The organism is Saccharicrinis sp. GN24d3 (assembly GCF_052400645.1).
Lineage (GTDB): Bacteria > Bacteroidota > Bacteroidia > Bacteroidales > Marinilabiliaceae > Saccharicrinis.
The window spans coordinates 168,992-284,334 of the sequence record NZ_JBQTGI010000006.1 but is presented as its reverse complement, the minus strand read 5'-3'; the positions used below and the strand labels follow the sequence as shown (position 1 = coordinate 284,334).

Annotated in this window: 62 protein-coding genes (1 of these 62 cut by a window edge); 24 read left to right on the top strand and 38 right to left on the bottom strand. The window is 42.5% G+C overall.

The annotated features are described in order from the left end of the window. The 15 genes from ACT29I_RS09535 to ACT29I_RS09465 form a co-directional block, all read right to left on the bottom strand. Positions 1-627, bottom strand: partial view of an aminopeptidase P family protein gene (locus tag ACT29I_RS09535; protein WP_444793298.1) — the start only. Its footprint begins 765 nt before the window's first position; only the first 627 of its 1,392 coding nucleotides appear in the window; the start codon lies at positions 625-627; the stop codon falls past the left edge of the window. A gap of 9 nt (positions 628-636) precedes the next feature. Beyond that, positions 637-2,925 (bottom strand): alpha-L-rhamnosidase-related protein, encoded by a 2,289-nt coding sequence (locus ACT29I_RS09530; protein WP_444793297.1) that lies wholly within the window; start codon positions 2,923-2,925, stop codon positions 637-639. A 7-nt stretch (positions 2,926-2,932) separates the two neighbouring features. Further along, positions 2,933-4,330 carry a sulfatase family protein gene (locus tag ACT29I_RS09525; protein WP_444793296.1) on the bottom strand — a complete coding sequence of 466 codons (1,398 nt, stop codon included), beginning with the start codon at positions 4,328-4,330 and terminating at the stop codon, positions 2,933-2,935. Positions 4,331-4,340: 10 nt separating this feature from the next. Beyond that, positions 4,341-6,773 (bottom strand): hypothetical protein, encoded by a 2,433-nt coding sequence (locus tag ACT29I_RS09520; RefSeq protein ID WP_444793295.1) that lies wholly within the window; start codon positions 6,771-6,773, stop codon positions 4,341-4,343. A gap of 121 nt (positions 6,774-6,894) precedes the next feature. Continuing rightward, a complete protein-coding gene (locus ACT29I_RS09515; protein ID WP_444793294.1) occupies positions 6,895-8,727 on the bottom strand; it encodes an arylsulfatase in 1,833 nt (610 codons plus the stop codon). A gap of 34 nt (positions 8,728-8,761) precedes the next feature. Then, positions 8,762-11,056, bottom strand: a complete 2,295-nt coding sequence (locus ACT29I_RS09510; protein ID WP_444793293.1) for a glycoside hydrolase family 95 protein — start codon at positions 11,054-11,056, stop codon at positions 8,762-8,764. Between the two features lie 108 nt (positions 11,057-11,164). Further along, on the bottom strand, positions 11,165-12,604 hold the full coding sequence (locus ACT29I_RS09505; protein WP_430932110.1) for a sulfatase: 1,440 nt from the start codon (positions 12,602-12,604) through the stop codon (positions 11,165-11,167). Positions 12,605-12,625: 21 nt separating this feature from the next. Then, positions 12,626-15,478, bottom strand: a complete 2,853-nt coding sequence (locus ACT29I_RS09500; protein ID WP_444793292.1) for a glycosyl hydrolase — start codon at positions 15,476-15,478, stop codon at positions 12,626-12,628. 51 nt (positions 15,479-15,529) lie between these two features. Then, positions 15,530-17,950 (bottom strand): family 78 glycoside hydrolase catalytic domain, encoded by a 2,421-nt coding sequence (locus ACT29I_RS09495; RefSeq protein ID WP_444793291.1) that lies wholly within the window; start codon positions 17,948-17,950, stop codon positions 15,530-15,532. A 36-nt stretch (positions 17,951-17,986) separates the two neighbouring features. Next, positions 17,987-19,447: a sulfatase family protein gene (locus ACT29I_RS09490; protein WP_444793290.1), complete on the bottom strand. Its 1,461-nt coding sequence runs from the start codon at positions 19,445-19,447 to the stop codon at positions 17,987-17,989. Positions 19,448-19,454: 7 nt separating this feature from the next. Then, positions 19,455-21,410 (bottom strand): glycoside hydrolase family 97 protein, encoded by a 1,956-nt coding sequence (locus tag ACT29I_RS09485; protein WP_444793289.1) that lies wholly within the window; start codon positions 21,408-21,410, stop codon positions 19,455-19,457. Continuing rightward, complete coding sequence (locus ACT29I_RS09480; protein WP_444793288.1) at positions 21,407-22,954, bottom strand: L-serine ammonia-lyase, iron-sulfur-dependent, subunit alpha; 1,548 nt, start codon at positions 22,952-22,954, stop codon at positions 21,407-21,409. The genes ACT29I_RS09485 and ACT29I_RS09480 overlap by 4 nt, the downstream gene beginning before the upstream one ends. Then, a complete protein-coding gene (locus ACT29I_RS09475; RefSeq protein WP_430932116.1) occupies positions 22,954-23,946 on the bottom strand; it encodes an ornithine cyclodeaminase family protein in 993 nt (330 codons plus the stop codon). Before ACT29I_RS09475 ends, ACT29I_RS09480 begins: the two co-directional genes overlap by 1 nt. Positions 23,947-24,068: 122 nt before the next feature. Continuing rightward, positions 24,069-26,315, bottom strand: coding sequence for a S9 family peptidase (locus ACT29I_RS09470; RefSeq protein ID WP_430932117.1), 2,247 nt, complete (start codon positions 26,313-26,315; stop codon positions 24,069-24,071). A 22-nt stretch (positions 26,316-26,337) separates the two neighbouring features. Further along, a complete protein-coding gene (locus ACT29I_RS09465) occupies positions 26,338-27,831 on the bottom strand; it encodes a sulfatase family protein (protein ID WP_430932118.1) in 1,494 nt (497 codons plus the stop codon). An 868-nt stretch (positions 27,832-28,699) separates the two neighbouring features. Here ACT29I_RS09465 and ACT29I_RS09460 point away from each other — a divergent pair. Then, positions 28,700-30,373, top strand: a complete 1,674-nt coding sequence (locus tag ACT29I_RS09460) for a hypothetical protein (protein ID WP_444793287.1) — start codon at positions 28,700-28,702, stop codon at positions 30,371-30,373. 424 nt (positions 30,374-30,797) lie between these two features. On the opposite strand, the gene ACT29I_RS09455 is transcribed toward ACT29I_RS09460, so the two are convergent. From ACT29I_RS09455 to ACT29I_RS09355, 21 genes are all read right to left on the bottom strand, one after another. Next, positions 30,798-32,393: a sulfatase family protein gene (locus ACT29I_RS09455; RefSeq protein WP_444793286.1), complete on the bottom strand. Its 1,596-nt coding sequence runs from the start codon at positions 32,391-32,393 to the stop codon at positions 30,798-30,800. Positions 32,394-32,544: 151 nt separating this feature from the next. Next, entirely contained in the window at positions 32,545-35,004 is a 2,460-nt protein-coding gene (locus ACT29I_RS09450; protein ID WP_444793285.1) for a glycosyl hydrolase family 95 catalytic domain-containing protein, read from the bottom strand. Between the two features lie 32 nt (positions 35,005-35,036). After that, positions 35,037-36,593: a sulfatase gene (locus ACT29I_RS09445; RefSeq protein WP_444793284.1), complete on the bottom strand. Its 1,557-nt coding sequence runs from the start codon at positions 36,591-36,593 to the stop codon at positions 35,037-35,039. 89 nt (positions 36,594-36,682) lie between these two features. Beyond that, entirely contained in the window at positions 36,683-38,152 is a 1,470-nt protein-coding gene (locus ACT29I_RS09440; RefSeq protein ID WP_444793283.1) for a sulfatase family protein, read from the bottom strand. Between the two features lie 15 nt (positions 38,153-38,167). Next, positions 38,168-40,204 carry a LamG domain-containing protein gene (locus ACT29I_RS09435; RefSeq protein ID WP_444793282.1) on the bottom strand — a complete coding sequence of 679 codons (2,037 nt, stop codon included), beginning with the start codon at positions 40,202-40,204 and terminating at the stop codon, positions 38,168-38,170. 107 nt (positions 40,205-40,311) lie between these two features. Then, the gene (locus tag ACT29I_RS09430) at positions 40,312-42,774 is read right to left on the bottom strand and encodes a glycoside hydrolase family 95 protein (RefSeq protein WP_444793281.1); all 2,463 of its coding nucleotides are present in this window, start codon (positions 42,772-42,774) and stop codon (positions 40,312-40,314) included. A gap of 22 nt (positions 42,775-42,796) precedes the next feature. After that, entirely contained in the window at positions 42,797-44,842 is a 2,046-nt protein-coding gene (locus ACT29I_RS09425; RefSeq protein ID WP_444793280.1) for a glycoside hydrolase family 31 protein, read from the bottom strand. Between the two features lie 41 nt (positions 44,843-44,883). Then, positions 44,884-46,524, bottom strand: a complete 1,641-nt coding sequence (locus tag ACT29I_RS09420) for a M20/M25/M40 family metallo-hydrolase (protein WP_444793279.1) — start codon at positions 46,522-46,524, stop codon at positions 44,884-44,886. Between the two features lie 4 nt (positions 46,525-46,528). Next, positions 46,529-49,135 carry a sialate O-acetylesterase gene (locus ACT29I_RS09415; protein WP_444793278.1) on the bottom strand — a complete coding sequence of 869 codons (2,607 nt, stop codon included), beginning with the start codon at positions 49,133-49,135 and terminating at the stop codon, positions 46,529-46,531. A gap of 15 nt (positions 49,136-49,150) precedes the next feature. Continuing rightward, positions 49,151-50,908 (bottom strand): GDSL-type esterase/lipase family protein, encoded by a 1,758-nt coding sequence (locus tag ACT29I_RS09410; RefSeq protein WP_444793277.1) that lies wholly within the window; start codon positions 50,906-50,908, stop codon positions 49,151-49,153. A gap of 85 nt (positions 50,909-50,993) precedes the next feature. After that, complete coding sequence (locus tag ACT29I_RS09405) at positions 50,994-52,418, bottom strand: sulfatase (RefSeq protein WP_444793276.1); 1,425 nt, start codon at positions 52,416-52,418, stop codon at positions 50,994-50,996. Between the two features lie 99 nt (positions 52,419-52,517). After that, a complete protein-coding gene (locus tag ACT29I_RS09400) occupies positions 52,518-54,104 on the bottom strand; it encodes a sulfatase (protein WP_444793275.1) in 1,587 nt (528 codons plus the stop codon). Positions 54,105-54,755: 651 nt separating this feature from the next. Beyond that, entirely contained in the window at positions 54,756-56,222 is a 1,467-nt protein-coding gene (locus tag ACT29I_RS09395; RefSeq protein ID WP_444793274.1) for a SusD/RagB family nutrient-binding outer membrane lipoprotein, read from the bottom strand. 29 nt (positions 56,223-56,251) lie between these two features. Next, positions 56,252-59,410, bottom strand: a complete 3,159-nt coding sequence (locus tag ACT29I_RS09390) for a SusC/RagA family TonB-linked outer membrane protein (RefSeq protein WP_444793273.1) — start codon at positions 59,408-59,410, stop codon at positions 56,252-56,254. Between the two features lie 43 nt (positions 59,411-59,453). Beyond that, the gene (locus ACT29I_RS09385; RefSeq protein WP_444793272.1) at positions 59,454-60,620 is read right to left on the bottom strand and encodes an iron-containing alcohol dehydrogenase; all 1,167 of its coding nucleotides are present in this window, start codon (positions 60,618-60,620) and stop codon (positions 59,454-59,456) included. A 94-nt stretch (positions 60,621-60,714) separates the two neighbouring features. Next, positions 60,715-61,737, bottom strand: coding sequence for a zinc-dependent alcohol dehydrogenase (locus ACT29I_RS09380; RefSeq protein WP_444793271.1), 1,023 nt, complete (start codon positions 61,735-61,737; stop codon positions 60,715-60,717). 74 nt (positions 61,738-61,811) lie between these two features. Further along, positions 61,812-63,446: a sodium:solute symporter gene (locus ACT29I_RS09375; RefSeq protein ID WP_444793270.1), complete on the bottom strand. Its 1,635-nt coding sequence runs from the start codon at positions 63,444-63,446 to the stop codon at positions 61,812-61,814. 220 nt (positions 63,447-63,666) lie between these two features. Then, a complete protein-coding gene (locus ACT29I_RS09370) occupies positions 63,667-65,415 on the bottom strand; it encodes a RagB/SusD family nutrient uptake outer membrane protein (RefSeq protein WP_430932139.1) in 1,749 nt (582 codons plus the stop codon). Positions 65,416-65,427: 12 nt separating this feature from the next. Then, the gene (locus ACT29I_RS09365; protein WP_444793269.1) at positions 65,428-68,427 is read right to left on the bottom strand and encodes a SusC/RagA family TonB-linked outer membrane protein; all 3,000 of its coding nucleotides are present in this window, start codon (positions 68,425-68,427) and stop codon (positions 65,428-65,430) included. Positions 68,428-68,464: 37 nt separating this feature from the next. Further along, positions 68,465-70,300, bottom strand: coding sequence for a RagB/SusD family nutrient uptake outer membrane protein (locus ACT29I_RS09360; RefSeq protein ID WP_430932141.1), 1,836 nt, complete (start codon positions 70,298-70,300; stop codon positions 68,465-68,467). 34 nt (positions 70,301-70,334) lie between these two features. Continuing rightward, the gene (locus tag ACT29I_RS09355) at positions 70,335-73,544 is read right to left on the bottom strand and encodes a SusC/RagA family TonB-linked outer membrane protein (protein WP_444793268.1); all 3,210 of its coding nucleotides are present in this window, start codon (positions 73,542-73,544) and stop codon (positions 70,335-70,337) included. 845 nt (positions 73,545-74,389) lie between these two features. On the opposite strand from ACT29I_RS09355, the gene ACT29I_RS09350 reads away from it, so the two are divergent. The 22 genes from ACT29I_RS09350 to ACT29I_RS09245 all read left to right on the top strand — a co-directional run bounded on the left by ACT29I_RS09350 (position 74,390) and on the right by ACT29I_RS09245 (position 111,514). Next, a complete protein-coding gene (locus ACT29I_RS09350; RefSeq protein WP_444793267.1) occupies positions 74,390-75,622 on the top strand; it encodes an ROK family transcriptional regulator in 1,233 nt (410 codons plus the stop codon). A 34-nt stretch (positions 75,623-75,656) separates the two neighbouring features. Beyond that, positions 75,657-77,258 (top strand): arylsulfatase, encoded by a 1,602-nt coding sequence (locus tag ACT29I_RS09345; protein WP_430932144.1) that lies wholly within the window; start codon positions 75,657-75,659, stop codon positions 77,256-77,258. A 214-nt stretch (positions 77,259-77,472) separates the two neighbouring features. Continuing rightward, complete coding sequence (locus ACT29I_RS09340; protein ID WP_430932145.1) at positions 77,473-78,057, top strand: RNA polymerase sigma-70 factor; 585 nt, start codon at positions 77,473-77,475, stop codon at positions 78,055-78,057. A gap of 95 nt (positions 78,058-78,152) precedes the next feature. Beyond that, entirely contained in the window at positions 78,153-79,190 is a 1,038-nt protein-coding gene (locus ACT29I_RS09335; protein WP_444793266.1) for a FecR family protein, read from the top strand. A 126-nt stretch (positions 79,191-79,316) separates the two neighbouring features. Continuing rightward, the gene (locus ACT29I_RS09330; RefSeq protein ID WP_444793265.1) at positions 79,317-82,688 is read left to right on the top strand and encodes a SusC/RagA family TonB-linked outer membrane protein; all 3,372 of its coding nucleotides are present in this window, start codon (positions 79,317-79,319) and stop codon (positions 82,686-82,688) included. Between the two features lie 12 nt (positions 82,689-82,700). Then, entirely contained in the window at positions 82,701-84,374 is a 1,674-nt protein-coding gene (locus tag ACT29I_RS09325; RefSeq protein WP_430932148.1) for a RagB/SusD family nutrient uptake outer membrane protein, read from the top strand. Between the two features lie 202 nt (positions 84,375-84,576). Then, the gene (locus ACT29I_RS09320; protein WP_430932149.1) at positions 84,577-85,245 is read left to right on the top strand and encodes a TonB-dependent receptor plug domain-containing protein; all 669 of its coding nucleotides are present in this window, start codon (positions 84,577-84,579) and stop codon (positions 85,243-85,245) included. Further along, on the top strand, positions 85,242-86,999 hold the full coding sequence (locus ACT29I_RS09315; protein ID WP_444793264.1) for a sulfatase-like hydrolase/transferase: 1,758 nt from the start codon (positions 85,242-85,244) through the stop codon (positions 86,997-86,999). The genes ACT29I_RS09320 and ACT29I_RS09315 overlap by 4 nt, the downstream gene beginning before the upstream one ends. A 17-nt stretch (positions 87,000-87,016) precedes the next feature. Beyond that, complete coding sequence (locus ACT29I_RS09310; RefSeq protein WP_430932151.1) at positions 87,017-89,503, top strand: glycoside hydrolase family 2 TIM barrel-domain containing protein; 2,487 nt, start codon at positions 87,017-87,019, stop codon at positions 89,501-89,503. Between the two features lie 126 nt (positions 89,504-89,629). Further along, positions 89,630-91,090 carry a sulfatase family protein gene (locus tag ACT29I_RS09305; protein WP_444793263.1) on the top strand — a complete coding sequence of 487 codons (1,461 nt, stop codon included), beginning with the start codon at positions 89,630-89,632 and terminating at the stop codon, positions 91,088-91,090. A gap of 133 nt (positions 91,091-91,223) precedes the next feature. Then, positions 91,224-92,753, top strand: coding sequence for a sialate O-acetylesterase (locus ACT29I_RS09300; RefSeq protein WP_444793262.1), 1,530 nt, complete (start codon positions 91,224-91,226; stop codon positions 92,751-92,753). Positions 92,754-92,767: 14 nt separating this feature from the next. Then, positions 92,768-95,068, top strand: coding sequence for a glycosyl hydrolase family 95 catalytic domain-containing protein (locus ACT29I_RS09295; RefSeq protein WP_444793261.1), 2,301 nt, complete (start codon positions 92,768-92,770; stop codon positions 95,066-95,068). A 292-nt stretch (positions 95,069-95,360) separates the two neighbouring features. After that, positions 95,361-97,520, top strand: a complete 2,160-nt coding sequence (locus ACT29I_RS09290) for a glycoside hydrolase family 3 N-terminal domain-containing protein (RefSeq protein WP_444793260.1) — start codon at positions 95,361-95,363, stop codon at positions 97,518-97,520. A 189-nt stretch (positions 97,521-97,709) separates the two neighbouring features. Further along, a complete protein-coding gene (locus tag ACT29I_RS09285) occupies positions 97,710-99,380 on the top strand; it encodes an alkaline phosphatase D family protein (protein ID WP_444793259.1) in 1,671 nt (556 codons plus the stop codon). 12 nt (positions 99,381-99,392) lie between these two features. Further along, positions 99,393-100,883, top strand: a complete 1,491-nt coding sequence (locus ACT29I_RS09280) for a sulfatase family protein (protein WP_430932157.1) — start codon at positions 99,393-99,395, stop codon at positions 100,881-100,883. Between the two features lie 67 nt (positions 100,884-100,950). Beyond that, entirely contained in the window at positions 100,951-101,127 is a 177-nt protein-coding gene (locus ACT29I_RS09275) for a glycoside hydrolase N-terminal domain-containing protein (protein ID WP_430932158.1), read from the top strand. A 146-nt stretch (positions 101,128-101,273) separates the two neighbouring features. After that, the gene (locus tag ACT29I_RS09270) at positions 101,274-103,592 is read left to right on the top strand and encodes a glycosyl hydrolase family 95 catalytic domain-containing protein (protein ID WP_430932159.1); all 2,319 of its coding nucleotides are present in this window, start codon (positions 101,274-101,276) and stop codon (positions 103,590-103,592) included. A gap of 137 nt (positions 103,593-103,729) precedes the next feature. Continuing rightward, positions 103,730-104,989, top strand: a complete 1,260-nt coding sequence (locus tag ACT29I_RS09265; RefSeq protein ID WP_444793258.1) for a sialate O-acetylesterase — start codon at positions 103,730-103,732, stop codon at positions 104,987-104,989. Positions 104,990-105,337: 348 nt separating this feature from the next. Continuing rightward, entirely contained in the window at positions 105,338-107,677 is a 2,340-nt protein-coding gene (locus ACT29I_RS09260; RefSeq protein ID WP_444793257.1) for a glycoside hydrolase family 95 protein, read from the top strand. Positions 107,678-107,701: 24 nt separating this feature from the next. Further along, a complete protein-coding gene (locus ACT29I_RS09255; protein WP_430932162.1) occupies positions 107,702-108,193 on the top strand; it encodes a DoxX subfamily in 492 nt (163 codons plus the stop codon). 1 nt (position 108,194) lies between these two features. After that, positions 108,195-109,778, top strand: a complete 1,584-nt coding sequence (locus tag ACT29I_RS09250; protein ID WP_430932163.1) for a Gfo/Idh/MocA family protein — start codon at positions 108,195-108,197, stop codon at positions 109,776-109,778. Between the two features lie 74 nt (positions 109,779-109,852). Beyond that, positions 109,853-111,514 carry a DUF6909 family protein gene (locus ACT29I_RS09245; protein ID WP_430932164.1) on the top strand — a complete coding sequence of 554 codons (1,662 nt, stop codon included), beginning with the start codon at positions 109,853-109,855 and terminating at the stop codon, positions 111,512-111,514. Positions 111,515-111,594: 80 nt separating this feature from the next. Here the strand turns inward: ACT29I_RS09245 and ACT29I_RS09240 are convergent, their stop codons facing one another. Both ACT29I_RS09240 and ACT29I_RS09235 read right to left on the bottom strand, forming a co-directional pair. Beyond that, positions 111,595-111,996 carry a DUF1987 domain-containing protein gene (locus ACT29I_RS09240; protein WP_430932165.1) on the bottom strand — a complete coding sequence of 134 codons (402 nt, stop codon included), beginning with the start codon at positions 111,994-111,996 and terminating at the stop codon, positions 111,595-111,597. Between the two features lie 12 nt (positions 111,997-112,008). Continuing rightward, positions 112,009-112,515 carry a SiaB family protein kinase gene (locus ACT29I_RS09235; protein WP_430932167.1) on the bottom strand — a complete coding sequence of 169 codons (507 nt, stop codon included), beginning with the start codon at positions 112,513-112,515 and terminating at the stop codon, positions 112,009-112,011. A gap of 182 nt (positions 112,516-112,697) precedes the next feature. Here ACT29I_RS09235 and ACT29I_RS09230 point away from each other — a divergent pair. Beyond that, the coding region (locus ACT29I_RS09230) for an ATP-binding cassette domain-containing protein (RefSeq protein WP_444793256.1) at positions 112,698-115,343 on the top strand (2,646 nt) is incomplete at its 3' end.

Sequence of the window (115,343 nt, the reverse complement as noted above, 5' to 3'; positions counted from 1 at the left end):
TATTTTATGAATCTCCGCAGTTACCTGAGCCTCTGTCATTCCGGGTTTGGCAATGCGCATGGCCGCCACGTGCATATCAACAGAAACATCAACAGCTTGCGAAATGCTGGCAATTTCTTCTTCTGTTTTTATTTCGCGTTGGCTAACCACAGCTTTCACCAAATCTACCGAGAAGCATGTTGCCACCTCGTTGGGCGCAATGCCGGTGAGTTCCTGCAACTTAATTTTGTTTTCTGCACGGTACAAAGGCAGGAAATGAATAGTTTGTTCTTTTTGTTTTGCAGCTTTAACCTGTTTTTCAAGTTCTTTTGCGGGCACAACTTCTTTTATACCGCAATCATCGGCTTTTTCGGCAATAGTAGCTTGCGGCCCCATCCATACAAAGTCTTCCACCGTGTATTCATTTCCGAAAATAATTTCACGGTCGTTATCCACATCGATTAGCGCTGCCAATCCAGGCTGATTTATGCCGAAATAATACAAAAAGGTACTGTCTTGCCTGAAATGATAAGTGTTATCTGCATAGTTCATGGGTGACTCGTCGTTCCCAAAGAATAGTATCAAGCCTTTTTCTACTCGTTCCTTCAGTACCTTTCTTCTTTCTATATAAGTTTTTTTGCTAAACATAGTTTTGTTTTATTTTGAAGCTAGTTCCTTATTGTTAAATTGTGTTTTAGTATCAACCACTATTTCCCAGCTTCCTGATTCCAGCTTGAAGTATTTATATAAATTGTCTTCACGTTGTACTAATTCGATATGTTTACGCTCTCCTTGCACCTTAAAATCCTTATTGTTTTTGGGGATTCTGATAATGGCGGAAGATTGGTCCGGCACCACTAATTGGTAGGATATTTTTGTATTCAGCTTATCATAGTCAAGTTTTATTTTACCCTTTACGGTGGAGAAAGAACACGACATACTTTTGAAGTTTCCGGGTTCCGGAAAAACATGAAACTCGCTAAATCCTGGTTTTTCCGGCTCTATACCCGCAAGGTATTTATACATTAGAGAAAGCGGGCCTCCGCTCCATGCGTGGTTGTGCGACCAGTTTCCATCATGGAAAATTTCCCAAAGGGTACTGTGTTCGGAGTCTATCATTGGTTTATACCGTTCTTTCATTCGTGTTAGGGCAAGTTCGGTCTCTCCCATCACAAACAACGCTTCTTCAACATATTTTTCCATGTAAGGGCTTGAGTGTCGGGTTTCAAATAGAAGGTTCCTTAATACCGGATATTTTGATGGATCAGCGATACCGGCAACCACGGCCAATCCGTTGCCCCGGTCATCTGTTTCTTTTTTATAGTTTGGTGAACGATAGCCTTGTTTTGTCCAGAACTCCGAATTCAAATGATTCTTAACGCGCTCCATTTTTTCCAAAGCACGATTCTTCTCGCCAGGTTCATTCACATACTCAGCCATTTCAGCATAACCTTTCAACGCCAAATAATACCAAACATGCTCCAACAGGGTTTTGTCCAGTTTTCCGCCCCAGTCGGCCCAGTTCCAGCCCCCTTTTTTGAAGGGCACCGAGCCATCTTCACCGACCTGCCACTTCGACAGGTATTCTTTCACGGCTGGAAACACTTTGTTATACATCACCTGTTCGCCGGTATATTGCACATAATGACGAAAACCGAACCACCCGATACTTGCCAGCATTTGTTGCGGCAGTTCTTTGTCCCAGTTGCCCGCCGGAATGGGGGAAAATAGCGTGCTGTCGGGCTTCTGCCAATCCACCAGCTCATAAATGGCTTTGCGCGAAAGGTCGATTGCCGTGTTGTCCATTGCGTAAAATGTTTCCTCCATTTCCAAAACCAAATCGCCCCACCATTGTGCTCTCTCTCTATCGGGACAGTCCATGAAATTGTCGCGCATGGTTACATAAAGCGTACGTTCCGCTTTTGCAAGTAAGGTCATCAAATCTGCATCATCGACTTTAAATTCCCCATCAAATTCGGAGTTATATCCTGTTTCGCGGTATCCGGCTTCCAGGATTTCAACGCCTTCTTCAAGGTCGAAATACACTTCCTCACCGTTTAGCCAGGGTAAATGTTCGTATTCTTGCACTCCCCCTTTGGTTTCATATTCTGCGCGCAAGGGGATATCATTCAAGTTGTAAAAGTTATCTGTGGTGATTTCAATCTGTTTTCCCGCATCAGATTTTACTTTCAGCCAAAAGTGAAACTGCATATTGTAGGGAAGCTTCATCGCCACCCGGTTGCTGTCTCGTTTCAAATCAGTTACTTTGGTCAACCCAAAATCTTTCCATTGCGGAATCGGCCGTTTCACCAAATCATTCCAGGGAGCGGTTCCAATTTTTCCAATCTCAACAGCATTCCGCCATTTTGAGTCATCGAATCCGGGCAGTTGCCAACCTTGATGATGTTGCGTCGCCACAAAACGAACGTTGCTTTCGGGTAGGCGGAAATTTTTGCGGGGTATTCCTGCATCCTGATAGGCACTGTCAACCCGGATCTTCCATCCTAAATCACTTACGATCCTTTCCTTCCCTGAAACGCAGTTAAAATAGAAACCGGCCATTTTACTATCCTTGTGCGAAAAACCATCACACCCGAAATACCAAAGTTGAACGGCAATGGTGTTTTTACCTTTTTTTAACCAGGGGGCAAGGTCAATTTCATCGAAATAAGTATCGCTGGGATTGGGGCCCCTTTTAAGCTGACCTTCCAAAACTGCCAATTCTCCGTTAATCCATAACCAATATTTACTATCTGCAGCAATTGTTGCAATTGCGGTTTCGGGCTGCTTCTTCAGCTTAATTTCTTTGCGAATTTGAAACCATTGGTTTTCGGCATGTTCAAAACCAGGTACAGTAATCCACTGGGCTTCTTTTTCAGCTGGCCTGGAGCAACTAAAAGCTAAGAATACCAAGAGCGAACTCGACAGATAGTAGATCAGTTTCATTAAATTTTTATTTCGCGTTTTCAACTCGATCACTGACTAAACTTTCAATAATCGAATCACATTTATGTGAATAATATTCCACCTTACCCCTATATTCCGGCTCGAAAGCCAGGTTTTTGACTTCGTTTATATCATTACTATAATTGTACAGTTCCATCAATTCGGGGGCATCGTCGTAGCGTATAAATTTCCAGTCGTTGTCCCTGAAACATTCGGTTCTGGGAATTAATGCATTGTTTTTCCAGCGGTGCTCACAAAAAATCGAGGTTCTCCAATGTTGGGGTGTTTCACCGTAAAAGGCAGTCAGGCTTTCTCCCTGGTATCTTTCCGGAACAGCAAGTCCCGCCAGGTTCAAAATTGTCGGTGTTACATCCACATTCAATACCATTTCCTCCAGCGTTTTGCTTCTTTCCGTTATCGGCTGTCTGGGATCGTATATCATTAAAGGTACTCGTAACGACTGTTCGTGCATAAGCCATTTGCCGGCATAACCACGTTCTCCCATAAAGTAACCATTATCGCCCATCAGAATAATCACCGTATTTTCAGCTATACCTTCTTCTTCCAAAGTATTCTGTATTTTACCGATCACATCATCCACACCGCTAATCATCCGATAATAGCCTTTTACCATTTCCTGGTATTTCTCAGGTGTATCATAACGCCAGTGCCACCTTTTTCTATTCATTGTGGTTTTTAGATATTCCGGTAGCGATTCAAAAAAGGCAGGATCAGCAGTTTCGGGAACAGGTATTTGATCGTTTATATACAAGCTATCGCATCTTTGGGGCCAGAAATATTGTTCTTCTGAACCATCATCTGCATGCGGGGACCAAAATGAAAGGGAAAGGCAAAAAGGCTCTTGTTTATTTGATTTGATAAAGTCAATGGCATGATCGCCATGAATATCGACCAGGTGTACCTGCTTTCCTTGTACTTCTTTGAAATAGGGATACCTTGTTACTATATTTGAGTGAAACATAGTGTCAAGCATTCCATCGTTAACTCTCACTCCGAATTTTCCTACAAAACCGGTTTGGTAACCCGCTTTTTTAAGTAAATACGGGTAACTGTCGTAAATATATGGATCGGCAATTAGCTTGTTTTTTCCAAATGTATAATTATGGGTTCTTTCGTACAAACCAGTGAAAATACTAGCCCTACTTGCAGCGCAAATTGGGGTGGTTACAAAGGCATTCTTAAAATACAGGCCAGATTGTGCCAGCTGATCCATATTGGGAGTTTGGATGATTTTGTTACCGGCATAACCCAGTGCATCCCAGCGTTGGTCGTCGGTAAGGATAAAGATGATATTTGGCTTTTTATTTTCTACTTTCCTGCTTTTGCATGAGTATAAAAAAGAAAACAGGATGAAAACAGTTATAAATATGGATATATTTCTCATGGTTACGTATTTAGTCGATCATTAATTTTTCATTCTTCTTAGGTTCCAATACCAGCTCTATTTTTTCCCAGGGGAAAGGATAAGCAGTAATCCAAACTTCCGGTTTAAAGTCGAGATGTTTTTTATCGTAACCAAAAACAAAGAGCTCCATTTCTTTTCCCAAATAATTTTCATTTACCGGAATATAGTATGTGTAGTTGCTGTCCCTTCTTGGGTTGAAATATTCCCATGGGTTGCACAGGTGCGATGGCGCGCGGTCAGATGCACCTATCAATTCATCACCTATTTTTGCCGCGGCAAAAGCACCTTCTTTTCCATGTACACCGTTTATGGCTATGCACAAATAGCTGTTGGCAGGGATTTCATCCAGAACGACTGTTTTTTTCCAGGCTTTTTGGGTTTTTTTATACCTTGGGTGAGCAAATAGATTTGAGGCCCTCCAACCCGTTCTGTCCAATTTATTTCCTGAAACAAATCCTTCAATTTCAGTTACTTGTTGGGGAAAATTTCTAAAGCGTAGATAACGCACCTGTTTTCCGATTTCAATGTTGATTTCTGTATCGGCAAGATAAGTTATTTCTTCCCAGTTTTTCAGGTCGGTAGAAATTTCTATAATTTGGCCTTCATCGGGTTGCAGCGGAAGTAGCGAAAATACATCAGGGACAAAAACTTTTAGTTCATCCAATGGCTGCACCTTTCCAAGGTCGAGACGAAAGCTTACACGATGGTCGGTTTTGTAGCGTTGGGTTGGCAAGAAGCCGGTTTTTAAATCACCATCGAACAGGCTTTTATCCCAAACTCCACGATCAATAAAAGCTTGCTGGTTAAAAAAGGCATCTCGAGCAGCCTGTACTTCAGGAATAGAAGTTTCGCCCGAGCGTTGCAGCGATCGTACTTCCAGTGCATTGTTGTCGGCGGCATAAGCTGTGGCTTCATATAAAGCATCCGCGTCTTCAGGAATGAAAGTTTCGGTTAAATCGCCCAACTTGCGGTGGGTTATATTTGTAAGTGCTTCGCCAGGAAATGTGAGTTTTATGTTTTTTCCTTTCAGAAGTTTGGTAATCTCTTTCCCGGCAATTTTAGCAGATTTGTATTCGTCGGCATTCAACAATGAAATGCTGGATGTTGTGCCCGGCATTCCCAAAACTTCTATTTTAACGGGTTGCCCGACTACATTTTTTATTACCCTGAAATCAGCCCCTACCACAGCTGGTTCGTTATACTTTTGGGTGGTTGCCAACAGCATTGATGCCCTGAATGGTTGTACTTCAACCTCAACCAGGTCGCCTTTTTTATAGGTGCCCAGTATTTTTTCAGAAGGATGTAACTGAATCAGGGTAATCTCCTCGTTTGCTTCCATACCAATTTCCTCATCGAGTTTTACGGTATAGGTTTCAGTAGTCCATTTCAGGTTACGTAAGGTTACAATTCGTGTGTTTTTATTTCCTCTAGAAACCGGGTATGGACCATACGATTCGGGAAGTGTTTTTCCATCAATCAGAATATCCCTGTATTTTCGGTGTAGGTTGTAAATGCGTGCCAGTTTCGAAAACTCTGTGTCGTTTAACAACCATGGATTTCCATAAATTTCAGGAGCTAAAATGAGAGAGCGGTTGAAGGCCTGCAAAATCAAATCATCGTCCCAATAATCGAGGCACGACGACAGACACACTCCGTGGTCTTCGGTAAGCCGTTTCAACCCGGGAACTATTCTGCGCGACAAAGCCTGTGCGCGATGGTGCGGTGCAGTCATGGTATTGGTCATGTGCACATCGATATACGTTTCGGCGCCGCCAAATAAAAAAGTGGTGGCATAAGGTTTGCTTTTTGTTAGCCCAAGACGGTGGTTCAACAATATTAAATCGGGACTGTACTTGCGGCATTCCTGCATCATGTTTATAAATGCATCTTCTTTTTCGGGGCGCAAGGGGCCGCAAACTGCATCGAACTTGAACAATGCAAATTCGTAATCGCGGCAGAGTTTTACCATCTGGTCGGTACGTGCTTTTTCCTCTTCCGGCGTATTGCCAAAACCGTCTGGACCTCCCCACACACCCAATCGTATACCTAACGATTTTGCCTGAGTGTACAATGGATCAAAACCGTTGGGAAACTGGTTTTTAAAGCGGTCGGAATAAATGCTTCCATAAAAGCGTGCCCCGTCAATGGCACCTGCATCAAAAGCATAAATATCGAGCTGCATGCCGTATTCCCTTTTTAACCAGCCAAAAAAATCAAGGTTAATCCGGGTGTGTTCTTCGGTGGCACCTTCGTTGGTGTTGTTAATCCACGAAAAATATTGCGCTTTCGATGGCGTTTGCTCATCGGCACCCGGAAATACTTTTTCCTGTCCGTTGGTAGTTACCGTAAAAAGTAACAGGAACAAGAATGTAAACTTTATGTAATTTAACAGTTGTGGCATGTAAGGTTTCGTAATTTTCATAATTAAGTATCTAGCCTTAGGTTAAGGTTGGTTCCAAGTTTCAATTATATTGACGTTTCTGCTTTATGTTTACCCTATGTTTTGTTCTTAAAAATGATTCATGTTGGTGTTGGAATGGAATTTAATCAAACGCAATAACTTTCTGCTCATAATTCTTTCGAAGCACATCATCGGGATTGGCTGGAATGTAATTTTCAGAAATTTCGCCATCCGATTCGCCCAGATAATTTACATAAACACAGTTGGCTGAGGTTCTTTTTCCTTTTTCCCTATACTTTAAACAAGCCTGAATACAAGAGGTGCCGGCTTTTAAGTTGACGGTAAATGTTGCCGATTGCATGTCGGGCGTAATTTCCATTTCCCGTTCAATGTTTCCCACTTTTAGCCAGGCTGTTTTTAGAGGCAAATCCTTATCTCCGGTTTTGTTTTCTACCATTCTTTTCCCCGATTCCTGCCGCCATTTATTTACTTTGAATTCGTATTCTCCATCGCGGTCAACATGTAGCACCCAAACCCTTTTCCCTTGCCTCGAAAATGAGTCGTGTGAATACAGGCATGTTGGATTTTCGTGTTCAGAACCGATGTAAATTTGGGAATACTTATCAAAACCCACCGAGGTGTCATCCCACCACTTTTCGTATTTTTTGTATAGTTTTTTAACTACATCAGGGTGCTTAGCTGCAATGTCGTTGTGTTGTCCGGGATCCTTTTTAATGTTGTACAATTCATCTTTTTCGCGTTTTACCAGTCGCCATTTGTCGGTTAAAACCTGGTATTCTTTATCCTTTACCGGGAACTGTACCCGCTGGTTGTGTACAAATAAAGTGCGCTCGTCCCAGTTTTGTAGGTCTTCGTTCAGCAAGGGAGCCAGACTTTGCCCGTCGTAATCCAGCTTTTCCGGTTTATTCAGTTGGCAAAGGTCAATAAGCGTTGGCATCACATCGATGTGTGCCGAAAGGGCGTCAATATCTTTTCCTCCGCCAATATTTCCTTTAGGCCAGCGAATAAAAAAGGGCACGCGGTGTGCGTTTTCGTAGCCCCAAATTTTTCCGCCGCGCATTCCGGCGGCGTAACCTTCTTTGGGGTAGCCGGTTTCAAAATCCATATCAATGCCGCCAAACCAGGGACACGGACCATTATCTGTCATAAAAATAAGGATGGTGTTTTCTTCCAGTCCCAATTCTTGCACTCCCTGCAACAATGTGGCAATATCTTCATCCAATTTGGTAATCATGCCATAATAACTTGCCAAACGGTCGGATAAATCATTTTTGTAAGGTTCAATATATTTCTCACCAACACGTAAGGGAGCGTGCGGAAGGTTGGTAGCCACATAACAAAAGAAAGGCTTTTCCTTGTTTTTCTGAATGTATTTTAAAGCCTCCGAAAACCAAACCGTATTGCAATAGCCCTCGTATTTTTCAAATTTTCCGTTGTGTTTGTAGCTGTCGTCGAAATAATCGTTTCCCCAATAATCGGGACTTTGGCCAACACCGCCGCCACCATGTACTATCGACTCTTTAAAACCTCTGTCCATTGGTCGGAAAGGATAGTTTTCTCCCAAATGCCATTTTCCAAAAACTGCGGTTTCGTATCCGTTTTCCTTAAATACATCGGCAATGGTTGTCATGCCTTCTTTTAATAAGGATCGGCCACCAATGGTATGCCATACGCCTGCTCGCGACGAATAACATCCGGTCATAAGTGCTGAGCGGGTGGGGGCGCAGCACGGGTCAACATGGAAATCGGTAAAGCGAACACTTTCCTCGTACAATTTATCTAAAGTTGGTGTTTTTACATACGGATTTCCGTGGCAAGCCAAGTCGCCATAGCCCTGGTCGTCGGTCATTATAAGGATAACGTTGGGCTTTGTTTCTTCTGCGTGCTTTTGTTTGCAGTTGTTTAATGTAAGCAACAACAAGCTTGCAATAAAAATGGAAAATGACACCTTCATCGTGTATTTTTTATAATGTTTTTTCTAAAGCTATTCATCTCAGACTCTTGTCTAATTGGTATTTTTTTCCGGCTTCAGTTTTAAACTTTCTTATTTTACCGCCATAATTAACAGTACAAGGCAAACCTTCTTTTGAGAGAATAGTAACTGTTGTTAGCTTACCATCTTTCCAATTTAAATCCACTTCAAAACCTCCTCGAGCACATAAACCTTTTACCGAACCAGTAGCCCATACAGAAGGTAGTGCAGGTAATAATTGTATTTGTCCTGCATGACTTTGCATTAACATTTCGCAATAACCGGCTGTTGCTCCCAGGTTACCATCAATTTGGAACGGAGGGTGAGAGCATAACAAATTAGCATATACACCACCACCGCTTTTGCCATAAATGGTTTTTGTTTCATCAACAATATTTACAAGGCTGCCAAGTAGTTTGTGGGCGCGGTCTCCATCACCCAACCTTGCCCAGAAATTAATTTTCCATGCACGGCTCCAGCCTGTACTTTCGTCGCCACGGGCATTTAGCGAAACACGAGCAGCCTCTGCCAATTCCGGAGTAGTTACTACGCTTACTTGTCTTCCGGGATATAAACCAAAGAGATGAGAAACATGTCGGTGTTTGTCTTCCGGATTATCTTTATCTATTTCCCATTCTTTTAGTTGCCCCCAACGACCGATTGCCGGTTTTAACAAATCATCCCTCATTTGGGCAATATGGTTTCTAAATTCTTTGTCATCTCCCAGTTCATCGGCAGCTTCAACGGTGTTGTTAAATAAATCCCAAATAATCATTTGATCATAAGTCACACCCTCTTCTGGCTCGTATTTATACTGTTCAGGCGACCAACCATCAGGGGTTATTAATGTTCCGTCGGGCCTTCTCACCAGATGGTCTTCCCAAAAGTGGCAAACTTCTTTTAGAATGGGGTAGGCCATATTACGCAGGTACTGTTTATCGCGACCAAAAGCATAGTGTTCCCATAAATGTTGGGCATACCAGGCGCTCCCCGGTCCATTCCATTTCCAAAACGAAATTCCACAAGCGTTATTCATTGTCTGAATTGTCCATCCACGAACGTCGCCATAATGCCTTTTTGTGTTTTTAGCACTAACTTCTCTTATGCTATTAACGTAATCAATAAATGGAACATGGCATTCACCAAGGTTTGCCGTTTCTGCAGGCCAGTAATTCATTTCAAGATTGATGTTTGAATGGTAGTCTCCTGCCCATACCGGACTGTTGCTATTGTTCCATATACCCTGCAAGTTGGCTGGTAAAGCTCCGGGACGAGAGCAACTAATTAGCAGGTAACGACCAAACTGACAAAATAAGGCCTCCAGTTCCGGGTCGGTAGATTTTTCATTTTTATAGGCCTGTAAGCGTTCCTGAGTGGTTTTTTTGCGTAATTCAGGAGCCGTTTTTCCCAAATCGAAAGAAACACGCCCGAATAAAGATTGGTAATCTTCCAAATGTTCCATTAAAAGTGCTTCAGCACTTTGCGCTGAAGCGGCATCAACTGCTTTTGTAACTCTTTGGTGAGGATGCTCTCCCAACCACTCTTTTTCGTAGTCCTGTTCAAAACTTGTTCCTGCACTAAGAATCAAAGTCAAGGTATCACATTTAATAAAATGTAAACCACCAATTGGTACTGCAGGAACTATTCTTTCCGCACTCTCATTTGCGTGTTTTAGTTTACCTCCTTTAGCTAGTACCTGAACTTGTGATTCGTATTCAAAGCCATTGTCCAATTTTCCCACAGCAGACATCCTATTATTTGCTCGGGTAATCTTCGCATTGTGCATATCGGTTAGCCATACACGGCCTGTGTAAGCTCCAGGTTTATCAGCAGTAAGTGTTACAACTATCACATTAGCAGGATGATTAGCAAAGGCAGTTTGTTTATAGTGTACTCCTTCGTAATCATATTCAACCGTATGGATAGCAGTGCTAATGTCAAGTTGACGTTTGTAGTTTTTTACCTTAGCCTGTGTATGTCCAAGCTCAATAAAGATATCACCAAAAGCCTGATGACATCCCATATCTTCTTCTTCTATAGCTCCAATCTGCAAGCGGTCGCCACTCCAAAGGCTAATTTCATTAAATTGAATCCGTTCAATATCTGTACCGCCGAAAAGCATAGCACCCATAGGACCATTACCTATTGGCAATGCCTCTTTCATCCACGATTCGGCCGGCTTATCGTACCAAAGTGTCAGTTGATTTGCAATATCTTCGTTCGCACTCTTTTGTCCGTTCACTTGTAGTATGGTTGCGACAACCATAATTATACTCAGGAAAACTATTTTTTTTGGGTTTAGTTTTTTCATCTTATTACAATTGTATTCTTCATTTGTATTCGACGGAACTCCCGATGAATTTTAATTCTTCTTATTTGTGAATTTGAATAATAAAAATTCATGTTCGTTTCATATTACTTATTGGATTATTTTCTTGGTTAGTTTGGCGTTCAGTTCTTGTACTATTTTTTCATATACTTTTTCGTCAACCAGATTTTTAAATTCATTTGGGTCTTTTTCCAAATCGTAGAGCATCGAAAAATCGGCATGAACGCTATCTTCTCGCCATTCGGTGTAACGGTATTTTTCGGTTCTTATTCCATAGCCTTTGGGGGAGCCCATGGTAAATTCAAAGGCTTTACCAGGTGTGTTCACATCGTTTAATTGTGGCTTTAAACTTAAGCCTGAAAGTTTATGAGGGGCTTCAATTCCGGTAAGTTCGCAAAGGGTTGGATAAATGTCAATCAAACCGGTCAGATTAGTGCATGTCTTCGCTTTTTCTTTTTGGCGTGGGTCAACGATAATTAAGGGTACGCGGCAAGCTTCTTCAAACATCGATGATTTGTGCCAGTGACCGTGTTCGCCCAAATGAAATCCCTGATCGCCGGAAAAAACGATAATGGTATTTTTTGCAAGCTTCTGTTTTTTCAGTTCGTCAATTAATTTTCCTGCCAAATCATCCACAAAATGAATGGCGGCATAATAGGCATGTGCATAATTTACGCCATGAGTATCGGGAATAAAGTTGAAGTTTTCGCCTTTTAAATGCCAGTTTATTTCAGGAATATCGTCGCGGTCGTTTTCAGGCACTTCAGGAATTTTGTATTTCGAAATATCGATGGCATCCCAGTGTTTTTTCGGAACAATCATGGGCGGATGAGGACGGTAAATCCCATAAGCTAAAAAGAAAGGCTTCCCTGTTTTTTGAGGATGGTTTTCTGTTAAAAGCTGAATGGCATTTTCCAGTCCTTGTCCATCTGCCATTTTTGTATCTTCAATATCGGGAGCTGAATAGACAATTTTTACCCCCCGGCTTCCTTTTTCTCCAACATGTGTTGCATTGTCCCATACTTCCTGACTGGCATCGTAGCCGGTGTTGTTTACGGCCACGTCCCAGGCAAGATTGTCGTCGGTGCCGGGGCCTCCAATTCCGGCAGGAATGCCCATGTGGAAAATCTTGCCTACGCGCGCTGTAAAATATCCGTTTTTGCGGAAAAGGTGCGGCAAAGAAACTACCCCCGGCAAGTGCTCGTTAAATGTTCCCGGTTTCATGTGTGTATATCCGCTTTCGAAAGGATACAAGCCTGAAAGCAGGGATGCTCGGCTTGGTCCGCAGGTGGGATACTGACAAAAGTTATTGCCAAAAACGACACCGCGCTGTGCCAGCAGATCCAGGTTGGGCGCAACGGCAACAGTATCACCGTAGCAAGGCAGGCGGTCGGCTAAATCGTCGGCAATAATAAAAAGTACATTTGGTTTTTCTTCTTGCTGTGTTTGTGATGACTGGCAGCCACAAAAGGTAATCGCGAAAAGTATTATAAAAGTAAGTTGATAAGTCAGTTTAGTATTGATTTTCATCGCTTTGGTTTATTAAAATAATTAATCTTTGTAAAAGATTATTTCAGCGTTCCCAATCAATCCGGATTTTAAAAGTGAGCTATTCGGGTTAAATTTATATTTAACATTTGTATTGGTATAGCTTTTTTTGTTGGGATTTCTCAAATCACCAAGAATCCTGTTATTCCATGCATTTACCACCTGAACTTCTATTTCGTTAGTGCCCTGTTTTAGGAAGGGCGTAATGTTGGCTTTGTATGGTGGTGTCCAAATAATTCCACAGTCGTTGCCATTCAACTTAACCTGCGCTATTTCCTGCACATCTTCAAAAACCACAAAAGCATCCACTTTTTTTGAGATTGCTTCCTTTGCCACCGTAAAATTTCTTTTATAATTAGCCGCTCCTGAATAATACTTAATGCCTTCATGACCAATATCCGACCAACTGGTCAATTTTTCAAGATGATGAGATTTTGGGGCGCCCATATTGGCATCAAAATTAATTTCCCAGTTTGCCCCTAAATCGATAGGACTTACTTCTGTTACTTTTTGCTTTTTATTAAAACCGAATTGCAAATCATAATTTAATCCGGCATCATTTTTTCGAGTTGAATTATTCCTGAAAACGATAAACCTGGAAGAAAGCCCTTCGAGTTGAAGCTCAATGCTAATTCCATTTTTAACTTTTGAATACACAACATCTCGCTGTATCAGTCCGGTTTCGGCGTCCCAAATTTCCGGAATCATATTCTGGTCAACCCTAAAAATGCCTGTTATTTTTTCGCTGGCCGGGCTGCTATTTGAAATAAAATAAAGCTCCTCTGTTTCTGTTTGGCGATGAATGAAATCGATATGATAATCGCAATTGTCAATTCCTTGTGCTTCAAAATCAGGAGGAATGTTCAGCTCTTCCAGCACTTCTTTTACCGATTTTCCCCAATAAACTGTTCCCTTGCCATACTTATTTGAAAGGATCTTCTCACCATCGCAGTTGCCCCACATTTTGCCGGCAATTTCTTTCACCTCGAGGTCGCAACTGGGGTAATTCTTTAACGACGGTGTTCTTTCGGGCTTCGGGCCAATAACAACAGCTCCATCAAAAACCAATTTTTCGAGGCTTTTCAAAACTTCCAGCGATATGTCATTTCTGTCGGGCAGCAACATTACCTTGTAAGATTGCCCGGATGGCAACACCAATTTCCCATCATTCGAGATTAAGGCATTACTTATTATATCGGCATTAATATAGTCGTAGCTATAACCTGGTAAGTCGCCAGCATCTACAGGTTTGGTATCGCCACAATGCAAGCACTTATCTTCTGTGAAAATTGGCTTTATATTTGGATCTATCCTTCTTGGAGGAACCAGATTGGGGGCCTGATCGCCATAGTATAAACATGCATCGCCAACAAAATTTCCCTGACGTAACATATACGAGCACCTTGCAATGTAATCCATAAAAGGCCTGGCATAAGGCCACCATGTTGCATTTGCATTTACGTGTTCGCCGGCGTGATAAGCAAATCCCGGCTTTCCTGCAATTTCAGGGTTGTGATCGAAGGTGTGAAAAACCACCTGGTTAAGACCTTCACAAAAAGCAATATCGATGAGCTGTTTAAAATCGGTAGGCCCATGTTGCCAATGATTCCACCCTGTTAGCGACTCGGCCGCCACTGTCTTTTTCCCGTAAATATGGGCTGCGCTAGCTGCTTCTTTAGTGACCCAATGACGTTTCCTGTTCCAGAATTCACCCATTGGGATGTGTGAATTCCCCAGTGCTTTGAGTGGGTCAACGCGCGGACTGCCTCCATGACCGGCTTCGGTTAACATTTTCATTCCATTTTTTTCGGCTATATCAACCGACTGCGCAAAGTGGTTTTCAATCATCATGTCGCTTACCAGGCGGCTGTAATCGCCGCGAAACCGTTCCGCAAAAACACTGTCTTTGCAGTTATGTCCCAGCAAGAGAGGAAGGTGTGGGATTGGATTGTATTGGTAGCGTGCTTTAAATTCCTGAATAAACCGAGGCGACCAGTCTTTCATTTGCCAGACCTCATAACTGTCGAGCATAAAAAACTTCAGGTGATTATCGGGTGTGCTAATCGAGCTTAGGCGTGATATAATACTATCAAAATGACTTTGGGTTGCCAGGTAACTTAGATGATCAATTACCAGTCCTTTGGATTTTGGACTGGGGCATACTAGATTTTGACCAGTATTACACATGAAAAAAGTAAGCACTTCCCATTTTCCTTCAGGCACCTGCCAATTAATAAATTTGCCTTCTGAAATAAAATCATCCAATAAAATGGTTTTGTTGATATTGGTGTCAATTATTCCGGAGTCGGAATAGGGAACAGCAATGGATGTGATTCTTGAAAAGGTCTTGGTTTCTCCCCATTGTGATTCCGGTATTCCAATGGTAATTTTTTTAGTTCCCGGGCCTTCCACCAAATGGCTGGTGCTTAATAACTGCATACTGGCATGGGTAGAATCTACCCATTCGCCTCCTGCATTCCAGCTACTTGATGCTACCATGCCTAAATCCAGACCGAGCTTTTTGCTTGTTTTCAGTGCAATCGAAATATTATTTAACGACTGTTTACCAAGAAATGCAGGGCCTTCCGGAATTATTTTATCAGGATCGGCCAACGAACCAATATCCCAAATTACCGCACCACGCAAACCTTTATCATGCATTTGTTCAAGCTCGTAAACAATTTTTGTTGTATCTACAAAACCATTTAACCAGGGCCACAATGCCAAAGGCCTGTATTCTGTTGTTGGATTTAAGAATTTTTCTTCGGATAAATCTTTTTTAACAGAACTACAATGCGTCATCAAAAATATGGACATCACCATATAAAAAATCCGGATTGATTTATTTTTTAGCATTGGGATAGTATTTAAAAAGTTGCAGTTAAGTTTATTTGATATACACTTAATTTATTCTGAAACTGTAATTTCATACTTACCTTCTTCCAATAAGATGTTTCTTGCTTTGGACACCGAAAGTTTGTCTCTTATTTCTTTATCATTTTTCTTTATCGAGATAATTTCTTGTGATAAATTTTTTAGAACGCTAACCTGAGCAGTTGTTCCTTCAGGAATTGTCATTTTAAAAACACAAGTTCCGTTTTCTTCTTTTTTCCAGTTCGAAATAATTTCTCCGTAAGGAGATTGGTACGAACAATTCACAAAATCTAATTCCTCTGGAGTGGAAGGTGCGAGAACAAACTTTTTAAATCCCGGAGCTTCGGGCATCGGGCGAATACCGCCCAGCCAGCGGTAAAACCATTCGGTAACGGTGCCAAACATGGGGTGACAATTCGAAAAAGTGTTGTCGCTTTCTTCCCAGGTTTCCCAAACGGTGGTGGCGCCGTTGTCGATCATAAATCCCCAACCGGGATATTCCGTGCTGTTCACAATATCGAAAACAGCCTCCGGAGAAACATTTGCCGAAAGGGCTTCCAGTGCGTATTTTGTTCCGAAAATACCGGTGCTAAAATGTCCGGAAGGGCCATTCTTAATGGCTTGCTCTAGCGAGTCTCTGGCGGCTTCCATTTCATTTTCAGGAATAATATCGTGGTAAAGCAAAGCCGAGAATAAGGTTTGTTTGTTTATTTTAAATGTTACCGGTATATCCCAGAACTCAGCTTTAACAATGCCTTTTAGTTTTTCAGCCAATTGACGGTATTTCTCTTCATTTGCTTTATCGTTCATTTCTTTGGCAAAGGTTTCCATAATGCGGGCGCACTGCAAATAGTGGCATGTCCCGGTAAGTTGCACCGGTACTCGAATCATCGATTCGTGGTCGCCCAGCCCTTTGTCAACCAAACCATCGGGGTGCAGGTAGGCAACTTTGTCCATCCACGCTATATTTTTCTGATAAAGTTCTTTAACCAATTCGGTGTCGTAGTAGTATAAATACACGTAATATTGGGTAAGCAAGTAAGCCGATTCCCAGCTGATTCCACAATATTTTACACCGGCAAAAGGAGCAGTGTCCACAAACATCGAATCGCGCATGGCATCTAGCCAGTCGTAAATGGTTTTGCGGTAAAAGCCCTGCATATCGAAATTGTAAATAAACGATTCGCTGGTGGCATTCAGGTCGCCTCCATAACCAAATTTTTCGCGCGCCGGACAATCCGACTGCACACTAATTAAGTTGGCTTTAAAGGTTCTTTCGGTAATTTCCTGAATTGAATTTAATAGTTCAGAAGAACACGAGAAACTGTTTTTGTTTTCTACGTTCGAATGAAAGAACAGCCCTTCGATATCAGAAAGTTCAGGTTTGGCTTTTAGGCCTGAAACCTCCATGTAACGGTAGGTGTGGTAGGTAAATTCAGGTTGAAACCAGGCGGCTTTTTCGCTGCCAATTATGTAGCTGTCGGTTTGCCATGCGATTTCGGGAGCACCCGGACCGCCAACACCTTTGCGTTTAATCTGGCCTATTACGGTGGTCATTGGATTTAGTTTGCCATCGTCGTAAATGCGTTCCCCAAAACGGAAAGTGATGGTGTCGCCCATATTACCCGCTAGTTTAATTCTGTACGTTCCGGTAAAGTTTACGCCCATATCTACCACATAAATTCCTTTTTCGGGCGATGAAATATCAACGGGTGTTATTCTTTTAGTTGTCTGAACTCCAGGCGAAACCGCTTTTTGTAATTCTCCTCCCGGTGCTTCGCCAATTAATGCTGGTTTCCATTTGCTGTCCTTAAATCCGGCTTTGTCCCATCCGGCAATATCACGACGCGCATCGTAGGCAACCCCCAAATAGGCATCGTTCTTCAGCATTGGACCATAGGCATATTTCCAGCTTGTATCTGAAATTATTTCTTCAGTCTTTCCATTTGTATATTCGATATGGAGTTTGGCAATAAAAGTAGGCTTACCTACTTTGGCCAGGTCGGTGCGTAAGTTGCGGCGACCCCATTTCCGGAGTGGGAGAGGATTGTAAAACCCATTTCCAATTTTCACGCCCAGACAGTTTTCGCCGGTATTTAGTTGTGAAGTAACATCGTATTCCGAAAAGTAAATGCGTGTGCTAAAATCGGTCCAGGCCGGATCTAGTTCGTTTTTTCCAACCGGCTCACCATTTAATGTGGCTTTGTAATAACCGGCAGCTGTAATAATCAGTGTTGCTTTCTCAACCGGTTTATCTGTGGTAAAGTCTTTTCTAAAAAGTGGCGCCGGATAATCGAGGTAAAATAATGAATCGGATTTGGGCAATTCACTTTCATCGGTAATCCATTGTGCCTTATCGTCAGAGTTAAATTCAACATTCTTTTTTGTCGTTGTTGTATTGCAAGCAACAAAAGCAATGCAAAAACCTAGGCTAAATAAGCTTAATATTTTCATGAATTTTGTATTTCTTTGAATCATGTTTTTCTTCAATTATTTTGTACTTAGTCTGGGAGACTGAACTACTCCTTCACCACGCGTAAAACCTGAATAGTCGACAACTTTTCCCTCATTCAATTTAAGGTTCCATTTATCAAGGTAATATTCTCGTTTCTGAAAATTCTCATCTCCAATTTCTTTCAATTCCTTTTGAAGTTTTTCGGTAAGTGATTGTTGCACTTTTGCGAACTCCTCTTTATTTGCAAGGTTGTTTAATTGTTCGGGATCTTTTATGTCGTCGAAGAGCATTATCGCGCCTTCAGGCGAGCTTACATAGGTATATTGTTTTGTACGTATTCCCCTGTACTCGTCGAATTTATATTCATTCCCAAAGGGACAGACATTCATAAATAAAACAGAGCGGTCCACTTCAGAATCGGGTGACTTAACCAGCTCTGAGATGTTTTCTCCTTCTATTGTCTGTGGAATATCTACATTGGCTAATCCTAACAAGGTTGGAAGAATGTCTGGTGTGGTGATTGGCGCATTTACAACTTCTCCATCGTCGGTGTTAAATGGAGTTTTTATGAGAAATGGAACCCTTGTTGATTCATCCCAGGCTACCTGTTTGCTTTTGGGGCGGTTGCCATGTGAGCCCATCATTTCTCCATGGTCGGAGGTAAAAACAACAATTGTATTTTCCATTACATCGGCTTTCTCTAATTTATCTAATAAATCACCGATAGCTTTATCTACAGCCGTGCAATGGGCATAGTAACCATTTAGCTCTTTTTTAATTCTGGCATGCAATTCTGCTGGAACATTGGGTGAAACTTTAATCGCATCTTCTGGATAAAGAGCCTTGTATTCTTCCGGTGCACTGTGATGTGGGAAATGCGGTGCGGCTATGGAAACAAACAGTAAAAATGGATTTTCATCTTGTGCATGTTCGTCAATATAGTTTTGAGCCTCTTTTGAAATAGCAAATGGTGAATATCCGTCCCAGTACTTTATTTCCGGAGAATCGTTTTCATAATAAGCCATGTTATTGTATTCATGAGAACATTCCAGTGCCTTCCAATAATCAAAACCTTGTCGGCGTTCGGGTTGGACGTTCTTAAACCGGCCATGACCATCCAGATGCCATTTACCTAAGTATGCCGTGTTATATCCTGCAGATTTAAATATTTCAGCCATACAAAGTTCTTCTTCCGGAAGGTATAAGTCATTCAGGAACATGCCGGTTGATGTTGGGTATTTTCCGGTTAACAGTGAGGCCCGATAAGGGGTACATACCGGGCATACCGAAACTGCATTTTTAAAATTAACAGCTTCGCCGGCTAACTTATCCAGGTTAGGGGTTTGCACATTAACATCCCCTGCGTATCCAAAGGCCGAGGCCCTCCACTGATCGGTTAATATAAATACAACGTTTGGTTTTTGATCCTTAGCTGTGCATGCGAACAACCATATTAAGGTCAAGCAGAAAAACAGGTTATGAAATTTTGTAGTCATAGGATTATTAATTTTTTGTAATAATTGCCGTCCAACCACCTCCAGGAGCAAGATGAATGTTTAAAACATCTCCTTTCCGAACCGATTGCTTCTTCATTTTGTAGTCAGCCGCATACCGATGGGCATTTACACCATCCTGCCATATTTTTAGGGTATAGTTTCCCTCGGGCAGAAAGTCAAAGTTAAGTTGCATTTCCCGCTCTGTCCAGTTGGTCATAGCGCCCACGAACCATTTTTCACCGGATCTGCGCGCCAAGGCAATGTACTCCCCAAGCTTGGCATCGAGTACTTTTGTGTCGTCCCATATGGTAGGAACTTCAGATAAGAACTTCATACATTCAGTTTCTCGATGGTAATTTGATGGATTGTCGGCTAGCATTTGCAACGGGCTTTCAAATACAACGTACATGGCCAGCTGGTGGCAACGGGTTCCCGAACTCATGGGTTCTTTTCCGATGGGTCTAAAATTGTGTTTGGTTGCATTTTTCATTGCACCTGGTGTATAATCCATGGGGCCGGCAACCATTCGAATGAAGGGCAATAACAAATCGTTGTTCGGATTGGCGTCAAAACCCCATTTGCTTTGTTCCATTCCCATTACACCTTCGCGGGTAATGACATTTGGGTAAGCACGTCTCATCCCGGTTGGTTTATAAGCCCCATGATAACTGACCAGCATATGTTTGGCCGCAGCCTTTTGAGCCACCCGGTGGTAAAAATTGACCATCCATTGGTCGTCTCGTTGCATGAAATCGACTTTAATACCTTTGATGCCCCAACTTTCAAATTGTTGAAGGATGGCATCCAGGTTTTCATCCAGCTCCTTCCAGGTCACCCACAATATCAACCCCACGTTTCGGGTCTTGCCATAATTTACCAATGCCTGGATATCAATGGCATCGATCACATTTAGCACATCACCGGACTGATACCAGCCTTCATCCAGGTTAATATATTCCAATCCATATTTCGAGGCAAAATCGATATAATACTTATAGGTCTCCGTGTTAATACCGGCTTTAAAATCTACACCGTAAATGTTATTGGCATTCCACCAATCCCAGGACACTTTCCCCGGTTTAATCCAGCTTGTATCATCCAGCTGCAAAGGTGTGGCCAGCTTATAAATCAGCTCCGACAAAATCAGATCCCCATCATTGGCGGCAACGACCATTACCCGCCAGGGAAAATTTCGTTTCCCCTGTGTTTTGGCCAAAAAATCGGCATGTTTTATTACTTTAGCATTACGGTCTCCTTTTGGTAACACCTCGAGCGGATACCCTGCAAATTTCCCCACAAGTGCATGTGGATTTTTGTCCGATCCTCGAAGAAACATTCCGGGATAATCCACCAGGTCCGACTCCGAGATATAGACTTTTATTCCGTTCTCCAACACCACCAGCGTGCCTGTTGAGCAGAACCTTTCGGAGGTGACATCCGACAACTTCAAGTGAAGGTATTCGCGCTCCTGATGAGAATACACCTGTTTCTCCTCGGGAAACCAAATGCTATGATCGTCTTTAAAATTGAATGTCACCGTTTCGTCCATAACAGTGTAGCTGCCCTTTCTGTCCGACACCCAACGATAAGCAACACCTTCATCATATGCCCTCGCAAGTAATGAATAACCTCCTTTAAAATCCAATTGCAATTCATTGTATTCGTCCTTAATGAGGTTAAATTTTCGAGGAACAACAGGATGAATCTCCTTCGAAATTTTCGTTGTTTTTATACTTCGGACTTTTGCATCTTTTCCAAATGTCATTCCGTTATCAATCGAAAATGCAATTTCAGATTTTGCAACGATTTCTTCTCCTTTAAAAAACACCCGATACGTTAAAACATCATCCACTTCCACTTCGATTTTGATTTCTCCCGAAGGGGATTGAACGGTATGGGATTGTGCTATAACAGAATAACAACTGGATAACAAGATGATGAAGTAAAACAATTTATGTGTCATGACCGATTAAGTTTATTTTTAATTCGAATTGCTTCTTTAGTAATGGCTAACCCACCTTTTCCCGTGCATTTCACACAGGACGGCATGGTTTTACTCACTCTTGCCACGGTATTGATTACCTGGTCAAGCGGAATTACCGCATCAAAACCCGAAACAGCCATTATTGCAGACGAATAAGCATTTACCGCAGCACTAATATTCTTGCCAAGACAAGGAGCTTCGACACGATCGGCAATCGGATCGCACACCAGGCCGATCATATTTTGAATAGCCATTGAAGCAGCCCCGACGGCTTGTTTTGCAGTTCCACCTATAAGTTGCGTAATAGCAGCTGCTGCCATCCCGGATGCAGCACCGCATTCTACCTGACATCCGTGTTCTTCGGCAGAAAAACCCGGCCCCATGGCAAAGTATGCACCAACAATTCCGGCAGCAAAGTATGCCTTGACCACTTTCTTTGTGTCTACCTGAATATCTTCGGCAATTGCGCGTAACGAGCCGCCAACAGTTCCGCAGGAACCGGCCGTAGGAACCGCGACAATCACCTCCATGGCACTCTTGGATTCCATTAATGCACTAACGTTGGCTATAATATTGTTCATTACAGAACCTGTCAATTTACCCTCACCCTCTGCTTTTGAAATCAAGTGAGACTGCTGATGCAATATCCGATCTTCATATTTTGTTCCGGCCAAACCAATATCAATGCTGTTATGTACAACCTGTACAAGTCTGGCCATCTTTTCGTTTAGTTCTGACTCCGTTAATCCGCTTAAATGTTTTTCGTAAAGAAGTCCCAGATCTCCCAAATCCATTTGAATTTCATCGGCATAACTAAGTAAAGACTCTATCGAACCGAAAGGCATTGGGGTTTGTCTGCCAGAAACAACCGGAAGAATGGGATTTACAATGGAAATATCTTCAACACCTGATTTCTTTTGAAGTTGAAGTATAAAATCCGAACTAAAAGGCAAAGACGATTTGAGCTTAAACAAATAACTGTTTTCTTTTTCACATACTTGAAGATCTATACCTTTCGGTAACATGGATTCTAAATCATCCTTCATATTTGTGAAGAAAAGGATTTCATATAAATCGCCATTTATCTGTACATTATAGCCATTGACTGATTGTATTTGAAAAGTTCCGCCACCTTTGGAGATTGCCACAATCTGCACTTTCTTATTTGACGTTCCCCACAAGGTTAATCTTACCGTATTGGCATGAGATGTTTCAAAAGAACTTACCCGGTAACTAATTTCTATTTCCTTCTCAATGGCAAGATTATCGGTATCTTTCATGGCAGGGTCGGTAATCTCAAGTCCCAAAAGCCCTCCATTGATACCCATGCAGGTACCCTGTTCGCGGTAGTTTGGTGCCCAGGCCCCATCTTCGGCGAACTCAATGCATGCTTTCCGCAACCCTTCGTTTAAGATATCCAGGGCAGTTCTGGCGATGCGCCAGGATGCCGCGGTATGCGAACTTGAAGGCCCCCGCATTACCGGACCAATTACATCGTTAAAAATGCTCGGTAGTTGTTTCATTATTCAAAAAGATTAATTTCCTGTCCAAATGACTCGCCTATTGAGTTGCCATAAATGTCTGCAGCTACCGCATAATCCTGAATGGCCACGCCAACACTTTTAAAAATTGTGATTTCAGTCTCAGATTTCCTGCCAGCAATTTTATTCAGACAATATTCGCCAATCTCGCCGACAAGGTGGTTTGCTGTGATTATTCCTTCTTTCAATGGTTTTATCAGATCGCCGCTTTCTTTTAGACAAGGTTCTGTTTGGTCAACATAAACTTTGGCTGCTTTAATTAGATATGGGTCGATTTCTTGCATATGGGGCTGAAACGAGCCGATGGCATTAATGTGTACCCCCGGTTTTACTTCGTCTTTCTTGAAAAGGGGGGCCGTAGAATTTGTGGCTGTACAAATAATATCAACATCTTTTAATACAGAAGTTTCCTCGGAATAAATTATTTCAATCTGAAATTTTTCATGCATCTCATGAATAAACTGTTCTGCAGCTTCCCGAAATTTATCGAAAACAAAAACTTTTTTTATTTTTCGTTCGCATAGTACCGCTTCCAATTGCGTTTTACCTTGGATGCCGCAACCAAACAGAGCCATGTTTTGTGCATCTTTTCGGGCAAGAAAACGTGTTGCCAATCCGCTTGCGGCTCCGGTACGCAGTGCAGTTACGTACTCACCGTCCATCATCGAAAGTATTTCTCCCGTAACCGAATCAACTAACAAGATAATTCCCTGGATGGTTGGAATGCCCGGCACAGAAACCCCTTCGCGCTGGGTCAGGAATTTTATACTTACCTTCTTGTCTTTCTCAACAAAAGCCGGCTTAAAAAGCAATAGCAATTCCTTTGTGGGCAATGTTGTCATAAATCGTTGCGGCACAAAAGATTCGCCCGACGACAAGGAGGAAAATGCATGTTCCATGGCATCAATTGCCTTTTGCATGGAATAATTTTGCTTAATCTCGCCTGCTTTTATTATTTTGATCGGTTTTCTCATTTACTGAACTTTAATCCCTAATGGATGTATTGTTGTTTATAAAATCCGCACATGGATTGTTTATCTGATTACCCCTGTCTAAATGGTGCGCAATCACCATCCTATTAAAATGATCCTATTTCTTATTTTGCTCCTGCCGGCAAATTCTTTTTCCAATAATTGAGCATGGTCATTCGCAGGTGCATGGTTGTATTTTCTCTTTCGCTGATGCTGTGCGATCGCATGGGGTAATCAATCATTGTAAAGTATTTGTTTTGTTTTATCAGTTCATTTGCCAACATCTGGCAGCTTTGGTAATGGCAGTTGTCGTCCCCCGAACCATGAATCAAAAGCAGGTTTCCTTCCAGGTTTTTAGCATGAGTAATAGGGCTCCCGTCCCTATATCCTTCCATGTTGTTTTTAGGCAGGTTCATATAGCGTTCCTGGTAAATATTGTCGTACAACAACTGGTTGCTGATAAATGCAATGGCAATTCCGGTTTTGTAAATTTCAGGGTAACGGAATATACAGTTCAGGGTGTTTGACCCGCCGCCGCTCCATCCCCAGATTCCGATACGGTCCGGATCAACAAAATCCCATTCCATAATTTTCCGTGCACAAGCTGCCTGGTCGATAGGTGCCAGAATTCCTATTTTTTCATAAACACTTTTTCTGAATTCGCGCCCCCGGGGTGTATTGGTTCCTCGGTTGTCAACACTCATTACAATGTAGCCTTCCTGCGCCAGCAGCTGATCCCATAAATTTCCAACCCATTTATCCTGCACCGTTGATCCGGCCGGTTCGCCGTAAACGTAAAATATAACCGGGTATTTTTTCGAGGGGTCAAAATTGCTGGGTTTTATCATCCAGGCATCAAACTCCATCCCTTCATCGGTTTCAATTTTTAAGAATTCTTTTTCTGGGATTTCGTAATTCGCCAACTTGCTTTTCAGATTACTGTTGTCTTCTAAAACACGCAGAACCCTGTGATCGGGCAACGAAATTACTGAGTAAACCGGTGGTGCAGCATGGTTTGAAAAAGTATGAATGGCGTATTTGCAATCCGGCGAAATGTTATAAGCATGTTGTCCGCTCTGCTCTAATGGAGAAAGCCGTTCTGCTTTGCCTTTCCCGTTGAGTTTGCTTCGGTAAAGGTAGCGTTGTGTGGCATTTTCGGGCGATGCGATATAGTATGCCCAGCCTTTATCTTGGTCGATATTCAGTAATTTAATTACCTCGAAGCCGCCTGAGGTTACAGGTGTAATAACACCGTTTTCTATTGAAATTTTATTCAGGTGTAGCCATCCGCTTTGGTCGCTGAGCCAGGTAAACTCTTTTCCGTGGTTTAACCAGGTAAGGTTATCGTAAATGTCGAGCCAGGTTTCTACTTTCTCTGTATAAACAACTTTGGCAACCCCGCTTTTTGCATCGGCAAAAAATACTTTGTTGGTATTTTGTTCTCTATTAAGCTGCTGAATGATCAACTCATCCGATGAATTTGCCCATTCCATTCGGGCCAGATAATTATTCCGGGGATCGCCAGGAATATCCATCCATCTGATGTTTTTATCGGATAGAGCTATCGTACCTATTTTTGCGGATGAATTGTCGGTGCCCACTTTAGGGTAGGGGAGTGGAATTAACTTGGGATAAATTGAATCCAGGTTGTTGATCATGTAGAAAGTCCCGGTCCCTTCGGTATCCAATTGCCAGAAGGCAATGTTTTTGCTGTCTGGACTCCAGCGGAAACCATCGCGGCAGCTTAGCTCTTCCTCGTAGGCCCAATCGAAGGTTCCGTTGATGATGTTATCGCCCCCATCGGTTGTTAATTGCTCCAATTTTCCCGTTCCCAAATCCTGCACATACACATTTTGTTGGTAAACGAAACCAACCTTTTCTGCATCGGGCGAAAATTTCGCAAACATCAGCCAGGTGGCTTCCAACGAAGTTCCGATTTGCGTGAGTTTTTCAGTTTTTAAATCCAGCACCCAGTAATCGCCGCGTGTATGGTAACGCCAAACTTTACGTGTATTGGTGAAAATCAGAAGTTTGCTGTTGTCCTGCGACCACGAATAACTACTTATGACGATGGGCTTTTTTGCGCCTTTGGGAATTAACTTTCCGGCAGAAACCAATACCGTGCGGGTTCCCGTTTGGGCATCGTAGGTCACAATATCTTTCCCACCGATTGTTTTATTGGTTTCAAGAGCTGAATACCCTTTGTTGTCTTTCATCCAACGCACGGTATTTATTCCTTTCTGCCTGAAAACGTTGTTTTTGTATAAATCTTCAAGGCTTATTTTTAAGGGCTTTGTGTCTTGTGCCTGTGCTGTAATAATGGTTCCGGCTACTAAAGTTATAATCAACGTAAATGCAAGTAATTTCTTCATAACTAATGCTTCTTTAAGTGTCTTAATTGTTTTGAATGGTTTCTAGCCCTTCGTCACGCATTTCCCTCCATTGGGCAATCATTTCCTGCTTCATGTTTTCAACAATATCGTTATGTTCATTGGCAATGTTGTTTGTCTGTGCAGGGTCAGTGTTCATGTTGTATAATTCAAATTTCACTGGATCGTTTTTAGCTATCCATTGTTTTAAATCCAACGAATCAGTTTTTTCGGGTAACCAGCCAATCAGTGTATAATTGTCTTTTCGCATTGCCACTTGTGGCATTCTGAAATAGGTGTCTTCGTGGTTTGGATAAAACCAGATAGGCGAAGCAACGCGGTCAACCTTCTTGTTCAGAAATGCGTTAAATGCATTTGACCCGTCAATGTTTCGGTTGGTTGGAACGGGTATCTCTACCAATTGGCATATCGTAGGCAAAATATCACAACCGTTAAAAAGTTCACGGCTTGTTGTCCCTTCCGGGATCACGCCCGGAAACCGAACAATTCCGGGAACGCGGTGACCACCTTCGTACGGAAAGCGTTTCATGCCTCGCAACTCACCCGGTGTGCCAAAGCATTTGTCACGGATGGGGTCATCCCAGTTACCCAGAGACTCTTCTGTGGTTACGGGTGCTTCCGGCCCGTTGTCGCTCGTGAAAAGCACCAGGGTATTTTCTTTTAACTCTAATTCTTCGAGGGTATGCATCAGCCTGCCAAAGGCATCGTCAAGCTGATTAACCGTTCCGTAGTATTCTTTTTTGTACTCCGAAATATCTTTTTGGGGCCGCGCCACTCGTCCGTATTTCATGCCTTTTTCCAGCTTGTTCACTTTCGCATTGTCATACTTCGCGCTGTATTCTATGGGCGGAGCTATCGGTGTATGTGGTTCGTGCGAACATACATACATAAAAAACGGTTTTTCTTTGTCACGTTTGCTTTTCAGCCATTCTCGGGCATCGTCCACAATCACATCGCAGTACCAGCCTTCCACTTCGCCTACCGGCTCTCCGTTTTTAATGAATTTTTTATAGTTTTTAGGTCCGCCAAAAGCATTCAGGGTGGTACCCATCCAGTAGTCAAAACCCTGTTCGCTGGGTCCGGGGTGGCTGTATCTGTTTTTCTCCAGGGTTGAAAGGTGCCACTTTCCCCAGAAAGCAGTTTCGTAGCCGTGTTCGTGAAGGAGCTCCGCAATGGTAACTTCCTGTTCTTTAAGGTAGGTTTTTTTGCCATGAATGTAGAAGAATCCGCTACGGTATGGGTTTCGGCCGGTTAACAATGCTGCCCGGGATGGGGAACACACGGTACCTCCCGAATGGCAATCGGTCATACGCACGCCTTCTGTAGCCAGCATATCGATGTTGGGTGTTTTAATAATCGGGTTGCCATAACATCCCAGGTCGCCGTAGCCCAAATCATCGGCCAGAAAGACGATAATATTTGGAGGATTCGCTTCTTTTTTGCATCCTCCTGTCATGATAAGACTGCCCAGGATCAGTAATACAAACAAATTTTTCATATGCTTAAATAAACTAATTATTCATTTTTACGGGATCTTAAATACTGCTCCCCGATTTATTTACTTCCGCGTCAATTTTCACCTTGGTAGAAACTGCCTAAATTTTTAGGATAAGATTGCCCGTCTAGCAAAATCTATATTCATCCTGAATTAAATCACCATACAGTTTAGTGCTGCAGATAAGACTAGCGTAGATGACTTAATCTAATATCGTGGTTAAGCGCAATATAAGCTGCAAGATATTCCAATTATTTGTTCCCAGTTGCAATATGTTACAACAATTATTCTTTTTAATGTAAATTTCAAAAGTAGATTATATTTTATTAAAATGCAACTTTTTAAGCTGATTCAAAATACTTAATAAAATACTGGGAGAATCAGTATATTTTGTTCTTTTCAAGGTTTGAATTTTATAAAACAGAAAATAAATATTTCTTGCGATGTGGTACTTTACTATACGCTATTTCTAAAGGTTCATATATTATAAAATAGCAACCCAAAAGTATTGGTAGGTGGATCCTTTGTTCCATTTATACAACAAGGTAAATATAAAAATTACGTGTATAGCTGTTCGCAAATGCAACCATAGCGGCTGGTATATAACAGCTAATAATTTGAGTTTGTAATATTGTTTTAATATCTTTGATAAAATAAATAACAAGCATTGATTTGGAATGACAATACAAATAACTAACTGTTTTTTGAGCCAGCGGATTATGTAAAAAAACAAATGCCTTGCTATTATAAACCATACCAGCTTAGATAAGCTGACTTAATCTGGTAATTCTTACAGAACCATGTGATTACTTCACCTTACAGACGTAATACTAATTACACTTGATAAATAATATTTAATACATTTTAATATATGAAAACAACAAAAGATAAAAGAGACATTATATTTAAATCCTTTATTGTCTGTACCCTTGCGTTACTTTTTATCCCGCCTGTTTCGGCTCAGGATATTCTGATAAAGGACACGGGAATACAAAAAGGAAATGTGGGAGGTTATCTGATTACACGAACCCAAAAAGTGGACGAGTCGTTTAATGCCGGTTATTCCATGTATGCTATGGCTTATCCGTTACTGAAGGAATATCCCGGAAGGGATTTCCAAACGGGATTGTTTGGGACCTGGATGTTCCCGCAGAATGACGAGCCTTTACCTGTGGAAAAACTGTATACGGATATTGAAGGAGGACTTGGCTGGTGGCGCGATACAGAATATGCCACAAAAACACCAAAATTTATTATGGGTGGGGTTCAGTTAAATTTCGTTGGATGGGCAAATGGTACAGGAGCCGGCAAAGGAAGAGACTGGGATAATCCGAAAGGAAAATATGGTGTGGCGCAATTAAGTCCCTGGGTATTGTGGCCACCCGACGGACTGAACCTGAAGCAAGGCACAAGCAATAAATTATTTGGGAACGGCTATTTGCCTTTGCCGCTTACCGAAGCGAAAGCGAAGACAGCAGGGAAAGATATTTCTACCGGAAATCAGTCCTGGACCTTATTTTTAAACACTAAAAATTTCAAGGGGCCTATAACATTCTTCACTCCATATTTCTGGTCTGCGGCATCCGTCGACGATGCTCGTGCAGAAGGGCTGTTTCTGGATCAACGTCCCTCGAAGGCGAACAAACAGTATCAGATGGAAACGCAGCACATTCATTCGGTGCAAGCCGTCGATTCAAAAGGGGTACACTATGCGCGCATGGCGCCAACACGTTATCCGGTAGGTTCCGATGGCAATACCGAATTATTGCATCGCCTGATGGTGTACAATAAAAAAGCGCTGTGGGACGATGTGGAAGCCTGGTTTAAAGGGGGAAAGCCAGCCGACAGTAAAATTAAAGTGGAAGGCGCTACCATGCAGAAATTTCAAAAAGGCATCAGATCTAACTGGAAATTTTACGGTGATAATATTCCGAAAGAAAAGCGTGCTTTAATGAATATAACATCGTATCTCGATCCTAATGTAACCGACGATGCCACCTTAAGGGTTCGCTGGGATGGTGATTTGGTAACAAAAACCGTGGAAAACGGACAAACATTAGTAACACTTCCGGAATACTACAAACTGGTAAAAGAAGAAAACGACGAGGTTGGCAAGTGGATTGCTGTAGCTCCCGAAGAAGTGCCCGCAGAAACCGGATTGCAAAAGGTTAGCTTTAGCCGGGCGTACGAAGGTGGTTCGAAAACCTATGTAACGCCAGAAGACCAAGAGAGTTGCTGGAAGACTCCAGGACCGGCAGCCGGCCCGTTTAAGGCTAAACTGGGCGATGGGAGTACGGTCACCTACTACTGGTACCGCTTTGCCGACCAGCCTGCCTTGCTCAATGCTGATTTGAGCAAAGCCGAACGCGAAGAAATGCAACGCCGTGTAGAGCTGCTGCACAAAAACTGGACGAAAGAACGCGAATACCTCCCTGCCCCATTGATTGGCGAACTGGCAGAATTAGATCCTGCCTTACTGGTTACGCCTCCTAAAGGAATGGAAATTGGTTATGTACCTATCGTAACCCGTCAGGGAATCGAGTAAGCTTGATCGTCAGCTGCCAGATTAACCGCGATCTGACATTAAGGAATCTGAAAAATTCCTTAATGTTGGCAGGCATCAGCGTATCGAGGTAATCCCGAATTAGATGTAGTATAATGACAATTTTGGGATTAATTTAAAAGCTACTTCTCAATATTCGATCAAGGAAAATTGAGAAGTAGCTTTTTTAGGATATCCACTAAGCAAGTTCTGTAAGATTTGATAACCTCGCGAACTGTGTTGATCTGTGATCGGTATCCCGGTTAATTACGCGGAATTATTATTGCTTGGTGCATACGTCTTTTGCTTATTACAAAAAAGCCCTGTAAATTAAAATTTACAAGACTTTATCGCTTATCGTGTGCAGCTTCGGGAATTCTATTCAAACCCCCAACGCTGATTATGCCTTTGATAAGGTGCTTTTCTTCTATTTCGCATGTTGCATGCCCAATTCCTTGACTTTCTCAACTCCAAGCGGCTGTCTGTTTTTGGGGGCACTACGGCCATTTGATTTTAGGTTCTCAAGTAAATCCTGAAGTTCCTTTCGTTTATTAGCTTCTGTAAAATACAGGTTGGTCTTTTCGCCCGGATCCTTTGTGAGATTATATAGCTGACCGGTTGCATCAACTTCTTTCTCCGGCAAAGCATATTTTTCAAGTAAATCACTTTTATAATTATTCCCTCCGGAGCCTTTATGGTCAAGATACTTCCAGTTTCCCTGGCGGATCTGGAATTCGCCGCGAAAACTCTGGGTCAGCATATATGGCCTGATGGATTTATTTTTGTCTTCGGTTCCGAGCATGGCCGGTAACATATCAAAACTATCAGTAGCATCTTCGTATTTTAGTTTATAACCGACAATAGAAGCAGTTGTGGCAAAAATATCAGTAGTATTGGTCATCTGATCAGACACCAAACCCTTTGGGAATACTCCCGGCCAACGAACGATAAAAGGCACCCGGTGACCTCCTTCCCAGGCATCCCGTTTCATCCCTCTCCAGCCTCCTGACGCATCATGATTGTGATCCTGACGCATCCAGTCTACATGAACAATTTCCGCCCCGTTATCCGCATTAAACATTATGATGGTATTATCATCTATATCCATTTCTTTTAGCATATCCATAACGCGCCCAACAATAACATCCAGTTCCCTTACAAAATCGCCACGAGGGCCGGCATCCGTGATCCCGTTAAACTCTGGGGCCGGGAGTACAGGGGCATGAGCAATCTGCGTTGACAAAACTGCAAAAAATGGTTTCTCTGGTGTGTTTTTTCTATGTTCTGTTATAAACTCGCGGGTTTTCTTATAAAACATCAAATCCGCTTCCATAAAATTATATCCCGGAGCCATCCAGCCCTCATCATTATCCCAACGCCACTTACCACCCGGATTGGGTAAGTTATCTTGTTTGTGTCTTTGGCTGGCCGGAACAGGAACCATACCATTTTCTATGTATACATATAGCGGATCTGTGCAGGGACAATTGGGTGTAATAAATGATTCGTCGAAACCTCTTGCATTTGGGCCATCAATCAAGGGAGTACTTTTTTCGTAATCAATAAGTAAGGCATTTTTATAGCCCCCCCCTAGTCTTTTATTATCCTTGTCGAACCAGGAAAGCCCGACATGCCATTTCCCAAAAACACCTGTTCTGTACCCTTTGGTTTTTAACATTTCTGCAATCGTGAGCGTTCCGGGTTTCAAATAACTTGGTCCTCCGGGGCCTTCAAAGGCTCCTCCACCCCTTCCGGTAGAACGGTATATTTGCTGTCCGGAGTAAAGCCCATATCGGGAAGGGGAACAGATTGTGGACGGGCTGTGGGCATCCGTAAACATGACCCCTTCCTTAGCCATTTTATCCAGGTTAGGGGTTTTATAGGCCGCTTTATCATTGTAACACGAAAGATCACCATATCCCAGATCGTCGGCATAAATAATGATGATATTTGGCAGTTCCTGGGCGTATAAACCAACAGTACCTGCTATCCAACCCAACAGTACAATCAATAATTTAATCATAGTCTTTTTTTTATATTTTATCCGTAAAACTGATTTTATCACTTCAATATTTTCTCCTACAATAAATATTTAAACGCAACGCGGAGGATATCATTATCGTAAACACAGCTTGTGCTTTTTCTGGCATTGCTGTCAATTGTTTCGTATGGGTCTAACGGAGATCCATATTAAGCGTAATTATTTTTCCTTCTTCGAGAGAAACATTCCGGCTATCTTTATCCCCGGTTTCACCTATCTTAGAATTTCCTTCCGTTACTGCAATATGCGCTATGTCCGATGGCATAACAAGCTTTATCGTTTGATCTTTAGCTGACAACAGGCTTACATTTAAAGTCTTATCATCCCATGACAGGCTTTTTACCTCTACCTGGCCTCGACACAACACCCCTTCTATTGATCCCTTCGGAAATTTTTCCGATAGAGCAGGTAACAAATATAATTTTCCGGGTTCGCTGGCCACTAGCATTTTAATAATTACTGCCGGCATGCCACCGCTGATGTCCATATTAAACAAGGAGCGGTGATTGTGCATGGAAGCCAGGTTGTTCAACCAAAACCTGTTTACAAGATGCTGCAGACATTCATAAGCCAGTTCGCCTTCTCCCAGGCTAGTAGCAGCTTGGCCCAGTTGCACCAGACCAAAGGACATAAATCCCCGCTTGTTGCCCCTCCAATGCTTGTCGAGTTTATATTCAATACTTTTCTTAAACGCATCTTGCAACGCCTTGCTTTGCTCTATCTCTTTGGAAATTCCATCGTACAGGGGATAAAGCTGGGAAGAGTGTCTGTGATCGTCATTATTCTCAAGTTTCGGTGTTAACCACTCTTTTATGATACCGTCATCCGTAATCATATATGGCGGCATTTTTTCAAGCATGGTTGTCCAAAGTGAAATTTTATCGGCATTTACGCCCAACTCTTTGGATACAGAAATAACGTTGGTTAAAAGTTCCTTTGCCGCTGCCACATCCATGGTGGCATTAAAAGTTCCCTGTGAATCAATATTCTTAGGCGTATTTTCTGGTGATTGGGTGGGAGAAAAAACATATATCCCATCCTTATTTTCATATAGATAATCTTCGAAAAAAAGTGCGGCTTTTTCCATAAAGGGCAAGCCATGTTTAACCATAAATTCATGATCTCCCGTGTACAGATAATAGTCATAAAAAAAATGTGCCGCCCATGCTGCACCGGCCACCCAGAAACCACCTGCAAATCTAGCATTGAGGGCATTATTGTAGGCATGTGTTGTTGACCTGGAGGGCAAAACTATACCTCTGGAGTTAAAAATGTGCTTGGCGTTAATTTCCATATACGGAACAATGGACTCCATGTATGAAATGTAAGCCATCATGAGTTCCGGCATGTTACCCATTAAAAGGCTGGCGATAGCAGAGGGAACATTACCGTTATGCGTAAAGTCACTGGCCCAGCCAGGAACATAGGTGCCGCCCCAAACTCCTTGTAGGGTTGGTGGTAACTCTCCAATACATGAAATAATATTGTACCTTGCTGCATCGAACTCTTTTTCGAGTAAGGCCATGTTCATATGATCACTTGTCGATTTTTCTATCAGTTTCTCGGTTGTAAGCAGGTGATCTTTTCCTCCTCCCAGCTCAAGCTTCATCCGGTTGAACATTTCGCCATGTATTTTAGCATGACGCTCAAGCAACGTTTGGTAATCAGGATTTAAACCAGACATAAAACCCTTCATCTCTTCCACCTCTGATTTTGCGGCATCATAAATCATTACAAGATCGAACAAAACAAGAACTTTTTCCGCACCTTTAACCTCTATTGCCTCACTGCTTTCTATCAATTCGCCGTTATGCTGAACTACTTTTGCTATACTTTCCATGGCGTGAATACTTCCGGGGTAGGCTTTTGTAAAACTGTTTTTATACGTTATCGTATTGTTGTTAACCGTTTTTACAATATCGCTAACATGATTCTCAAAAACCTTGTAAGATTTTCCGATTGTCTTTAGATCCAGGTTATCACTTGGTTTTCTGGGATTAAGGCTTAAATTAAAATCAACAGCGCCAGCCGGGCCGGTAATTAACAACACGGCTATTCCATCAGCTCTTGAAACAAACATTTTTCGTTCAAAAACCCCTCTGTCATCGCTCCAGTGAACAGTTGCTTCGCCCGTCTTAAAATCAACCGAACGCATATAGTCGTTCACTTCCCCTTCGGCTTTCATCTGCAGATTCACGTCAAATGCAGGCACAAAAGGATCCGGATACATAAAACCCTCCTGCCCGGACAGATTGAATGCCAGTTCGGTAGCTTGTTTGTACAATCCTCTGTCTATAAGATTTCGAATTTCAAATAGCATGTGCGAATTATCGGGTGGTACCGTTGGTGCTCCTTGCGGAAGAAACAATCTTTCGTGGCTGAAAATAATAGTTTCCTCCAGGGGGCGGCTCAGGATATTAACCCCAATGGTTCCGTTTCCGCAAATCAATCCCTCTTCCCAGGTTTTTGCAGGTAGCGAACTGATAAAACCCCGTTCGGGTACTTTTAGCTTTTTCGATTTGCCGGCCGCATCCAATGAAATTAAAGTGTTTACGAGGTATAATATTCCAAAAAATAAATATGCTGACTTCATGATTTTATAATTTAATTGTTACGCGATATTTACTAATTCCAATAATTTTCAATTAAATATTTTGTGTCTTTTCCATGTTTTAACCAATCCTGGTATTCCTCTCTGGATTTAAAAGGAGGATAATGATGCGGCATTAGTTTTAACGAAGTGATTTTCAACGGAGCAGGATTGGACGGTATATGTTGCTTCAATTCTTCTTTGATGTGATGATAAGCTGGATTTTTTGCCAGATTAAACCACTCTTCTTCATCTTCCATTTGATTATACAACTCCTCGCTTCCATCAATGTATTGAATATATCTCCAGTTTTGGGTGCTAATGGCAAATTCACTGAAATTATAGGATGTAATTGCGGGATATTCCCATTCACTCTTTGGATTTTTGAGTAGAGGAATCAAGCTATGTCCGTCGAGGTCATGTCGTGCTGGCAATCCACATAAAGTGCCAAGTGTTGGATAAATATCCAGCAATGAAACTGTACGATGGCATTTGGTTCCATTTTCTGAACCTTCAGGTAACCCCGGGCATCCTTGAGGCGCTTTGATCATCAGCACTGAACGGGCGGTATTTCTCCATAGTGCAAACTTTCTCCAATGCTCTTTTTCCCCCAACTGCCAGCCATGATCCGACCATAACACAACAATTGTATTCTCGGCATACTTGCTATTTTCGAGCTGGGTAAGAAGTCGACCCAACATCGCATCGCAAAATGCAATGGAGGCGAGATAGCCCTGAACTGCCTGTTTCCATAGGCCGGCTTCAAGAATGTGTTTATGGTAGTTCCCCCCTCTATGTGCTATATCCATTGCCCTGTCGCTCACATCATCCAGATCATTTTCCATAGTTTTTGGCAACTGAATTGAATCCAGGGGAAACATGTCAAAATATTTTTTCGGCACATACCAGGGAACATGAGGACGATATATACCACAGGCAAGAAAGAAAGGTTTTTCATGGTTTTTTCTTAATTGGTCGGAAACCCATGTCACACTCTTGTAGTCTGCCATTAAGGAATCTTCAATATCCAGGGCGGCCCAGTCAAACATTTTATACATGTTCTCAAAGGCAGGCATATTGATGGTGCCTGATTCCGCTTTTTCAGGGATATATTCATCCGGCATGTTTTTCTTTTGCGATGGCCAGTATTCATCCCAACAAGTTGTATCAACCATATGGTAATGATAGATTTTCCCTGCTCCGGCCGAGTAATATCCATTATTCCGGAAATATTTACCCATGGATGTGTAGTCGGTGATAACCTCCCTCCAGTCCTGATAATTTGAATATACTCCGGATGTATGTGGCGCTAATCCAGACATAATAGAAGTGCGGGAAGGATTGCACGCAGGGCTTGCGCAATATGCATTGGTAAATAAAACCGATTTATCGGATAAGCGTTGGAGATTCGGAGTAATTGCCTGTGGATGACCTCCAAGGGGTTCAATCCAATCGTTCAAATCATCTAAGGAAATAAAGAGGACGTTTGGTTGTTCCGCCGGTTGGCGGCTACATCCGCTCGCGAAAAAAATTAAAATTATTGCAATTCCTAAAATAAAACGAACTCTGTTTTTTCTGCATTTACATATCATAACTACCTATTAATAAAATAACTAAAAGTTAAAGGCTATAAATCGGTTAATCTGTCGCATCATTTGCGATAAGTATTTCGGCTTTTCCTCTAGTTTTTTATATATTCTAATAATCGATTTAACTCTATTACTTTTTCAGGGTATTTATCCCATAAATCTGACCGTTCAAAAGGGTCGTTTGTTAAGTTATATAGCTGACCGACAACGAGTAAAGAATTAGCATGAGCACGATCTTTACCAGAGCCAGAACCTTTTGTCCCCTGTATTAGCTTCCAGTCTCCCTGCTGAATGGCGAACACCCCGTTGCCCGAATGAAATACCCGGGGGCGCATCTTATTCTCCCTCGTCGTGCCTCCTAGTAACGCAGGTAGGACATTATAGCTGTCTTCTGCAGTATTAGCCGGCAATTCCACATCGTGAAGGGCCGCAAAAGTAGCCATCATATCGGTAAGGCTAAATACCTCATCGCTTTTGGTTCCCGGTTTAATTCTTCCCGGCCATTTTGCAATAAACGGGACTCGGTGTCCTCCATCCCAAATCTGAGATTTATATCCTTTAAATTCGCCTGCCGATTTATGTCCGTTGGCTCCTTTCCTGGGGCCATTGTCACTGGTAACAATAATCAAGGTATTATCATCCAACCCATATTCTTCTAGTGCTTCGGTTATCTGTCCGACGCACCAGTCGACCAAAGCAACCAGGTCTCCTCTGGCACCTTCTTCTGTTTTACCTTTCATAAAATCAGGAACCATCCAGGGGATGTGAGGTGACGACGGGACGAAATACAGGAAAAAGGGATCATCAGGATGATTGGTTTGATGGTTTGCTATATAATCCACTGCTTTCTCTGTTAATCTTACATCAACGTCTTCCTGCGACCAGTCCGAAGCCATTAGCCCTTTTACTACTCCTGGCCTTGCATCCATTTCTTCCGGAATCATTACATTAGGTATAGATATGGTTTTTTTGTTCTCGATAAAACAATATGGAGGGTCACTCGTAGAGCATCCGGCTGTGCCAAAAAAATAATCAAATCCACGTTCTATTGGTCCTCCGATAACAGGTTTCGTAAAGTCAACATTATCCTCCTCGTCATATGAGGCAGGCCTGCCATCCTTTGTATTCCAAGTCATCCCCACATGCCATTTGCCAATGCAAGCCGTTTTGTAACCTTCGTTCTTTAACATTGAAGCAATGGTCATTCGTTCTTCCTCTATCAAAGGGGTATCTCCATAAAAATCGGCCAATACCCATTCTTTTAGCCTGGTTCGCCAGCAATATCGGCCCGTAAGCAGGCCATAGCGCGTAGGAGTGCACAGTGATGATGGCGTATGTACATGGGTAAACATCAATCCCTCGGTGGCTAATTTGTCCATGTTTGCGGTTTGTATTTTTGAATCCTGGTTATACGAACCCACATCACCGTAACCCATATCATCCGCCATGATAAAAACAATATTAGGCTTATCATCTCTTTCACGGGTGCAACCAATATTTAAAGAGATTATGCATAACACCAGTAATGCACTTATATTTGTCGAGGTTAACTTTATTGGCATACTATTTTTGGGTTTTTACTTGGGATGTATAGTAATATTCACGGATTCCTTTTTTTCCAGAAAAAGGAAAACGACAAGCTTATCAGCTTCAAGTTCATGAACTATGCTTGTTTTTGCTTCTTTTAATGGTTTGCCGTTCAGCATAACAGCAGCTTTATCTGCATTCCAGTTTCTAATAATAAAAGCAGGATTACAAATCGGATTCTGTTGACTCCCTGCCAGGCAGAGTTCAAGTTTCTGTGTTTTTGTGTATTTACTTTCCAACCGGTAGCATTTTTCGCTCTTATCATAGCCATTGGAGACATAATCTCCGCCTTTAACGGAAATCTCAGGAGCATAAGCCCAGGAACGGCCAAAACTTATCAGTTCATGCATGTTCATATCGTTCATGCCATACAGACCAAACCAGAACAAGCGGTTTCCCTTTTTGTGAATAACCGGATCGGAACACGGGGAACTCATAAAATGACTGGGACGGTCCACGGTTTTAGCCCACCTGCCATCACTTCGTGCCTGATTCACCGGAAAATGATTATATCCTCCGTTAATCCATCTTACGCTCATCCGATTTCCGGGCTCAAAACAGATATAGGGTTTATTTTTAGCTTTAAAATTAAATTGCTGAATAGTATTATCCCCCTTCCAGTTAGTGGGCTTCTTATTTTCATCTACCGAAACAGGGCAGGTATAATAATCATAGTCTGCAACGGTCACATAATTATCTTTCACGACCTCTTCGCTTCGCTGACCGGGCTGCGTAAGCGGCAGCGATTCCTGTAACTGTACCGGATGCCCGGCACTGCCTTTGTTCCACGAAACTTTTCTAATGGCCGAACCATCAGGATAGATGTAATAATACTCATCTACCCAACACTCCCAGCCGGTTTTAGGGTCGGGCTTCCAGGTGTGGTCGTGAGCACTCACAGGAGCATAGCGCCAATGAACTACTGCTCTGGCTTCTGTATTTTCGATGATTCTCACGTGGGAGAAACGACAGTGTCGGTCCTGCATATGTTCGAAACAACCTTCAATATCATTTTTTCCGTTGCCCCAGGTTTCGAGGCTCTGATCGGCCATCCAGTTTTCATTTTCCGAAACCCAGCAAGGACCATACCTGATTCCCCGCCAGAAAATAAACTTAACAGGATTATTTTCAAAACATACCACAATATCCGGATCCTGATCAACAGGCCAGAGAAGATCCCACCCCGGGTAATAGTTCAGCTTTGTGTAAAATGCCCCAAAACGATTGGGCTTATTTTCAACTACAGGTAGTCTTCGTACCTCAATATCAGGATCAACTATCTCATATTTTATAAAATTGCCCTTGATATGGTCAGCAGTTAATGCCGTATCAAATATTTTAATTTCATCAATAATACCATCCAATCCGTAATAAGCCGGGATTGTTCCCCAGGTCCGGATTGTGTTGCTTGGTCTTAAAGGCTCCGGCACCATTCCAAGGATACAATTTGTTTTTTTAGGAAAAGTTATCGAGCCTTCAATCTTCCTTGAGGACACAAGTTCACCGTTTACATATAGTTTAATATCCTTTTGTGCGGTATAAACACCGGTGATGTGCATCCATTTGCGGAGTGGTATGGTCACATGGGCGCTCGTAGTGGACATCCATTTTTCGCTAATGGCGGTTTCAAAAGAAACTTGTCCGTGAGGGCCAATCAGAAGACGATAACCCTTTACTTCGTTGGATTCGGTAGTAACTACCGGACACCAATTCAATGGATATTCGCCCAAAGCAACCCATGCCTCTATGGTTAGTTTGGAGCCTGGTTCTTGAATATATTTTTCCTTACGGACAATTCTTGTAGTAAATCCATCAAGCCTTAATCCCTGACCTTTTATTCCCGGTGCGGTTGCGAAATTACCTTCCAGGGTATCGGCGATACCACTTTCAGCTTCAATGACGGTCCTGTTTTTTATTTCGCTAAAATCCCAGGATGATATAGGAACAGCATCCTGTGCAACCGATGTTAACTGAATCAGGACTGTAAGAAAAAATGACAATATTCCGCTTTTCATTAAAATTCGCATAATCAAGTTTTAAGATATACGTGATAAAAACAAAACCTATTGAAGTTGCTGTCAATAGGTTTTGTTGTTTTTTTAATCACTTTTGTGGCTCGGCCGATTCGGAGTACCTACTTCCTTACAACCTTGTACAATCCTCCTTTTACGGTTTTGAATTCAATAGAACCATCTGCTTTGGTTTTTGTAGCAACCCGTTTCCCGTCTTTGGTTATTGTAAATTTTCCTCCGGCATCAATCCTGCAGATGTTTCCTGATTTTGACAGGACGTCCACTGATGAAACCTTGTTGTTTTGCCATTTCATATTCAGCTCGAAACCTCCACGGGCACATACGCCGTCAAATGTGCCTTCTTTCCATTCGTCGGGAAGAGCGGGCAGCAAGTCGATTACACCTTCGTGGGATTGAACCAACATTTCGGTGATACCGGCCGAAGCACCCATTGTACCGTCAATTTGAAGTGGGGTGCCGCACTTGGCAAAGAATTGAGGATAGCATTGTTCTTTCAAATAGCCCTTGAATATTTTATTGGCGCGGTTGCCATCGTAAAGGCGTGCCCAAAGCGCCATTTTCCACACACGTGACCATCCCGAAGCTCCGTCGCCGCGAAGTTCCAGAACTTTCTTGACCCCATCAATATATTCCGGTGTGCGTTTGGCTGATATCACATTTCCGGGATACAAACCGTATAAATGCGAGTTGTGGCGGTGATTGGGCTCCATTTGTTCGAAATCTTCGGTCCACTCCTGCAAGGTGCCGTCTCTTCCAATTTGAGGTGGCGCCAACCTTCCACGGGCAGCGGATACTTTGTCCGAAAAATCAGTATTTAACCCCAATGTTTTTTCTGTTTCAAGGTAATAACCAAACAAATCCGTAAGAATCTGAATATCGATGGATGCTCCGTAGCAAATGGTTGTGAAATACCAGAAACCGGTTACTTCATCGAAAAAGTATTCATATCCGGGGCCTTTGGGAGGATTCTCAGGTGAGGTGGACGGGTTGGTTACCAGGTATTTTCCCTGTGGGTCTTCAATCAAGAAGTCGAGGAAAAACTGCACAGCACCTTTCATCAACGGATAAATTTCTTCCAGGTATTCCTTGTCCTGATTAAACATGTAATGCTCGTACAACTGGTTGGTTAACCACGCACCTCCCACGGTGAATGTCCCCCAGCATGGTCCGTCCATAGGTGCAGCAACGCGCCATAAATCGGTATTTTGGTGGAATACCCAACCACGCGCTCCGTAATGTTCTTTTGCCACCTTCGCACCCTCGTCGGTTAATTCCTTCACCATGGTAATCAGTGGCTCCATTAGTTCCGGCAGGTTTCCGGTTTCGGCGTGCCAGTAATTCATTTCGGTATTGATGTTGGTGGTGTATTTGGAATCCCAGGCAGGGTTTACTTTGTCGTTCCAGATTCCTTGCAGATTGGCAGGTTGCGTTCCTTCTCTCGACGAACCTATTAAGGCATAACGTCCGAAGTTGTAACAAAGTGCGGCAAGGTTAGGGTCCGAATTGTCCACATTTTCCAGCATTCTTTTATCAGTAGGTTTAAACGATTGTTCTGTTGTTGGAAGCTCCAACTTAACACGCTCAAAATATTTCTGATAATCAACTACTGCGGCATCTCTCATCTCTTTGTAGGATTTGCCTTCCACTTGCTTCAGGTAGTTTTTTACACGTGCCACCTGGTCAGCACTCACGTCTTTGTAGTTTACAAAGTTGGTGGCAGCGGCAATGACAAAGGTAACGGCATCGGCATTTTCAACGATTATATAATCGTTTTCCGTTTTTATCCTTCCTCCTTCGTGTAAGGCTTTTAGTTCTGTACGGTGCTTGAGTTTCCCTTCAACCCCCAAATAATCGGTCGATTTTCCATTTACGGTTAGTCCGTTTTGGCCAACCATATCCATGGTAAAATAATCGGTCCCGTAGTTTGAGTGGGACATATTGCGCACGCCACGGAGCTGCGCTTTAAAAGTCAGGCTCCCGGGCTTATCGGCAGTCATATGCACCAAAACAACCTGGTCAGGCTCCGAAGTAAGCACCTCGCGATGAAAAGTTACGGTACCAACGGTATATTCCACACTAGTGATCCCTGTTTCCAGATCGAGCCAACGTTTATAGTCAGCTACGGTTTCTTCCGTCTGGTTGTCGAACATCAGCACCAGATTGGCTAGTGGCTGGTATTTTTGTTGTTCAACGGGGTAGCCCATCAGTTTGCGGCCAAAAAGTTTGTGTCCTTTAATGGGTTCACCTTCAAAAATAAGCCGCTGAATTTCGGGCAAGGCCTCAGCACCCCCTTTTACAACCGTGGAGTAAGGCCCTCCCGACCAATAAGTATCTTCGTTAAGCTGAACGGTTTCTTCGCCATATTTACCGAATGCCATGGCACCCAAACGTCCGTTTCCAACCGGAAGTGCTTCTTCCCATTGTTTTGCCGGGCTATCGTACCACAACAAAGTTGCCGGGTCGAATTTCTTTTCGTCGATTTGAGATGGAATATCCACCTTTTGAGCGAACAGGCCTAAAGAAAATCCGGTTGTCAGAAATGCTAATGCTATTAATGTTTTCATGGTTGTTGATTTACGCGTTGATTTAATTCAGCTTAAAATCCAGATCGTTTCTTGTAAATACCGGAATATTTTCAATGCTTACTTTCACCTGGATGGTTTGCCCCCCTTTATATGTTTTTCCAGATAAGGCATCTTTCCATTTGGAGCCTTCGGGCAGATATAACGATCTGGATGTTGCACCCGCATCGGTAACCGGGGTAACCAAGATATCAGGTCCAAACATGTATTGGTCTTCGATGGTATAACAGGTTTCATCTTTAGGGAAATCGAAGAATAGGGGTCGCATAACGGGTGTTCCTTTTTCTGAAGCAATGTCCATGTGTTTTTGGATGTAAGGGCGCAATCTCTCGCGAACATGCAGATAGTGCGTCATTATTTCCTGTGCTTTGTCTCCAAAACTCCAGACTTCATTGGGCGAGCCTGTGTGGGTAATCTGCCCTTCTAAAAGAACCCTTGGCGAATTGAAACCATGAATGCGCATTACCGGGCAAAAAGTACCATATTGGAACCAACGTAGAAGTACTTCTTTGTATTCGTCAGATTCAGGTTTTCCGTAAAAACCACCAATGTCGGTATTCCACCATGGAATTCCACACAAGCCAATGTTTAATCCTGCTTTAATCTGTCTTTTTAAAGTTGGGAAATCACCTGAAATATCGCCCGACCATAGCAAAGTGCCAAACCTCTGACTGCCAATCCATCCGCTACGGATAAGGTTAATGATTTCGGTTTGCCCACTTTCTATTTGCCCGTCGTAAATAGTCTTGGCAAAATAGTATGGGTAAAGGCACGAAACCTCTTCGCCATTGCCAAGATAGTACCTAATATTGTTGTACTCAAGCGGTTCGATCTCGGGTTCGGCTTCATCCATCCAGAACATGCGTACACCCAGGTCCCAGTAATTTTTTTTGAGTTTTGTCCAAAGGGCTTTTCGCGCTCCTGGATGCGTTACGTCAAGATAGGTAAGATCGTCGTTTGCCTGGAGAAAAAGATTTACTCCGTGTTCCGGGCGAATGGTGAAATTATTTTTTTTGAACTCGGTATAATTCTCGCTGTTTTCGGCCAATGTGGGCCACACCGATACCAGCAATTTAATCCCCAGGCTGTCCAATTCCTGAATCATGGCTTTGGGATCTGGCCACAGTTCCTCGTTAAATTTCCAGTCCCCGGTAACCGGCCAGTGGTAGAAATCGGCAACGATAACCGAAAGAGGGAGGTTGCGTTTTTTGTATTCGCGAGCCACTGAAAGCAAATCGTCCTGCGAATAATAGCGGAGCTTCGATTGCCAGAAACCCGTTGCGTACTCAGGCATCTTAGGCGATTTTCCGGTGAGGTCTGCGTAGTGGGAGACCAGATCGGAAGGGGTATCGCCGGGAAATATCACATAATCGATTTGTTTGGTGTATTCCGCAAAAAAACTGGTGTGTGTTTTGGATAATTCTGCACGGCCAACGGCTGGATTATTCCATATAAAACCATAGCCTTTACTCGAAAGTAAAAAGGGAATTGAAATCTGCGTGTTTTTTTGTGCCAGCTCCAAAACCGTTCCTTTCAGATCGAGGCAATCGTTGGGGTATTGTCCCATACCATACAGATGTTCGTCTTTTTCTGCATCGAAAGTCACTTTAGTTTTAAAATGGTCGCTTCCTTTGCTTTCCCATTGCCTTGCAAATTGAGGATGATGGTGGTGAATAGCTTCACGCAAAAGCACTTCGCCTTTGTCGTTTAAATAGGTAATTCTTCCTTTACGTGCCTGAATCTCAGCCCTGATTTTACCATTCTTAACTACCGCTTTGGATTTTTCAATGGTTATTTCAAGTTGAACATCGGGTTGAGGTAACAGGTTCCAATCTTCGTCGGTAATCCTCAGACTTTTGGAGCCTCTAAAACGCAGGGCATCCGGACCAAAAGCATCCATCCAATACAGCTCACCTTCGTCTTCCCACTGAAGGCGATTGGCAAATTTTGTAAACGGACCGGCTTTTTCCTGTGCGAAGATGTTTCCTGGTGCAATGAATAAAATCGCAATTGCTAAAGTGAGTACTATGCTTATTCTATTAGTTTTCATTTTTGCTGTTTTTTCAAGTAAAAATTAGTTTTTCAACAGAATCATTCTGATTCCAGTATCTCGTTTAACCCTAGATAGGTGAGTTTTATAATATTGGTCATTTTCTCCAAATCAATATATTCAAGCTCGTCGTTTGGATAATGGTAATGGCGGTGCAAGCCGGTAAAAAGTGAAATTATTGGGATTTGCTCTGCCGCGAAAGGCACAAAATCGCTCCCTCCCTTAGGTTGTTCGCTGGGGAAAAAGCGGATATCAAGGTTAAGGTTGTTTGCTTCGTTTTGCTTTTGAAAAATTTTCTCGAAAATGGGGTATTGCTTCGTGTATTGCATTTTCAGGTAGGCTTCTGAATCGTCTTTTATCGAAGTTCTCCCAATCATATCCATATTAATATCGAGCACTATATTCAGATCATCGGGTATGTTTTTTACAAAATATTTCGAGCCCCACAAACCTTGTTCTTCGCCTGTCCAGGCAGCAAAAAGGATGGATTTAGCCGGTTTCTTGCCGCTTTCTTTTATCGCGCGGGCCAGCGTTAACATTCCCACCGTACCCGAAGCGTTATCGTCTGCACCGTTAAAAATAAAACCGTTGTATTTTCCTACGTGGTCGTAATGGCCGCCAATAACCACCACTTCGTCGGTATTTTCCCCTTCAATATAACCAAGTACGTTTCTTGCCCTGATTACTTTTTGGTCGTGGTTGATTTTAAACTGTAAACGCGAATCCTTAAGTTCATGGCTTGTAAACTTGGCCATATCGTAGTCCGGTTTTTGCAAGGTATTCAATATCCCGCCTTCATTTTTCAGGATAGATTCAGCAAAGTTTTTGTTTAATTGAATTACAGGTATTTCCTGTTTTGTTTCCCAGTTGGGCAGGAAAATCTTTTTCAGATAAAAATCGTCCTGTGGTTGGTCGCCTTCATAAAACTCATTGTCGGAAAACATGGGCAGGTTGGAAGGGTTTGCTGCCTTGAAAACATGACCGGGATTGTATTTTATAATGGCTATGGCACCCGCTTCACGGGCATTTTCAATTTTTGTTCTTTCCAGTTTATTTGTTGAAAGACTATTGTCTTTGTTCAGCGTTCTATAGTTTCTTGATTCTTGGTCGTTAATTCCTGCAAACCCGGTTAGGATAAAAGCGATTTTTCCTTTTAATTCAACCTTTTTATAAGGATCGCATTTTAAGTCTTTGTTTTTTATTCCGTAACCAAGAAATACAATCGGCGCGTCAAATTCTAGCGATCCAATTCTACCCTGCACCTGATAATCAGCCCCTTCTGTCAGTTTTTTTATCCGGGTTGAAACTCCGTTTGATTGGGACCATCGGAGTTCGCTCTTTTTATTCCGTGTTTCGGTAATTAAGTCGAAATTCTGGAAGTAACTGCGGTAAAATTCAGGTTTCTTTCCTTGCAATCTAAACTCCCGGCTCATGCTTTTTTGCGTCATATCGCCAAGTGGTTTTATTCCATACATTTGAAAAACGCTGGCTATGTAATCTGCCGCCATATAGGCTCCCTTTGTCCCTACTTCGCGTCCCTCTGTCCAGTCGGAGGCGAGGAATTTAAGTGGCGCTTCCACCGTTTCAATGGTAATAGCCTGCAAACCTTTATCTTGTCGGTTCTGAGCCGCCAGGTTTAATACGACTGCGACGAATAAAAATGCTGTGAGTATATTCTTCATCTTTTTAGTTATTTACAATCACTTTGGCATCGGCCCAATTGCCAAAAACGCCTTTTCCAACAAATTCAAGTAGAATAAAATTGAGGCCTGAAACATCAATATCGACCTCTTGAGAGTTTCCTTTTTCCATTTGTCCGCTATCAAAAAGGACACGACCTCCAAATTTATCTTCGTTCAGTATTCTGAATTTTCCCATCTTTTCATCCGGCGAACATTCATCTAAACCAACTATCGCCTTAAAACGGTTGGCCCTTCCATCTAGTTTGTACATTTGTATCGACTTGCTTTTGCAACCCAAACCTTTGTTGTAAGTCTTACCTTCTATTTGAATCGGCTCACCCTTAAAATTTTTGTCGGCCACGGGGTGGTTAAATTCCTTCATGATATAGTATAAATCACTTAGGTAAGTAGTTCCTTTTTTTGTTACGGTATATTTTTCCGGAGAAACAGGAGTTGGACCAGGTAGTAGCTTAGCACCGATTCTTCCAACTTTAATTAAAAGGTGGCCATGTTGCCCAAGGTTACGGGCCGTAATTGAATCTTGAAAGTTTCCCAAATCTTTTTGTGCCCATAAGTCCCTGACAGGTTGATGCCCGTCAAGCCCGATTTGTTTCCAAGTAACGGTTACATCGGTTTTCCTTTTACCTTTGTTCAACAATAATACTGCTGTTGTTCCATCGGATAACGGTTTGTTGTATATTTCAATACTATCTTTTTGAAATACTTTGTAGCCTTGTTGTGCACGTGGATCCTGGTTGATGGCAATTACCTCGGGAGCCAGAAGGATATTTTTAACACTATCGGACATGACGCGTAGGTCATTGCCTGCCATTAATGGAGCGGCAAGCACCGCCCATAAGCTAAAATGAACCTTGTCTTCATCGGCATTTTTTAGGTTTCCAATTTGGAGCATATCCGGATCGTTCCAGTGGTTGGGCCCTGCAAACTGCCATAATCCGTTAAATGCGGGATGCGAAGATCCTGCTCCACCTGAAGTTTCAGCACATCGATAAACCGATTTGATAAATGGGTAAATATCCATGGATGTACGCCAAAGCTGTGCGTAGTTTTTACCTCCCCAAGCCCAGGCTCCCTGTCCGAAATCGGAGATGCTAAAAACCATCGGGCGGCCGGTGTTTTTAATGGCATCTGCGTATATAGCAAAATCTTCGGAGCTTAGCCTGCCATTTCTCGCAGCAAAACAGGCATCCATTTTAATGTAATCCACTCCCCAAGAAGCAAAGGAATTCATATCGGTTTGTTCGTGTTCGAAGCTGCCGGGAAGGTTTTGGCAAGTTAAATTGCCACGGCATTCGTAAATTCCGTATTTTAATCCTTTACTGTGAATGTAGTCGCCAATGGCTTTCATACCTCCCGGGAATTTTAAGGAATCGGCAACCAATTCGCCTTTTTCATTTCTTTCGGCAGCCATCCAGGCATCGTCCAAAACCAGGTATTCATATCCCGCGTCACGCATCCCCGAGCTTACCATAATATCGGCAATGGTTTTTATTTTGTTTTCATCAATATTTTTTTCGAAGGCATTCCAACTGTTCCAGCCCATAGGCGGTGTTGGCGCCAAAATCTCATCACTTCCGCATTTGGCTGAACGTATTTTTGAAGAAGTTTTATTCTCATACAAAAGCGCTAACACGGATTCGGCCAGCGATTCGCCAATCAAACAATATGTTTCGGCATTGCGGTTCCAGTGGTAATTTTGTTTTGCCGGTGAATCTTCAATGGAACGCCAGAAATTGCGGGTGTCCGTCACTTTTACATTCCCTTCGAATTCGGCATGGGAAGGTATAGCCATCTGGGCTTGTATCAACGAAATTTCCCTTGGGTCGTTGTCTTTGTAACTTCTCATTCCGGTGGTTGCAAGAACAAACGGGAGGTTGGGTTCTGCCAAATCACGCCGTACGTCTTTGATCAAATGTGCCAGGTTGCTTTCGTAGGCGGCATTGTGTGCTATATTTACCCGGTCGTTCCAACCCTGATGCCAGGCAAAACCTGTAATTTGGTAACCTTCTCCTGAATAATTTGGAACATATTTATGCAGGTTGTGCAGAACATCGTAAATGGTGGCCAGCATTTGCACGTAATAGTATCCGGTATCTTGAGGGGCATAGGGAATGCGTGCATAGCCCGTGTCGCTTGCTGCGCTGGGGGGACAAAAATCAACTGCGAGGCTTTTTCCTCCCCAGGTTGTTTTTATCAGCAATACATTTTCATCGTAAAAATCGCCGATAATATTGCCAAACTGAAGCTCCGGTCCAATGGTATAGTCATATGCGCCGTAACCAACGCTTAACTCGCCTGTTTTTATATTGTCGTATTTGTCGTTTGCATAAATAAATACATCATCCCTTCTTTTCCAGTTGCCTTTTTTGTCTACCAGGTGTTGGTATTTTCCAGCTTTGTCGTTTTGCACCAACCAGCTTAAGTTTCCTTTTTTTCCTTTCACCGTTTCGCCGTGCCCTTGCATGTTTGACTGACCGGCAAGGATGAAGACTTTAACCGGTTTTTGTGAGTAGGCTTTTGTACCTGTGGATAAGGCAACTATAAGTAGGCACGCTAGGAACCTGAATGGGGATATGATTTCGATGTTCATGTAGTTTATTTAAATTTAGTTGTATAAAATTGCTTCACTGCGCTTTTCAAAGAAATACCTGATGCGACTGGCCTCAACCTCCTGCATTTTTTTGCCTGAAGCGGTCATGCGTAATTCTAATGGGTGATCGGTATCGCCTAGGCAGGAGGCGGTGGAGTAATAGATTGGTATATGTAAATGCTTAATTACCCTTTTTCTTAGGTTAAGTTCTTCAGGGACTCCCGTGCCTGTAATTGAACCGTCAAGGAATGCCACCTGTTCTTTTTTGTTTCGCTGGAATTGTAGGAAACTATTTTGAAGTCTTCCTTTTGGGGTATGATGGGCGCTTGTATCGATCAATTTTACTTCAGGTTTTGTGTGGTATTTTATAAAGTCGGCGCCAATTCGTGGTGTTTCAATCGGAAAATGGTGGCCATAAAGGGTTTGTTTTCCCCGGGTACAAGGAATCACGGTGGCTATGCCGCCCAGGTTTATGTATTTGTTAATCAACACCATCGAGTTTTCTGCCACTGGCACAACAGAATCGTTTAGGCCAATCATATGCAAAACAGGAACTTTTGCTTTTGCCAAAGCTTCCAGGTTGTCTATTGGATTGTTCGCATAGTTCTTCGCCTCCTTATCCGATGCAAAACCATATTCAGTCTTTAGCTTTTCCCAATCTTTTTTTGAACCGTCACTTGCCCCAAAACCGGCTGGCCAGCTTTTAAAATCGCAAACAGGTGCCTCGGCATAAATGCAGCTTACCTTATTTGGATTTTGTTTTGCCCAGTTGTATACGAACAAGCCTCCCCGGCTTACACCTTCCAATGCAACTTTTCTGTTGAAGTTATGTGCCTTAATCAGGTATTTATAAAATCTATCCCACGATTTCATAGCTTTAGGGCTTCCAAATTGAGCGTTGGTATTTATATAGGCCAGGTGATAACCTTCTGAAACCAATATGCTGTCCATTTCGGTATGCCATCCCGGAAAGCGGGCTCTCCAAACCCATGGATTACCCTCAAGGGGTATGGCCGGCTCTATGATTCGTGCGTTTTTATTGCCAAACTCAAAATCGTACCGGTTAAAACCTTTCCATGTCGTTCTCTTCCCCGGGAATGTTTGGATAACTAGTTTTCCTTCAACACCGGTAAGTTGCTTATAGATTATTTTTGCCATTTCACCTGCTCCCTGGCCATTGGGATGAATATTGTCAGCATAGAGCTCTTTTTTTCCAACAAATGGCGTAAAGAGGTCAATCAGTTTCAAATTCTGTTCCCTGGCAATTTCCTGTATTAACGGATTGATCTTGTATTCAACGATTTCGTCGCTAATGGTCAGTCCGCTTTTTAATACGGGAACGGCCAAGCAAAGATGAATGGCTGGTTTTGATTCCAGGTTTTTAAAGGATTCCAGGAGTTTTAAATAATCAGATTTAAACTCGTCACCAAACTCCCAGTTATAGGGTTTGCTATCGTTGGTTCCCAATTTGATAATGACAATATCAGGATTAAATTCTAATGCCTGCTGATATGCCCCTGTTTTTATGTAAGGCATATTACCTTTTGAAAGCAATGTACGCCCGCTTACCCCAAAATTTCTTACCACGTAATTTTCTCCCAGCATCCTTCCCAGCTGTACGGGATATGCATCTTTTAAACGATCTTTTATTCCGTATCCAAACGTAATGCTATTACCAATGCAGGCAACTTTAATTGTTTTATTAGTCTGTGTATGACCATTTTCTGCAAACAGGAAGGTAAAGAAAATGGCAGCTATTATAATTCGTCTCATTTCAAATCAATTGTTTTCTCGGTGTATTTTGAATTTTCATCGCGAAAATTCATGAATAATCGGGCTAATTGGTGCTTCTTTCTGATCATGGTTTTTTATATTCCTTTGGGAAACGGGCATCAACATCGTCCCACCATTTTTCCAGTTTTGAGTACAGTCTTTCTCTAACTTCGGGCAATTCTTTTGAGAGATCGTGTGTTTCACCAATATCGTCCTTCAGGTTGTAAAGCTCCTGACGGTTGTCGTTAAAAAATACAATCAACTTATAATCGCCTTCGCGGATGGCACTGCTCGGACTTCCTTTTTGATTGGATCGATGCGGGTAGTGGAAATAGACGGCATCGTGAATTTTTTCCTTTTCCCCTTTAAGCAAGGGCACTAAACTTTTACCGTCAACATGTAAATCGGGGCGTAATGGTTCTCCAATCATTTCGAGAATGGTGGGGTAGAAATCCATACTGGTAATAACTTCATCCGAAACAGTTCCCGGTTTGGTTTCGCCTGGCCATTTGATAATAGCGGGCTCCCTGATTCCTCCTTCGTATAACCAGCCTTTGCCATATTTTAATGGTGCATTTGAGGTGGGTATTCCCTCTGAGGTATTTAATCCTCCGTTATCGGAAAAGAAAACGACAATCGTGTTATCGTCAATCCCTTTTTCTTTCAGTTTACTGAGCACCTTGCCCACAGCCATATCCATTGACTCAACCATGGCGGCATAGGTGGGATGATCTTGTTTAGTTCTGTAAGTAAAAGTTTTATCGCCAAAAGTTCCTTCTTTAAATTTTTCTTCGTCGGTCAGACCCAGTTGTTTTTGCTTTTTCAAGTATTTTTCAACCCTGTCTTCAGGTGCGCTAAAGGGCGCATGGACCTGGTAAAAAGAAAGGTACAAAAGAAATGAGCTATCGGCATTAACATCGATAAAATCGGCTGCTTCCTGTGCCAGGCGGTCTGTCATGTATTCTCCATCAGGTCCGTTTTCCAGGTTGGGAATGTTCCAGGGGGAAAAGTATTTGTTTTTGATATACAGGCCACCTCTAAAGTGACCCCCAACATTGATGTCGAAACCTTGTTTGTCGGGCCAGAATTTCCCCTCGCCAGCCCTGTTGTTCAAGTGCCATTTGCCCAGGAAAATATTTTTATAGCCGGCCTCTTGCATTATTTCAGGGAAGAGTACTTCTTCGAGAGGCAAATTTCTTTCGTAATCGGGGTTTCCAGGGCCTCCAATCCATTGGGTAAGATTAATACGTGCCGGATTTTTACCGGTTAATATGGAGGCACGCGTTGGCGAACATATTGGAGAAGCTGCATAAGCCTGGGTAAACCGAACACCTTCGCTCGTCAGTTTATCGATATTAGGCGTTTCGTAAAAAGTACTCCCATTGGCACCAATGTCCATCCAGCCCATATCGTCGATTAATAAAAATACTACGTTTGGTTTTTTTTCCGGATTGGAAAAAGTACATGACAACATAGTCGAAACAACTATCAATACTAATATATTTTTCATGGTTGTTGTATAATACAATTGGTTGAACTGATTTTGAATGTTTATTACTTACTAGACGAAAATTGTTGCCAAAACCCTATGTCATTTGGATAAAACAAATTATTTATTTGACTTGGGAAGGGCATTCCTCCATCCCAGGTTTAGTTGTTGAGAAAGTGCCTGTACAATTTTTTTATATTCCACAACGTTTGCCAGATTCATATTTTCCTTTGGGTCAGTCTGGTGATCGAACAGTTCCCTATTTAAAAGTTCTCCCTTTTTCTTTTCTTTTTTATTCCAGCCGTACCATTCCACATAACGATATCTGTCGGTTCGTATGGCATATCCCATTCTTTCATGTTTTCGTGTTTCCGCAGGACCAAACCTCCCCAGCAAAAATTGACTGAAAGCAGCCGATTTCCATTTTTTTTCAGGATTTTCGAGAAGCGGTACGGTGCTGCTTCCCTGAAGATGCGATGGAATATCGAAACCTGTCATTTCAATCAACGTTGGATAGATGTCTACAAATTCGGTTAGGGCATTGCTTTGCTGCCCTTTTGCTTTTACGCCAGTTCCGCTTATAATTAATGGCACATGTGTGTCGATTTCGTAATTGGTCATTTTGCACCAGCCGTTGTGTTCGCCCAGTTTCCAACCATGGTCGCCCCAAAGCACTATAATGGTGTTTTCGGTCAGGCCGAGCCTGTCCAATTCGTCGAGCAACCTGCCAATTTGAGCATCGATGTACGAAACACTGGCATAATAGCCGTGTTTAAGTTCTCTTTGGCGTTCTGTTTGCCAGGGTTTTTCGGATGGAAGAGGTAGCTCATGGCAATCGATGTATCCCTTTAGTTCCTGGTAACCGTGGTTGGCATATTCCGGGCTCCCGTCAGGTGTGAACTGGTTTTCTGCCAACGGGATTGAATCCCTGTTGTACATGTCCCAGTATTTTTTGGGGGCGTTAAAAGGCAGATGTGGCCGATAGTATCCTACCGAGAGGAAAAAGGGTTTGTCAGACTTAGCCAATTCCTGCATTCTTTCTATGGCCAGGGTGGTTTGTGCACCATCAAAATAGGCATCGTCACCCTTCGTGCCAATTTCAGTAGCTTTGGCTTTTACATACCAATGACCCAATTGGTCGATGGTCGATTTTCCGGCGGCTTTCAGTTTTTCAATCTTTTCCTGTTGAATTTTTATATTTTCTTCATTTACATAAAACGCATCCGGGTCGAATGGAAATCCTTCGATATGTGGTTTTTCTGTCCATGAAATGGTGTCGGGAAAAATATTGTGAAATGTTTTACCAAGACCAATGGTAGTGTAACCACTTTGTTTAAAAAACTGGGGCAAGGTAACAGCATCAGGGACGGCGGCGCGAAATTCGCTCTGCAAATCCCAAACCTGAATGGAATCAGGGCGCAGACCGGTAAGTAAACTGGCCCGTGAGGCACTGCAAACGGCCTGCTGACAATAGGTACGTGTAAAAGTCACACCCTGGCCTGCCAACCGGTCGATGTTGGGCGTTTTTATGTCCTTGTTTCCGTAGCATCCCAGCTCTGGCCGAAGGTCGTCGACGGGGATGAAGAGGATGTTGGGACGAGGTTTTGATGTTGTTCCCTGTTGAGAACAGCCATAACAGGCTAGCAATAATACTAATATAACAAAAATTGGATGTAGGGTATTTTGTTTTTTTATACACTTTACCATTTTTCAAACTTTTAACTTAATTCGTATAGGCTTACTGAAATTAATTATCAGGTACATGCCAATTATTAATAGTTGTATTTTCGACAATAGACATGGGGTTATTTTAAACCCGCAATATGCATTAGAAATTCTATTACACATTGAAATTATTTTAAAACAAGACATTTCGTTGCATCACTTCACCTCACCAGAACGATGCTCCCGAAAGTAATCGGGACAAGTTATGCCTTGTTTCAGTAATGCCTTGTTTTATTGTACTTGCAATGCTCATGACGAACCTCCAATGCATAATCCGGGTTAAAAGTACTCAATGACAATTTATACGATGCAAATACGCATCTATATAACAACTTGATAATATGATCATGACGAAAGCTTAACGAGCTATTATCCCAAATAATTAGTGCATCTAAGAAAACGCTCTATTTAATATATTCTCCTTGGTGATTACCCCGAACCCCTAAAGGGGAATTAGCTCTCTACGGGGAGTTCTGGTTCTCCCTTTAGAGCCTGTCCCGAACTCGTATTCGGGAGAGTTAGAGGGTTTTTAAAAGAGAATTGTTGCCTTTTCTTATAGCCACTAATTATATATAAAGGAAACAGGTGAGCTAACTACTGACCTGTTTCCTCACATATTATTTAGTTAAATTATTATTCCACACCTGTTCTTTTGTCCCACCACACCTGTGTTCCGTAAAAGATATCTTCTTCCTCAACATCGTACGGGAAATTAATATTTAGTGATTTCTCTTCATCGGCATACGCTAACCTGAAAGGTGGCCTGTTGTGGGCGGATGCATATTCTGCCGATACTCCTGTAAGAAGCGGAACATCGGTTCGCCTTACTTCTGACCAGGCTTCAACACTTTGCTTAAATAAAGCAACGTATTTTTGCAGGGCAATCTTTTCAAGATTAGAAGTGGTTCCTCCGTCCCAGATCACTTCAGGCTCAGCCAAAAATGTGGCTATTTGGGACGGTTCAATCTGCCCACTTTCCATACATGAATAGGTAATGCCCATTTCATAAGCCACTTTAGCATCACCGGTAGCAAGGTCGCGTTCATACGCTTCGGCCAGACCGAAATATACTTCGGCACAGTTCATGTAAGGCACAAAGCCTGCAGGATCGTTCATAAACCAATCTCCAATATGTGATCTGTTCGCATTGTTATTCATGGTGTCGGAAGCTTGAAAAGGTCCCATGCGGTGACCACTATAAACGCCATAGTCATTTTTATCGGCATAAACAGGAAGGCGCGGATCGTTGTTGTCCTGCAAGGCGTCAATAATAGGTTGTTGCAGCCTCCAGCCGGTTTTTTCAGCGTCGCCGCTTGTACCCATTGATTCGTACCAAATTTCCTGGTCAGGGGCAATCCCGGGAAACCACCAATAAGCATTATCGCTATTCTCAGTCATAATAGGATATTTGGTTGAATTGTTTAAAATATCCTGGATAGTAGCTGAAGCTGTTGCAGCATCGGCTGACGACATACGAATCGCAACTCTAAGGCGTAAAGAGTTACAAAACTTTTTCCAAAGCATAACATCTCCATTCAATATAAAATCACCTTCACCAATGTTCTCGCCATTTTCGTCAAACATATCGGCGGCAGTTTTTAATTCCGACAAAATTGTGTTGTAAACCAGTTCCTGCGAATCGTATACTGGATAAGTTATTCCTTCTCCTAATTTAAAAGCCTGTGAGTATGGAATATCACCCCACATGTCAGTTGTCTTCTGTGCATTGTATGCTTTAAAAGTAAGTGCGGCTGCGTAGAGGTTATCGTTTCCTTCCTCTTTTGCTAGTCTCATGGCGTCAACAGCGCGAGTCATTATATTATACATGCTGGTCCACATGCTATTGTTAATACCAACTCTGTATTCGTAGTCATCGGAACCTATGTATCCACAATACGTACCTGTGTAGTAGCAGCTCAGTCTGGTTCCGAACAATGTGCCTGCAGATAATGTCATTGAAGAACCAAGAACATTAGTTCCCGGTACAACAGTGGCCGCATTGGGGTTCGTATTCAACTCATCAAATTCGCTAGTGCATGATGCCATTGCAAGCAAAGCGCCAACCGAAAGAAATAATAATGCTTTAAATATCTTTTTCATAATCGAAACTTTTTTTAATTACAAAATTCTTATAAACTGATTTTTAGCTTAAATCCAAGGTTGCGGGTAGTTGGAATATTAAAGTTCTCAAAACCAACACCGGCTTCTCCTCCGCCAAAACCAATTTCCGGATCAATACCCAAATCAGCTGTGCTTTTATCTCTGTATAGAATCGCTAGGTTTCTGCCAACAAATGAGATGTTAATTTTTTGAATCCAGCCTATGTTGTCGAAATGGAAATCATATCCTACCACAAGCTCGCGAAATTTCACATAGGTTCCGTCAAGTATCGAATATTCATGGTTATTCCACATCCACGAGCCCAGGTAATAATCCTGTGCTGATACGCGAATGTCGTTTTTTGTACCATCTTCAAAAACACCATCAACAATCAAACCGGTTTCCCTTACATTATTTTTAGTGGTTACTTCATATGCTCCGGTTGGATAAGAGTGCCAGGCGGTGGTGCTAAACATATCGCCCCCAACTTTGGCATCAATTAAAAAGCTCAGGTTAACGTTCTTATATCTAAATGAGTTTTTTATACCTCCTGTCCAGTCCGGCGTTACCGTACCTAGTTTCTCACCAACATTGGTTGTTTTGGGAAGCCCTCTCGCATCTACAACGGTATTTCCCTCATTATCTTTAACAAATGGTAACCCCCATAAAACACCCCATTCTTCTCCGGGTATACCCAGCGATTTCACACCTCCAAACCCGGCAGAAATAACATACGATTCAAGGTCGCCATATAATGAATTAACCATGCTCTTATTTTTTGCCCAGTTAATTGTTGCATCCCAATTTAATCCAGACTTGCTGTCTAGGATTTTGCCAAACACCATTAATTCAACACCTTTATTTTCAATCTCGCCTGCATTTAACAGCATGGAGCTGTAGCCTGTTGTACCGGATGTGGCGACAGACAATATTTGGTTTACTGTTGTTTGGTTATAATAAGTAAAATCTAAAGATATGCGATCTTTTATAAATCTTAAATCAGCACCAATTTCATAAGATTGCGTTTCCTCAGGTTTTAATCCAACAGGAGGCATAGTGCTGGAAGCCGTAAATGTTGAGATTGAATTGAAAGAATTAGCAGAATAAACCCTGTCCAATTTATAAGGATCGGTGTCACCACCAACTTTTGCCCAACTCCCCCTTAACTTGGCATACGATAAAACATCAGATTCGATTTGAAATGCGTCGGTTACACTTAGGCCAAGGCTTACCGATGGATAAAAATAGGACCTGCTTTCAGAAGGCAATGTCGAACTCCAGTCGTTACGGCCGGTTATCCCTAGAAAAATAAAATCTTTATACGATGCATTGGCTGCAAAATATGCACTGTGTGTTTCATATTCGCGTGTGTACATACTTACTGTTGGATTACCATTCACGTTGGAGATGGTATACAGGTCGGGGACGGTAAGGTCAGCTGCACTCATATACGTGTTCTTGTAAAAGTCGTTCCTGTAATTTGCGCCTAATAGCCCATCGATACGGAAATCGCCAAAAGTCTTGTCGAAATTAAGGATGAAATCGGCGTTAATTTCTTTGTTAAAAATTTGGGTTTCGTTGAATTGCCCGCCTCTTCCCAAACGTATATTCCGGAAAGTTCCCGATTGGGTAATGTTTTTACGGTATTCATTATAGAAATCAATTCCTGCCCGTCCTGTAGCGGATAACCAGTCGCTAATATCATAGGAAGTACTTATGTTACCAAACATTCTATCCCTGGTGAAGCCATGGGTGTTTCTGAGCGAATAAAAAGGATTATCGCCATTAAACATGTAATCGTCATTCCCTTTTTCGTAAAATAAATCTTTCGCGTATTGTGTATCGTAATCTCTTTGCAACCACCCAAAAATGTCGGCGTACATGTAACCATTATTTGGTACGTTATCACTTTCCTTTCTTAAATAGGTAACATTGGCAACTGCAGTTAACTTTTTAGTTGGAGTTAGGGTTACATTTGAGGAGATAGTATTCTGCTTTTGATCCGTATAGTCAACAATACCTTTCGAGTCCAGATTCGTGATCGTAATTCTTCCCGATGCTTTTTCTCCGTTTGAAGTAACGGTAAGGCTGTTCTCGATATTATGACCGGTATTGAACCATTCCTTTACGTTATTCGGACGTGATACCCATGGGCTGTCCGCTCCTGTAGACCATTGGTCGAGATTAAGTCCGGCATCTAATCTTGGCCCCCAGTTAATGGGGTGATTATCGTTCACTCCGCCACCGGCGCCATCAACATAATTATATCCAAACTGTTTTGCGTATTCATTATAAGTTAATGATGTACCGTTTTCTTCGTTATATTTATTGTAAAGATATTCGCTACCGTCTCTACCTCCTCCGTATTCGTTCTGAAGTTTTGGGAAATAGGCCGGTTGGTTGAAAATTACTGAAGAGTTAAATTCAACCCCAATATTTTTGCCTCCTTTACCTCCTTTTTTGGTGGTGATAATAATAACTCCGTTCGTGGCGCGACTGCCATAAAGGGCGGCTGCATTTGCACCCTTTAGCACTGTCATAGACTCAATGGTATTAGGATCGATATCAGAGGCTGTATTACCCCAGTCGGTACCACCATTTCCCCGAAGGTTGGGTGAAGAGTTATCTATTGGAGTGCCATCGACCACAAAAAGTGGTTGATTGCCAGAAAATGAAGCATTACCTCTTATCACAATTCTTGAAGAGGAACCAATGGTGCTACCCCCACTTGTAACCTGAACACCTGCTACTTTACCCGAAAGGGAATTAACAATATTAGGATCGTTTGCCTGATTTAAATCGTCCGACGAAAGTTCCTGAACAGCATAACCAAGCGTTTTTTTCTCCCTGGTAACACCAAGAGCGGTCACAATTACTTCGTCAAGGCCGATATTTTCCGGCACCATCGAAAAATTGTAAACATCCGATGACGAAATGGGAACTTCAATAGTTGTCATGCCTAAAAATGAAGCAACCAGTGTCTTAGCATTTTCAGGCACTTCCAGGCTAAAATTCCCATGAGTATCGGTGATGACACCAATACTGGTTCCTTTTACCGAAATGGTTACGGCAACAAGCTTTTCTCCGGTCTTCCCCGAAGTCACGGTCCCGCTTATGCTTCGGGTTTGCGCGTATGCACTTAGCATTACGATGGAGAGCAAGCAAATTAGAAATAATTGTTTTTTCATCTTCAAAGAATTTAAGTTTAAAAATATGATGGCTAAATATTTGTTAAAATGAGGATTTTATAAGTTCAATCATATCTTCTTTTGTTGCAACGCGCGGATTGCCTTCGTAATCGGGCAATACCATACATTGATCCGCCAGTTTTTCAATTTCATTTTCAGGCATATTAACATCACGCAGTTTTTTGTTCAATTGAATTTGTTTCAGAAACCTACAAATTTCGTTTTGAGATTGAGCAGCCGCTCCTTTATCGGTTACAGCATTTAATTCAGGATTTAATATCCGGGCTAATTTTGAAAATTGAGGTATTGCTGCTTCCCAGGTAAACTCAACGAAGGCCGGATAAACAATGGCCAGGGCTTCGCCATGTGCAACTTGTGGATACATGCCTCCAATGGCCATTCCCATTCCATGGGGTAGGGTAACTCCGGCATTGGCAATACAAAGCCCGGCAAGGGTATCGGCCCAGGCCATTTTTTCACGCGCTTTTATATCTTTTAAATCGGCTAGTAATTTGGGTAAGTTTTTTACCACAATTGCAATGGCTTCCCATGCCAGCAAATCGACATATGCTCCCGTACCCGGATTGATTGTGCTTTCGAATGCATGACACAATACATCGAAACCGGTTGTGGCGGTTACAAAAGCGGGAACGGTTAACATCAGTTCTGGATCGATAATACACACCTCCGGGTATAAAATATTATTGTACAGGGCCGATTTGTCGCGTTCCTGTGTATTTGTAACCACTGCCACCTGGGTAACCTGAGAACCGGTACCCGAAGTGGTTGAAACGGCAATAACCGGCAATAATTTTTCGGGATCGGGTTGTGGCGATTTATAAAAGAGGTAATCCCAACAAGAACCTTCATGTGTTGCGGCTACCGATATCGCTTTAGCTGAATCCATGCTGGAGCCGCCCCCCAACCCAACAACTACCTCGGCGCCAAAATTGCGGGCTATCTCGGCACCTGCAGTTATCGATTCGATAGTTGGATTTGGAATAACCCCGTCGTAGTGGGCCACTTCAACACCGCCATCCCTCAATATCTTTTTTACCCTGGTGTATTGTTCCTCGAAAGCGGGATTAGTTGTAGCTGTGGTGACCAATAAAACTTTGTTTCCGTATTTTTTTACCGTTTCGGCAAGTTCGTTAATTCGTCCTATCCCGAAGCGTATTTCCGTAGACTGATGGTAATTAAAGTTTTTCATTATAATAATATTTCATATACAATTAAAATTGATTGTTTTTAACAGCACCGTGTAGGATGCGTCCAATATTCCGGACGCATTTCATGCGTAAATATTAAAGGTCAATGATCACCTTCATCGTTTCTCCTTCTTTTTGTTCAATGTATTTGTATGCATTCGCATATTCTTCAAAAGGAAAGTGTTTAGAAATCAGAGGTTCTGTTATGATTTTTCCTTCCGCAATCATTTGTACTGCCACTTCATAATCTTCGTGGCGATACATCATAGAACCGGAAAGATTCAACTCGTGTTCGCCAACATAATACATGTTTACGGTTGGATTTTTGGCGTATACACCCAGAATTACCACATCTCCACCCTTTTCTACGTTGGCAATTAGGACATCCAATGAAGATTGCACGCCGGCAGCTTCAAGGCCAACCTGAAAACCTTCATTGCCAAAGATTGATTTAATCCCTTCTTCAAAAGGTGTTTCCGATACGTTCAGTGTTGCTTCAATACCACATTCCTTTGCTTTTTGCAACTTATAATTGTTGATGTCGGTGATAAGGACCTTTTTTGCACCGCGTGCCATCGCAAACTGTGCTACCAGGTTACCGATTGTGCCGGCACCGGAAACAACCACATTCTTTCCTTTGATTTCTGCAACACGGCTGGTGGAGTGAGCACCAACGGCAGCGGGTTCAACCATGGCTCCCTGCTCAAAAGTTAACGAATCGGGAAGGACAACCACCCGATCTTCGGGAACAATAAAATAGTCCTGGGCAACTCCCGGAGCTTGGAACCCCTGAACCTTCAGGTTCTGGCAGGCATTGTATTGCCCCCTTTTGCAAGGGCCACATACTCCGCACACCAGCTGGGGGCGTGCCGTGGCTTTCATCCCGGGTTTTACCTTAGATACTTGCTTGCCAACGACCTCCACGGTGGCCGAATATTCGTGCCCTTGAATAACAGGGTAGGGCGTTGCGGGGTGTTCGCCATGATAGACATGTATGTCGCTTCCGCAAACTCCGATTTTTTCTATTTTCAAAAGCACTTCATTCGGTTTAATCTCCTTTGGAGCAGAAGTGTTTTTGAATTCGATCACTCCCGGCGATGTCATTATAGCTTGTCTCATTACTGTTTTTTTTAGAAAAATTCCGAGGGGAATGATACCCGTCCAAAAATTAACATTCTACTAATTGAACTAATCTATGAAAATGCGAAATACAATATTATTAAAGTCGCTGTAAGGATAAGAGCTAGCGCCCTAGGATCTTTTACTGAGGTAAGTTTTCCTCTTACTACAGCCAAAGGGTGTTCCCAGGTGTAGTTGTCAATAACTTCTTGTTTGGGCTTTTCTGTTGCAAAACTTACGGTAAAATATATGATTGAGCATAGCACAAATAACCACCATGCCTGCATCATAAAAGGAATTTGTAAACCTTTTGTAATGTACATGTACCCGCTAATGGGTTCAAAATCGAAACAAAATGCAATGATGCCTAGGATTAATCCCAAGGTTAAGGTGATGAAAGCAGCTTGCCGCGTTCCTCTTTTCGAAAATACCCCAAACAAGAATACTACGGCTACCGGAGGTGCAATGGCCGAAGCAATTTTGTTGATTGCCTCAAAAATACTAGAGAATTTATCGCCCTGAGTGGACCAGGCCATGGCCAGCACCATAACCAAAATTGCAGCATAACGACCAATTTTAATTTGTTGTTTGTCGGTGACAGTGGGTCTTACCCGCTTTACAATATCCACGGCAATAAGTGTTGCTGAACTGTTTAATGCAGCCGCAATTGTACTCATTAAGGCTGCCAGAAGTGTAGCAGCCATTAGGCCTTTTAATCCGACAGGTAGAAGCTGGTTAATTAAAACCGGTAAGGCCATGTTGGCATTGGTTCCAATAATGTCTTTAAATAGCACGTAGGCAATAACGCCAGGAAACACTAAAATGAAAACCGGTAATATTTTTAGGAAACCGGCAAAAATGGGCCCTACTTGTGCATCTGTTTGGGTTTTGGCACCTAAAACCCGCTGAACAATGGTTTGGTCGGAGCACCAATACCATAAACCCAAAATGGGGTAACCCAGCAGGCAAGCGTACCAGGTAAGTCCGGTGTCTCCTCCCAATGTGGCCAAGCTATCTTTGGAATGTAAAATTTTTAGTTGCCCGGGTTTTAAACTTGCTTTTAGTTCGGCAATCGTATTTATACCACTTTCTGATAAAGCAAATACGGCAAAGCCCGTTAGCATAATTGCACCAATTATTAAAATTACAGATTGTATAGTTTCGGTTACAACCACCGCTTTTAGGCCACCAAGTACGGTGTAAATTGTTGTTACTATTGAAATGACAAGAATTGAGGTAATGATATTTATTCCAAAGAAAGTCTCGAACACAACAGCACCGGCATACAAACTCATGCCAATGTGAACAAACAAGGCCCCAATAATGGCAATGAAGGCAAGAACCGTGCGCGACCTAGAGTCATAACGTTTTTCCAGGAACTCGGGCAAGGTTGATATTTTGCTTTTAAAATAAAATGGGGCGAAAATCAACCCTAGTAAAATTAAAGTTATTGATGCAAGCCATTCGAAATTACCCCACACCAAACCTTCGTTATAACCCGATGCCGCGAGCCCAACCAAGTGAATGGTTGAAATGTTTGATGCAAACAAAGCGGCACCCACCAAAACCCAGTTTAATCCCCTTCCGGCAAGAAAGTAGCTTTCGCTAGTCATTTTTTTTAATCTAACGGATAGAATACCAACGACTAATATTCCAACCAGGTAGATAATAATTATTGAAGAATCGATTAAACCTATTTTTTCACTCATTATACATGGGAATTAATTTTTTTTATAGAATCCAATGCGCTAAATAAAGATACTGGAGTCTAATTTGTAAGAGGTTGTGGTATCGCTCCACAACCTCTTTTAATTCTAAGTTGACTTTATTCCAAAATCGATTTCACCACTGAGTGTAACGTTTTGGTCTGTGTAGCATCAGTAAATGTTCCGCCAAATCCGTTCGTCAAGATCTGGTCAGAAGCATCAATTACCAACCTGGATTTTGGAAATTAACCCCAACGGCTTTGAATTTATTTTCTTCCGTTAAAGGAATCGGCCACATCAAATATTTATCATCGGTAACATTTCTTTCCTGAACAATGATCCTGTCATAATTAAATGTGCCTTCATTCTCAGTGATTTTCATGCCTGTAACCACTCCTTCATAGTCCTTTTGAATCTTCCATCTGCGAAGGTCATAGTAACGGTGCTCCTCAAAAGCCAGCTCTATTCTTCGCTCATTGCGCAATTTGAGTTCAAAATCCTGGGCAGAGATACTTGAAGGAACGTCAGGCATGCCGGCCCTGGCTCTGATTTTATTGACAGCCGCCAGCGCTTCAGAGGTAACCGCCCCGTTGGCGTAAAAGTCTGCTTCGGCAAAATTAAGATAAATCTCAGCCATCCGGAAATCGTGCCAATAACCGTCTACATTATAATTGTTCTTTGAAGCATAATTAATGAACTTCCTAAGGTAATAACCGGTTCTGGTATAAAGGTTACTGATCTCAGAGATTCCGCAATTACCGCCGACAAAAGTTTCCACAGGAACTGTATTGTTGCTTAGGTTATGATAATTGCCATTGCAATAAATCGTCGAAAAAAGACGGGGGTCGCGGTTTGCATATGGATCTGCAGGATCATACAAGGTGTTATCCACATTATAATTGGGCTGCAGATGCTGGTCATCCAGATAAGGCATCTCCGGATCAAGAACCGGCACACCATCAATGGTCTCATATGCATCAACCAATTCCTGCGAAGGACTCATGCCTGCTTTGGTTACATTGGCCAAAACAGGGAGGCCGTAATTGGACCACAGCGTCATTCGTGTGGTTCCTTTTATGGTCTCTTTCTCTTCTGCAGGATTCTCCACCCCTTCAGAGGCGGTGAGGAAATATTCCTGATACTTGCTATAGAGACCAGGGACAGAAATGCTTGCCGGATTATACAACCCAAAACCGGCACTCTCAAGTTTTTCCATCGCATCTTTAGTTACGGCAGCGGCTTCATTCCAATAGTTGTTGCCATCGTTCCACAACGGACTGGCTGCAAAAAGAATGGCTTGTGACTTAATGGCATTGGCCACCCCGCGGGTCATATACCCATCCTGAAGACCACTAACCTGACGATATAAAAGCTCAGGCTGGGCCATGGCAGCATCGCAATCGTCGATGATCGCCTGCACATTTTCATAAAACGTTGGCCTCTCCATGGCCGAGAAATCATAATCCAGAGGGAGCTCCTCTTTAAAGATAGGAACCGGACCATAACGCTTAATGAGTTGAAGATAATAATAAGCTCTTAACAGATAAGCTTCGCCTTTCCACTGGCCTCTGTGTTCTTCAATCTTAAAAAAAGGTACTTCATCCACATGGGCAATAAATACATTGCACGCACGGATCCCTTTATACATATCGTCGTAAAGGTTGCCATCAAGCAAATTATTGCTGGAACTCATGTTCCCCTGATAATATTGCAGGGTACTGTTACCGGGGACTACATCCTGGGCATTCTGCGCTTCATCGGTATAGGATGCTAAAAAGGTTCCCCCCGCACTACTCGCCCCATAGTAGGGCATATAAGAGTAAGCGGTTGCCAGGTATTTCTTGGTTAACTCGTAATCCGAAAAGATTTCATCATACGTCACCCGTCCATCCGATCCGAAATCAAAAGCGCTTTCGCAAGATGGAGCCAACAGGCTTACAGCCATTAATATATATACAATTCTTCGTTTCATCTTTTCTCTTTCTTAAAATGTTAGATTAAGCCCAAAAACAAACGCCCTGCGCGTAGGAGAACTGTTCACGCCGCTCATAAAAACCGTCATATCGTCGCTTTTCATGTTATCGAGCGTAAGCAGATTTCTTCCGCTAAAATAGATCCGGGCATCCTTGGTCCATACCTTATTAGACACACTGGCAGGAATCGTATAGCCTAAGGTTACCTCCCTCAATTGGACATAGCTTTTGTCCTGAAAGTAATAATCATTGGCTTTATGACTGGAACTTCCATCCAGTGATAAAGCAGGAGCCGTAATCTCTTCTCCATTGGCGTAACGCTCAGCAGTCCATGCGGTTAAATGTTGCGTGAAAAAGGTGCCGTTGTTAAACGACTCATAATAGCCACAACCGCTGTTAAATGAACTCACTTGTGAAACGCCATACAACAAGGCCGAAAGGTCAAATTGTTTCCATCGCATATTCAATTCAGCGCCATAACTGATTCTTGGGATACTTCCATAACCCATTGGGGCCATGTCTTTAGCATTAATAATCCCGTCGTTATTCAAATCCTGATAGATAAAATCTCCGGTTCTTGGTGAGGCGCCATCATAAGCTAGCCCGGAGGCTGCAATCTCATCGGCACTGTTGAAAAAGCCGTTTCCATTGGAATAATCAATCAGGTAACCCCAATGTTGTCCTACACGGTATCCGGTAGTTCTGTATGGATAAGCATAATCATCGCCCAGATTTAACTCTGCAATGCTTTCAACCTTATTGTCGTTAAAGGCAAAGTAACCATTAATCCCAAAGGAAAAATCTTTGCTGAAGTCCTTCTGGTAACCCAATTGGGTCTCAAAGCCATATGAATGTACTTCACCGTCATTCATCAAAGGAAGCGCACTGGAAGCAATACCCATCATGGCCGGCATGATCTTATTGGAGACCAAAATGTCGGTCCGCCGGTCATCAAAATACTCAAAAGCCAAAGAGACCTGATTCCATAAGCCAAGGTCGATCCCGATATTGGCAATCTTAGAGCTTTCCCAGGTGATATCGGGGTTACCCAATTGGGTCTCTCCAATGTTGCTTCCACTGGTGGTCAGGTTATCCTTATACAGGAAGCGCTCGCTGGTGCCCAATGCATCATTACCCACCAAACCGTAGGAACCATGAAGTTTCAGGAAGCTCACCGCCTCATTAGCCTTCAAAAAATCGAAGTTCGAAAGCACCAGAGCCGCAGACATGGATGGGAAAAATCCGTAACGGTTCTCGGAACTAAATTGCTCTGACCCCTGATAACCCGACACCAAATCGGCATATAACAGATTTTTATACGCATAACTCACATTTAACCCATAGGTCATTTTTATAAAGGGCTGAACACCAACCGCCGCCTGGGAACTATAATGTTGTTTTTGTATAAACGCACGGGCGCTAACCCCATGGTCTCCAAAGGTATTTTGATAACTCAAATGCCCCTGATATTCGTTCCTGTTAATGGAAGAGGTTTTCTTGGTGAATGTGACCGGCTCGTCTGTGGTGGAGCCAAATTTCATAAAAGCCAAACTGTCGGTTACAGTCTTATCCCGTATCCATCGCTCGTAATCGGTATTGCCATAGATATAAGAGGTCGGAATCGTATAATACTTTATCTCTCCTCCGGCTGACAAACCAGGCAGCAATTTCTTAAGGTCAATATTTAATCCGGAAATGGAAGAAATATGAACCCCGGTTGTTTTAGTGTATCCCGATCTGTTAATCTTGGCATAGGTTGAACTCCCTTCGGTTTCGGTAATCACCACATACCCTTCGGGTGTAAGAGGTCCATAAACAGTAGGGTCCAGGTTAAAAATAGTAGAATAGACATCATTTGACTGGGTGTCCATATTACGATTCAGCCTTCCCGATATATTCATGTAACCACTGATATAATCGTTGATCTTAATATCCAGGTTGGAACGGATATCAAACCGGTTGGTTCCAAAAGTCTCGGGAACGGTACCATCCGTCTTATAAGGAGAATCCTGATGAAGATAGCCCATTCCCACATAATATTTAAAGGATTCAGAACCTCCACGTCCGCTTACATGAATATCCTGTGTTTGAACCAACGGGTCGATAAACATATCGTACCAATTGTTATTGGGGTACAAGTCGCGATTTTCACCCGACTCGTAATTGGCAATGTCCTCAGCCGAAAATACAGGCGTACCGGTATTGCCATCGTTAGCCCAGGCCTCGTTATAAAGTCTGGCGAATTGTCCCGAATTTAAAACGGTAGGGGTTACAATAGATTTTTTCAGGGTGTAATTGGCATCTACGGTAATAGTAGACTCCCCATCATAACCTTTCTTGGTTTTCACCGAAATAATGCCGTTTCCTCCCTGGAAGCCATATAAAGAGGTGGCAGCGGCATCTTTTAATATGGTTATCGACTCCACATCTCTCAGATTCAGGTGTCCATAACTATCGGTTAGCATCCCATCCACCAAAATCGTTGGGGCTTTCCCATTGGTGGTAGAGATTCCTCGTATGTATCCGGAGGTATAGCCCGGGATTCTCCCCGTGAGGGCAGTCCCGAGGGACGAGGACTTGGTTCGGGATAAAACATCCTGACCTATGGTTATGGCCGAAGCCCCCACAGAACTCATGGTTCTGTCGCCGGTCAATAGAGACACCGTATTGTCGCGACCTGAGGCATCCGATTCCAAAACCACATTGAGGTCTTCCTTGTTAGTAAAGGTTACCTCCTGGCTTCTGTAACCGTTTAAGGACACAACGAATACTTCATTTTCAACAAGAACCCCATGTATGTTGAAGGTGCCATCCACCCCGCTCACACAATTAATGGCATTGTTTCGGGCCGTCACCTTAGCTCCGGGCAAAGCCCGTCCGAAAACATCTTTTACCGAGCCTTTCGTATAAGAGCCCTCTTTTTGGGCATGCACATGCCCCGCCGACAATACAAAGATCATCAGCAAGAAGGTTAATATTTTTGATGATATATAATTTCTGAAATTCATCATTTATTTAATATTTAATTGTAAACACTTCCAAGCCAGATTACCATCCGGGATTTTGAATGTTAACGCCGGTTTTTTCAAATAAATTGGAGACTTCTGTCGCATCAATCGGGTAAAGATTAAATTTGGCCGCATAGCACTTTTTTTCCAGACCTTGCCCGCTCCAGCTCTGTGTGTCCGGATCATAGGCATCGCCCACCTGAAATCGCATATGCGTAAAACTGCCGTCTTCATTCTTTTCGATCCACATACCCGTGGCATAACGTACAATATCCATATCTTCTCCGGGAGCGGTCCAGCGGCGCACGTCATAATACCGGGTTTCTTCATAAGCCATCTCAATCCGGCGTTCGTTACGGTACATCAAACGAAGGTTTTCCTGGTTAATGGTTACCCCTTCCACTTCATCCAGGTTGGGCATTCCCACACGATCTCTGATCGGCTTAATCGCCGCTAAAGCTTCTGTAAGATGGTTGTTTTCGATCGCACATTCGGCATAGTTAAGATAGATCTCGGCCAGCCGCATATAGCGCCATGAAGAGGAAACATTCTTACCTCTGCGCGATAAAGGATGATAGTGCCTGCGTGGATAATAACCCGTCTGCGTGCGCTTGGTATTACTACCATCAATACTACTGTTACCCGTCCTAAAAATATCTATCGTTGTAGTCTTATTGCTTGAATTAAGAGCGGTTGAACCATTGTAATAGACCGTGGCGTAAAAACGTGGATCCCGGTCCACATAAGGGTTGGTTTCGTCATATCCCGACCCGGAGGCAAAATTGGGGGAAAGATGTTTAACATCATTATACGGGTTCGCCAGGTCAAGAACATATTTTCCGCTTGTCATAGGATAGGCATCAACGAGTTCCTGGGTAGGGGCCATTCCTGCCGAAACCGCATTGTTAATAGGCAATCCCTGGAAATTCCAAAGATTACTGCGGGTATAAGTAACTAAAATACTTTCCTTATCTACCGGAACAGCAGAATAATCTCTGGTAGTTGTGCTGTATTCATGATAGGCGTTTGTCCCAAAAACAGAAGCGTTACGAACGGTGGTATACAATTCAAAATCATGTGCCAAAAGCTCGTCTAACGACTCTTTGCAAATGGCTTCGGCTTCCGCCCAATAATTCTGACCACCGTTATACAAAGGACTGGCCTTAAACAGGGCTACTCTGGATTTTAGTGCCGCCGCGACACTTTTATTCATCCTTTTGGCATCGGTACTTATTTCAGGTCGCCAGGGCAATTCAGGCGATTTCATGGCTTCGCGGCATTCACTGATAATAAAATCCGCAATCTCCGTATAGGTGGAGATGACCAGCGTTGACTCATCAAAATCCACATCCGTAGGCTCGGTAAGAAGATAGGCTTTGCCATACCGCTGCGCAAGATCGGCATAATAGAAAGCACGCAATACCCGGGCCTCGGCAGTCCATTGTTCACGTTCTGCCTCGGAAGGAACGGCGGCGGTCCCTATCCTGCTCAGGAACACATTAATGCGCCGAATTCTTTTATAGAAATAAGGCCATGCCTGAACACCATTACCAAAAATCCCTTTCTGGTAACCCAGTTTGTTATTGTTCCCAACTGCGGTACAGGCTCCAAGATAAAGAGAAGCGCTGTTGGCACCATTTCGGCCAATACTCCAGGAATCATCCGATATCGCAGTAGGTAGATTTTCAATCCCCACATAGGCATATCCATAGACGGGAAATTTCTCATAACAGGAGCTAAAATAACCTCCTGTAGTTGCTTCGTCGGCAAAAATCTCATCCATTGTCTGTGTTCCATCCGGAGAGATATCCAAAACATCCTCACACGAAACAAACAGAAATAAAGACAGGACAGCAATCCATATTTTTGTTTTCATAATATTTTCTTTTTCATTTAATAATTACACCAATCTAAAACGTAACATTTACACCAAAATTAAATATCTGGGTAATTGGAATCAGCGGGGAACGCCCAATTTCCGGATCCAGATGGGAAAAACGGTTATTGGCCCAGGTGATAAGGTTACTACCATTGGTGTATACTCTTACCTTTTCTATCCCCAGCTTGTTGCATAAGTTTTTTGAAAAAGTATAGCCAAACTCGGCATTTTTCAATCTCAGGTAAGATACATCCGTGGTGTAATATGAGTTAATTGTATGATTAGTATTTCTCTTATAGGAGGACAGAGCCGGGTAGGAGATCTCCTCTCCATTGTCCCAACGTTCCTGGGTCCAGGCATTTTTCTGGTAGGCAAAATAATATCCGGGATCTCCGTATTCCCATACTCCCGCGGCGGTAAAGTTCTTGGTTACCTGGGCAGCCCCCTGGAACATCAATGACAAATCAAACCCTTTATATGAAAAGGAAAACCTTGAACTGTAGTTGATTCGCGGAACGGTTGGATAGCCAATCACGTCTTTATCTTCAGCACCGATGTTACCATCCTCATTCAGATCCTTATATTTTAAATCCCCCAAACGAGGCGTGGCTCCCGAATAGGTGGTTTGATTAATCTCCTCTTCGGAAATGTAATACCCATTGCCTTCCGAATCCCAATCGACAATCATACCGGTATATTGCCCAATAGAGAGGCCTTGTTTTGTATAAGGTTGGTAATAGTTATCTCCCTTGCTGGCTTCATCGGCAAATACGTTTTTATTGATGGCATAAGCAAAGGTATTGCGAATGGAGAAAAAGAAATCATTATTAAGTCTTTTCTTATATTCCATTTCCACCTCAAATCCTTTATTATCGACAATTCCCAGGTTCGCTTTGGGATAAATATCAGCCAAACCGGTCACGTCAGATACCGTTTGGCGGGTAATCAGGATATTCTCTCTTCTTTCTTTAAAAGCATCCACCGACAAAGTCAGGGTGTTTTTCAAGAAGCCCATATCAATCCCATAGTTCTGTTTGTAGGCAACCTCCCAGGTAATATTTGGGTTTCCGAGCAAATTCTCCGACACAAACAAATCACTGATCGTTTTAATAGCTCCACTGGTTTTTACATTCATTTTATCCAGGTACAGGAATCGTGAACCGCCAATATTATCGCTACCCACTTTACCATAAGAGGCCCTCACCTTAAGATTGGAGAAAACATTAAGCGATTTAACAAAGGGTTCGTTCGACAGCACCCAACCAACAGATCCGGCAGGGAATATGCCATAACGATTACCCTTGGCAAATTGCTCCGATCCGTTATAACCAATATTGAATTCGGCCAGATAACGATTCTTCAACCGGTAGGTTCCGCGACCGGCAACACCCATATAATTATACGGCAGTAAATTTTCACTGCTGCCACTAGCCACTTCTTTATTGTCGCGTTGTGCCAGCACCATCCCTGTCACCTTATGTATTTTATTAAAGGTGCGGTTATAATTGATTACCCATTGTAAATTCGAGCTGTACCTAAAACTGGAACTCTTGGAAAGGGAAATGGGATAAAACTGAAGATCCTCTTCGGGTGTAAATTGAATGGCATCGTATATTTCGCCTTCCAGAGTCTCCTGCTCATTAATATCAAACTGATAACTGGTATTACTCTTACTTCCAGAGATAGACGAGCTGGAATAGGTGTCAAAAGAGGCCATTACTTTTGAGGATAGCCCCTTGGTGATCTTGCTTAAGTCAAAATCAACATAGGCGGTGGTATTCAGGTTATCGGATTCAGAACTGTTATAGCCCCTAAAATTCAATATGTCGTAGGGATTTTTGTTGCTTACGTTATCGGGGGTAATAGGATACCCTTCGGGGATTCCATACTTTTCCCATCCTGCGGGAGAGAGCGGCCCGGGTGTAACCGGGGTCATGGAATTGATCCCCACATATACTTGAGAAGCCTTCGAGGTGGTACCATTCACCTTATCTACATAGCCGGCCAGCTTAACCCCGGCGGAAATCCATTTGTTCACTTTCATCTCCACGTTGGTTCTGAAATTGTAACGGTTCAACTTAAACTGAGGATCATATCCGACTTCATCTTTAGATAGGGCATCGTAAAAACTTTTCTGATTGAGAACACCTGCGTTGAAAAAATACTTGAAACGATCGTTTCCGCCCGACATATTTACATTGTATCGCGACATGGGCGCAAAGTCGTTGAGCATGATATCATACCAATCGGTATTGGGATAAAAAGGACTGGTTCCAGCCTTCATCAGTCCGATCTGCCGTTCTGTATATTTGGGGGCATACCCATCGTTAATCAGGGCCTGGTTTCTCATTTCGGCATAATCCCACGAATCCAACATCTCGGTTTTGTAGGTTAAATGTTGCAGCCCGAATTCATAAGTAAAACTGATAGATGGTTTTTCGTTTTGACCTACACGGGTCGTCACCAAAATAACACCATTGGCTCCACGAACCCCAAAAACGGCCGTGGCCGAGGCGTCTTTCAAAACTGTCAGGCTCTCTATCTCATTCGGATCGAGCTGGGTAATATTGTCCCGGGGAATCCCATCCACCAAAATCAATGGCTGAGCTCCGTTGGTTGTGCTGAGCCCTCTCAGATAAATAGAATAGCCTTCAGCGCCGGGACGACCACTGCTCTGTATCGTCGTTAAACCCGGCAGCTGACCGGTGAGTGCCCCAATGACGTTGGGGGAGGGACTTTGCTTGATTAATTCTGTTTTTACCGCGGCAACCGACCCGGTAACGCTTATTTTCTCCTGCTTACCATAACCTACAGCCACAACTTCTTCCAGTTGTGTAAGTGCAGATTGCATAACGACATCAATAACTAAATTCTTTTTTAGGGGTATTTCTTGTGTTTCCATCCCGATAAAACTGAAAACCAATACCACTCCATCCGGAATGTTTTTCAGGATGTACTGCCCGTCTGCACCGGATGTGGTTCCAATAGTGGTTCCTTTTATCATCACGGTTACTCCGGGGATTCCCTGGCCATCTGTCCCGCTAACGGTTCCCCGAACCGTTTTGTCAGATTGTTCCAACAGAATAGGAGGTTCATCTTCAAAGTTCAAGTTATCGGCAATTGCCTGTCCTGAACTTGCAAGAAAAATAAAATAAGCAAAGAGAAGTGCCTTTTTTATTTTCTGATTGAGCAATTTGCAACCCTCTCGAAGGAAGGAATGATTGAATCGTGTTTTTTTCATAAGAGTTTAATAGTTTATTTATCGGGTTATAACTTACTTATCAAACTTGTTTTGCATAAATTATAAGCCTTAACTATGTGATATTTGCATGTTTTTATTAGCCCGCATGGTAGGCCACCCAATAGGTCTAATTAAAGCCTGTTAAAAAAGCGGATCGATTTCGGTTTTGTCATTATGTTCCCCAAGAATCCACAAGACCTACTTTTTCTGACACGGTGGCTGATTTACTTTCATCTAATTAGCACAAGCACTATTAACCCGCAGGAATATTTAGATGACATCAGATTTGAAGGCTTCATAATTGGAATGCTTTTTTTACTCGGTTAAATAATCATTACATTTCTAATTTATTTGCAAAGCCTATGTTCTCATTCTTTCCTCCTTTCTTTCTATTGGTGATTAAACTTGTTATAATTAGGATTTCGGCCACTTTATCCATTCAGTCCCACTATAAGCCTGGGATCCACAATGTTCTAGTTCTGTACGTTTCAGTTTTTTACGACAATTGTCAATTCTTTCCGGCTTCACTAACTAAATCACGACTCTCTCTCTGTTAATTACATTCAGGTTTCCAGAACTTATGAAAATACGCCATTTTTAGGGCCTATTTAGAATAAAGCCTTTTTAAAATAGATTTTAAAAGTAAACAATACATTTTAATAATCCAACTTATAAAAATGATATTAATAAGTTATAGAAGCAAACAAGTACTAAATGCAATATGAAAAAGCATGAAAAACAGATGGTTATAAAAATTAACATTTGTAAACACATATTATGTGGAGTTGTTTGTGTATGTTATTAATATTATTTTCATATTTTTGTATGGAGAGAACGAGATGATTATGAGAAAAGAATATGCAAAGATGGATGCGGCATTGCTGCATCAAACCAACAAAAAGGTAATTTTAAAACTAATAAAAGAGAAAAGCCAGATAAGTCGGTCGGAACTGTCCAGAGCAACAGGATTGACCCCGCCCACAATTACGCGAATTGTAAACGAGCTGGTGGATTCTGAAGGGATCGCGGAATACGTAGGCGTGGGAAATTCAAGCGGGGGAAGGCCTCCTGTGATCGTAAAATTCAAGTACGAAAGCAATTGCATTATTGGTATCGACCTTGGGGCAACATACATCAGGGGCTGCCTAGTTGACCTGAATGCAAATTTTATTTCGGAAATTCAAGTTCCTACTGAAATTGAACGTGGATTTGACAGTATAATCGAGAAAGTAGTGCAAGTGATAAACAAGCTTCAGAAGCGAAAGGAGAAAGACGCAAGGATTTGGGGTGTTGGAATCGGTGTTGCCGGGCTGGTACATAGCGAAACCGGGATCATAGAATCGTCCCCTGATTTTGGCTGGTCTAACGTCAGTCTGAGAGAAGTATTAGAGAAGAAGCTGGATGTGCCTTTTTTCTATGACAACTCGACACGTTTAATGGCTCTTTGTGAATTAAAGCTGGGGGAAAGACAAAATCTGAAAAACTTTACGGTAATCAACTTCGGTTACGGGATAGCTTCGGGGCTGGTGATCGAAGGAAACCTGGTGAAAGGTTATGCTGGTTTTGCCGGTGAATTCGGGCACATTGTGGTTGACACAAACAGTAAGGTACAGTGTAAATGCGGAATGTATGGATGCCTCGAGGCGTTGGCTTCGGGACACAGAATTGCCAACCGTGGCAAGGCCGAAATGGAAAACGGCAATGCCGATTTGCTGAAAGATTTGTGCAATAACAATTCCAACCTTGTGACTGCCGAACAAGTCGCCCGTGCGGCAAAAATGGGCGATGTGGCCTGTCTAAAAATCTACGATGAGGTCTCGGAATATTTGTGCAAGGGCATTGGCACAATTGCCAACCTTCTAAATCCGCAGACCGTTTATATTGGAGGTGGAATTTCGTTAAGCGGCCAGTTCCTTTTTGACTTAATTGAAAATAAAAAATCTAAATACCTTTTGCCGGCAAACATCAATGTCCAGATTCTTCCTTCCAGTTTTGGGGAACAGACAACAGAAATTGGTGCAGTATCGTTGGTTTTAGATAAAATTATGAACCTGGAGTTATCTGCCAAAAAAAAATAGGTTTTAATAGATTAAAATTTAATATTTTTTAGTTATGATTAGTTGTAGATTGTTTACATTCCTGATAATTGTTGTTGGACTCTTTGGTTGCGCTTCGCAAAGTTCTGATAAATCCAAAGAGAATGATGACAGCATGAATAATGAACGACCGAATGTCATTTTTATTTACGCCGACGATTTGGGACGCGGGTTACTGTCAGGCGAAGGGCAGAAAATTATCAAAACTCCCAACATCGACCGCTTGGCCGACGAAGGGATGCGATTTGAAAATGCTTATGGTTGTATGTTTTGTGCCCCTGCCAGGGCAAGCCTGCTGACCGGATACCATGATTGCCATGGCGATAAATGGAAAATTAGTGCCGGTGGGGCCTACAAAAAAATCTCAACAGGTGTGATGACTCCCCAGGAGATAGAATCAAAACTAAACCAGCAACAAGGCCAGATTCCGGAAAATGAAATATTTCTTGGCGAAGTTTTTAAAAAAGCGGGTTACACAACCGGTCAGGTAGGAAAACTGGAATGGGGGTTCTCGGCTACCCATAAACAGATGAAACGCCATGGCTGGGATTATTATTACGGATACCTCGACCATGTGCGGTGTCACGGCTTCTACCCTCCATTTCTTTTTGAAAATGGAGAATTGGTAAATATTGAAGGCAACACCGATATTCATTGTGGTAGAACAAATGAAAAAGAGACAGAAAAAGCTTTTAATCAAAGATGGAATATGGAAGGGAAAGCAGTGTATTCCCAAAACTTGTTCCTCGAAAAAATGCTGGGTTTTATCCGTGAAAACAAGGACAAACCCTTTTTTCTGTATCACCCTACGCAACTGCCTCATGGACCTGTTGCTACCCCGAAAGTATACGACGAATTTGTAAATGACGACAGGCTTACTCAGATTGAAAAAGAATATGCGTCGATGGTGAAAATGCTGGACGAGCATGTGGGTATATTAATGGACGAATTAAAAAAGTTGGGAATTGATAAAAAAACATTGGTGATCTTTTCATCGGATAATGGCCATGAGATATATTATAGCCAAGAGGGAAGAATATTAAAACCGGTTAGGAACATGTCCACCGGGGAGTTTTTCGACGACATAGAAACCAAATATTACAGCGAGCTGGGTGGCGATGTTTTTGATGGGAATGATGGCATGGCGGGGATAAAACGCAGTAATTGGGAAGGAGGGGTCCGTGTGCCTTTAATTGCACGTTGGCCCGGTAAAATTAAAAAAGGTATTACATCCAATGTATTGGTTGCCAATTACGATTTTCTCTCAACGATGGCTGATTTGGTGAACTATGATATACCGGTTGAAAAAGATGGAGTTTCTTATTTGCCGGAATTGTTGGGACAGGAAGGCAAGAAGCATAATCATGTGGTTTATTCTTCTTTTTTGGGCCCAGCACTGGTAACCTCAGATGGTTGGAAAATCAGGTACTTTATTTCTGAAGATATATTTCAGTTGTATTATCTGCCTAACGATTATCGCGAAGAGAATAACCTGATATCAGAACATAAGGAAAAGGCCGAGCACTTAATTGAATTATTAACGGATGAATGTAATGGCGACCTTAATAACGGTTGGTTTAGGGTTAGAAATATTATTTTGTCACCTATAAAAAAGTGAGATAAGGATTGTTATACGAGCAAGTTTCGGTTTCACCTTGATTATATTAGAAAACCCCTGCCAGCTTTATCAGGCAGGGATTTTTTAATGCAGATTGAGGGTTTAAATAAAAAAGTTTACAATATGGCTATTTATTGCCTAATATTGTTTTGATTTGTAATATGAATATAGATATTTGTGTCTATTCCTTATTCTAAAGCCTCGATTACATCATATGAACAACGAAAAAAATGATACACATGATTTTCTTTTGCTTGAGTTACAGAACGGGCATGATGGAGCTTTTGATTATATTTTTCGGAAATATTTTAAAGGGCTTTGTGCACAGGCCAATTTGTATGTTAATGATTTAGACAAAGCCCAGAGTCTTGTTCAGGACTGTTTTGTGAAATTATGGGTAAACCGTGAAAATGCGTGCAGCATAAAAAATCTTCCGGCATATTTGTCCTTTATGGTGCGCAACCAATGTGTCGACTATTTGCGAAAGAACAAGTCTTTAGAGAATCTTCATAGGAAAGCTGAAAAAGAAAGAGCGGAAACGAACTCCGAGGATTATATTTTTGAGCGGGAATTTGAAGAAAAACTGATTGTTGTTTTGTCTGTACTCCCCGAAAGGAGCCGAATGGCTTTTGAATACAGTCGTTTTGAAAATCTTACCTATAAAGAGATTGCCGAAAAAATGAGTATTTCGGTAAAGGCTGTCGAGGCATTGGTTAGCCGGGCTCTAAAAACATTGCGAATCGAGCTAAAAGAGCATCTCTCTTATTTAGCCATTCTTCTTTCCTGCACAATTTTCTAATTGTTTTAACTTTTTTTTATATTTCCATATAGGGTAAGGACCCTTATGGTTCGTCCTAAGTGTAAAGTCATATTATTAAAATTTGATACAAACACGTGAACAATCATCAATTGGAAAATATTATAACGAAATCCCTGGCAGGGACATTAAATGCGGAAGAGCAAGAGCTGCTTAACCATTGGATTTCAGAATCGAAAGAAAACGAGAAGGAATTTAAGGCTTATGCTTTATTGTGGGAGAAGTCGCAAAAGTTGGTATTATCTGACTCAATCGATGTTGAATCTTCTTTAACCGAGACAAAAAAACGAATAGCCAAACTAAGCCCGCAAAAACGTTGGCAGACCTATTTACGTCAGGCTGCGGCAATTTTATTGCTGTCGCTTTCATTTTCTTTTTTATACAACTACTGTGTACTCGAAATTGATTCCGAAGAGGTGGTTATGCAGGAAGTTAAGCCTGCATTTGGTACGCACACCAAATTGCAACTTGCCGATGGTACGACAGTTTGGCTCAACTCAGGGAGCACACTTCGTTTTCCAACTTCGTTTGCTAACCTGGATGAACGGAAGGTAGAGTTAAACGGGGAAGGTTATTTTGACGTTGCTAAGAATGATGCCAAACCATTTATAGTGAAGACTCCGAAACTGGGCGTAAAAGTATACGGGACTTCGTTTAATGTATCAGCTTACAAGGAGTATAACACAATGACAGTGGCCCTGGAAGAAGGGAAGGTAGCTTTGGTTAATGAATACAGTAGCGGGCCAAAAGAATTGATGACAATGAAGCCAAACGATATTGTTGAGTACGATTCGGAGAAAAACAAACTCTTTCATTCGTCAAACTCGAACCTAAAAAAGTACACTTCATGGAAAGATGGTTATATTGTATTTTATGACGACCATATCAATGATGTGGTTCAAAGGTTAGAGAAATGGTACAATGTTAAAATTGAAATACAAGACCAGGCCTTGCAGGATTACAGCTTCACGGCAACCTTTACCGATGAGACCCTGGAGCAGGTCCTGAATTTGTTGAGTTTATCGTCGCCCATGAGCTATAAGATAGTGTCTGCGCAAAAGCAGGAAGATAATTCATTTAGCCCCCGAAAAGCAACTTTATCAATAAAAAAATAATTCCTATGACGTAAAAAAAATCCAATAAAAAACAGGAAAGTGTTGGCGCACCCTCCTGTTGCTTTTTTCACCTGAACTGCTAATTCAGGAAGTAATTTTAGTATTCACTTAATACCCCACAAATTTATGAAAAAGTTTTTAAATTGGTGGAAAATCATTTCTTTGGTTTTACCATCCAGAATGTTATTAATTATGAAACTGACAGTGTTAATCATCTGTTTTAGCTCTTTCGGAGTTTATGCTTCTAACTCCTACTCGCAAAACACGAAACTATCGTTAAATTTTAACAATACCTCCATTAAGGAAGTGTTGGTTGAAATAGAAAACAACAGTGAGTTCTTCTTCCTCTACAATAATAATCTGATTGATGTGGATAAAAAAGTGGATGTGGATGTAGAAGATGAAAAAATTACAGATATTCTTAACTTGATTTTTGAGGGGCAGGATGTTGAGTTTTCGATTATTGACCGGCAGATCATTATTTCGCCAAGCGATATTTATCAAGCCGCACAGTCTGGGCAATCTCGTGTAACCGGTAAAGTAATTGATTCACGGGGTGAATCCATACCCGGTGTATCAGTGTTAATAAAAGGTACTTCAACAGGTACCGTTACCAATATCGATGGTGAATTCTCCATTTTAGCCGGCTCTGGTCAAGTGTTGGTTTTCTCATTTATCGGAATGAAAACACAGGAAATAAAGGTGGAGGGACAAAGTTCAATCAATGTTACCTTGGCGGTTGATGCCATTGGTTTGGAAGAGGTTGTAGCCATTGGTTATGGTGTTATGAAAAAAAGCGACTTAACAGGCGCCGTAGTTAATGTAAATATTGAAGAATTAAGTGAACTCCCAAATGTCTCTGTCATCCAGTCGATGCAGGGAACTGTACCAGGTCTGAATATTGGTGCCGTAGATGCAGCGGGTGAAAACCCATCTATTTCTGTTCGTGGACAAAATTCGCTTTCAAGCGGTTCAGCTGCCAATGCTCCATTAATTGTAGTTGATGGAATTATTTACCGGGGAAGCCTGATCGACTTAAATACCGCGGATATTGAATCTGTTGATATTTTGAAGGATGCCAGTTCAGCCGCCATTTATGGTTCGCAGGCATCAAATGGTGTTATGCTTATTACCACTAAAAAAGGAGATGACTCGGGAAAACCCATCATCAACTATTCGGGAAGTTACACCCTGCAGGTACCCTCAAATAAACTGGAGCCCATGGGAGCAGCTGAAATTACAGATTTTCTCTGGGATGCTTATTGGGCAAATGGCTCGCGTATTGGACCTGATTATGTAGAGAGAAATCCGGATTGGTCGCCCGAAGACATTTTATCAACCAATGAAATGAAAGAAGGATTTAGAAATGGCGTGGACAACAGTATGTGGGATGATTTAACCGGAAACGGTTTTATTAATACCCATAATATAAGTGTTCGTGGAAAAACAAAAAACTTCGGCTATTTTTTCTCCGGTGGTGTAACTGATGTGGAAGGCTACATGGCCAACGACGAATATACCAAGTACAATTATAGAATTAACCTGGATGCAAAAATTAATAGCTGGATGAATGTGGGAATGGAAACTTTCCTTACCTCGAGTGATTATTCGGGTGTGGCGCCTAACTCGGGTGTGGCATTTCAAATGCAACCATGGATCCCTTACTATGATGAGGATGGAGAGCCTTTGCGTGACCTGGCAGGAGTTTGGTTTAGCCCGCTATTAACCATTCAGCAAGATGATTCTGACAAACGTTTGAACCTTTTTGCAAATATCCACGCTGATATTAATCTTCCGATAAAAGGTTTAAATTACAGGGTTAATTTCTCGCAGAATTACCGTACAACCAACCACGATAACTTTAATCCGTGGGGAGCTACATACACCGGATACGGATATAAAAATTCTTCAATTGGCTACGACTATACTGTAGATAATATCTTAACTTACAAAAAAACATTTAATAATGTACACAACGTAAACGCAACTTTGGTTTATGGTGTTGAAAAACGCGAAGGTTCATCTACAAATACAAGTGCACAAAAGTTTACCAACGATTTATTGGGCTACAACTCACTGGAGCAAGGCGAAGCCGAATTAAGAGGGCTGAATACCGGTGCATGGCAGGAGCAAAGTTTGTATTCCATGGCACGCGTATCGTACAATTATAAAAACAGGTACTTACTTACCGGTACTTATAGGAGAGATGGTTTCTCTGGTTTTGGTGCGAACGATAAAATTGCCACCTTCCCCTCTGTAGCCGTTGGCTGGGTGGCCTCGGAAGAAAGTTTTGTGAAAGAAAAAACAGAAGACTGGCTCGACTATTTGAAACTAAGAGCTTCGTATGGTAGCACAGGTAACCGTGGAGTAAGCCGCTATCAAACCCTTGCCAAAGTATCGGCTTCACCGGTCATTACCTTTGGTGACGGAGTGCCAGCCACCATAGGCCAATATCCTACCAGCCTTCCTAACGATGCATTAGGTTGGGAAACCACCACCGGACTAAACCTGGGGTTAGATTTTGCGGTCTTAAATTCAAGGATACACGGTAACATCGAGTATTACAAAAACTCAACGGAAGGCGGGTTGTATTCTATTTCCTTACCCCGATTGACCGGTTTTGGCAGCATCATGAAAAATATAGGGGCTGTTGACAACCACGGTATTGAGTTTACCCTAACGGGAGATGTTATTAGACGTGGTGATTTCACATGGAGTACAACGGTTACCTTCTCCAGGGTAAGAAACGAAATTGTATCTATTCTTGGTGAAGACAATGACGGGGATGGGATTGAAGATGATCTGGTTCAAAGCGGCCTTTTTATCGGTAAACCAACTAGCGTTATTTACGACTACGAAATTGAAGGCATGTGGCAACTGGCCGATGAAGAAGCCGGTGTGATACCCGATGGATTTTTACCGGGTACCTACAAACTCTCTGACCTGAGCGGACCTGACGGTGAACCGGATGGAGTTATCTCGTCTGCCTATGACCGGAAAATTTTAGGATATACCGATCCTAGCTACAGAATGGGTTTTGCCAATACGCTCAAATACAAAAGGTTTAGCTTGTATGCCTTCGTTAACACTATTCAGGGAGGAAAAGATTATTACTACGCCAGAGATGTGCTTCCTTTAGGTAATAATACTGTTCTCGAGCGCTACGATAAAGCAAATATGATTGCAGGCGGATGGGATTACTGGATGCCTGAAAATCCTAATGCCCGATTCCGCAGACCTGATGCCGTTGCGGCCTATGACCCTGACCCGGTTATGCAACGTAATTTTATTCGCCTTCAGGATGTCTCTTTATCTTATACTTTCCCAAAATCAGTCATCAACAAATGGGATATCAACAGCTTAAAAGTGTTCATGAGTGGCAAAAACCTGTTGACCATCACAGATTGGAGAGGCTGGGATCCTGAATCCGGCCAGGGATTTACCGTTGGAACACCTGTTATGGCAAATTATACGTTAGGTGTAAATGTTGAATTTTAAAAATTTACGACCATGAAAATATTAAAATATATAACAACCGTTTTTCTAGCAACCTTCATTTTCTTTTCGTGTAACGAAGATGAATGGTTAGAAGAAGAAGTATTAGATTTCTACAGTATTGGCAACTCCTATGTAACCGCCGATCAGTTTAACGCCGCGGTGGCAACCCTGTATGATCAAATGCAGGACCGCACAATAATGTCCAACCTGGGGGGAATGTATATCTTTCAATACACTTCCGACATTGCTTATAACGCAATTGCGCCTACAAATGCATTGAACTCTTACATTGATAAAATAACGCCCAGCAATGGAAGCACGCGTAACTTCTGGCGCTGGTATTACCAGATTATTTATTACTCCAATGTAATTCTTTCACGTATTGATGGGGAAAACACCGAGTTCGAATCAGAAGAACAACGCAATCAGTTAAAGGCAGAAGCGATGTTCATTAGAGGTAATTGCTATCGCCTATTAGGAATCATGTTTGGCGGAGTGCCCCTGGTTTTGGAAGAGATTAAGGAACCAAAGCGTGACTTTGTGCGGGCCACACGCGCAGAAGTATTGGCTCAGGCCATCAGCGATGTAAAATTTGCAGCTGAAAATCTACCTGACCCGGATGAAGCTGAAGATGGAAGGGTTTCAAAAGGAGCTGCCAACCATCTTTTGGCCGAACTCTATATTACTGGGGAACAGTGGGACAATGCTATTGCAGCAGCCACCGCAGTCATTGACGATCCAAATTACGAACTGATGACCGAACGATTTGGAACGCGTCAATCAGAACCTGGCGATGTATATTGGGATTTATTCAGGATTGGAAATCAAAACCGGAAGTCCAGTGTAAACAAGGAAGCAATTTGGGTATGCCAATACGAATACGATGTGACAGGTGGAGGCCGAAGCAGCAACTATCCACAATTCGGAAATCCTCATTACACCACGTTACAAGGCAAAGATGGAATACCTTTATTTGACAAACCTATGGCCGCCTACGGAGGTAGAGGCATTGGCTGGTTTGCACCAAACAACTTTTTAATTAACGAGGTATGGGATGACCCGGCAGATATGCGGAATTCAGAATATAACATTTATCGCGATATTAAGGCAACAAATCCTGCCTCTGCTTATTACGGGAAGTATATCGTTGCCGACGATGCCATCGACCAAAGTACGGCCAGAGCATACAATCGGGGTTGGTCGGCCATTATGGTTAAAATTACCCCTGTAAATAATCTACCCGATGAATATTACATCGATAAAGAAAGAGGTACCGTGATCAATAGCGGCCCCCAAACATTCAGAGATCACTACTTCATGCGACTCGCCGAAACCTACTTATTGCGGGCGGAAGCTTATCTTGGCAAAGGCGATAAAACAAATGCGGCAGCCGACATCAACGTGATTAGAGGCAGGGCTCAGGCAACTCCGGTGGATGAAGCGGATGTTGATATTGATTACATACTCGATGAAAGGGTGAGGGAATTGGCTTACGAAGAATTCCGTACGGTAACCCTTATGCGAACCAAAAAGCTGGCTGAAAGGGTTAAAAAATACAATCCAATGTATAATGGAACTTATGCCACTAATGGGGTTGAAGAATACCATAACCTCTACCCGATTCCCGCTGACGAAATAGAAAATAACTCGGAAGCAGTACTTGAACAAAATCCGGGCTATAATTAGTAATAGTGTAAATATAAAAAGAAGAAGGAGGAGCGTGTTGACGCACGTTCCTCCTTTATCTTTTTTGAAAACATAGTTATCACTGCAATGTACTTTTTATCCTTCAAAAGGGTAGGTAGCCGACTGAAGGTCAGGGTGTAAATGGCTGTTTCTGCGTTTCTTTCTTTCTCTAGGATCTGCGTATGATAAAAATATAATAATCATGAAAAAAGTGCTTATTTGCTTTATTTTCATTCTTTATACATCTCAGTTACTGGTTGCCAGGGAAAGAATGCTTCAGGGTAAAGTAACCACCTTCGACAGTATCCCTTTAATAGGGGCGAGCATTCTGGTTAAAAGCACAAAGCAAATAGTTAAAACGGATTCTTCGGGTTTTTTTTCCGTATCGATTCAACAAAAAGATAAAATTAAAGTTACTGCTCACGGTTTTTCAAACCAACATGCTAAAATAACAGATACCATAAAATTCATAGATGTGAACTTGAAGCTAAAACCGGGACACGAAAACCGGGAAATGGCGGTTAGTTGCGGACATGTTAAAGATAAAGATAAATTATACGCAGTTTCCAGTTTAAACACAAACGAACTGGACTTTACACAGTATACTAGCATATACGAGCTTATAAAAGGACGATTTCCGGGAGTGGAGATAAATGGGAGCGATATAATAATTCGCGGAACTTCATCTTTTCTGGGTAGCCACGCTGCCTTGCTGGTTGTTGACGGAGTAATTGTTGATCAAGTTTTTTTCTCAAATCTGATCCCGTCAGAAATTGCCACCATCAATATATTAAAAGATGCCGGTGCAGCGGAGTATGGTTCAAGAGGGGCAAATGGTGTTGTTTTGGTTCAAACAATAATGAAAAAATGATGATGGTAAAGGATCATGAAGGATTAACAAGTTATTACAACTATAAAACAATCTCAAGAATAGGATTGCTGCTTGTTATTCATTTGGCGCTATATAGTTGTTCGGATGTTAATAACGGCAAGCAAGAGCCCAATATCTTATTAATACTTACCGATAACCAAAGTTATTACGAATTGAGCTGCAATAGGCACGAGATTGTAAAAACCCCGAACATTGATAAAGTTGCAAAACAAGGTGTGGTGTTCGATAATTTTTATGCAACACCTTATTGTTCGCCCAGCCGGGCAGAGCTTCTTACCGGTCGTTATTCCTTGCGGTATGGAATTCACAACACCATTGGAGGCGTTTCAATACTTCCTACTACCGAAATATTAATTTCCGATTTATTAAAAGATGCTGGCTATACCTGTGGTGTATTTGGCAAGTGGCATTTGGGTAACGAATATCCGTTTAATCCAATTTATCGCGGATTCGACGAATCTTTTATTCATGATGGTGGAGGTATTGGCCAATTTCCTGATTATTATGGAAATACCCACATCGATGCAAGCTACAACCACAACGGGAAATTTGTTTCTTCCTTAGGTTTTTCTTCCGATGTTCTCTTTCATGAAGCTCAGCATTTCATAAAAGAGAATCAAAATAACCCTTTCTTTTGTTTTGTGTCGACCCCGGCAACCCATGGCCCCTGGCAAGCTCACCCCGAAAAATTGAAAGAACTTAAAAAACGTGGAATTGAGGGAACTGATAAAGAGATGGCCCTTTATTCAATGATTGAAAATATTGACGATAATGTGGGGATGTTACTTTCCGAACTCGATTCGCTGGAGTTAACGGAAAATACGCTGGTAATTATTGCCACGGATCAGGGAATGCGTTATCGGGGTTTACCCAACCCACCGGCAGTAAACAACCACGGATTGCCCGATGATGTGCTCGACTTTCGCCACAAGGTATTTTGTATGATGCAATTCCCTAAGAAACAAAAACAGGCTTATAAATCAATGGCACTCGCCGGAATTGTAGATATTCCACCCACAATTATCGATGTATGCGGACTCGAAGTTCCTGCTAATATGGATGGGCGAAGTTTAAAACCATTGTTGACAGACACCAAAGAATGGGATGATGACCGTACAGTTATTGTGCAATGCCCTAGAAACAGAAAGCGAAAAAAATATAAAAACGCCTCGGTTAAAACCAGAGAATGGCGCTTACTTGATGGTAAATTATTGTTTAATGCTATTGAAGATCCTTATCAGTTAGAGGATGTTTCGGCAAAACACCCACAAGTTGTAGATTCCCTTAATGCTATTTACAACGAATTTTGGGAAAGCCTTCCCACAGAGCCAATCTTGGCTCGACATATTATTGGAGCTAAAAATGCACCCGAGATACGTCTCAATGCCATGGATTGGTACAAAGGAAATAATCCACATACGCAAGGGCAAATTCCTTCAAAACGAAATAATGGTGTTTGGCCGGTTACCATTGCTAACGATGGGCTTTACCATTTCGAATTACGGAGTTTCCCACGCGAGCACCCGAAAACTATTGCTGCAAATAAAACGGTGTTAAAAATTGGCGAAAGTGTATTTTCGAAGATAACAGATACTGAGCAAGAAAAAGTTACTTTTGAGGTAGAGCTGAAAACAGGGCAATATGACCTATCTACCTTTTTTGAGTCTGATTCTTCCGACGAAAATAAAAAATCGTGGGGAGCCAACTTTGTTTATATAAACCGAATAGAATAATCTAATAAATAATACAAATGATGCTTAAAAACCTTTGCAAAGGACTGGTATTTCTGATAATATTAGTTATGTGTTCCAGTTGTGTTCAAAATAAACCGGAGATTCCTCGTCAAAAAGTTAAAATCGATTTCGACTGGACTTTTTCAAAAGGCGATTTTCCTGAAGCCAAAGAACAATCATTCGACGACAGTAAATGGGAGAAAATTGACGTACCGCACGACTGGAGTATTTCCGATACATTTTCAAAAGATAATCCTACAGGTAAATCCGGAGGATTTGCATCAGGCGGAATTGGATGGTATAGAAAAGCTTTGAGCCTGGATGGTATTTCCAAAGGCTCGAAGGTAAGCATCGAATTTGGCGGTGTTTATATGAACAGCGAAGTTTGGATCAATGGGAACTATTTGGGAAAACGTCCCTTCGGTTACATCAGTTTTAATTACGATTTAACACCCTATCTGAATTTCGATGGCGAGAATGTACTTGCAGTTCGTGTCGATAACTCGAAACAACCCAATGCGCGATGGTACACAGGTTCGGGCATTTACCGCCATGTTTGGCTAGTTGCCACAAATAAGTTGCACATTGCCCGTCACGGTGTTTTTGCCACTACCGAAATTAAAGACGATGGTTCGGCTGCAATTGAAGTAAGTACTTCTATTATAAACGATAATGATGCAGATCGATCTATTAGTTTGCAAAATCAATTGTATTCTCCGGCTGGAGAGTTAGTTGCCGAATTTGAAACAGATGCTAATCTTGAACAGGATGGTTCTCAGGAAATTGTTCAGAATCTTACGGTTGCGATACCTGAACTATGGTCACCCGACCAACCCAACTTGTACAAATTGAAAACTGTAATCAGTCAAAAAAATAAAATAGTTGACGAAGTTGAAACCAACATTGGTATCCGAGAATTTACATTTTCAGCCGACAATGGCTTTACCCTAAATGGCAAAAGCATGAAGTTTCAGGGCGTGAACAACCACAGCGATCTGGGAGCATTGGGGGCTGCCATTAATGATCGAGTGTTACATCGTCGTCTTGAAATTTTAAAAGAAATGGGATGCAATGCCATCCGTACTGCCCATAACCCACCCTGCGACGAGCTTTTAAATATGTGCGACAGCATGGGGTTTATGGTCATGGATGAGGCCTTTGACGAGTGGTTGGAATCGTGGCCATTTGGAGGAGTTAAACCTCCGCGTGGTAAAGTAAAATACGGTTATCATTTGTTATTTAACGAGTGGGCTGAAAAGGATTTAACCGAACTGATCAAACGCGACCGCAACCACCCTTCGGTAATTATATGGAGTGTTGGAAACGAAATACCTGATGCTTGTTTCGAAGTAGGCGTGGAGCGTTTAAACAAATTAATCGACGTCGTTCGCGAGAATGATCCAACGCGGCCGGTTACTTGTGGAATTACCCACATGCACCTGGCCAACGAAAGTGGCTTTGCCAGCGCGCTCGATATTACTGGTTACAATGGCGGCGGCGGATCATGCTTTATGTACGAAAAAGATCATGAGACATATCCCGAAAGAAAATTTATCGCCACTGAAGTACCACACTCATTTCAGACACGAGGCATTTATCGCACACAATCGTGGTACCGTGGACAAAATCCTTTAGGCGGAATTATGAAAGTGCCGAATTTAACCGAAGAGGAAGTTTTTCCCGATCATCCAAAATATTACAGTTCGTCGTACGATAACGCTATGGTGCGTATTGGTGCACGCGATTCGTGGCGCCGCACCCGCGATTTCGATTATATGGCCGGCGAATTCCGTTGGACCGGTTTCGATTATTTGGGCGAAACCATGTTTGGCTGGCCTGCAAAATTGTGGAATTTTGGGATTATCGACATGTGCGGTTTCCCAAAAGATACCTACTATTTCTACAAAAGTCAGTGGACTGAAGAACCCATGGTGCATATTTTTCCGCATTGGAACTGGGAAGGTAAAGAAGGTGTAGAAATTCCGGTAGTGGCCTATTCGAACTGCGAAAGTGTTGAGTTGTTTTTGAATGGTAAATCACTGGGGGAAAAAGAAATGGGCGACAACATGGATTTGGTTTGGCTGGTTCCTTATCAGCCGGGTATCTTGATGGCAAAAGGGAAAAGCAACGGAGAAATATCCTGCGAAATGGAAATTGAAACCGCCGGCAAACCGGCAAAAATTGAAATGCTGGTCGACAATTCTACTATAAAAGCAAACCGTACCGATGTTGTGCATTTGGAAGTTAATGTTGTGGACGTACAGAACCGGTTTGTACCGGATGCTTCCAACAAAATTTCTTTTAATATTGAAGGCGATGCTACAATACTTGGAATCGACAATGGCGATCCTCTGAACCAGGCAAGTTTTGTTGGAAATGAAATTACGGCGTTTAACGGAAAGTGCCTGCTGATTGTGAAAGCCGGCAAAAACGCGGGTAAAGTAACGGTTACTGCCAAATCGGAAGGATTGGACAAAGCCGTGGCTTTAATTCAAATAAAGTAGCATGTACTAATTTTAAGAGGTATTTTATTCAACAAGGGGTATAAATCAATCGGGTAAAATTGAGCCAAGCGGAAAAATATGCGCACCCAGGATGGACAGCGGCTTTTTACTTTAAGTATTAAAATCATGAAACAAATAACCGTTTTATTCGCCATTTTTATTTTTGTTGTTTTTGAAAGTAAAGGGCAAAAACCTAACATCATTTATCTAATGACAGATGACCAAAACATATCTTCAGTTGGATGTTATGGAAATAATGAGGTGGAAACGCCAAATATGGATAAAATTGGGGAAGCGGGTATGATTTTCACAAAGCATTACAATACCACTGCCATTTGCATGGCAAGTCGGGCTACGGTAATGACAGGTATGTACGAATACAAAACGGGCACTAATTTCTCTCATGGAAATATGAAACCCGAAGTCTGGAAAAAATCATACCCGGTGCTTTTGCGGGAGGCCGGATACTTCACGGCATTTGCCGGAAAATTTGGTTTCGAAGTGGATGGGCTGGGGTTATGTGAAAAGGAATTTGAGATATGGGGTGGTGGTCCAGGACAAACTTACTATGAAACAAGGAAAAATAGTTCCATGGCGAAATACGCCAAAGACTTTCCTCATTCTACGTTGTCCTATGGCGCTTTTGGACAGGATGTGATTCGAGAAGCCGTGAAAAAGGATAAACCATTTTGTTTATCCATTAGTTTCAAAGCTCCTCACCGCCCAGTGTCGCCCGATCCAAAATTTGACCATATTTATGAAGGGAAATCCTTCACCAAGCCAGCAAATTTTGGGCGCGAAGCGGGAGAACACATGTCCGAGCAAAGCAAGCAGGGACGTCAGTACAAAAGGTTCCATGAATGGAAATATTCCACTGATTATGATGGCGTTATGGCAAAATACTACCAACTAATTTATGCTGTAGACGTAGCCGTTGGGATGATAATGGATGAGTTGGAAGAACAGGGAATTGCCGATAATACGATAATCATTTTCACCAGTGACAACGGGTATATTTGTGGTGCTCATGGCTACGCATCAAAAGTACTTCCCATGGAAGAGTCGTCACGGGCACCTTTAATGATTTACGACCCACGAAGCAAGAGTGCAGGCAAAAAAATACGGTGTGCCGCACTTACCGGAAACATCGATTTTGCACCAACCATACTTGATTTAGCTGGGGTGCAAATACCCAAAAACATGGATGGCGCAAGCCTTGTTCCGTTGTTGGAAAATCCGAAACACGATATTCATGAACAACTTGCTTTTATTAATGTATGGGGCTCTGCACCAATACAAAGCCTTACCTGTATTACAAAAGATTTGAAATATACCTATTGGTGGTATGGAAATTCGGAAATGGAACCATGTGAGGAACTTTACAATCTGGCTTCTGATCCCATGGAGATGAAAAATCTTGCAAACGACGAAAAATATGTAGAGCAGCTAAAGGTAATGCGTGCAAAATACGATATGGAATTGTTGAAATGGAAACAACAAGCGGTACCTTATAATAACTATCAGAAATATGCCAAAATATTCAACCGCACAATTCCCTGGCAACAAAAACAATTCACGGAAAAATAAAACATTCAAGTCAAACCAATCTATAAGAGAAATGCACAATCGTGCACCTTTTTAAATGAATAACGTTATTTTTCTTAGTACAGCACCGAATCTTTTTCAATTTTAGTGGATACGAATGACTAAAAAATATAAAATGAAACGTTTAATAAAAAACACGCTACTGTGTCTTGTCTTCTTTTTAGGAGCACAAACTTTATTCGCCCAAACCAAACTTCCTGCAATATTATCCGATAATATGTGTTTGCAGCAATCGGCCGAGGTGAAAATCTGGGGATGGGATAATCCCGGACAAACAGTTACGGTAAAACCCTCGTGGGCAAAAGCAGTTAAAACAGAAACGAGCGAAGAAGGTAAATGGCTGGTAAAAATTACTACACCCAAAGCCGGAAAAACTGGAACCATCAAAGTTACCGGTTCATCGCAAGAAACCATCAACAATATTCTGTTTGGTGAGGTTTGGTTATGTTCGGGGCAGTCGAATATGGAGCGGGCGCTGGGCTTCCGCGCCGGGCAGAAACCAATTGTGGGGTTCTACGAAGAAGCACAAAAAGCCAATTACAACAAAATTCGCATGTTTAATGTTCCTAAAGTTCCCACACAAACTCCGGTTGAGGATATAGAAGGTGAATGGGTGGAATGTACTACAGAAACTGCGCTTAAGTTTTCTGCCGTTGGATTTTTTTATGGAAAGGAGCTTCATGAAAATTTGAATACTCCGGTTGGATTGATTCAATCAGCCTGGGGCGGAACACCTGTTGAACCATGGACTCCTGAGGAATTTTATACGGAAAAAACACTCGATTTGATAAATAAATTCGAAAAGAGTGCTGAAGCGGATAGTGCGTATTACTTTCAGGCAGTAAAATATTACAAAGAAGGTATTATAAATATATATCCGAAATATCCGGTTAGCCTGTCTTACCACCGACGTAAACATGTACACAAGGCAGTTTTGTACAACGGAATGATTTCTCCTTTAATCAATTATTGTATAAAAGGAGCCATTTGGTACCAGGGCGAATCCAATGTGCCCAACTGGAAGGATTACAAAACGCATTTTCCGAATATGATTAACAGCTGGCGCGAAAAATGGGGCATTGGCGATTTTCCTTTCTATTTTGTACAAATAGCCCCTCGGGCTTACGACGATAAATATGGCCAGCCACAAATTGTAGAAGCTCAATGCGAAGCGTTAAAACTGAAAAATACCGGAGTGGCAGCTACGCAAGACATTGGCGCTGTTTACGACATTCATCCACCACAAAAAAGAGAAGTTGGACGCCGTTTGAGTTTAGTGGCTTTAAATCAAACCTACGGAAAAACCGATGTGGTTTATCAGGGGCCGGCTTTAAGTTCTTATAAGGCTGAAGGTGAAAAAATGGTGCTGGAATTTGAAACGCCGGGTTCGGAGTTGTATTCTTCAGGATTTGCCATTGGTGGTATTTATTCGTTTTATGTGGCCGGAGAGAACAAAATATTTTACCCCGCAAGAGCGAAGCAAGAAGGCAACAAAATTATCTTAAATTCAGCAAAAGTGCAACGTCCGGTGGCCGTGCGGTACAACTGGGCTAACAATGCCAACGCCACTTTATTTAACCTACAAGGTTTGCCTGCATTACCTTTCCGTACCGATGATTGGGATGATGTTTTTTATGGAGAGTAAATGAATATTGAAAAATGACAAAAAGAGCAGTTGTAATATTACTTACACTATTTCTTACAAATAGTCTGCGGGCTACCGATCCGGTGGTCGATAAGGTGCACTGGTCCTCCTTCATGGCCCATCATGATATGCTGTGGGATAGCTTGCCAGACAATTGGTTTAATGCACCTTTTCTTGGCAATGGGGAACAAGGCACGCTAATGTACAAGCTCGATGAGCAAACTCTGCGATGGGATGTTGGGTGTTCTGCGGCTCACGATCATCGCCCGGTTGAAAAGGACGATTATTCAGATAAAAATCCTACCGTGCTCAATTGCGGCCGGCATTTTATTGGCCACCTGCAGCTAAAGCTCCCTGAAGATGTCACCATGGCCCAGTCGCGCCTTTCGCTGTGGGATGCCGAAGCAACAGGTACGCTCAACACCAAAGGAGGTACGCTTGATTGGGCAACACTGGTGCACGCCACCGAACCCGTCATGCGTTTCGAGCTGTTGGCCCAGGGCACTCTCAAAGGGGCTAAGCTGGTATATGTGGCTGAGGAGGCGCGCAATCCCCGCGCGGTGCGTGCCCTGACGTTGAAAAAGCCGGTTGACGAAAAGCGCGTCCCCGCAAACCCTTCGCCCGTGCTCGCCACGCTCAACGACGGGGTGCATACAGCTGTCCACAACCTCCATGCTGGAGGACAGACCGCCGTCGCCTGGATACAGAAAACAGTGGGCGGAAAAACCCTTCTCTGGCTCAGCGTCAAGCATAGCTTCCCGAACAAGGACGCCGTAAATCAAGCTGTTGCAGCCGTGCGAAATGCCGCCCGGGCAGACCAGTCGGAATGGGTGCAAGAGCACCGCACCTGGTGGCACGACTATTATCCGCAAAGTTTTATCTCCACCGGCGATAGCTACTGGGACTCCTTCTATTGGATCCAGCAATACAAACTCGCCTGCGCCACGCGCGACAAAGGGTGGATCATCGACAATCAGGGGCCATGGTTGCAACTTACTGCGTGGCCTGCCCTGTGGTGGAACCTGAATGTGCAACTTTCGCATAGTGGGGGATACACGGCCAATCGACGAAGTATGGTGTCGGCTATGAGTCATCGACTTGACATCAATCGCGATAACCTTGCACAAAATGTTGCAGAACCCTACCGCACCGATTCCTATGCCCTCGGCCGTTCAACTTCGGGATGGGATCTCCTGGGTGACGCGGGCCAGCCGGGAGGCCGCGAACCCCTCGATGCAAAAATAGGCCGTGAAACCGGGAACCTGTTGTGGGGTATCCACAACATCGATCTGGAATACCGCTATTGGCAGGATACGGATTTGCGCGACAATGTGCTCTATCCGCTCCTCACACGCGCAGTGAATTACTACCGACATTTTCTGGTGGAAAATGAAGATGGCCAATTGAGCTTGCCCGAAACCTTCAGTCCCGAATACCGGATAGCCGCTGATTGTACCTACGATATAGACTTGCTGGGCTGGGGCGTAGGTCGCTTGCTTGAACTGGCAAAAGAAATGAAGCTGTCGCAGAAAGACGAGCCACTGATTCCTGTCTGGAAAGAAATTCAGGCAAAACTCGTGCCGGTGCACATCGATGAGGAGAGCGGACGAATGATTGGCCGCGACGTTGAGCTGACCGGGCGTCATCGCCACTGGTCGCACCTGATGGCTATTTATCCTTTGCGAACCCTTACTCCGGAATCGTCGGCAGACCGCGAACTAATTGATCGTAGCCTGACCCACTGGCACAGTTTCGGGCGGGCAATGGGCTATTCCTTTACGGGTGGTTCGTGTATGGCCTCTCTGCTTGGCGACGGCGAACGGGCCTTTGGATTCCTTAATGGACTGAAGTCGTTTTTGCAGCCAAATACCTGTTATTACGAAATTGATCACCTGCCTGTGATGGAAACGCCACTACACGGTGCCACCGCGATGCAGGAAATGCTGCTGCAAAGTTGGGGCGGAAAACTGCGCATTTTCCCGGCAGTGCCAACAGAATGGCCGGATGCTCAGTTTCACCAACTACGCGGCGAAGGTGGTTTTCTGGTTAGTGCCCGCCGCGAGCAGGGAAAAACAAAATGGGTACTTGTAAAGGCAGAAGCGGGAGGAACTGTAGAAGTGCAAACACAATTGGGAAATGCGAAATGGATTAACTCTAAAGGTGTTAAAGTGAGGAACGAGCAAGGAGTTTATACCATCAAAACAGCTCCCGGTGACTGGGTTCTATTCTGGCCAGCCGATCAGGCACAGCCTGAAACCAGTGTTACTCCTGTTGACCGCAGAGGTGAGGAATATCGATTTGGTCTTACCAACTAGTGATTGGTCAGAAAATAGAGCGTTTGAGCTAGAGAGTTCAAATCCAAGCGAAACACCTGTCACTATTCATCGGGGCAGAAGTTGGGTTTTACAGACAGCCCCAACTGGCTTAATTTGAAGTTTGTTTGGGTTTGGCGCGAGCATGAGAATCTAAAGGGAAAACAAAGTGTTCGCTGCACATAAGAATTGGAAAAAGCACAGTTTTAGAATACACAGGGGAGAATTCTTGAGGTAAAAAAAAATTAAAAATGGCAGTTTATATCCCTTATTGAGAACAAACAAAATAAAAAAAATGAATATAAAACCACAACTGATTTTTATTTTGGCGATTGTATTTTTGGGGGGATGTCAACCAGAGCAAACGGAGACGAAAGACCCAACAGTTGCTGACATTACAGGAAAAGTTGAATCTCTTATAGATCAGATGACGCTGGATGAGAAGATTGCACAGATGACACAAGATGTGCCGGCAAACAAAAGGTTAGGTATTCCTTTTATGAAATTTGGCGAAGCATTACATGGTTTATGGTTTAATGGCGTTACGGTTTACCCACAGGCAATTGCCAATGGGTCTACCTGGGATCCGGAATTAATAAAAAAAATGGCTTCACAAACGGCATTGGAAGCCCGCGCTCTAAATATTACACACTGCTATTCGCCTAATCTGGATGTCATATCAGGCGACCCTCGCTACGGAAGAGTCGAAGAATCTTTCGGAGAAGACCCCTATTTGGTGGCACGCATGGGGGTTGCTTTTATACAGGGAATGCAAGGTATGGGAGAGGAACAATTTGACGAAAACCATATTATGGCAACGGCAAAGCATTTTGTTGGTTACCCCGAAAACCGACGTGGTATAAACGCAGGTTTTAGCGATATGTCGGAGCGCCGTTTACGCGAAGTGTACCTTCCGCCATTTGAGGCAGCGGTAAAAGAAGCCCAAATTGGTAGTATAATGCCCGGACACCAGGATTTTAATGGTGTACCTTGTCATATGAATTCCTGGTTGCTTAATGATATATTGCGAAAGGAGCTTGGCTTTGATGGTTTTATTGTTTCTGACAATAACGATGTGGGAAGACTTGAAACGATGCATTTTATTCCTGAGACCAGAACAAAAGCAGCCATTCTTGGACTTAAAGCTGGTGTGGATATGGATTTGGTGCTGGATAAATCCCTTGCGCTTTCCTCCTATCGTTCTTCCATCTTAAAAGATACCTTGGAACAAAACCCTGACTTGATTAAATATATTGATCGCTCTGTATCACGCATTTTAACAGCAAAATACAAGTTGGGTTTGTTTGCTTCTTCGGGCAATGAATTTAAAACTGACACCGTTGTTAGTCGGACTGAGCATCAGGACTTTGCTCAGGAAATGGCAGAAAAAGCCATCGTATTATTAAAAAATGAGGATGATTTGTTACCCCTCGATATGGCAAGGCTTAAGTCGTTAGCGGTTATTGGCCCCAATGCACATCAACTTAAACCTAAAAGTGGCACCTATTCATTATTAGGTGGATATTCCGGCCTACCCCCTTATTATGTCTCTGTTTTAGATGGATTAACTAAAAAAGTAGATGGAAAAGTAAAAATAAATTATGCCCAGGGATGTGACTTACAAGGAGAATCCAGAGCAGGTTTTTCACAAGCCATAGCAGCAGCAAAAAAATCCGATGCTGTAATACTTGTCGTTGGAGGTTCCCGCAGAACATGTGGAGAAGGCGAAGACCGTGACGATCTTGATTTAACAGGTGTTCAAAATGAATTGGTTGAGGCTATCCATAAAACGGGTAAGCCCATTATTGTAGTGCTTATTAATGGTCGTCCTTTAAGTATTAACTACATTGCTGAGAACATACCTTCAGTTCTTGAAACGTGGTATTTAGGTATGCGCTCTGGTGATGCCGTCGCAAATGTCATTTTTGGAGATGTTAACCCGGGAGGAAAATTAACCGTTTCATTTCCTCGATCCGTTGGACAAGTACCTGTCACTTATTTGGAGCGTCCCGATTTTGTGGGTCATGGCAAAGGTCGTTATAAATACAGCGATAAATCTCCATTGTTCCCATTTGGGTATGGTTTAAGTTATACCACTTTTGAGTATGGAAATCCCGTATTAGCGAAATCGGTCATACAAGCAGGTGGTGCCACTACGGTGTCAGTGGATGTTACAAATACCGGAATGCGGCCTGGCGATGAAGTGGTGCAAATGTATATACGCGACGATTATGCCTCCGTGGGCCGTTACTTAAAAATGCTGAAGGGATTTAAGCGTATTAGCCTAAAACCAGGTGAAACCCAAAAGGTGGAGTTTGAATTAAATTCGGAGAATCTCGCAGTTTTAACACAGGACATGAACAAGGTTGTAGAACCTGGAACATTCACGGTTTCTGTTGGCGCTTCTTCGAGAACAGAAGATTTAAAGACGGTAACACTTACGGTTGTTAAGTAAGTATAATGCGGGCAACTTTGAAATTTCAAAAAGAAAGGGCTTTCCGGAAAAACATTTATAATAATGACTTAAATAGATTTTTTATTAAAACGAAATGAACCTCAAAGCTTTTTTTTTGATTTTAGCGGTCACCGTTTCCGCATATTCTCATTCAGAAAAACAAACACAGAACCTAAATATTAAAATTCAATGAGAATTACATCGAATACAAACGAAATAAATAATAATTTGAAAGACATAGCTTTATTGGTATTGGTAGCATTTCTTTTTACTTTTTGTCAAGCAGATAGGCCGGAAAACAAACCTGAATTACGCTATACTGATAATGCCAAGTCCTGGTATAATCGTAAAACTGGTGTAACTAAGTATTTAATTGAGATTGCCAATGGAAATCCCAAAGCTGCCATTGAACATGCCAACAAACAAGGAATTGATGCAGAGGCTTGTTTTGTGAAAGCATTGGCCTTTGCCCGAATGGGAAATGCCGACTCGGCCATGGCAAACGTGCATAAGTCGCTAAATTGGGGCTTAAGTATCGACCGCTACCAAGGTCCTCACGAAATGCTTGTTTCTTTAAATAAGTTACCCCAGTTCAAGAAATTTATTAAAAAGAATGGGACAACAATCGTTCATGGTCCAATGATTGGGCATACTACTTCAAGCACTGCAAAAATTTGGTTGCGTACATCTCATACATCAAAAGCCCAAATTGTTTTAAGCGAGAATAGAAGTTTCGACAATGAGATTTTGACTGCTGAAGTACAAACAAGTGGAGATTCAGAGTATACTGCAAAACTTGATGCTAAAGGCCTCATGGCAAAAACTACCTATTTCTACAAAGTAAAGATTGATGGTAAAATTCAAGATAAAGTTTACGAATTTACAACACAAGCTGTGGAAGGGCAGCCCGGCGAAACTACCGTAGCTTTTGGTGGTGGTGCCGCTTACATTCCCTGGCACTCGTACATGTGGAATACATTGAAATTGCATAATTTAAATGCAATGCTGTTATTGGGCGACAATGTTTATATCGACTATCCGGAGAACGCTGAAATTCAAAGGTACTGTTATTTTCGAAGGCAAAGTAAACCCGAGTTTCGTGATTTTTCATCGGGGACACCAATCCTTTCAATTTGGGATGACCACGATTTTGGCGATAACGATGAGTTTGGTGGAAAGGAAATTGATTCACCGAAATGGAAACGTCCGGTTTTTGAAGTTTTCCGAAATCAGTTTGCCAATCCCTATTATGGAGGTGGTGATAAAAATCCCGGTATATGGTACGATTTTCAAATGGCCGATATCGATTTCTTCATGTTGGACTGCCGTTACTATCGTGAACCTTCTAGTGCAGATGGAAATATCAAAGATCCGCAAATGTTGGGTCCTGTTCAATTAAAATGGTTAAAGGAAAAACTACTGGCATCGAAAGGGACATTTAAGGTAATTGTTTCCAGCGTTCCTTGGGCATATGGTGCTAAAGCAGGTATGGCCGGGCGATTCGATACCTGGCGTGGATATAAAAAAGAACGCAAGGAGATTTTCGATTTCCTGGCTGAAAATAAAATTGAAGGCGTTGTGCTTCTGTCTGCCGACCGACACCGCAGCGACTTATGGAAAATTGAGCGCGAAAACGGTTACCCATTATATGAAATGGAAAGTTCGAAACTGATAAATACACACACGCATGATTGTATGGACGACCCTGAAAGAATATTGTGCTACCGTGAAAAATGTTCGTTTGGGAAGCTTATCTTCAATACAACATCATCTGATCCAACGCTGCGATACGAAATATGGAGTATTGACAACGAAAAAGTGGAGGCGTACACAATCAAGCTCAGCGAGCTAAAACATTAAATTAAAACAAAAATGAATTATAAAACTTTATTTTTTCCGATTTTAGCGGTCCTTGTTTCCGCATGTTCTACTGTGGAAAAACAAACAGAGAAACCAAATATTATCATTATACTGGCTGATGATTTAGGAAGTGGTGATGTACATTGTTACAACGCGGATTCCAAAATTCCAACACCGGCAATGGACAAGGTTGCAGCTGAAGGAATTCGTTTTACCGATGCCCATACAAACTCAGCCGTTTGCACACCTACGCGCTACGGAATTATTACCGGGCGTTATTGTTGGCGCACATGGAAAAAGAAAGGGGTGTTAAATGGATTCAGCGAACACCTGATTGATCCGCAGCGAACGACCATTGCATCGCTTTTGAAACAAAATGGCTATTATACCACAGGTGTTGGAAAGTGGCATCTGGGAATGGATTTTACAATAGACACTGCCGGAGTTGTTGATTATGCCGGTAAAATTGAAAATAATCCAACAGTGAACGGCTTCGACTATTTTTATGGAATCTCAGCATCGCTCGATTTTCCTCCGTACGTTTATATCGAAAACGACCATTTTACCCAGGTTCCTACGCAAATACAACCAAAACAAGATTTTCCAAGGTATTTAAGGGAAGGTGACAAAGCTGAAAATTTTGATTTTGAAACGGCTTGGGAAAACCTGTTAAATAAAGCCGAAAGTTTAATTGATAAACGTCCAACCGATAAACCCATGTTCATGTATTTTGCTTTACCTGCACCGCATAAACCAGTGTGGCCCGACTCACGTTTTGTGGGCACTACAGAACTGGGAGCTTATGGCGATTTTGTGCATCAAACCGATTACGTGGTGGGCCGCATGGCCGACAAATTAAAAGCGGCCGGTATGGAAGAAAATACCTTGCTGATGATTACGTCAGATAATGGTTCGTTTATGTACCGCCTGGATGAAAGTGTGGAAGCTGACCATTTAATGAATGAGAATGTTCAGGGTTTTTACGCCAAAAACCACACGGCAAATTACATTTATCGCGGAACAAAAACCGATGTTTGGGAAGGTGGACACCGTGTTCCTTTCGTGGTACGTTGGCCGGCCGCAATTAAAAAAGGACAGGTGAAAGAACAAACCATTTGCACTACCGATTTTCTGGCAACTTTTGCAGATTTATTAGGTGTTTCCCTTTCCGAAAATGAGGGTGAGGATAGTTTTAGTTTTCTCCCTTTATTACAGGAAAACGACGATGCTTTCTCACGGGCTCCAATTGTGAATCACTCGGTTAGTGGTACATTTGCCATTCGAAACGGAGACTATAAGTTGGTCTTGGGTAATGGCTCCGGTGGTCGTGAAACTCCAAGAGGAAAGGCCTTTGAAAAACCATTTTCAATGTTCGATTTAAAAAAGGATATTTCAGAAACCACTGATATTATCGATGAGAACCGGGAGCTGGCAAATTCAATGGAAAAGACCTTAAAAACAATAATGGATTCAGGAACAAGTAAAAACTTAAACGATGAATAAACGAATAACTACATTTATCATTGCATTGGTGCTGATTTCAGGCATTTCAGAAACATAGCAAACCATTTTGTGGTACGACAAACCGGCGGAAAATTGGATGGAAGCCCTGTCAGTTGGAAATGGGCGTTTGGGTGTCATGGTATTTGGTGGCATTGAAAAGGAAACCATCCAGCTCAGCGAAGAATCGGTTTGGGCCGGCCTCCCGTTCCTGAAAACCGCAATGGAGACTGGAAAAAACATGTAGGGAATAATATTTTGTAATTAGGTGATCATATGAAACTGGCATGGCCAGGGCAAATAATCGGGCACACAGGAGCATAGCCTGCTCCGAACTTGATTCGGAGATTAGAATTTGCATTGGTTATCAAGGTTTTGCTAAATAATAAACAGATGAAGAATATATGGATAATATTGTTATCAGTCCTTTGTGTTGGACTTGCCGGCGCACAAAAATCTCCGAGTAAAAATAGGGGAATGGTTCTTAAAGCAGGCGATACCTGTTCGGGAATGGATGCCGTAGACTGGCCGGCTTTTATGGCCAATCACGATATGCAATGGGATTCACTTCCCGGAACATGGTTCGAAGGACCTTTCCTGGGCAATGGCGAGCAAGGTACGCTTATGTATAAAATCGACGGCCATACGCTCAGATGGGATGTAGGTTGTTCGGCAGCACATGAACACCGCTCCATGGAGGACGATGACCTTACGGAAAAGAATTTTACAGCGCTTAATCGTGGTAGACATTTTATTGGTCACCTGAAACTGCAATTACCAAAAGAAATAACAGAAAGCAAATCACGCCTCTCGTTGTGGGATGCGGAAGCGACAGGAACGCTTTTATCTAATGGAGGTGCTGTGGATTGGAAAACAATTGTACATGCCACAGAACCGGTCATGCGTTTCGATCTAGTTGCCGAAGGTAATCTTGAAGGAACTAAATTTACCTACATTGCTGAAGAAGCACGGAATCCACGTTCGGTGCGTTCCAACGCACCACGAACTCCGGTCAATCCTTCTCCGGCGCTTTCAACGTTCGGTGATGGTGTGCAAACTGCCGTTCAAAATCTAATTGCCGGAGGACAAACAGCTGTGGCATGGGTACAAAAAGAAGTGGGCGACACCACACGACTTTGGTTAAGTGTTCAACACAGTTTTCCGGGCAACGAAGCAGTAAGCAATGCTGTCTTGGCGGTACGTGCAGCAGCTATGGCCGATCAGAAAAAGTGGATGGAATCGCATCGCGAATGGTGGCACAACTATTATCCGCAAAGTTTTATTTCGGTGGGCGACCGCTACTGGGATGCTTTTTACTGGATACAACAATACAAATTGGCCTGCGCTACACGCGATAAAGGATGGATTATTGATAATCAGGGACCATGGTTGCAACCAACTGCGTGGTGCGCAACCTGGTGGAATCTGAATGTACAACTTTCGCACAGTGGTGGCTATGTTGCCAATCGCCGTGGAATGGTTTCGGCCATGAGTCATCAGCTGAATGTGAACCGCGAGAACCTGGCCAAAAACGTAGCCGAACCTTATCGTCATGATTCGTATGCCATTGGTCGAAACAGCTCGGGCTGGGATCTGGCGGGACATGCCGGGCAACCTGGAGGCCGGGAGCCCATAGAACCCAAAATTGGAAGTGAGATTGGAAACTTGTTGTGGGGGCTGCATAACGTAGATATGGAATGCATCTATTGGCAAGACAAGGAACTACGCGACACCGTGCTTTATCCGCTGCTAACTCGTGCTGTAAATTATTACCGACACTTTTTGGTAGAAAACGAGGAGGGTTTATTGAGTCTGCCCCAAACCTTTAGTCCTGAATATAAAATGGCAGTAGATTGTACTTACGATCTCGATCTGTTGAATTGGGGCCTGGGGCGTTTACTCGAAATGGCAGAAGAAAAAGGTCTTTCAGAAAAAGAAGAACCTTTAATTGCCGCCTGGAAAGAAATTAAAACGAAATTGATGCCGGTTCATGTTGATGAAGCAACCGGTAGAATGGTTGGAAAAGATGTCACATTAGATTATCGACACAGACATTGGTCGCACTTGTTGGCGGTATATCCTTTGCATACACTTACTCCTGAAACTAAGGAGAACCGTGAATTAATTGATCGTAGTTTAACGCACTGGCACAGCTTCGGGCGGGCCATGGGCTATTCGTATACAGGAGGGGCATGTATGGCTGCCATACTGAATGATGGCGACCGGGCCTTAGAGTTACTCAATGGTTTAAAGTCGTTTTTAAAGCCCAATACTTTTTATTCTGAAATCGGTTTGCCTGTGATGGAAACACCATTGCATGGAGCCACCACAATGCAAGAAATGCTGTTGCAGAGTTGGGGCAAACAGCTGCGTATTTTTCCTGCTGTTCCCGAAAAGTGGCCCGATGTTCAGTTTCACCAGCTTCGTGGTGAAGGCGCTTATTTGGCGAGTGCCCGACGTGAGCAAAGTAAAACCCAATGGGTGTTAATTCAGTCAGAAGCAGGCGGGGAAGTAGAAGTTGATCCTGCCATGCAGGATGCACAATGGGTGGCCTCAAAAAATACAAAGATTAGCCCAAATGATAGAGGTACGTACCACCTTGAAATGTCGCCCGGCGAATGGGTGATGTTCTGGCCCAAAGGTAAGGTTCAACCCAAACCGAATGTTACGCCTGTTGCTTTTCGCGGTGAGGAGTATCATTTTGGTTTGTAATACCCCTTATCATTTAAAGTAGGCCTTATAATTCATAAATCGATTATTTAAAAATAGCATCGAAAAATAGTTTTTAGAGGTGCGTATTGGTAAAAAGGAATGAAGCATACAAATTTTTAACGTTTAAAGAAGAAACTATGATACGAGCTGTAAAACTCATGTTTGCTGTCTTTGTTGCCTTTTTTTGTATTAGTCCGGCCTTTGCAAAAAAACCGCTTAAGATTTACATAATGGCCGGGCAGTCGAATATGGTCGGCACTGGGGGTATTTCGACCTTCGACTATATTGGAGACGATCCCGCAACCGCCCCATTGCTTAAGAAGATGCTTGGCCCCGACGGCAAACCGAAGGTATGTGAAAGGGTTTGGATCTCTTCGCTGAATGGAAAGATGAACCAATACGGAGGAGAAGGATATGGCAAGTTGACTGCCGGTTACGGTGTGCGCAGAACAGATCCCACGAAACTTGACGATTTTATCGGACCGGAGTATATGTTCGGCATCACCATGGAAGAATCATACGATGGCCCTATCTTAATTATCAAGACCGCCTGGGGAGGCCAAAATCTAAGTGTGGATTACCGATCTCCGGGCTCCGGTCCATACGTAATGAATGACTATCAGGTAGAAATATTGACCCAAAAGGGCGCGCTAGAGAAGGTTAGGGCGCAGAAAAACGAGGCAACGGGCCGAAACTATCGTTACATGATGGATCATGTCCGAAAGGTTCTGGGCGATATAAAGCGGGTCTACCCGGACTACGACCCGGATGCAGGCTATGAATTGTCGGGCTTTGTTTGGTTCCAGGGATGGAATGACTTTAGTGATCTTACCACCTATCCATCAAGTTATGGAGAAAAGCAGTATGATCAATACAGCCATTTATTGGCACAATTTATACGCGATGTCCGTAAGGATTTGAAGGCTCCCGAACTGCCATTTGTTATAGGTGTGATGGGTCAGTATGGGAATTACACACCAGGCACATTTAAGGTGGTTAACAAATCGGATTATCGCATGAAGCTTTTCCGTAAAGCCATGGCGGTGCCAGCGCAAATGGAAGAGTTCAAAGGGAGTGTAGCTGCCGTTCAGACGGCACCATTCAGAGAAGATGTACTTGGATTCATAGAACAGAAACAAACAAAGGTGAAAAACATGGGTAGAAAATTGTCGAAACAACTTGCCGATGGGCCAAATGCCGATGGCTCAATGACGCCGGAGCAGAAGAAAGCTTATATGGATGATTACAAAGCTAAAATACTCACCCCTGAAGAGATGGCCCTATGGAAGCGGGCTGCGTCTATTGGTGGCTTTGTTCACTACTACGGCTCGGCTAAGTTCCATGCTCAGGCTGGCAAGGCATTCGCCGAAGCGTTACTGGATATGGGATGTAAGTAATTTTATTTGCTTAAAGCATCTAAGGCTCCCACGAAGTTTGGTGCAAATGACAATCCGTATTACATAAAAAGGTGCCAATTGGCTTTATAGGGTTTAAAGTTGGAGATATATAGGGAGTTTATATCATCGAAACGGCTCCTGACGACTGGGTGTTATTCTGGCCAGCCGATCAGGCACAACCTGAATACAGTGTATGCTCCTTGCCCCAGAGGCACGGAATATCGCTTTGGTCATACAAACTAATTTAGTTAAGTTTATCTGCTGTCAGGATAAACCTCATGAAACCATGAAAAATATAGAATAGATAAAAATATTAATAGATTCAGGAACAAGTAAAAAAACTGTACAATGAACAAACGAATATTTGCAATACTTAGTATTGCATTAAGTCTGATTACAGGCACGTCAGCACAAGAAAAAATATTATGGTACGATAAACCTGCAGAAAAATGGATGGAAGCCCTGCCAGTTGGAAATGGGCGTTTGGGTGCCATGGTATTTGGTGGCATTGAAAAGGAAACCATCCAGCTCAACGAAGAATCGGTTTGGGCCGGGCCTCCCGTTCCTGAAAATCGCAATGGGGCCTGGAAATCCATCGCAAAAGCGCAAGCGTCGATTTTTAATGGAAAATACGTGGAAGCCGACAGCATTATGCAAACCGATGTATTGTCGCCCAGGATTGCACCAAGAAGTTACCAAACACTGGGTAATTTGAACATGGACTTTCAATTGAAAGGTGAAGCTGAAAATTACCGCAGGGAACTCGACCTCGACAAAGCCATTGCCAAAACAACTTTTACATTAAACGGGGTCAACTATACCCGCGAGGTTTTTTCGAGCCCTGTAGATCAGGTTATTGTTGTAAAGCTTTCTGCCGACAAACCTAAATCCATGAGTGTTAATTTGAGTTTAGACCGTCCTGCCGATTTTGAGGTAGCTACGGTAGGCAAAAACAAAATCAGAATGTGGGGGCAAGCCAGCCAAAAAGGCAAACATCCGGGCGTGAAATACGAAGCCCAATTGCTGGCTGTGCCTAACGGTGGAAAAACCATTGCTGAAGAGGGAAATATAAAGGTAAGCGGGGCTAATGGGTTAACCTTATTTATCTCGGCAGCCACCGATTATAATGCCGACGAGCCTTATTCTCCATTAACACATACGCTTTCGGCAGTTTGTGCTAAACAGTTAAAAGCGGTATCGAAAAAATCCGTTGAAAAAATGGTAGACGAGCACCAAACAGAACACCAACGGTTGTTTAGAAGGGTGACCCTTAACCTTGGAAATTCAGGAGACGTTAATGTGCCTACCAATAAGCGTTTGGAGGCCATCAAGCAAGGTGCGGACGACCCTGGATTGATGCAGCTGTTTTTTCAGTATGGACGCTACCTGCTTATTTCCTCATCAAGGCCGGGCAACCTGCCTGCCAATTTGCAGGGAATATGGAACCAGCACCTGAGCGCTCCCTGGAACAGTGATTTTCATACCAACATCAATTTTCAGATGAATTACTGGCCGGTGGAAATCTGCAACTTAAGTGAATGTCACGAACCATTTTTCGACTTACTGGAAGACCTAGTTGAACCGGGAAGTAAAACGGCAAAAGAAGTTTATAATTGTGATGGTTTTGTGGTGCACCATACTACGGATGTGTGGCACTGGACAGCACCTATTGGCAAAGTACAGTATGGCATGTGGCCCTTTGGCTCGTCCTGGTGTACGCAGCATTTTATGGAACATTATCGTTTTACCGGCGATAAGGAATTTTTAGCTAATCGGGCATACCCGATTTTAAAAGAATCGATTAAGTTTCTGCTTGATTGGCTTTCGGTAGATCCCCGTTCCGGGAAATTGGTTTCAGGGCCGTCAACTTCGCCCGAAAATAAATTTTATGCACCGGGAACCGATAAAGAAATGGTTCGACTTGATATGGGCAATGCCATGGACCAGGAAATTATCTGGGACAACTTTACCAACCTGTTGGAGGCTGCTGCAATTCTTGAAATAGAAGATGATTTTGTAGCGGATGTAAAAACAGCACTTGCCAACCTATCGCTGCCAAAAATCGGTTCCGATGGCCGTTTAATGGAATGGTCGCAGGAGTTTGAAGAGGTGGACGCAGGACATCGCCATATGAGCCATTTATTTGGTCTATATCCGGGGAGACAGTTCAGCGAATTACAAACTCCTTATTACATCGATGCCATTAACCGCAGCATTGATGGGCGCTTGGCAAATGGTGGAGGCCACACCGGATGGAGCAGGGCCTGGATTATCAATTTCTTTGCCAGACTTCAAAATCCAGATAAGGCTTATGAAAATTTAAAGGCACTGTTTCAAAAATCGATGGCCGACAATTTATTCGACATGCACCCGCCTTTCCAAATCGACGGCAATTTTGGAGGAGCAGCAGGTATGGCGGAGATGTTGGTTCAAAGTCATCTGAAAGATGAAAACGGGGAAACCATCATTCAGTTATTGCCAGCTTTGCCAAAGGTTTGGCCCAATGGGAATGTATCTGGCTTATGCACACGTGGTGGCTTTACATTGGATATGAAATGGAAAAATGGTAATCCTGAAAATGTGGTGATTTCATCGAAAAACGGCGGTTCGTGTAAAATAAAAGTAGGGGATAAAACAATTAGTCTGAACCTAAAAGCTGGCGAAGAGCAAACACTTACAAGGTTTTAATAATACAAGAAAAGCTCTGATTAAATGGATAAATCAACAAATTATGCAATAAATAAATACCAGCTATCGGCACTCGTAATATGCCGGGTATTGATAGGATGGCATTTATTATATGAAGGTGCTGTAAAAATGTTAAATCCCGACTGGAGTGCAGCTGGATATCTGTTGGATTCTGAAGGCCTGTTTAAACAGTGGTTCTTATGGATGGTTGACACAGAAATAATACTGAACGCTATTGATATTATCATCCAGTGGGGGTTAATATTAATTGGGCTGGCTTTAATATTAGGACTTTTGGCCCGATATGCTTCTATTGCCGGAGCGATAATGATCCTGATGTTTTATCTTTCACACCCACCCGTGATTGGTTCGGAATATATGATGCCTTCGGAGGGAAGTTACCTTTTAGTGAACAAAAACGCAATTGAGTGCTGCATCTTGGTCGTGTTGTTTCTTATACCAAGTAGTTATTATATAGGAATCGACCGACTACTATTTAAAAACAAGCGTATATAAAATGGAAGAAAAAGACAAAAATTCTATACCAAAATCTTCTCCAAGAAAATTGAACAGAAGGGAAGTATTGAAGGGTTTGGCCACCGTACCTGTTGTTGGCGCTTTTGCTTATGGAATGTATAGTAAAAACAGGTATTACGATACCTTAAACGAACACTTGCTCGAAGAGCTTGATTTTGATTTAAGTGAAAAAAGCAGCCTTAATGTTCCGGTAAATAAGAAAATTAGAATTGGTGTGGTTGGATACGGAAGCCGCTGTAACTATTTGTTAAGGTCACTCGGCTTTGCTCAGCCTGAATATATCGATAAATTGGCGACTAAAGCCAAAACCGAAAAAGGGTGGGAAAAAAGATATCAGAATTTTATTGACCAGGAAGATCTCGGGGTGGAGATAACCGCCATATGTGACGTCTTCGATATTCATGCTGAGAATGCCATCAAGGCAGGTCAGAATATTTACCGTCAGGGCATTTCCGGAAAAAAGGGTAAAGCCCCAAAGCGATACAAAACCTATCAGGAATTGGTTAAATCGGATGATGTAGATGCTGTTATAATCGGTACCCCCGATCATTTGCATTCTTCAATAGCCATTGAGGCCGCGCTTAACGGGAAACATATATATTGCGAGAAGCCCTTGTCGTGGCATTTAGATGAAACATATATGGTTCGTAAAATAGTGAAAGAAAAGGGAAATGTCTTTCAGTTAGGACATCAGAACCGTCAAACGGATAGTTACCATGTTGCCAAAGGGATTATTGAAAAAGGAGCCTTGGGAAAAATTTCGCTTATAGAAACCTGTACCAACCGTAATTCTCCCAATGGGGCATGGGTGTATAATATTCACCCCAAAGCCAACAAGAACAATATCGACTGGAAACAGTTTATAGGACCGGCTCCATGGCACGATTTTAGTTTGGAACGCTTTTTCCGTTGGCGATGCTGGTGGGACTACAGCACCGGATTAAGCGGCGATTTGTTTACCCATGAATACGATGCGATGAATCAGATATTAGATTTAGGCATGCCATCGTCTTCCATGGCTTCCGGGGGTATCTATTATTTTAAGGACGGACGAACCGTGCCTGATGTATTGACAATGGCCTATGAATTTGCTCACAAAGACTTAACGCTCTTATACAGCGCAACCCAGGCAAATCAGAACACCCGCGGTAAAATGATTATGGGTCATGATGCTACGATGCACGTAGGCAATACGCTTGAAATAAATGTAGACCCAAATTCGACCAGGTACAAAGAGAAGATAAAAAATGGTTTGATGGATCCCGGGAAACCGATTTTCAGCTATACTCCGGGCAAAAACAAGGTAGATGCCATCACGTCGGCCACCGAGAAATACTTTGCAGGTCGCGGATTGTTATATACCTATCGTGACGGAAAACAAGTGGATACCACACACCTGCACCTTCGCGAATGGCTCGACTGCATCCGGCTAAACAATGGTACACAACCAAGTTGTAATATCGACAGGGCTTTTGAAGAAGCCATGACAGCCCATATGGGAACCATATCCTATAAAGAAGGCAGAAGAACTTACTGGGACTTTGACAAGGAACAAATTGTCTAGCAAAAGAGAAATGGTTCATTAGGTACGGTTGTGCTGTGATAGGACAACAATATCGTTTTAAAACAGAAATATTCATGGACAATAAAATCAGGACGAGGGAATCGAGGGCAGCCATCGAAAGGTTGTATATTACCATGCGTCACTTGTTCATCCGGGGCAGTTACAAACCCCTGGGGGTATCGGGAGAGGAGCTGACCAAAACATTCTTAACCCTGAATCCGGAAATCTACGGATCCATGTCCGACCCATACAGGGTGGAGTTAAGTGCCATGAAATACGTGTTGGATCGTTTGCCCAGGAGAATAGAAAAATGCAGGCACATCCGCTTGATAGCGCGCGAAGGATTTGAATTGTCCGACTACGATGTTATCGTTCCTTTAAAGCGGCGAAGAAACTGTTACCGCATTGATGAAGATTCGATGTATATTGAAGTTACCCGCGGGCGAAGCGATATTTACGATATTCTCACGCACCTGACATTTCTGTTCAACGAATCAAAAAAAATAATGCAAAACAGTCTGGATCCTAAGGGACAGGTTTCTGATGACTGGAATAAACTTAAGAACTTTATAAACTCGGACGATAATCGCGATATAAAGCAGGGAATCACTTATTTAAGCAACGTGCTGGGGCGTACTTACCTGGAAACGAAGATGGCGGTTGAAGATTTTGGCCAGAGAAAGGATGAGCCCTCCTTGTTTGAAATTATTTATTGGCTGGGGCACCTTACCATACAGGAACAGATCAAGGGAATAAAACGAGAAATATCTTTTTCCCAAAAACTAAGGGAAATCATCGGGCATCATATTTATGGCGAGAAATGGGCCAATCACATTAAAGACTTTATTGTGAAAAAAGGGTGGATTGAACGCCCACTGCATATTATAAGCGCAAACCTCCATAGTTTTTTAAACACACTATACGGAAATCTGGCCGAACCGGATATAGATTCCCTGGATGAACTGGCCATCAAGACAAGCGAGGGCGGAAACAAAAAACTCCGCGACAAAATTGAAAAAATAGCGCTGCAAAATGGGTTGCATATGATAAAGGATTCATCCGGTGCCAATATTAATGTTCAAATAATCGATCTGGAGAAAGCTTTACACAACAACAGCTCCAAATGGTTGCATTCAGAAAAAGGTAATACCACAGACAGAGGTTTGTTATTGGTAATGGATTATGCTTTTGGGGAACAGGCGTACGAGTGTATGGACGAATTGTTAAAGCCCGAGATAAAAGGCGAAAGAAGATTGCGGCTGAACATTGAGACCATCTCCATTATGGGTAAAGCGGGAATTCTGAAAGGAGACAAAGGGGATATCATTGTACCCGGCGCTCATGTTTTTGAGGGGACCGGCGATAACTACCCGTTCGAGAACAGCTTTAAGGCAGCTGATTTTGCGGGAAACGGGATTAATGTGGTCGAGGGGAACATGATTACTGTTCTGGGTACCTCCCTGCAAAACAAGGATGTGTTAAAGCACTTTATGAACAGTTCGTGGAATGCAATTGGAATTGAGATGGAGGGGGCACATTATCAAAAGGCGATTCAGGCCGCCACCAAGGTGCGGAAAAGTGTCAACGAACAGGTGAGGGTCTATTATGCCTATTACGCCTCGGACAATCCCATGCAAAGCAAAACAACATTGGCTTCCGGTGGCCTTGGCCAGGAAGGGATAAAACCCACCTACCTAATTACCTTGAAATTATTGGAGAATATTGCTAAAGGGTGAACGCGGCAGTGGTATTATGGGTTTAAAAGTGAGCTCCGTGCTAAATGTCGTTACTTCCTAATATCCGAAGGAATTTTGGTTTAGGTCCTAATCTCGATAAATTCAAACGGGAACTTGGACATCCTGGACATTTCCTGGCCTACCTCCAGCATATCCTCATCATCGTCTTCGTAATGCCAGTGAATAACAATTGGATGACCCATGGAATGCAAGTTGCCCAGTTTCTTGCAGAAATCGAGGATAAACTTTGCCGAGGTTGAATTAAAATACTCCAGGTTAAAAATAAAAACATAGGGCCTGTCAATTGAGCCGTCATTGTTTTTTAACGACAGTTCCAGTTCATTCACCCAATCTATCAAATCTTTATAGAAAATACTGGCATTCTCAGGTCTTGACTCCCCTGATACTTCAAAGCTGTATTTATCAGGTTCAAACCATATTTTTGGGGAGTTGGGAGTAGGGTCTATTGTTAGCTTTCTCATGAAATATACTTTTTAATGCTCCAAAGGAACGCTTACCTGCAATTCAAACACAGACCATCCTGCATTTACCGGCGTGAAATTATAGTTAATCTTACTGTTGGCCTTTAAGGCTATGGTGATAATTCCCAATCCAGCTCCTTTATTGATGGCGATACCATCTTTATTAATCTGGTCTTCATACATCTTCAGCAAGCCTTCCTTATCCTGACCCTTCACATGGTCAATCTTTTGATGGAGATCATTCACTTCATCATTGGAGATCAGGTTCCCTGCTGTGATTAAATATCCCTCTTGCTCCTGCTCGAGTATGATATATGGATGGATGGTAGTGTTAGGGGGAGCTGCATGATGCCTGAGAATATTCTCAATGCATTCAACCATAATGTTGTAAACACGTTTTTTAAGTACCTTTTTTATAGCATGGGCCTCCAAATCCTTTTTAACTTTCTGTAAAAGAATTTCTGTTGTTTCAAATTCAATGGGTCCCCTATAATTTAGTATGGTCTTAATTTTCGACATTATTGGTATTGCTGGATAGCCTGAATTACTTTTTTTTACAAGATAGGAAAATATTAGTAGCTTTATAAACAATCTCAAAAGAGAGTTAAGCTGCATATAGCTACGGTTGGATAGATCTAAACCCGGAGATTTCCGATTGCACCAAACAGCCACCATACCGTTGGGAAGAAAAAAAAGAAGACATGAATGAGAATATAATTAAGGCATTAATTCAATTATTTGCCCTGGTAATTGACATAGACATATCGGTTAAACAACCCAGCCGGGAACGTAAGTTTGTCGAAACGTTTTTGCGTAAGCTCCTAAATAAAAATCTGATAGAGAAATACCTGATCCGGTTTGATGATTACCTGCAATTGTATGCCTCCAATAAAGTGGATGTCTCCGACAAGAAAAGGAAAAAGCGGACCATGGTGGATGCCATGAAGGTGATGGCTATCTGTGAGCAGATCAATCAGGAATTGCAGCAGAAACAAAAGACCTTTGTGTTGTTGAAACTTCTGGAATTCATCTCACTGGATGCCATTTTAACAGAAAAAGAATTGGATTTTGTGCTTTCCGTGGCAACGGCCTTTAATATTGACGAAACAGAATACCTCAACTGTAAGGGTTTTGTTTTTAACGAATTAAAAAATGTGCCGGAGAAAGAAAATGTGATTATTTTTGATTCTGACGGTGGTCAGTCTGAAGCTGGGATCGTACACCGCAACATTGGAGATATAGGCGGGGAAATCATCTTTTTGCATATCAAGAGCACCAATACGTTTGCCTTTCGTTATACAGGTAACCAGGATGTATACTTGAATGGGCAAAATTTCACGCCACACCAGGTATATATTTTTGAGGCAGGATCATCGTTGCGAAGTGCGACAACAAAAACCATATATTATACCGATGTGGTAAAGGTTTTTATGCACTTGCGCAAAGAAACCGGCGCTTCCTTAATTGCACGCGATATTATTTTTAGATTTAAGAACAGTGAAAACGGGGTCCTTCTGCAACACCTTAGTATCGATTCGGGACAATTGGTGGGGGTCATGGGAGCCAGTGGGGCCGGAAAATCCACGCTGCTGAATATCTTAAATGGAAATATCAAACCACAACAGGGACAGGTGTTTATCAACGGCCATGATCTGTATCAGAATTATAGCCCGGCAAACAATAGTATTATCGGTTATGTGCCGCAGGATGATATCCTGTTTGAAGAATTGACGGTGTATCAGAATCTCGATTTCAACGCACAGTTGTGCCTGAGCAACTATAGCGAGGAGAAAAGAAAAGAGTATGTCCATAAAATGTTATACGACCTTGATTTGTATGGCGTTAAAGACCTGGTGGTGGGCAATCTGTTAAACAAACTCATTAGTGGGGGTCAGCGCAAACGTTTAAACATAGCCCTTGAGTTAATCAGGGAGCCTGCTATCCTGTTTGTGGACGAACCCACTTCGGGCCTGTCATCTCTCGACTCGGAGGTGGTGATGAACCTGTTGAAAGAACAAACCCTGAATGGTAAGATTGTCATCGTTAATATTCATCAGCCATCATCAGACATCTTTAAGATGTTCGACAGGATGCTGTTTCTGGATAAAGGAGGATATCTGATTTATTCGGGAAACCCTATTGAGGCCATTGGCTATTTTAAAAGGAAGAGCAACTATATTAACGCGACAGATGAACAATGCGGTGAATGCGGCAATGTGAATCCCGAACAGCTTTTGCAAATCATCGAATCCAAGATTGTAAATGAGTATGGAAAGCCGACCCGAACCAGGAAAATAACACCCAGAGAATGGTACGACTTCTTTCTAGAGACCCGGCATAGCCAGTCAACGGATTTCCCCGAGGAAAGGAAATCCGGACATAGCCTGTATAGCATCCCGGGAAAGATCGGCCAGCTCCGTATCTTTTTTCAGCGGGATTTGCTGACGAAACTGAGCAACAAGCAATATTTGTTAATAAGTCTTTTGGAGGCCCCTGTTCTGGCGGTGTTGCTGGGTTTTTTTACCAAATATATAAGTGGCAGGACGGGAGATCCAAATGCCTATATTTTTATGGAGAACAACAATATCCCGGCTTATATTTTTATGGCCGTAGTGGTGGCCTTGTTTTTGGGATTATCCATATCTGCCGAAGAAATAATAAAAGACAGGAAGCACCTGAAACGGGAATCGTTTTTAGGATTAAGCAGGGGCAGTTATTTACATTCTAAAATAGCGCTGTTGTTTATGATTTCAGCCATACAAATGTTAAGCTTTGTGCTCATAGGTAATTTTATCCTGGAAATAAAAGGGATGAACATGCACTATTGGCTGATCTTATTCACCACTTCCTGCTTCGCCAATTTATTAGGACTAAACCTTTCTTCGGCATTAAACTCTGTCATCACCATTTATATTCTGATACCCTTTATATTGGTGCCCGAATTGCTGTTTAGCGGTGTTATTGTGACCTACGACAACTTGCACAAGAGTATCACATCGCAGAAGTATGTGCCCGTGATTGGCGATGTGATGACCTCTCGTTGGGCCTATGAAGCGCTTATTGTCCATCAGCATAACGCAAACGAGTTTCAAAAACATTTTACAGATGTGCAGAAGGAAAAAAGCAGGGCTACCTATTACAAAGATTACCTGATTCCAGAATTGCAGAAAAGCATTCTTTATTGTGAGCGTAATATTGACAATACGGAAAATAACGCAGTGGTGGATTTTCAGGTGCGCCTGATCAAGAATGGCATCAAGACGCTCGCACGAAACACCGCCTTTCCTTATGAAAAAACAGCAAAAATAAATATAAAGGAAGTGAACACCGAGCTATTGGAAGATATC

Coding starts and splice junctions, on each gene's coding strand:
- ACT29I_RS09530 (WP_444793297.1), bottom strand. CDS start 2,925: ATGAAACTGATCTACTATCTGTCGAGTTCGCTCTTGGTATTCTTAGCT.
- ACT29I_RS09525 (WP_444793296.1), bottom strand. CDS start 4,330: ATGAGAAATATATCCATATTTATAACTGTTTTCATCCTGTTTTCTTTT.
- ACT29I_RS09520 (WP_444793295.1), bottom strand. CDS start 6,773: ATGAAAATTACGAAACCTTACATGCCACAACTGTTAAATTACATAAAG.
- ACT29I_RS09515 (WP_444793294.1), bottom strand. CDS start 8,727: ATGAAGGTGTCATTTTCCATTTTTATTGCAAGCTTGTTGTTGCTTACA.
- ACT29I_RS09510 (WP_444793293.1), bottom strand. CDS start 11,056: ATGAAAAAACTAAACCCAAAAAAAATAGTTTTCCTGAGTATAATTATG.
- ACT29I_RS09505 (WP_430932110.1), bottom strand. CDS start 12,604: ATGAAAATCAATACTAAACTGACTTATCAACTTACTTTTATAATACTT.
- ACT29I_RS09500 (WP_444793292.1), bottom strand. CDS start 15,478: ATGCTAAAAAATAAATCAATCCGGATTTTTTATATGGTGATGTCCATA.
- ACT29I_RS09495 (WP_444793291.1), bottom strand. CDS start 17,950: ATGAAAATATTAAGCTTATTTAGCCTAGGTTTTTGCATTGCTTTTGTT.
- ACT29I_RS09490 (WP_444793290.1), bottom strand. CDS start 19,447: ATGACTACAAAATTTCATAACCTGTTTTTCTGCTTGACCTTAATATGG.
- ACT29I_RS09485 (WP_444793289.1), bottom strand. CDS start 21,410: ATGACACATAAATTGTTTTACTTCATCATCTTGTTATCCAGTTGTTAT.
- ACT29I_RS09480 (WP_444793288.1), bottom strand. CDS start 22,954: ATGAAACAACTACCGAGCATTTTTAACGATGTAATTGGTCCGGTAATG.
- ACT29I_RS09475 (WP_430932116.1), bottom strand. CDS start 23,946: ATGAGAAAACCGATCAAAATAATAAAAGCAGGCGAGATTAAGCAAAAT.
- ACT29I_RS09470 (WP_430932117.1), bottom strand. CDS start 26,315: ATGAAGAAATTACTTGCATTTACGTTGATTATAACTTTAGTAGCCGGA.
- ACT29I_RS09465 (WP_430932118.1), bottom strand. CDS start 27,831: ATGAAAAATTTGTTTGTATTACTGATCCTGGGCAGTCTTATCATGACA.
- ACT29I_RS09460 (WP_444793287.1), top strand. CDS start 28,700: ATGAAAACAACAAAAGATAAAAGAGACATTATATTTAAATCCTTTATT.
- ACT29I_RS09455 (WP_444793286.1), bottom strand. CDS start 32,393: ATGATTAAATTATTGATTGTACTGTTGGGTTGGATAGCAGGTACTGTT.
- ACT29I_RS09450 (WP_444793285.1), bottom strand. CDS start 35,004: ATGAAGTCAGCATATTTATTTTTTGGAATATTATACCTCGTAAACACT.
- ACT29I_RS09445 (WP_444793284.1), bottom strand. CDS start 36,593: ATGATATGTAAATGCAGAAAAAACAGAGTTCGTTTTATTTTAGGAATT.
- ACT29I_RS09440 (WP_444793283.1), bottom strand. CDS start 38,152: ATGCCAATAAAGTTAACCTCGACAAATATAAGTGCATTACTGGTGTTA.
- ACT29I_RS09435 (WP_444793282.1), bottom strand. CDS start 40,204: ATGCGAATTTTAATGAAAAGCGGAATATTGTCATTTTTTCTTACAGTC.
- ACT29I_RS09430 (WP_444793281.1), bottom strand. CDS start 42,774: ATGAAAACATTAATAGCATTAGCATTTCTGACAACCGGATTTTCTTTA.
- ACT29I_RS09425 (WP_444793280.1), bottom strand. CDS start 44,842: ATGAAAACTAATAGAATAAGCATAGTACTCACTTTAGCAATTGCGATT.
- ACT29I_RS09420 (WP_444793279.1), bottom strand. CDS start 46,524: ATGAAGAATATACTCACAGCATTTTTATTCGTCGCAGTCGTATTAAAC.
- ACT29I_RS09415 (WP_444793278.1), bottom strand. CDS start 49,135: ATGAACATCGAAATCATATCCCCATTCAGGTTCCTAGCGTGCCTACTT.
- ACT29I_RS09410 (WP_444793277.1), bottom strand. CDS start 50,908: ATGAGACGAATTATAATAGCTGCCATTTTCTTTACCTTCCTGTTTGCA.
- ACT29I_RS09405 (WP_444793276.1), bottom strand. CDS start 52,418: ATGAAAAATATATTAGTATTGATAGTTGTTTCGACTATGTTGTCATGT.
- ACT29I_RS09400 (WP_444793275.1), bottom strand. CDS start 54,104: ATGGTAAAGTGTATAAAAAAACAAAATACCCTACATCCAATTTTTGTT.
- ACT29I_RS09395 (WP_444793274.1), bottom strand. CDS start 56,222: ATGAAAAAGATATTTAAAGCATTATTATTTCTTTCGGTTGGCGCTTTG.
- ACT29I_RS09390 (WP_444793273.1), bottom strand. CDS start 59,410: ATGAAAAAACAATTATTTCTAATTTGCTTGCTCTCCATCGTAATGCTA.
- ACT29I_RS09385 (WP_444793272.1), bottom strand. CDS start 60,620: ATGAAAAACTTTAATTACCATCAGTCTACGGAAATACGCTTCGGGATA.
- ACT29I_RS09380 (WP_444793271.1), bottom strand. CDS start 61,737: ATGAGACAAGCTATAATGACATCGCCGGGAGTGATCGAATTCAAAAAC.
- ACT29I_RS09375 (WP_444793270.1), bottom strand. CDS start 63,446: ATGAGTGAAAAAATAGGTTTAATCGATTCTTCAATAATTATTATCTAC.
- ACT29I_RS09370 (WP_430932139.1), bottom strand. CDS start 65,415: ATGAAACGAAGAATTGTATATATATTAATGGCTGTAAGCCTGTTGGCT.
- ACT29I_RS09365 (WP_444793269.1), bottom strand. CDS start 68,427: ATGATGAATTTCAGAAATTATATATCATCAAAAATATTAACCTTCTTG.
- ACT29I_RS09360 (WP_430932141.1), bottom strand. CDS start 70,300: ATGAAAACAAAAATATGGATTGCTGTCCTGTCTTTATTTCTGTTTGTT.
- ACT29I_RS09355 (WP_444793268.1), bottom strand. CDS start 73,544: ATGAAAAAAACACGATTCAATCATTCCTTCCTTCGAGAGGGTTGCAAA.
- ACT29I_RS09350 (WP_444793267.1), top strand. CDS start 74,390: ATGAGAAAAGAATATGCAAAGATGGATGCGGCATTGCTGCATCAAACC.
- ACT29I_RS09345 (WP_430932144.1), top strand. CDS start 75,657: ATGATTAGTTGTAGATTGTTTACATTCCTGATAATTGTTGTTGGACTC.
- ACT29I_RS09340 (WP_430932145.1), top strand. CDS start 77,473: ATGAACAACGAAAAAAATGATACACATGATTTTCTTTTGCTTGAGTTA.
- ACT29I_RS09330 (WP_444793265.1), top strand. CDS start 79,317: ATGAAAAAGTTTTTAAATTGGTGGAAAATCATTTCTTTGGTTTTACCA.
- ACT29I_RS09325 (WP_430932148.1), top strand. CDS start 82,701: ATGAAAATATTAAAATATATAACAACCGTTTTTCTAGCAACCTTCATT.
- ACT29I_RS09320 (WP_430932149.1), top strand. CDS start 84,577: ATGAAAAAAGTGCTTATTTGCTTTATTTTCATTCTTTATACATCTCAG.
- ACT29I_RS09315 (WP_444793264.1), top strand. CDS start 85,242: ATGATGATGGTAAAGGATCATGAAGGATTAACAAGTTATTACAACTAT.
- ACT29I_RS09310 (WP_430932151.1), top strand. CDS start 87,017: ATGATGCTTAAAAACCTTTGCAAAGGACTGGTATTTCTGATAATATTA.
- ACT29I_RS09305 (WP_444793263.1), top strand. CDS start 89,630: ATGAAACAAATAACCGTTTTATTCGCCATTTTTATTTTTGTTGTTTTT.
- ACT29I_RS09300 (WP_444793262.1), top strand. CDS start 91,224: ATGAAACGTTTAATAAAAAACACGCTACTGTGTCTTGTCTTCTTTTTA.
- ACT29I_RS09295 (WP_444793261.1), top strand. CDS start 92,768: ATGACAAAAAGAGCAGTTGTAATATTACTTACACTATTTCTTACAAAT.
- ACT29I_RS09290 (WP_444793260.1), top strand. CDS start 95,361: ATGAATATAAAACCACAACTGATTTTTATTTTGGCGATTGTATTTTTG.
- ACT29I_RS09285 (WP_444793259.1), top strand. CDS start 97,710: ATGAGAATTACATCGAATACAAACGAAATAAATAATAATTTGAAAGAC.
- ACT29I_RS09280 (WP_430932157.1), top strand. CDS start 99,393: ATGAATTATAAAACTTTATTTTTTCCGATTTTAGCGGTCCTTGTTTCC.
- ACT29I_RS09270 (WP_430932159.1), top strand. CDS start 101,274: ATGAAGAATATATGGATAATATTGTTATCAGTCCTTTGTGTTGGACTT.
- ACT29I_RS09265 (WP_444793258.1), top strand. CDS start 103,730: ATGATACGAGCTGTAAAACTCATGTTTGCTGTCTTTGTTGCCTTTTTT.
- ACT29I_RS09260 (WP_444793257.1), top strand. CDS start 105,338: ATGAACAAACGAATATTTGCAATACTTAGTATTGCATTAAGTCTGATT.
- ACT29I_RS09255 (WP_430932162.1), top strand. CDS start 107,702: ATGGATAAATCAACAAATTATGCAATAAATAAATACCAGCTATCGGCA.
- ACT29I_RS09250 (WP_430932163.1), top strand. CDS start 108,195: ATGGAAGAAAAAGACAAAAATTCTATACCAAAATCTTCTCCAAGAAAA.
- ACT29I_RS09245 (WP_430932164.1), top strand. CDS start 109,853: ATGGACAATAAAATCAGGACGAGGGAATCGAGGGCAGCCATCGAAAGG.
- ACT29I_RS09240 (WP_430932165.1), bottom strand. CDS start 111,996: ATGAGAAAGCTAACAATAGACCCTACTCCCAACTCCCCAAAAATATGG.
- ACT29I_RS09235 (WP_430932167.1), bottom strand. CDS start 112,515: ATGTCGAAAATTAAGACCATACTAAATTATAGGGGACCCATTGAATTT.